Origin of the sequence: Cyanobium sp. CH-040, assembly GCF_024346135.1 — a bacterium.
In the GTDB taxonomy this organism is placed as follows: domain Bacteria; phylum Cyanobacteriota; class Cyanobacteriia; order PCC-6307; family Cyanobiaceae; genus NIES-981.
On the sequence record NZ_JAGQCJ010000001.1, the window covers coordinates 162938 to 271887 of the forward strand.

114 protein-coding genes, 1 tRNA gene and 1 pseudogene (2 of these 116 running past the window's edge) are annotated in these 108950 nt (G+C 71.5%); 50 read left to right on the top strand and 66 right to left on the bottom strand.

The window, feature by feature from the left end; all coding sequences use genetic code 11:
• The 3 genes in view from trpC to KBY90_RS00940 are tightly spaced (at most 53 nt apart) and all read left to right on the top strand, a layout consistent with a single transcriptional unit that may run on beyond the window.
• A protein-coding gene (gene trpC, locus KBY90_RS00930) for an indole-3-glycerol phosphate synthase TrpC (RefSeq protein ID WP_254966517.1) crosses the window boundary here: on the top strand, positions 1–873 show its 3' portion. 12 nt of this gene lie to the left of the window's left edge; 873 of the gene's 885 nt are visible here — the last part of the coding sequence; its start codon lies off the left edge, out of view; the stop codon is at positions 871–873.
• 53 nt (positions 874–926) lie between these two features.
• The gene (locus tag KBY90_RS00935; protein ID WP_254966518.1) at positions 927–1151 is read left to right on the top strand and encodes a hypothetical protein; all 225 of its coding nucleotides are present in this window, start codon (positions 927–929) and stop codon (positions 1149–1151) included.
• Positions 1152–1160: 9 nt separating this feature from the next.
• Complete coding sequence (locus KBY90_RS00940; protein WP_254966519.1) at positions 1161–2408, top strand: geranylgeranyl reductase family protein; 1248 nt, start codon at positions 1161–1163, stop codon at positions 2406–2408.
• A 66-nt stretch (positions 2409–2474) separates the two neighbouring features.
• Here the strand turns inward: KBY90_RS00940 and rpsD are convergent, their stop codons facing one another.
• Positions 2475–3083: a 30S ribosomal protein S4 gene (gene rpsD / locus KBY90_RS00945; RefSeq protein ID WP_254966520.1), complete on the bottom strand. Its 609-nt coding sequence runs from the start codon at positions 3081–3083 to the stop codon at positions 2475–2477.
• A 151-nt stretch (positions 3084–3234) separates the two neighbouring features.
• Between rpsD and yidD the strand changes: the two genes are divergently transcribed.
• From yidD to aqpZ, 4 genes are all read left to right on the top strand, one after another.
• Positions 3235–3486 (top strand): membrane protein insertion efficiency factor YidD, encoded by a 252-nt coding sequence (yidD, locus tag KBY90_RS00950; protein ID WP_254966521.1) that lies wholly within the window; start codon positions 3235–3237, stop codon positions 3484–3486.
• Positions 3483–3755 carry a glutaredoxin family protein gene (locus KBY90_RS00955; protein ID WP_254966523.1) on the top strand — a complete coding sequence of 91 codons (273 nt, stop codon included), beginning with the start codon at positions 3483–3485 and terminating at the stop codon, positions 3753–3755. The genes yidD and KBY90_RS00955 overlap by 4 nt, the downstream gene beginning before the upstream one ends.
• A 73-nt stretch (positions 3756–3828) precedes the next feature.
• Positions 3829–5334 (top strand): UDP-N-acetylmuramoyl-L-alanyl-D-glutamate--2,6-diaminopimelate ligase, encoded by a 1506-nt coding sequence (locus KBY90_RS00960; protein WP_254966525.1) that lies wholly within the window; start codon positions 3829–3831, stop codon positions 5332–5334.
• A gap of 100 nt (positions 5335–5434) precedes the next feature.
• The gene (gene aqpZ, locus KBY90_RS00965) at positions 5435–6163 is read left to right on the top strand and encodes an aquaporin Z (protein WP_254966526.1); all 729 of its coding nucleotides are present in this window, start codon (positions 5435–5437) and stop codon (positions 6161–6163) included.
• A gap of 91 nt (positions 6164–6254) precedes the next feature.
• Here aqpZ and KBY90_RS00970 read toward each other — a convergent pair whose 3' ends face one another.
• Positions 6255–6566 (bottom strand): hypothetical protein, encoded by a 312-nt coding sequence (locus KBY90_RS00970; protein ID WP_254966528.1) that lies wholly within the window; start codon positions 6564–6566, stop codon positions 6255–6257.
• Between the two features lie 497 nt (positions 6567–7063).
• Between KBY90_RS00970 and KBY90_RS00975 the strand changes: the two genes are divergently transcribed.
• The gene (locus KBY90_RS00975) at positions 7064–7873 is read left to right on the top strand and encodes a mechanosensitive ion channel family protein (RefSeq protein ID WP_254966529.1); all 810 of its coding nucleotides are present in this window, start codon (positions 7064–7066) and stop codon (positions 7871–7873) included.
• A gap of 110 nt (positions 7874–7983) precedes the next feature.
• Here the strand turns inward: KBY90_RS00975 and KBY90_RS00980 are convergent, their stop codons facing one another.
• Positions 7984–9135 carry an aminotransferase class V-fold PLP-dependent enzyme gene (locus KBY90_RS00980; RefSeq protein ID WP_254966530.1) on the bottom strand — a complete coding sequence of 384 codons (1152 nt, stop codon included), beginning with the start codon at positions 9133–9135 and terminating at the stop codon, positions 7984–7986.
• 73 nt (positions 9136–9208) lie between these two features.
• Between KBY90_RS00980 and KBY90_RS00985 the strand changes: the two genes are divergently transcribed.
• On the top strand, positions 9209–9751 hold the full coding sequence (locus tag KBY90_RS00985) for a hypothetical protein (RefSeq protein ID WP_254966531.1): 543 nt from the start codon (positions 9209–9211) through the stop codon (positions 9749–9751).
• Positions 9752–9784: 33 nt separating this feature from the next.
• Here KBY90_RS00985 and KBY90_RS00990 read toward each other — a convergent pair whose 3' ends face one another.
• From KBY90_RS00990 to sppA, 11 genes are all read right to left on the bottom strand, one after another.
• Positions 9785–10792 (bottom strand): hypothetical protein, encoded by a 1008-nt coding sequence (locus tag KBY90_RS00990; RefSeq protein ID WP_254966532.1) that lies wholly within the window; start codon positions 10790–10792, stop codon positions 9785–9787.
• Positions 10793–10992: 200 nt separating this feature from the next.
• Positions 10993–11172 carry a hypothetical protein gene (locus tag KBY90_RS00995; RefSeq protein ID WP_254966533.1) on the bottom strand — a complete coding sequence of 60 codons (180 nt, stop codon included), beginning with the start codon at positions 11170–11172 and terminating at the stop codon, positions 10993–10995.
• A gap of 68 nt (positions 11173–11240) precedes the next feature.
• Positions 11241–12746 (bottom strand): AAA family ATPase, encoded by a 1506-nt coding sequence (locus KBY90_RS01000; RefSeq protein ID WP_254966534.1) that lies wholly within the window; start codon positions 12744–12746, stop codon positions 11241–11243.
• Complete coding sequence (locus KBY90_RS01005) at positions 12743–13264, bottom strand: DUF177 domain-containing protein (protein WP_254966535.1); 522 nt, start codon at positions 13262–13264, stop codon at positions 12743–12745. Before KBY90_RS01005 ends, KBY90_RS01000 begins: the two co-directional genes overlap by 4 nt.
• Before the next feature lie 53 nt (positions 13265–13317).
• Positions 13318–14463 carry a membrane protein insertase YidC gene (gene yidC, locus KBY90_RS01010; protein ID WP_254966536.1) on the bottom strand — a complete coding sequence of 382 codons (1146 nt, stop codon included), beginning with the start codon at positions 14461–14463 and terminating at the stop codon, positions 13318–13320.
• Between the two features lie 94 nt (positions 14464–14557).
• Entirely contained in the window at positions 14558–14983 is a 426-nt protein-coding gene (locus tag KBY90_RS01015) for a PH domain-containing protein (RefSeq protein ID WP_254966537.1), read from the bottom strand.
• On the bottom strand, positions 14980–15363 hold the full coding sequence (gene rnpA, locus KBY90_RS01020) for a ribonuclease P protein component (RefSeq protein ID WP_254966538.1): 384 nt from the start codon (positions 15361–15363) through the stop codon (positions 14980–14982). The genes KBY90_RS01015 and rnpA overlap by 4 nt, the downstream gene beginning before the upstream one ends.
• Positions 15364–15389: 26 nt before the next feature.
• Complete coding sequence (rpmH, locus tag KBY90_RS01025; protein WP_197212825.1) at positions 15390–15527, bottom strand: 50S ribosomal protein L34; 138 nt, start codon at positions 15525–15527, stop codon at positions 15390–15392.
• 65 nt (positions 15528–15592) lie between these two features.
• Complete coding sequence (locus KBY90_RS01030; RefSeq protein ID WP_315858690.1) at positions 15593–16279, bottom strand: DUF2808 domain-containing protein; 687 nt, start codon at positions 16277–16279, stop codon at positions 15593–15595.
• Positions 16280–16359: 80 nt separating this feature from the next.
• Positions 16360–16734, bottom strand: a complete 375-nt coding sequence (gene aroH / locus KBY90_RS01035) for a chorismate mutase (RefSeq protein ID WP_254966539.1) — start codon at positions 16732–16734, stop codon at positions 16360–16362.
• Positions 16731–17543, bottom strand: coding sequence for a signal peptide peptidase SppA (gene sppA / locus KBY90_RS01040; RefSeq protein WP_254966540.1), 813 nt, complete (start codon positions 17541–17543; stop codon positions 16731–16733). The genes aroH and sppA overlap by 4 nt, the downstream gene beginning before the upstream one ends.
• A gap of 95 nt (positions 17544–17638) precedes the next feature.
• On the opposite strand from sppA, the gene KBY90_RS01045 reads away from it, so the two are divergent.
• The 3 genes from KBY90_RS01045 to KBY90_RS01055 all read left to right on the top strand — a co-directional run bounded on the left by KBY90_RS01045 (position 17639) and on the right by KBY90_RS01055 (position 21498).
• Entirely contained in the window at positions 17639–18541 is a 903-nt protein-coding gene (locus tag KBY90_RS01045) for a DMT family transporter (protein ID WP_254966542.1), read from the top strand.
• The gene (locus tag KBY90_RS01050; RefSeq protein ID WP_254966543.1) at positions 18541–19617 is read left to right on the top strand and encodes a glycosyltransferase; all 1077 of its coding nucleotides are present in this window, start codon (positions 18541–18543) and stop codon (positions 19615–19617) included. Before KBY90_RS01045 ends, KBY90_RS01050 begins: the two co-directional genes overlap by 1 nt.
• 138 nt (positions 19618–19755) lie before the next feature.
• Positions 19756–21498 (top strand): glycosyltransferase family 39 protein, encoded by a 1743-nt coding sequence (locus KBY90_RS01055; RefSeq protein WP_254966910.1) that lies wholly within the window; start codon positions 19756–19758, stop codon positions 21496–21498.
• Here KBY90_RS01055 and KBY90_RS01060 read toward each other — a convergent pair.
• The gene (locus KBY90_RS01060; RefSeq protein ID WP_254966544.1) at positions 21492–22091 is read right to left on the bottom strand and encodes a DUF721 domain-containing protein; all 600 of its coding nucleotides are present in this window, start codon (positions 22089–22091) and stop codon (positions 21492–21494) included. The two genes, KBY90_RS01055 and KBY90_RS01060, sit on opposite strands and share 7 nt — an antisense overlap.
• 63 nt (positions 22092–22154) lie before the next feature.
• Between KBY90_RS01060 and KBY90_RS01065 the strand changes: the two genes are divergently transcribed.
• The 5 genes from KBY90_RS01065 (at position 22155) to KBY90_RS01085 (ending at position 26654) form a co-directional block, all read left to right on the top strand.
• Positions 22155–22931 carry a PspA/IM30 family protein gene (locus KBY90_RS01065; protein ID WP_254966545.1) on the top strand — a complete coding sequence of 259 codons (777 nt, stop codon included), beginning with the start codon at positions 22155–22157 and terminating at the stop codon, positions 22929–22931.
• 74 nt (positions 22932–23005) lie between these two features.
• On the top strand, positions 23006–23326 hold the full coding sequence (locus tag KBY90_RS01070) for a thioredoxin domain-containing protein (RefSeq protein WP_254966546.1): 321 nt from the start codon (positions 23006–23008) through the stop codon (positions 23324–23326).
• On the top strand, positions 23313–24506 hold the full coding sequence (locus tag KBY90_RS01075) for an aminotransferase class I/II-fold pyridoxal phosphate-dependent enzyme (RefSeq protein WP_254966547.1): 1194 nt from the start codon (positions 23313–23315) through the stop codon (positions 24504–24506). Before KBY90_RS01070 ends, KBY90_RS01075 begins: the two co-directional genes overlap by 14 nt.
• A 59-nt stretch (positions 24507–24565) precedes the next feature.
• On the top strand, positions 24566–25246 hold the full coding sequence (locus KBY90_RS01080) for a biotin--[acetyl-CoA-carboxylase] ligase (RefSeq protein ID WP_254966548.1): 681 nt from the start codon (positions 24566–24568) through the stop codon (positions 25244–25246).
• Positions 25247–25352: 106 nt separating this feature from the next.
• Positions 25353–26654, top strand: coding sequence for a M23 family metallopeptidase (locus tag KBY90_RS01085; RefSeq protein ID WP_396122476.1), 1302 nt, complete (start codon positions 25353–25355; stop codon positions 26652–26654).
• Between the two features lie 19 nt (positions 26655–26673).
• Here KBY90_RS01085 and KBY90_RS01090 read toward each other — a convergent pair whose 3' ends face one another.
• Positions 26674–27348: an ABC transporter ATP-binding protein gene (locus KBY90_RS01090; RefSeq protein WP_254966549.1), complete on the bottom strand. Its 675-nt coding sequence runs from the start codon at positions 27346–27348 to the stop codon at positions 26674–26676.
• A gap of 13 nt (positions 27349–27361) precedes the next feature.
• Positions 27362–28933, bottom strand: a complete 1572-nt coding sequence (locus tag KBY90_RS01095) for an NAD(P)H-quinone oxidoreductase subunit N (RefSeq protein ID WP_254966550.1) — start codon at positions 28931–28933, stop codon at positions 27362–27364.
• 132 nt (positions 28934–29065) lie between these two features.
• On the opposite strand from KBY90_RS01095, the gene topA reads away from it, so the two are divergent.
• Genes topA through KBY90_RS01120 form a run of 5 tightly spaced genes read left to right on the top strand, consistent with a single transcriptional unit; the run spans position 29066 to position 35169 of the window.
• Entirely contained in the window at positions 29066–31825 is a 2760-nt protein-coding gene (topA, locus tag KBY90_RS01100) for a type I DNA topoisomerase (protein WP_254966551.1), read from the top strand.
• A complete protein-coding gene (locus tag KBY90_RS01105) occupies positions 31825–32310 on the top strand; it encodes a hypothetical protein (protein ID WP_254966552.1) in 486 nt (161 codons plus the stop codon). The genes topA and KBY90_RS01105 overlap by 1 nt, the downstream gene beginning before the upstream one ends.
• Positions 32310–32966: a DUF2232 domain-containing protein gene (locus tag KBY90_RS01110; protein WP_254966553.1), complete on the top strand. Its 657-nt coding sequence runs from the start codon at positions 32310–32312 to the stop codon at positions 32964–32966. The genes KBY90_RS01105 and KBY90_RS01110 overlap by 1 nt, the downstream gene beginning before the upstream one ends.
• Before the next feature lie 9 nt (positions 32967–32975).
• On the top strand, positions 32976–34124 hold the full coding sequence (locus KBY90_RS01115; RefSeq protein WP_254966554.1) for a nicotinate-nucleotide--dimethylbenzimidazole phosphoribosyltransferase: 1149 nt from the start codon (positions 32976–32978) through the stop codon (positions 34122–34124).
• Between the two features lie 10 nt (positions 34125–34134).
• Positions 34135–35169, top strand: a complete 1035-nt coding sequence (locus KBY90_RS01120; protein WP_254966555.1) for a twin-arginine translocation pathway signal — start codon at positions 34135–34137, stop codon at positions 35167–35169.
• A 25-nt stretch (positions 35170–35194) separates the two neighbouring features.
• Here KBY90_RS01120 and KBY90_RS01125 read toward each other — a convergent pair whose 3' ends face one another.
• Positions 35195–36310: an aldo/keto reductase gene (locus KBY90_RS01125; RefSeq protein ID WP_254966912.1), complete on the bottom strand. Its 1116-nt coding sequence runs from the start codon at positions 36308–36310 to the stop codon at positions 35195–35197.
• A 67-nt stretch (positions 36311–36377) separates the two neighbouring features.
• A complete protein-coding gene (locus KBY90_RS01130) occupies positions 36378–36971 on the bottom strand; it encodes a bifunctional nuclease family protein (protein ID WP_254966556.1) in 594 nt (197 codons plus the stop codon).
• Between the two features lie 50 nt (positions 36972–37021).
• On the opposite strand from KBY90_RS01130, the gene KBY90_RS01135 reads away from it, so the two are divergent.
• Together KBY90_RS01135 and KBY90_RS01140 are read left to right on the top strand one after the other, a co-directional pair.
• Positions 37022–37684 carry a riboflavin synthase gene (locus KBY90_RS01135; RefSeq protein WP_254966557.1) on the top strand — a complete coding sequence of 221 codons (663 nt, stop codon included), beginning with the start codon at positions 37022–37024 and terminating at the stop codon, positions 37682–37684.
• Positions 37685–37710: 26 nt separating this feature from the next.
• Positions 37711–38310: an HdeD family acid-resistance protein gene (locus KBY90_RS01140; RefSeq protein ID WP_254966558.1), complete on the top strand. Its 600-nt coding sequence runs from the start codon at positions 37711–37713 to the stop codon at positions 38308–38310.
• Positions 38311–38332: 22 nt separating this feature from the next.
• Here the strand turns inward: KBY90_RS01140 and KBY90_RS01145 are convergent, their stop codons facing one another.
• From KBY90_RS01145 to KBY90_RS01160, 4 genes are all read right to left on the bottom strand, one after another.
• Positions 38333–38743, bottom strand: coding sequence for an AbrB family transcriptional regulator (locus KBY90_RS01145; RefSeq protein WP_254966913.1), 411 nt, complete (start codon positions 38741–38743; stop codon positions 38333–38335).
• 135 nt (positions 38744–38878) lie between these two features.
• Positions 38879–39499, bottom strand: coding sequence for a cytochrome c oxidase subunit 3 (locus KBY90_RS01150; RefSeq protein ID WP_254966559.1), 621 nt, complete (start codon positions 39497–39499; stop codon positions 38879–38881).
• Positions 39496–41133 carry a cytochrome c oxidase subunit I gene (gene ctaD, locus KBY90_RS01155; protein ID WP_254966560.1) on the bottom strand — a complete coding sequence of 546 codons (1638 nt, stop codon included), beginning with the start codon at positions 41131–41133 and terminating at the stop codon, positions 39496–39498. Before ctaD ends, KBY90_RS01150 begins: the two co-directional genes overlap by 4 nt.
• Positions 41134–41196: 63 nt before the next feature.
• Positions 41197–42081: a cytochrome c oxidase subunit II gene (locus tag KBY90_RS01160; RefSeq protein ID WP_254966561.1), complete on the bottom strand. Its 885-nt coding sequence runs from the start codon at positions 42079–42081 to the stop codon at positions 41197–41199.
• Positions 42082–42318: 237 nt separating this feature from the next.
• Between KBY90_RS01160 and KBY90_RS01165 the strand changes: the two genes are divergently transcribed.
• Genes KBY90_RS01165 through KBY90_RS01185 form a run of 5 tightly spaced genes read left to right on the top strand, consistent with a single transcriptional unit; the run spans position 42319 to position 47066 of the window.
• The gene (locus KBY90_RS01165) at positions 42319–43377 is read left to right on the top strand and encodes a heme A synthase (RefSeq protein WP_254966562.1); all 1059 of its coding nucleotides are present in this window, start codon (positions 42319–42321) and stop codon (positions 43375–43377) included.
• The gene (locus tag KBY90_RS01170) at positions 43370–44380 is read left to right on the top strand and encodes a heme o synthase (protein WP_254966563.1); all 1011 of its coding nucleotides are present in this window, start codon (positions 43370–43372) and stop codon (positions 44378–44380) included. Before KBY90_RS01165 ends, KBY90_RS01170 begins: the two co-directional genes overlap by 8 nt.
• A gap of 20 nt (positions 44381–44400) precedes the next feature.
• The gene (locus KBY90_RS01175; protein WP_254966564.1) at positions 44401–45447 is read left to right on the top strand and encodes an ABC transporter ATP-binding protein; all 1047 of its coding nucleotides are present in this window, start codon (positions 44401–44403) and stop codon (positions 45445–45447) included.
• 34 nt (positions 45448–45481) lie between these two features.
• Positions 45482–46336, top strand: coding sequence for an ABC transporter permease (locus tag KBY90_RS01180; protein WP_254966566.1), 855 nt, complete (start codon positions 45482–45484; stop codon positions 46334–46336).
• 49 nt (positions 46337–46385) lie between these two features.
• On the top strand, positions 46386–47066 hold the full coding sequence (locus KBY90_RS01185; protein WP_254966568.1) for an N-acetylmannosamine-6-phosphate 2-epimerase: 681 nt from the start codon (positions 46386–46388) through the stop codon (positions 47064–47066).
• A 12-nt stretch (positions 47067–47078) separates the two neighbouring features.
• On the opposite strand, the gene groL is transcribed toward KBY90_RS01185, so the two are convergent.
• Positions 47079–48734 (bottom strand): chaperonin GroEL, encoded by a 1656-nt coding sequence (gene groL, locus KBY90_RS01190; protein WP_254966569.1) that lies wholly within the window; start codon positions 48732–48734, stop codon positions 47079–47081.
• Positions 48735–48845: 111 nt separating this feature from the next.
• Here groL and KBY90_RS01195 point away from each other — a divergent pair, with 111 nt between their 5' ends.
• On the top strand, positions 48846–49103 hold the full coding sequence (locus tag KBY90_RS01195) for a hypothetical protein (protein ID WP_254966949.1): 258 nt from the start codon (positions 48846–48848) through the stop codon (positions 49101–49103).
• Between the two features lie 25 nt (positions 49104–49128).
• On the opposite strand, the gene fabG is transcribed toward KBY90_RS01195, so the two are convergent.
• Together fabG and KBY90_RS01205 are read right to left on the bottom strand one after the other, a co-directional pair.
• A complete protein-coding gene (gene fabG / locus KBY90_RS01200) occupies positions 49129–49881 on the bottom strand; it encodes a 3-oxoacyl-[acyl-carrier-protein] reductase (RefSeq protein ID WP_254966570.1) in 753 nt (250 codons plus the stop codon).
• A 51-nt stretch (positions 49882–49932) separates the two neighbouring features.
• A complete protein-coding gene (locus tag KBY90_RS01205; RefSeq protein WP_254966573.1) occupies positions 49933–50766 on the bottom strand; it encodes a glycosyltransferase family 9 protein in 834 nt (277 codons plus the stop codon).
• A 72-nt stretch (positions 50767–50838) separates the two neighbouring features.
• Here KBY90_RS01205 and ispD point away from each other — a divergent pair, with 72 nt between their 5' ends.
• Positions 50839–51519: a 2-C-methyl-D-erythritol 4-phosphate cytidylyltransferase gene (gene ispD / locus KBY90_RS01210; RefSeq protein WP_254966575.1), complete on the top strand. Its 681-nt coding sequence runs from the start codon at positions 50839–50841 to the stop codon at positions 51517–51519.
• A gap of 19 nt (positions 51520–51538) precedes the next feature.
• On the opposite strand, the gene KBY90_RS01215 is transcribed toward ispD, so the two are convergent.
• Both KBY90_RS01215 and KBY90_RS01220 read right to left on the bottom strand, forming a co-directional pair.
• Entirely contained in the window at positions 51539–52492 is a 954-nt protein-coding gene (locus KBY90_RS01215) for an LD-carboxypeptidase (protein WP_254966577.1), read from the bottom strand.
• A complete protein-coding gene (locus KBY90_RS01220; protein ID WP_254966578.1) occupies positions 52489–53385 on the bottom strand; it encodes a 4-hydroxybenzoate polyprenyltransferase in 897 nt (298 codons plus the stop codon). Before KBY90_RS01220 ends, KBY90_RS01215 begins: the two co-directional genes overlap by 4 nt.
• Positions 53386–53486: 101 nt before the next feature.
• Between KBY90_RS01220 and KBY90_RS01225 the strand changes: the two genes are divergently transcribed.
• On the top strand, positions 53487–55142 hold the full coding sequence (locus tag KBY90_RS01225; protein WP_254966914.1) for a Ppx/GppA phosphatase family protein: 1656 nt from the start codon (positions 53487–53489) through the stop codon (positions 55140–55142).
• Here the strand turns inward: KBY90_RS01225 and KBY90_RS01230 are convergent.
• The gene (locus tag KBY90_RS01230) at positions 55114–55887 is read right to left on the bottom strand and encodes a helix-turn-helix domain-containing protein (protein WP_254966579.1); all 774 of its coding nucleotides are present in this window, start codon (positions 55885–55887) and stop codon (positions 55114–55116) included. The genes KBY90_RS01225 and KBY90_RS01230 overlap by 29 nt on opposite strands.
• Before the next feature lie 247 nt (positions 55888–56134).
• A tRNA-Val gene (locus KBY90_RS01235) sits at positions 56135–56206 on the bottom strand.
• A 218-nt stretch (positions 56207–56424) separates the two neighbouring features.
• Between KBY90_RS01235 and KBY90_RS01240 the strand changes: the two genes are divergently transcribed.
• Positions 56425–57843, top strand: coding sequence for an FAD-dependent oxidoreductase (locus KBY90_RS01240; protein WP_254966580.1), 1419 nt, complete (start codon positions 56425–56427; stop codon positions 57841–57843).
• Positions 57844–57845: 2 nt separating this feature from the next.
• On the opposite strand, the gene cobM is transcribed toward KBY90_RS01240, so the two are convergent.
• The 4 genes from cobM to petC are packed head-to-tail and all read right to left on the bottom strand — an operon-like array spanning position 57846 to position 61100.
• Positions 57846–58607, bottom strand: coding sequence for a precorrin-4 C(11)-methyltransferase (gene cobM, locus KBY90_RS01245; protein WP_254966915.1), 762 nt, complete (start codon positions 58605–58607; stop codon positions 57846–57848).
• Between the two features lie 26 nt (positions 58608–58633).
• Positions 58634–59503 carry a prolipoprotein diacylglyceryl transferase gene (lgt, locus tag KBY90_RS01250; protein ID WP_254966581.1) on the bottom strand — a complete coding sequence of 290 codons (870 nt, stop codon included), beginning with the start codon at positions 59501–59503 and terminating at the stop codon, positions 58634–58636.
• Positions 59504–59524: 21 nt separating this feature from the next.
• Positions 59525–60493, bottom strand: a complete 969-nt coding sequence (gene petA / locus KBY90_RS01255; RefSeq protein WP_254966582.1) for a cytochrome f — start codon at positions 60491–60493, stop codon at positions 59525–59527.
• A gap of 58 nt (positions 60494–60551) precedes the next feature.
• Positions 60552–61100, bottom strand: coding sequence for a cytochrome b6-f complex iron-sulfur subunit (petC, locus tag KBY90_RS01260; protein WP_254966583.1), 549 nt, complete (start codon positions 61098–61100; stop codon positions 60552–60554).
• A gap of 67 nt (positions 61101–61167) precedes the next feature.
• Here petC and KBY90_RS01265 point away from each other — a divergent pair, with 67 nt between their 5' ends.
• Positions 61168–61527 carry a DUF3067 family protein gene (locus KBY90_RS01265; RefSeq protein ID WP_254966584.1) on the top strand — a complete coding sequence of 120 codons (360 nt, stop codon included), beginning with the start codon at positions 61168–61170 and terminating at the stop codon, positions 61525–61527.
• A gap of 187 nt (positions 61528–61714) precedes the next feature.
• Positions 61715–62509, top strand: a complete 795-nt coding sequence (locus KBY90_RS01270; RefSeq protein ID WP_254966585.1) for a hypothetical protein — start codon at positions 61715–61717, stop codon at positions 62507–62509.
• On the opposite strand, the gene tatC is transcribed toward KBY90_RS01270, so the two are convergent.
• Positions 62485–63207 carry a twin-arginine translocase subunit TatC gene (tatC, locus tag KBY90_RS01275; protein ID WP_254966916.1) on the bottom strand — a complete coding sequence of 241 codons (723 nt, stop codon included), beginning with the start codon at positions 63205–63207 and terminating at the stop codon, positions 62485–62487. The two genes, KBY90_RS01270 and tatC, sit on opposite strands and share 25 nt — an antisense overlap.
• A 152-nt stretch (positions 63208–63359) precedes the next feature.
• On the bottom strand, positions 63360–65009 hold the full coding sequence (locus tag KBY90_RS01280; protein WP_254966586.1) for an NFACT family protein: 1650 nt from the start codon (positions 65007–65009) through the stop codon (positions 63360–63362).
• 78 nt (positions 65010–65087) lie between these two features.
• Between KBY90_RS01280 and gmk the strand changes: the two genes are divergently transcribed.
• A complete protein-coding gene (gene gmk / locus KBY90_RS01285) occupies positions 65088–65675 on the top strand; it encodes a guanylate kinase (RefSeq protein ID WP_254966587.1) in 588 nt (195 codons plus the stop codon).
• A 53-nt stretch (positions 65676–65728) separates the two neighbouring features.
• Here the strand turns inward: gmk and KBY90_RS01290 are convergent, their stop codons facing one another.
• Complete coding sequence (locus KBY90_RS01290) at positions 65729–65836, bottom strand: Photosystem I reaction center subunit IX (protein ID WP_254966588.1); 108 nt, start codon at positions 65834–65836, stop codon at positions 65729–65731.
• Positions 65837–65847: 11 nt separating this feature from the next.
• Positions 65848–66345 (bottom strand): Photosystem I reaction center subunit III, encoded by a 498-nt coding sequence (locus KBY90_RS01295; RefSeq protein ID WP_254966589.1) that lies wholly within the window; start codon positions 66343–66345, stop codon positions 65848–65850.
• A 49-nt stretch (positions 66346–66394) separates the two neighbouring features.
• Here KBY90_RS01295 and tsaD point away from each other — a divergent pair, with 49 nt between their 5' ends.
• Together tsaD and KBY90_RS01305 are read left to right on the top strand one after the other, a co-directional pair.
• A complete protein-coding gene (gene tsaD, locus KBY90_RS01300) occupies positions 66395–67468 on the top strand; it encodes a tRNA (adenosine(37)-N6)-threonylcarbamoyltransferase complex transferase subunit TsaD (RefSeq protein WP_254966590.1) in 1074 nt (357 codons plus the stop codon).
• A 33-nt stretch (positions 67469–67501) separates the two neighbouring features.
• The gene (locus KBY90_RS01305; protein ID WP_254966591.1) at positions 67502–67708 is read left to right on the top strand and encodes a high light inducible protein; all 207 of its coding nucleotides are present in this window, start codon (positions 67502–67504) and stop codon (positions 67706–67708) included.
• Here the strand turns inward: KBY90_RS01305 and KBY90_RS01310 are convergent.
• A complete protein-coding gene (locus KBY90_RS01310; protein ID WP_254966592.1) occupies positions 67705–68844 on the bottom strand; it encodes a type IV pilus twitching motility protein PilT in 1140 nt (379 codons plus the stop codon). The two genes, KBY90_RS01305 and KBY90_RS01310, sit on opposite strands and share 4 nt — an antisense overlap.
• Positions 68845–68955: 111 nt before the next feature.
• Between KBY90_RS01310 and wecB the strand changes: the two genes are divergently transcribed.
• Positions 68956–70092 (top strand): non-hydrolyzing UDP-N-acetylglucosamine 2-epimerase, encoded by a 1137-nt coding sequence (wecB, locus tag KBY90_RS01315; RefSeq protein WP_254966593.1) that lies wholly within the window; start codon positions 68956–68958, stop codon positions 70090–70092.
• Here the strand turns inward: wecB and KBY90_RS01320 are convergent.
• Positions 70055–71260 carry an efflux RND transporter periplasmic adaptor subunit gene (locus tag KBY90_RS01320; protein ID WP_396122478.1) on the bottom strand — a complete coding sequence of 402 codons (1206 nt, stop codon included), beginning with the start codon at positions 71258–71260 and terminating at the stop codon, positions 70055–70057. The two genes, wecB and KBY90_RS01320, sit on opposite strands and share 38 nt — an antisense overlap.
• A 77-nt stretch (positions 71261–71337) precedes the next feature.
• Between KBY90_RS01320 and ychF the strand changes: the two genes are divergently transcribed.
• Both ychF and KBY90_RS01330 read left to right on the top strand, forming a co-directional pair.
• The gene (ychF, locus tag KBY90_RS01325) at positions 71338–72429 is read left to right on the top strand and encodes a redox-regulated ATPase YchF (protein ID WP_254966594.1); all 1092 of its coding nucleotides are present in this window, start codon (positions 71338–71340) and stop codon (positions 72427–72429) included.
• A gap of 49 nt (positions 72430–72478) precedes the next feature.
• Positions 72479–72673 (top strand): hypothetical protein, encoded by a 195-nt coding sequence (locus KBY90_RS01330; RefSeq protein ID WP_254966595.1) that lies wholly within the window; start codon positions 72479–72481, stop codon positions 72671–72673.
• On the opposite strand, the gene KBY90_RS01335 is transcribed toward KBY90_RS01330, so the two are convergent.
• Positions 72642–73925, bottom strand: coding sequence for an MFS transporter (locus KBY90_RS01335; protein ID WP_254966597.1), 1284 nt, complete (start codon positions 73923–73925; stop codon positions 72642–72644). The two genes, KBY90_RS01330 and KBY90_RS01335, sit on opposite strands and share 32 nt — an antisense overlap.
• Between KBY90_RS01335 and KBY90_RS01340 the strand changes: the two genes are divergently transcribed.
• Positions 73924–75744, top strand: a complete 1821-nt coding sequence (locus tag KBY90_RS01340) for an alpha/beta hydrolase (protein WP_254966598.1) — start codon at positions 73924–73926, stop codon at positions 75742–75744. The two genes, KBY90_RS01335 and KBY90_RS01340, sit on opposite strands and share 2 nt — an antisense overlap.
• On the opposite strand, the gene KBY90_RS01345 is transcribed toward KBY90_RS01340, so the two are convergent.
• The 14 genes from KBY90_RS01345 to KBY90_RS01410 all read right to left on the bottom strand — a co-directional run bounded on the left by KBY90_RS01345 (position 75689) and on the right by KBY90_RS01410 (position 87563).
• Entirely contained in the window at positions 75689–76720 is a 1032-nt protein-coding gene (locus KBY90_RS01345) for an ABC transporter permease (protein WP_254966599.1), read from the bottom strand. The genes KBY90_RS01340 and KBY90_RS01345 overlap by 56 nt on opposite strands.
• Positions 76717–78348 (bottom strand): ABC transporter substrate-binding protein, encoded by a 1632-nt coding sequence (locus tag KBY90_RS01350; protein ID WP_315858691.1) that lies wholly within the window; start codon positions 78346–78348, stop codon positions 76717–76719. The genes KBY90_RS01345 and KBY90_RS01350 overlap by 4 nt, the downstream gene beginning before the upstream one ends.
• Positions 78349–78376: 28 nt before the next feature.
• On the bottom strand, positions 78377–78589 hold the full coding sequence (locus tag KBY90_RS01355) for a hypothetical protein (RefSeq protein WP_254966600.1): 213 nt from the start codon (positions 78587–78589) through the stop codon (positions 78377–78379).
• A 371-nt stretch (positions 78590–78960) separates the two neighbouring features.
• Positions 78961–80286 carry a homoserine dehydrogenase gene (locus KBY90_RS01360; RefSeq protein WP_254966601.1) on the bottom strand — a complete coding sequence of 442 codons (1326 nt, stop codon included), beginning with the start codon at positions 80284–80286 and terminating at the stop codon, positions 78961–78963.
• Positions 80287–80336: 50 nt separating this feature from the next.
• Positions 80337–80771: a SufE family protein gene (locus KBY90_RS01365; protein ID WP_254966602.1), complete on the bottom strand. Its 435-nt coding sequence runs from the start codon at positions 80769–80771 to the stop codon at positions 80337–80339.
• Positions 80772–81347, bottom strand: coding sequence for a hypothetical protein (locus KBY90_RS01370; protein ID WP_254966603.1), 576 nt, complete (start codon positions 81345–81347; stop codon positions 80772–80774).
• Positions 81348–81361: 14 nt separating this feature from the next.
• Positions 81362–81580, bottom strand: coding sequence for a hypothetical protein (locus KBY90_RS01375; protein WP_254966604.1), 219 nt, complete (start codon positions 81578–81580; stop codon positions 81362–81364).
• A 114-nt stretch (positions 81581–81694) separates the two neighbouring features.
• Entirely contained in the window at positions 81695–82282 is a 588-nt protein-coding gene (locus tag KBY90_RS01380) for a 5-formyltetrahydrofolate cyclo-ligase (protein WP_254966605.1), read from the bottom strand.
• Between the two features lie 3 nt (positions 82283–82285).
• Positions 82286–82750 carry a crossover junction endodeoxyribonuclease RuvC gene (gene ruvC, locus KBY90_RS01385; protein ID WP_254966606.1) on the bottom strand — a complete coding sequence of 155 codons (465 nt, stop codon included), beginning with the start codon at positions 82748–82750 and terminating at the stop codon, positions 82286–82288.
• A 23-nt stretch (positions 82751–82773) separates the two neighbouring features.
• A complete protein-coding gene (gene bchI, locus KBY90_RS01390) occupies positions 82774–83862 on the bottom strand; it encodes a magnesium chelatase ATPase subunit I (protein WP_254966607.1) in 1089 nt (362 codons plus the stop codon).
• Positions 83859–85307 carry a DUF3370 domain-containing protein gene (locus tag KBY90_RS01395; RefSeq protein WP_254966608.1) on the bottom strand — a complete coding sequence of 483 codons (1449 nt, stop codon included), beginning with the start codon at positions 85305–85307 and terminating at the stop codon, positions 83859–83861. The genes bchI and KBY90_RS01395 overlap by 4 nt, the downstream gene beginning before the upstream one ends.
• A gap of 35 nt (positions 85308–85342) precedes the next feature.
• A complete protein-coding gene (locus KBY90_RS01400) occupies positions 85343–86398 on the bottom strand; it encodes a serine hydrolase (protein ID WP_396122479.1) in 1056 nt (351 codons plus the stop codon).
• Positions 86399–86424: 26 nt separating this feature from the next.
• Positions 86425–87228, bottom strand: coding sequence for an RNA methyltransferase (locus KBY90_RS01405; RefSeq protein ID WP_254966609.1), 804 nt, complete (start codon positions 87226–87228; stop codon positions 86425–86427).
• Positions 87225–87563: a c-type cytochrome gene (locus tag KBY90_RS01410; RefSeq protein WP_396122497.1), complete on the bottom strand. Its 339-nt coding sequence runs from the start codon at positions 87561–87563 to the stop codon at positions 87225–87227. Before KBY90_RS01410 ends, KBY90_RS01405 begins: the two co-directional genes overlap by 4 nt.
• Positions 87564–87749: 186 nt before the next feature.
• Between KBY90_RS01410 and petG the strand changes: the two genes are divergently transcribed.
• Positions 87750–87863 carry a cytochrome b6-f complex subunit V gene (gene petG, locus KBY90_RS01415; protein ID WP_254966921.1) on the top strand — a complete coding sequence of 38 codons (114 nt, stop codon included), beginning with the start codon at positions 87750–87752 and terminating at the stop codon, positions 87861–87863.
• Between the two features lie 75 nt (positions 87864–87938).
• Here the strand turns inward: petG and rsmD are convergent.
• The 7 genes and pseudogenes from rsmD to KBY90_RS01450 all read right to left on the bottom strand — a co-directional run.
• A pseudogene (gene rsmD, locus KBY90_RS01420) lies at positions 87939–88427 on the bottom strand (16S rRNA (guanine(966)-N(2))-methyltransferase RsmD); the annotation flags it as partial.
• Positions 88424–89056 (bottom strand): imidazole glycerol phosphate synthase subunit HisH, encoded by a 633-nt coding sequence (hisH, locus tag KBY90_RS01425; protein ID WP_254966610.1) that lies wholly within the window; start codon positions 89054–89056, stop codon positions 88424–88426. The pseudogene rsmD and the gene hisH, both read right to left, overlap by 4 nt.
• Positions 89053–90018, bottom strand: a complete 966-nt coding sequence (locus tag KBY90_RS01430; protein ID WP_254966611.1) for an LOG family protein — start codon at positions 90016–90018, stop codon at positions 89053–89055. The genes hisH and KBY90_RS01430 overlap by 4 nt, the downstream gene beginning before the upstream one ends.
• 125 nt (positions 90019–90143) lie before the next feature.
• Positions 90144–90467, bottom strand: a complete 324-nt coding sequence (gene trxA, locus KBY90_RS01435) for a thioredoxin (RefSeq protein WP_186697001.1) — start codon at positions 90465–90467, stop codon at positions 90144–90146.
• Positions 90468–90819: 352 nt separating this feature from the next.
• Complete coding sequence (locus tag KBY90_RS01440; RefSeq protein ID WP_254966612.1) at positions 90820–91983, bottom strand: GuaB3 family IMP dehydrogenase-related protein; 1164 nt, start codon at positions 91981–91983, stop codon at positions 90820–90822.
• 81 nt (positions 91984–92064) lie between these two features.
• Complete coding sequence (locus KBY90_RS01445) at positions 92065–92709, bottom strand: CAAD domain-containing protein (protein WP_254966613.1); 645 nt, start codon at positions 92707–92709, stop codon at positions 92065–92067.
• 86 nt (positions 92710–92795) lie between these two features.
• Positions 92796–93971, bottom strand: coding sequence for a homocysteine biosynthesis protein (locus KBY90_RS01450; RefSeq protein ID WP_254966614.1), 1176 nt, complete (start codon positions 93969–93971; stop codon positions 92796–92798).
• Between KBY90_RS01450 and gyrA the strand changes: the two genes are divergently transcribed.
• The 3 genes from gyrA to crtL are packed head-to-tail and all read left to right on the top strand — an operon-like array spanning position 93970 to position 99149.
• The gene (gyrA, locus tag KBY90_RS01455; RefSeq protein ID WP_254966615.1) at positions 93970–96690 is read left to right on the top strand and encodes a DNA gyrase subunit A; all 2721 of its coding nucleotides are present in this window, start codon (positions 93970–93972) and stop codon (positions 96688–96690) included. The two genes, KBY90_RS01450 and gyrA, sit on opposite strands and share 2 nt — an antisense overlap.
• 45 nt (positions 96691–96735) lie before the next feature.
• Positions 96736–97866: a hypothetical protein gene (locus tag KBY90_RS01460; protein WP_254966616.1), complete on the top strand. Its 1131-nt coding sequence runs from the start codon at positions 96736–96738 to the stop codon at positions 97864–97866.
• Positions 97863–99149, top strand: coding sequence for a lycopene beta cyclase (gene crtL, locus KBY90_RS01465; protein WP_254966617.1), 1287 nt, complete (start codon positions 97863–97865; stop codon positions 99147–99149). The genes KBY90_RS01460 and crtL overlap by 4 nt, the downstream gene beginning before the upstream one ends.
• A gap of 17 nt (positions 99150–99166) precedes the next feature.
• Here crtL and KBY90_RS01470 read toward each other — a convergent pair whose 3' ends face one another.
• Positions 99167–100765 (bottom strand): 1,4-alpha-glucan branching protein domain-containing protein, encoded by a 1599-nt coding sequence (locus KBY90_RS01470; RefSeq protein ID WP_254966922.1) that lies wholly within the window; start codon positions 100763–100765, stop codon positions 99167–99169.
• 207 nt (positions 100766–100972) lie between these two features.
• On the opposite strand from KBY90_RS01470, the gene KBY90_RS01475 reads away from it, so the two are divergent.
• From KBY90_RS01475 to KBY90_RS01485, 3 genes are all read left to right on the top strand, one after another.
• The gene (locus tag KBY90_RS01475; protein ID WP_254966618.1) at positions 100973–101572 is read left to right on the top strand and encodes an NYN domain-containing protein; all 600 of its coding nucleotides are present in this window, start codon (positions 100973–100975) and stop codon (positions 101570–101572) included.
• Positions 101573–101724: 152 nt separating this feature from the next.
• The gene (locus KBY90_RS01480) at positions 101725–103368 is read left to right on the top strand and encodes a 2-isopropylmalate synthase (RefSeq protein WP_254966619.1); all 1644 of its coding nucleotides are present in this window, start codon (positions 101725–101727) and stop codon (positions 103366–103368) included.
• Between the two features lie 34 nt (positions 103369–103402).
• On the top strand, positions 103403–104251 hold the full coding sequence (locus KBY90_RS01485) for a carbohydrate ABC transporter permease (RefSeq protein ID WP_254966620.1): 849 nt from the start codon (positions 103403–103405) through the stop codon (positions 104249–104251).
• A 39-nt stretch (positions 104252–104290) separates the two neighbouring features.
• Here the strand turns inward: KBY90_RS01485 and KBY90_RS01490 are convergent, their stop codons facing one another.
• The gene (locus tag KBY90_RS01490; RefSeq protein WP_254966621.1) at positions 104291–104812 is read right to left on the bottom strand and encodes a hypothetical protein; all 522 of its coding nucleotides are present in this window, start codon (positions 104810–104812) and stop codon (positions 104291–104293) included.
• Between the two features lie 91 nt (positions 104813–104903).
• Here KBY90_RS01490 and galE point away from each other — a divergent pair, with 91 nt between their 5' ends.
• Positions 104904–105983 carry a UDP-glucose 4-epimerase GalE gene (gene galE, locus KBY90_RS01495; RefSeq protein ID WP_254966622.1) on the top strand — a complete coding sequence of 360 codons (1080 nt, stop codon included), beginning with the start codon at positions 104904–104906 and terminating at the stop codon, positions 105981–105983.
• Here galE and KBY90_RS01500 read toward each other — a convergent pair.
• Together KBY90_RS01500 and KBY90_RS01505 are read right to left on the bottom strand one after the other, a co-directional pair.
• Complete coding sequence (locus KBY90_RS01500) at positions 105965–107494, bottom strand: peptide ligase PGM1-related protein (protein ID WP_254966623.1); 1530 nt, start codon at positions 107492–107494, stop codon at positions 105965–105967. The two genes, galE and KBY90_RS01500, sit on opposite strands and share 19 nt — an antisense overlap.
• Positions 107494–108950, bottom strand: the 3' portion of a protein-coding gene (locus tag KBY90_RS01505; protein ID WP_254966624.1) for an HDIG domain-containing metalloprotein. It continues 601 nt past the right edge of the window; only the last 1457 of its 2058 coding nucleotides appear in the window; the start codon falls outside the window, past its right edge; it ends in the stop codon at positions 107494–107496. Before KBY90_RS01505 ends, KBY90_RS01500 begins: the two co-directional genes overlap by 1 nt.

Genomic DNA, 108950 nt, shown 5'->3' on the forward strand with positions numbered 1-108950 from the left:
CGCCGGCCCCCCAATCCCTCGGTGAAGGTGGCCCACCTCGAATATGCGATCCCCCACGCGGAGGCGGAACCCCGCTCCATCCTCGAGAAGATCGTCTGGGAGAAGGACCGCGAGGTGGCCAGCGCCCGCGAGCGGGTGAGCCTCGAGCAGCTGCGCAGCCAGGTGGCCGAGCTGCCGCCCACCCGCGACTTCATCGCCGCCCTGCGCGCCAGCTGCCGCAAGCCCGCGGTGATCGCGGAGGTGAAGAAGGCCAGCCCCAGCAAGGGGGTGATCCGCGCCGATTTCGACCCCGAGGCCATTGCCCGGGACTACGCCGCCGGCGGCGCCAGCTGCCTGTCGGTGCTCACCGACAAGGCCTTCTTCCAGGGGGGCTTCGAGGTGCTGGTGCAGGTGCGCCAGGTGGTGGATCTGCCCCTGCTCTGCAAGGACTTCATCCTCACGCCCTATCAGCTCTACCAGGCGCGGGCGGCCGGGGCTGACGCGGCCCTGCTGATTGCCGCCATCCTCAGCGACGCCGACCTGGCCTATCTGCTCAAGGCGGCCCGCGGCCTCGGCCTCACCCCCCTGGTGGAGGTGCACGACGCCGCCGAGATGGAGCGGGTGCTGGCCCTCGACGGGGTGCAGCTGATCGGCATCAACAACCGCGATCTCACCACCTTCCACACCGATCTGGCCACCACCGAGGGGCTGATGGAGCGCTTCGGCGCGGCGCTGCGCTCCAGGGGCTGCCTGCTGGTGAGCGAGTCGGGGCTGTTCAGCCGCGAAGACCTGGACCGTGCCCTCGACGCCGGCGCCGACGCCGTGCTGGTGGGTGAGGCGCTGATGCGCCAGAGCGATGTGGCCGCCGCGCTGCAGCAGCTGATCGAGGGCTGAGCGTGGTCCGGCTGCCGGTGCGCCGGCCCTAAGGTGGAGCAACCCGCAGGCGCATGGTGCAGTTCCAGGGCTCAAGGGACGAGCTGGATGCCATCCTCCGCGGCCTCGGCATCGCCTGCCACTGGGAACACAAGGGCGCCTTCGAGATGGCGGTGATCGATGACGGGGTGAGCAACCTGAAGCTGAACTGGTGGCCCGCCTCCGGTGAGATCCAGCTGGTGGGCGATCCGGCTCAGCGGCTGCCCCTGATCCAGCGGCTCGAGCCTCTGCTGGCCTGACTGCGGCCCGTGGCGGACTACGACCTGGTGGTGGTGGGCGCCGGTCCGGCCGGCGCCGTGGCGGCCGCCACCGCCGCCCGCGGCGGCCTGCGAGTGGCCTTGCTGGAGAAGCGCCGGCTGCCGCGCCACAAGCCCTGCGGTGGCGGCATGCCCGTGCCCGTGCAGCGCGAGCTCCTGGGTCTGGTGCCGGAGGCGGTGATCGACACCCGCGTGCGCTGCATGCGGCACAGCTGGTGTTTCCGGGAGGCCGTCGAGGCCCCCATCGATCCGCCCGGCACTCCGGCCGCACGGTCGCGCGCGCTGTGGATGGTGCAGCGCCCGCGCTTCGATCAGGCCCTGGTGCAGCGTGCCGTGGCGGCCGGGGCCACGCTGCTGGAGAGTCATGCCTTCAAGGCTCTGCAGCCCACGGCCGCCGGGGTGGAGCTGCGGGTGGACAGGGGGATGGCGGCGGACCGGGGCGCGGCCCCCGCCACCCTGCGGGCGCGCCATGTGATCGGCGCCGACGGGGCAGCCGGCGGCGTCGCCGCCAGCGTGGGTCTGCGCAGTTCGCCCCGGGTGGCGCTGGCGATCGAGCTGGAGGTGCCCCACCGCTGGGATCCGGCCGATCCACTGCTGCGGCCGGATCGTCTCCACCTCGACTACGGCGTGCTGCGCCGGGGCTATGCCTGGGTGTTCCCCAAGGCCGACCACCTCAACATCGGCGCCGGTGTGTTCCATGCCCGCCACCGCGACGTGCGCCGGGATCCGGGGGCGCGGCAGCGGATCCGGGCCGCGATCGAGGCCTACGCCGCCGCCCTTGGGGTGGACCCGTCCCGGCTGGCCGGGCTGCGGGCCCATGCCCATCCGCTGCCTTTCTGGGATGGCCCCGAGCCGCTGCACAGCCCCGACGGGCGGGTGCTGCTGGTGGGGGATGCGGCCGGGCTGATCAACCCCCTGTTCGGCGATGGCCTGTTCCACGCCATCCGCAGCGGCCGGCTGGCTGCTGAGGCGTTGCTGGCGGGGGACCCCTGCAGCCACACCGCCCGGGTGCATGACGAGCTGGCCTCCGATTTCGAGGCGGCCCGGCGCCTGGCACGGATCTTCTACGGATTGCCCGGCCTCACCTACCGCTATGGCATCAGCCGGCCCGCCTCCACCGCGGTGGCGGTGCGCCTGCTCGGCGGCGAGATCCCCTTCCGGGGGCTGGGCCGTCGGGCCCTGCGCCGCATCGGCCGGGGCCTGCTGGGGGAGGCGCGTCGTGCCCTGCCCCACACCTGAGCGCCGGCGGGCATGAAAAAGCGCCCCGCAACCCGTGCGGGACGCTGATGCGGAACGCGGGCTGGTTCAGACCTTGCGGGAGTAGTACTCCACCACCAGCAGTTCGTTGATCTCGAGGGCGACCCACTCGCGCTCGCACCTGCCGTTCACCTTGGCGCTGAGTTTGGCCTTGTCGAACTCGAGGTGGGGCGGGATGTTGGCCAGACCTGGGAACTCCAGGTTGCCCTCGGCCAGTTTCTTGCTCTGCTTGCGCTCGCGGATGGCCACCACGTCGCCGGGCTTGCACTGGTAGCTGGCGATGTCCACGACGCGGCCGTTCACGGTCACGTGGCCGTGGTTCACGAGCTGACGGGCGCCGGGCACGGTGGGACCGAAGCCGAGGCGGAAACAGATGTTGTCGAGACGGTTCTCGAGCAGCTTGAGCAGGTTGGTTCCGGTGGAACCGCCCTGGGCACGGGCTTTCTTGACGTAGCGGACGAGCTGCCGCTCGGAGATGCCGTAGTTGAAGCGAAGCTTCTGCTTCTCTTCCAGGCGGATGGCGTATTCGGAGCGCTTGCGACGGGCTTGGCCGTGCTGACCGGGGGGATAAGACCGCTTGGCGGACTTACGGGTGAGACCGGGAAGGTCTCCCAAGCGCCGCGTGATCCTCAGGCGAGGGCCGCGGTAGCGAGACATGAAGACGGTTCGAAGGACAGGTCGCTGGCGCCGCCCTGCCCGGGCCATGCTGGGATGGTCTCCCGCTGGCCTTGCGTTGCAGCGCCAACGTTCGATCCTATCCGTCGGCCCCCGGGGGCTCGGCCTGACCCCCAGCCCCGGGCTGGCTGCAGTGGCCGGCGCCGACAGCGGCCCGGCCACCCGGCTGGTGGCGCTGCTGCTGCTCGCCCTGATCGGCTTCTACCGCCGCTGGATCTCGCCCCTGCTCGGCCCCCGCTGCCGCTTCATCCCCAGCTGCAGCGCCTACGGCCTGGAGGCGATCAGCCGCCACGGTCCCTGGCGGGGCGGCTGGCTCACCCTGCGCCGGCTGCTGCGCTGCCATCCCTTCAGCCCCTGCGGCTGCGACCCGGTGCCGGACGCGTGAGCCGCTCCCTGTCGCTGCTGCTCTACAGCCGCGCCGGCTGCTGCCTGTGCGAGGGGCTCGAAGTGAAGCTGCTGGCCCTCGAGCCTGCGCCGGAGCTGACCGTGGTGGACGTGGACCGGGACCCCGCCCTCCAGGCCCGCTACGGACTCGAGGTGCCGGTGCTGCTGCACTGCCGGGATGGGGCGCAACCCGTGCAGCTCCCGCGGGTGCCGCCCCGGCTCCAGGGCCAGCCCCTGCGCAGCTGGCTGGACCGCCACTGCTCCGGCTGAGGGGCCGGGCGGTGAGGGGCCGGGCGCAGGGAGGGCTGGGGCACTAGAAAGGCGCATCCGCACCCGGTGGGTCATGGCCTTCTCCCTTCATTCCCTTCTTCGCCAGGTGGGTCTGGAGGTGCCGGCCGCCCTCGCGGATGCACAGGTCGAGAGCATCAGCTGCGATTCACGCCGCCTCGGCCCCGGCACCCTGTTCGTGGGGCTTCCCGGCACCCGTGTCGATGGGGGACGGTACTGGCGTCAGGCGCTTGCCGCCGGCGCCGCCGCCGCCGTGGTCGGTCCGGCGGCGGCGGATGCGGATCCACCCGCCGCCGAGGACCCCGTGCTGGTGGTGGAGGAGCCGGTGACGCGCTGGGCCGGACAGCTGGCGGCGGCCTTCTGGGGCCAGCCCAGCCAGCGGCTGGCGCTGATCGGCGTGACCGGCACCAACGGCAAGACCACCACCACCCATCTGATCGAGCATCTGGCCGATGCCGCCGGCCACCCCTCAGCCCTGTTCGGCACCCTGGTGAACCGCTGGCCCGGCCACTGCGTCACCGCCCAGCACACCACCGGCTTCGCCGATCTTCTGCAGGCCCAGCTGAGCCAGGCCGTCGAGGCGGGGGCAGGCATCGGGGCGATGGAGGTGAGCTCCCACGCCCTCGACCAGCAGCGGGTGGCGGGCTGCCGTTTCGCCGGGGCGGTGTTCACCAACCTCACCCAGGACCATCTGGACTACCACCCCTCGATGGAGGCCTATTTCGAGGCGAAGGCGCTGCTCTTCGCCGAGCCCCTGCTCCCCGCCGACGGGCGGCCCAGGGCCGTGGTGAACAGCGACGACCCCTGGGGGGCCCGGCTGGCGCAGGGGCTCGGTCCGGCCTGCTGGCGCAGTTCCCTGGAGGATCCGCAGGCGGAGCTGTTCATCGATTGCCTGGAGATGGACAGCGAGGGGGTGAGCGGCCGGCTGCGCACACCCCTGGGGGAGGGCCGCTTCCGCTCCCCACTGGTGGGCCGTTTCAACCTGATGAACCTGCTCCAGGCCGTGGGGGCCCTCCAGCAGCAGGGCCTCCCCCTGGCCCGGCTGCTGGAGGGCGTCGCCGGGTTCCGGGGGGTGCCCGGGCGGATGGAGCGGGTGAGCGCCGGCGCCGCCGAAGGACGGCCCGCGGTGCTGGTGGACTACGCCCACACTCCCGACGGTCTGGAGAACGCCCTGCTGGCCTGCCGGCCCTTCAGCGGCGGGCGGCTGATCTGCGTGTTCGGCTGCGGCGGCGACCGCGACCGCAGCAAGCGGCCCCAGATGGGCGCCATCGCCGCCCGCCTGGCCGACCGGGTGGTCGTGACCTCCGACAATCCGCGCACCGAGGATCCCCAGCGGATCCTCGAGGACGTGCTGGCGGGCATCCCGGCGGGCACCGACCTCCAGGTCGATGCCGACCGGGCGTCGGCCATCGCCTCCGCCATCGCCGCTGCCGCCGCGGACGATCTGGTGCTGATCGCCGGCAAGGGGCACGAGGACTACCAGATCCTCGGCACCACCAAGGTGCATTTCGACGACCGGGAGGAGGCCGAGAGGGCGCTGCGCCTCCGCATCGGCGCCTGAGCCCGGGCCGGACAGGAATCGCGCACCTTGGCCGGGGAGGCGAGAGCCGATCGGTACCATGCTGCCGATTTGAGCGCCCGCAATGGCTTCTGCACCACCCATGTCCAGGCGGTTCCTGGCGGAACTGATCGGCACCTTCTGGCTGGTGCTCGGCGGTTGCGGCAGCGCGGTGCTGGCCGCCGTCTTCCCCTACGCACAGTCCGATGCCAACCCTCTCGGCCTCGGTTTCCTCGGTGTGGCCCTCGCCTTCGGCCTCACGGTGCTCACGATGGCCTATGCCATCGGTCACATCTCGGGCTGCCACATCAATCCGGCGGTGAGCTTCGGCCTCTGGGCCAGTGGCCGCATGCCCGGTTCCCACCTGCTTCCCTACATCGTGGCCCAGGTGCTGGGTGCCACGATCGCCGGTGGCCTGATCTATGTGGTCGCCAGCGGTCGCCCCGGCTTCGAACTCTCCGGCTCAAACCCGCTTGCGACCAATGGCTTCGGTGCCCACTCGCCGGGTGGCTACGGGTTGATGTCGGCGCTCGTGATCGAGGTGGTGCTCACCTTCATCTTCCTGCTGGTGATCCTGGGCTGCACCCATCGGGACGCGATTGCAAGCATGGCTGGCGTGCCCATCGGGCTGTCCCTCACCCTCATTCACCTGATCAGCATTCCGGTCACCAACACCTCGGTGAACCCTGCCCGCAGCACCGGCGTGGCCCTCTGGGTCGGGGGCAGCGCCACGGCCCAGCTGTGGCTGTTCTGGGTGGCGCCGATCGCCGGCGCCCTTCTGGCCGGATGGGTGCAACGTCACCTGCTGGAAGGCGGCAGCGCCGCCGACTGATCGACGAACTCCCCAGGGGCTGGCGGTGCCGGAAGGGCGGAGATCTGGGATGGGGGACCCGGTAGTGAACCAGCCCCTGCCGGCGTCCTGGTCAGCCGTGCCTCCGCTCCTGGCTCTTCAGACCCGCATAGCTCAGGGCCGCCAGGCCCACAGGCACCAGCAGCAGCCAGCCGCGTCTGCGATCCACCCGCAGTTCCTGGTAGACCTCCGTGTTGCTCTCCTTCGCCCCAGCAAACGGTGAATTCTTGGAGCTGTCCTTCGCCTCGCTGCCTTGCATCTGCTCGGGCACGCCGGCGGCGCCGTCCTGGTCCGGCTTGGTCGTTTCGTCCTGGCTTGCTGCGTAGGGAGAGTTCTTTTCGTTTGCAGCCGCTGGCGTCGGTCCCCCGGCGCTCTGCGCGGCCACGGGTGGCAGTGGCGCCGCAAGCAGGGCAAGACAGCTCACTCCGGCGGCGCAGGCGGTGAGGAGCAGGCCCTGGCCTGGGGAACGCGAGGGAGACATGGCGGCACTTCCGGTGACGCTCACACTCTGGCCAGACCACGCGTCCCTGGCAGCAGGATCGATCCTCCGGTGACCTGCTCCAGCAGCCTTGCTTCCCAAGCGCAGCATTCATGCTCAAGGTCCAGGACTCCCAGGCACCGGTTGATGACGGCGACCGGGGACGGACAGGAGCCGGTGACCTCCCGGCCCCGAACCAGACACCAACCAGCAGGGAATGCAGCTCGGGCCGCTGACGTCGACCTGGTTCCGGCAGGTTGCCACCACTCCAGCAGTGGTGAGGCTGCCCACGGCACGGGCAGGGTTTCTGGGAACTCATTCTTTGTTGCCGGAATCGAAAAATTGCTCGCCGATTCGCACGACAGCTCTAATCTTGAGCGTGCGCCAACTGGTTTCGAATTCCCGTGCCCGACCTGCCAAGCCTCGTAGCCTCCACGCTTGTCCCTTTCCTGTTCAAGGTCCTCGGGGCCGTTGCTCTCTGGATCGCCGGTAATTGGCTGATTCAGTTTGGGATGCGGATTCTGCGCCGCAGCCTGCGCAATGGCGCCCTCGATGCCACGGTCATCACCTACCTGCTGAACATCGCCGCTGCTGCGCTGCGGGTGATTCTGGTGGTGGCCATCCTTGGCTTCTTCGGGATCCAGACGGCCAGCTTTGCCGCTCTCCTGGCTGGTGCGGGTGTGGCGATCGGTGCCGCCTGGAGCGGCATGCTCGGCAACTTCGCCGCCGGTGTGTTTCTGCAGATCTTCAGGCCCTTCAGCGTGGGTGACTTCATCACGGCTGCCGGGGTGACAGGAACCGTGGAGGAGATCGGGATGTTCGTAACCTCCGTCCTGGCCCCGGATAACGTCCGCAACATCATCCCGAACAGCAAGCTCTTCTCGGATAACATTCAGAACTTTTCGGTTCACGATTATCGTCGTGTCGAGCTTGTGGCTCAGCTTGATAATTCTGCAGATGTGGGCCGGGCCATCAGCCTGCTCAAGGAAGGTCTCAAGCGCGTCCCCAATCAGTTCGAGGGTAAGGAGGGCGACGTGGAGGTGCTCGAGTTCACGGAGCGGGGTCCAAAGCTTGCCGTCCGTCCTTACACCCACACCGATAACTACTGGCAGGTCTATTTCGACACCAACCGCATGATCGTTGATGTGCTGGGCAGCAATGGATTCCCCGTGCCCAGAATCCCTGTGGCGATGGCCGGTAACAGTTCGAATTGATTTCGAACTGATCGACAGGCAGTTGATTCAGAGCCCTGGCTGGATTCCCGGCCAGGGTTCCTGATGTTTGGCCTCACGTTCGTGCAGGGCTCAGCTCCCCATCAGGCCGATCAGGTCACGGCCAGCTGTTCGGCGAGCGCGGCCATGAGCAGATCCAGGTCGTCTGCGGTGCTCGTGACGTGGGTGCAGGCCCGCAGGCAGTGGGGATCGTCGAGGCTGCGCAGCCAGATCCGCCGCTGCCCCAGACCGCCCACCACCGCCTCAGGTGCCTGGCCCGCCACGGTGAAGCTCACCAGCCCTGCCGGGGGTGGCACCTTCAGCAGCGGCACGACCCCCGGCATGTCCCCAAGCCGTTGCCAGAGCTCAGCCGCCAGGGAGCGGCTCCTCTGGAGCCGCTGTTCCGCATTGCCCTCGGCCTCCAGCAGTTCCAGGGAGCGGTTCAGCCCGGCGAACAGGGGCAGGCAGGAGGTGGCCACCTCGAAGCGGCGGGCATCGGCATGAAAGTCGCTCTCCGCCGAACCCTCCTGGCCAAGGCTGCGCCAGCCGATCAGCGTGGGCTGGGCTTCGGCCAGCAGCCGCCGCGACAGCGCCACCACCCCCAGTCCCTCCGGCCCGCAGCACCATTTGTGGCCGGTGCAGGCATAGATGTCCGCGGCGGCGGCGGCCGTCGCCACCGGGATCGACCCCAGCGACTGGGCCGCATCCACCAGCAGCCAGGGCCGGCGGGGATGAGCCCCGAGCCGTGCGGCCACCCGGTCGATGGGCATCACCTGGCCGGTGTTCCAGAGCAGATGGGAGAGCACCACCAGGCGGCTGGCTGGGGTGAGCGCCGCCTCCAGCCGCGCCATCAGGGCCGCAGCCGTTGCCTCCGGCCCCTCCAGCAGATCCCTCACCACCAGGGTGTGCAGCTCCAGTCCCTGCCTCCGGGCCAGCTCCCGGCAGGCCGCCACCACCCCCGGGTGCTCGCAGTCACTCACCAGCAGCTGATCGCCAGGGCGCCAGGGCAGACCCCAGAGGGGCAGCACGCAGCCGCTGGTGACGTTCTCGGTGAAGGCCAGCTGATCGGCGGGCACCCCCAGCCAGCCGGCGAGGCGCTGGCGCAGCGCGGCCATGGTCGCCTCAACGAGGGGCCATACCTCCGTGGTGAACGGTCCCAGCTCCTGGATCCGCTGCCAGGTGCTGGTGATGGCCTCCAGGCTGGGGGTTGGCAGGGGGCCCTGGCCGCCGTAGTTGAAGTAGGTCTTGTTCGCCAGTGCGGGCATCAGTGCCCGCAGGGCCTCTCCCTTCCTTCCGGCCGGGACGCCGGTAGGGTTGGGTCCACCACTGGATTCGCCCGTGACGTTGCCGGTCGGTGCCATCATCGATCGTCGCTGGGCCCGCAGTCTGCGACGTTTCGCCGGTGGCACCAAGGTGCGCTACTGGATCAACGGCCGGCCCCGGAAGCTGGCGGACGGCACCCGGCTGGAGCCGATCTCCAGGCCGGAAGCGCGGTTCATCCGCTCCACCCTGGCGGAAGTGGACCGGCTCACCGGCCTGCGCTTCGTGGAGACGGCCGGCCGCGCCAGCACCGCGATCGACTTCTATCGCGTGAAGAGCTTCACCGAGCCCGACCTGCTGGGTGAGATCACCCGCAACCGTGGCTGGTTCGACATCCGCTGGGAGAACAGGGCTGGCGATCGCCTCAGCGGCAGTGAGCGCTGGACGATCGTTCATGAGATCGGCCATGCCCTCGGCCTGGACCATCCCTACGGCAAGCCGTTTTCGCGTCGGTTTGACAGCAGTGACACCGTGATGTCCTACATCTATTCCGGTTCACCGGTGTCGGGTTTCACCAGCACCGATCGCGCCGCGCTGCTCGAGCTCTGGGGGGCTGGATGAGCCCATCGGGCCCAGCCATCCCCGGGAGCTGCCTCAGATGCTGCCGTAGGTGATCTGACAGGCGGTGTTGATCAGTTCCGCCTCGGCATAGGTGGTGGGCACCTCGCCGTTGAGCAGGCCGTCATCGCAGTCGGCCTGCATCTGGAAATGATTCGTGCCGTTGTTGACCACAAAGGTCACCAGCGTGTCATCCACTGGCTGCACCGTGCCGTAGTACAGCTGCCAGTTGCTGTTCGGCACCGCCAGCGTGGGTCGCGACTGGCGGATGGCGTTGTTCATGGCGTTGTTCACGATCAGCGCTGTCGTCAGAGCGTTCACGCCCCAGCCGAGCGCCTGGCCTGCCCACCAGCTCCAGTAGGGGTTGCTCGACGACTGGTACCAGCCACCGCCCCAGGGACGGGAGTAGCCCCAGTTGGAATTGCGCGCCCATGCCGGATAGCCGGCGTAAGCCGGCCTGTAGGTCACTGGAGTGACCCAGATGTTGCGGCGCGTGGTGTTGTAGCGGCGCCATTGATTGCGGTCCCAGGAGCTCCACTGCTGGCGCTTTCTGCCGCGGTCATGGCCGAGGTCATATCCCTTGCGGAAACCTTTCTGCTTGCCTTTGTCGAATCCCTCCTCGAACCCTCTGTCCCGCCCCTTCTCGAATCCTTTCTGCCTGCCTTTCTGAAGACCCTCCTGGCGGCCCTGTTCGTAGATCCGCTCGCGCTGCTTCTCGTTCAGCCGGTTGTTTGCCGGTTGGCCGGATCCTTGCTTCTGGCGATTCTGACGGTCTTGATCGGAGGACTTTTTCTGCTGAGACTTCGGCTTCTGCTGCTGGTGCTGCTGCCGATCCTGTTGTTTTTGAGGAGATCTCTGGTTGTCTGTTGACTTCTTCTTCTTTTTCTTCTTGTCGTCGTCATCATCTTTCTTCTCGGCAAGCAGCATCGGGCTGCCGGCAGGATTCAGACGCGACTCGGCTCGGTGAGATTGACCGGACTGTACGGCCGAAGGCAGGGCGGCAAGAGCCGGCAGCTGACCGGCGCTGGCCACCAGGGCCGCCATCAGCGCTGCTGACAAGCAGCTTCCGGGATTGCGCGGTGATGCCATCGGCGGAGCTCCTGGAGGGCGGGGCGGGATCACTTCAGCTTGCAGCCTCGCTGCTGGTGCCGCTAAATCGCGCCACCCAGCTGATCGATTGTCCATTTTGAACAGCTGGCCGCGTTGAGAACAGCTGTCCCGACCCCCGTTGTCGAGGGCTGGGCTCAGAGCAGCTGGCCGGCCATCACGGCCGCCACCGCCGAGAACAGCGTGATGCCCAGGGCCGTGAGAGGGTTCTGCCCCTGTGCCACGGCCACGCTGGTGACCACACCGGCACCGAGACTGGCCACGGCCAGCTGGGTGAACAGCTCACTGCGGTCGCGGGGAGTGGGGCTGGGGGTCACGGACAGCGGGCGGTTGAATCGACCGTAGGGGCGCTGCCCGTGCTGCACCCAGACCAGGCGTGGCCTTGTTACGCCGCGTCGGAGTTCGTCATACCGCGTAATCTCGACGCCGGCCGGGCCCGGCCGCCGCGGGCCCACTCCTGCAGGTGTTCCAGTTGTTCGCGGGCGGTGCGGGAGAGCGGCACCACCTGGGTGGCCGCCGCCACCAGGTCGGCCTCGGTGAATTCGCGACCCTCGGCGAAGGCCAGGTGCATGGCCTCGATCACGGTCTGCTCCAGCTCGGCACCGGAGAAGCCGGCGGTGCGGTCCACCAGCACCTCCAGTGGAATGCGGTGATCGGGCCGGCGACGGCGCAGCTGCAGATCGAGGATGGCGCGGCGCTCCTCGGGGCTGGGCAGATCCAGCAGGAAGATCTCGTCGAACCGCCCCTTGCGCAGCAGTTCGCCGGGCAGCCGCTCCACGGCATTGGCGGTGGCCACCACGAACACGGCGCTGGTCTTCTCCGCCATCCAGGTGAGCACGGTGCCCAGCACCCGCTGGCTGGTGCCGCCGTCGCTGCGGGAGTCGCCCCCGAAGCCCTTGTCGATCTCGTCGATCCAGAGCACGCAGGGGGCCATGGCCTCGGCCCGCTGGATCATCTCGCGGGTGCGGGCCTCGCTGGCGCCCACCAGCCCGGCGAACAGGCGGCCCACATCCAGGCGCAGCAGAGGCATGCCCCAGCTGTGGGCGATGGCCTTGGCGGTGAGCGACTTGCCGGTGCCCTGGGGGCCCACCAGCAGCACGCCCCGCGGCAGGGGCAGGCCATAGCGCTGGGCCTCGTCGCTGAAGGCCATGCGGCGCTGCTCCAGCCAGTGCTTGAGCGCCTTGAGTCCGCCGATGTCGGCGGGGGTGGCCTCGCTGGGGCAGTACTCCAGCAGCTCGCTCTTGGCGATGGCCTGGCGCTTCTCCTCCAGCACCTCGGCCAGATCCTCCTCGCTGAGGCGGCCGCGGCGGGCCAGGGCCCGGGCCGCCAGCTGGCGCACCCGCTGCTCGCTGAGGCCATGGCAGGCGGAGCTGAGCTGGGTCAGCACGCCGGAGGCCAGGGGCTGACCGCAGGCCGCGGCGATCGACCCCAGCAGGCGGCCGATCTCGGCGGCATCGGGAAGCGGCAGCTCCAGCACCGTGACGCTGTCGTCCAGCTCCTGGGGCAGCTGCCATTCCGGCGCCGTGATCACCAGCGTGCGGGGCGCCTGCCGCAGCTGCCCGGCCAGGTTGCGCAGGCGGCGGCAGATGCCCGCGTCCTCGCAGTAGCGGTGGAAGTCGCGCAGCAGCAGGATCGCGCCCTGGTCGGGGGGCAGGGCATCGAGGCAGGCCAGGGCCGCCATCGGATTGCGGGCCGCCTCCCCCTGGCGGTTGGGGGCGCCCTGGAGGCCGTCGATGAAATCCCAGCGCAGCAGGGTGCGGTTGCCCAGGCGCACCGCCGCCTGCTGCAGCAGCGCCTCCACACGCTCCTCCTCCAGGCTGCGGATCCAGAGAATCGGGGTGCGGGAACGGATCAGCAGGTCCAGCTGATCACACCAGCCGGGGGCGCTCATGGATCCGCCGGCGGCTGCTCGGAAGGCAGCCGCAGGGCCGCCAGGCCCGCCCACCGCGGATCAGTCCCAGCCTCGCTGCTGCCCCAGGCCGCCGGGCCGGGGCAGTCCGCGCCGCAGCGGTTCACCAGGGGCAGCTGGAGGCTGAGCTGCTCGAAGGTCCAGTGGGCCGGATCGAAGCTGCCGCGTGGGTCGATGGTCTCGTCGCCGGCATCGGGCTCCAGGTCGAGGGGGAGGTCATGGGCCTCAGGCTCGGGCTCGACCTCCGGCTCCCCGTCAGCCTGGCGGAGCCAGAGCAGCTCGCGGGTGCGGAAGCGGAGGGGGTGGTTGTACTGCTGCAGGCAGCGATCACAGCTGAGGGTGACGATCGTGTCCGCCTCGCCCTCCACCTCCAGCACGCTGCCGCGGTGCACGGCCCGCAGCCAGCCGCGCACGGGGGTGAGGCTGGCCAGCTCCGGCAGCCGGTGCTCCAGTTGCCAGGTGCGCCCTTCGGCCAGAGCCCGGAGGTCCTGGACGGGCACCGGGCGGAGCGGGGGAATCGCCGAGGAGCCTGCGGGGCGGCCGGGCATGGCGGCTACTTGCGGCTCTTGGGCTCGAACGGCAGACGGTCGCTGGGGGCGCCGCCCGTGGCACTGGCGCCAACGGTGACCGCCTGCTGCGCCAGCTGCTGATCGAGAATCTTCTGCAGGTTCTCAGGCAGGGCCTCACGGGTGAGCAGGAAGGTCTGCAGAGCCTGGAAGATGTTGGCCACGACCATGTAGAGCAGGACCCCGGCCGGCAGCGGGAAGAACAGGAACATCGCCGTGATCATCACCGGCGTGATCTTGTTGGCGGTGGCCTGCTGGGGGTTGGGGGGCATCCCCATGCCCGAGAGGATCTGGGAGAGGAAGAGCGTGGCGCCGAAGGCCGCCACGAGGATGGCGATGTCCCAGTTGACCCCGCCATCGCCCATGAAGCCCACCCGGCCCAGGGCCTGGATGAACAGGAAGCCGCTGCGGGCGGCCAGGCCGGGAATCGTGCCCTCCACAGTGGCATCGCCCGGCGCCAGGGCGGTGATGGTGCCATTGGCGTCCACACTCACCACGCCCTCGCCCTTGGTGACCTTCCAGGTGGGCTGGAAAGCGGCGCCCTGGTCGACGCCGCCGAGCACGGAGCTGAAACTCTCGCCGCTCTTGGTGTGCAGGCTCACCGTCTGCCGGTCACCCACACCCAGCTTGGTGCCGCCCTCGAGGCTGCCGATCACGGGCAGGTGGTTGGTGGCGGAGAGGAAGATGGAGTGGCTGGCGGTGTTGAAGGGCTTGGTCTCCACCGCGGCGATCTGATCGGCCGGCAGCACCTTGAGGTTGAAGGTGTAGGGCACGTCGGCGAACGGTGAGCCGCGCAGGGTGGCGAACAGGGCGAACAGGATCGGCATCTGCACCAGCAGGGGCAGGCAGCCCGCCAGCGGGCTGCCGAACTCCTTCATCAGCTTGCCCAGCTCCTCCTGCTGCTTCTGGGGGTTGTTGGCGTAGCGGCTCTTGATTTCGGCCTGGCGCTGCTGCATCACCGGCTGGGCGATGCGCATGCGGCGGGCGTTGCGGATCGAGCCGGCGCTCAGCGGGAACAGGGCCAGGCGGATCACCACGGTGAGGGCGATGATCGCCAGGCCGTAGCTGGGCACCAATCCGTAGAAGAAATCGAGGATCGGGATCAGCAGGTTGTCGGAGATGTAGCCGATCACGGCGGGGCGAGCTGGGGAGCAGGAGGTCAGCGTGGCTCAGTGTGCCTGAGCGCTGCGGGTGTGGGTCGCGGGGGGGGGGGGGGGCGGTGGGAGTTCAGGCGGCCATGCCCTTCGGTCGGGCGGCGGCGCTGCCGGCCTGGCGGCGCTCGTCGATGTAGGCCTCGACCTCGCGGAAACGCGGCACCGAGCGCATCTCGAGCTTGGCGCCATCCTTGAGCACCAGCACCATGTCGCCCCAGGCCCCGAAACCCCGGGGCACGCTGCGCACCTCGCGGATCTGGCTGTACACCACCTGGGTGCGGTCGCGGCCCATCCAACCGCCGTTCACCTCGATGCGCCGGCTGGTGATGCGGAACCGCAGCCACAGCGCCCGCACGATCGCCCCCACTGCGAAGGGGAGGCCGATCACGGTGAGGCCGAACAGCAGGTTGAGGATCAGATCGCCGCGGGCCGGTCCGCCCTCGTAGAACACGGTTTCCTGGATCGTCGGCTGGCTTGCGGCACTGCTCGGCTGGCTCATGGCGTCAGACCTGCCCGTTGCAGAAGGTCCCGGCATTCTCCCAGCAGGGCGTCACGGTCGCGTTCGGCGCTGCCGGGCCTGAGGCTGATCAGCAGCCACACCGGTCCCTCGGCCGTCGCGATCGGCTGGCTGAGCAGCTGCTGATGCAGCTGGCGGCGCAGGCGGTTGCGCCGCACCGCCCGCTTGTGCACCTTGCTGCTCACCACCACGCCGGCGCGCCAGGCGCTGGGTGGGTGGCGGCGCTGGCTGGGGGGGAGCAGGTCGGCACGGGCCGGCAGCCAGCGCAGCACCAAAAAAGGGCCGTGGCAGGCACGACCCTTGCGGTACAGGCAGCTGAAGACCCGCTGGCCGCGCAGCCGGTGCCGCTGGGGCAGGGCCATCGGCGCTGACGCTCAGGATCGGCGGCTCAGACCGCCAGGCGGGCACGGCCGCGGCGACGGCGGGCGCGGATCACGCGGCGGCCGGTGTGGGTGCGCATGCGCACGCGGAAGCCGGACACCCGCTTGCGCTTACGGCTGGTTCCCTCGAGTGTGCGCTTGGTCATGGCTCTGTGGTTGCCCCCCTCTGCCCGTCTGAAAATTTCGCAAGGGCCAACCTATCAGGCGGCGCTCAGCCGCCGCTGGGGTCGATCTGGATCAGCCAGCTGCCCAGATAGCCGGACACCGGCACGTCGCCCGGGGCCTGGGCCAGGGCGTTGAACTGGAACATGCCCACGTTGAAGGGGTTGAACAGGCGCATGTGCACCCCGATGGTCTCGGTGTCCGGCACCGGCACATCGGGGAAGATCTCCAGGGCCCGGCCATTCGCGCTCAGCTCGATCGTGGCCGGGATGGTGGCCTCGCAGCGGGTGCGGGCCAGCATGCCGCCCTCGCGCATCCTGCACAGCCGGACCCGGCTGGTGTCGATCGTGGAGTCGAAGTTCTCGGGGATCGTGACCGTGAGCTTGAGGATGGCGTTGTTGCGATCCCGGGGGCGCAGCATCAGGAAATAGTCCGCCCGCCGCAGGCGCTGGGTGTTGCTCAGGTAGTAGTACAGCCTGCGGTAGTCGCGGTTGTTCTCCCAGCGGAACTCCAGCAGACTCGGGGTTCCCTGGGCCAGGGCCGGCTGGGCGACCAGGCCGCCGGCCAGGCGTCCGAGCGGCTGCCCCGGGGTTGCCAGGGCAGCCAGGGCGATGCCTGTCACCCCAAGGCCGGCGACGGCGGTCAGCCGGGGCAGGCGGCGGCGCGGGCGTCCACTGGTGGGGTGCCCATCGGCACCAGGCTTCAGCTGGGTCCGGGGCGGAGGCAGAAAACCCATCGGAGAGGCTGCGGGCGGGAGGGCTGAACAGCAATTGTCTGCAGCACCCCGGGGCCATGGTGCCCACGGTGGCCGGCCCGCTAGCTGGCGCGGTCCGGCCGCAGTCGGCTCGCTTCGCGCAGGTAGGGGTGACAGACCGGGCGGTCGGCGTCCAGCCAGGCGTGGGCCAGCAGGCGGATGCAGCGGGGCAGGTCACCGGCCACGGCCATCTGCTGGCAGTCCAGCAGCGCCACCTGCTCCCATCCCTCCCGGCGGCGGGCGATGGCGGCCGGGAAGCAGGCATCCAGGTCGGCCGTGACCGAAAAGGTCACCGACACCACCCGCTCGCCGTGGAGGCCGTTGCGCTCCACCAGCACGTCCATCAGCTCGGCCACGGCCTCGCCGATCGCCTCGCTGGTGTTGGCCGTGGCGGTGGTGGCGCCGCGCAGGGCGCGCAGCTGCAGGGGAGCGTTCATGGGCGCCAGAGCCAGAGCGGCTGGCCGCTCCAGCCCAGCTCGAGGCTGAGGCCCTGGACCAGGGCCCGCAGCCTGGAACGGCCCGGGATCAGGCCGGCGAACCGCTTCGGCGGCGCGCCGAACTCAGTGGGCCGGGTGCGGTCGGGATTCAGACCCGCCAGCTCCGCCGCCAGTCTTCGGGCCCGCTCCTCGTCACCCAGTTCGTCCACCAGGCCGAGCTCCAGGGCCTGGGCACCGCTGAACACGCGGCCGTCGGCGAAGGCGCGCACCCTCTTCTCCGGCAGCCCCCGCCCCTCGGCCACCGCCGCCACGAACTGGCCGTAGCTGGAGTCGATCAGGTTCTGCAGCAGCTCCCGCTCGTCCTCGGTGAGGCCCCGATCCGGCGAGAGGATGTCCTTGTACAGGCCGCTCTTGACGGTCTCGAAGCTCACCCCGAGACGCTTGAGCAGCTTGGAGATGTTGTTGCCGCGCAGGATCACCCCGATCGAGCCGGTGATCGTGCCCGGGTTGGCCACCACCTTCTCGGCGGCCACGCCGATGTACACCCCGCCCGAGGCGGAGATGTTGCCGAAGCTCGCCACCACCCGACAGCCCTTCTGGCGCAGGCGCAGCAGGGCGGCGTGGATCTCCTGGCTGTCGCCCACGGTGCCGCCGGGGCTGTCGATGCGCAGCAGCAGGGCCGGACATTCGCGCTGCTCCACCTGCTGGATGGCCTTGAGCACGCGCTTGCGGGTGCCGCCGGCGATCGGTCCCTCGATGGCGATCCGGGCCAGGGTGCGGCGGGTCTTGCGGCGCCAGGGCCAGGGCATGCGCTGTGATTGGGACGTGGCTGGATCTTAAAAACCGGTCACCCGGTTTCCCGCTGCCCGCCCGTCCGTTGCCTCCCCCGTTGCGTCTCCTGGCCATGCTGCTGCCGTTCGCCCTCTGGGGCACGGCGATGGCGGCGATGCGGCCGCTGCTGGAGGGCGGCACGCCGCTGCAGGTGGCCAGCCTGCGGCTGCTGCCCGCCGGGGTGGTGGTGCTGCTGGCGGCGCTGGCCCTGCGCCGGCCCCTCGCCGTCGACCGCCGCGACTGGCCCTGGCTGCTCGCCTTCAGCGTCGTCGATGCCAGCCTGTTCCAGGGGCTGCTGGCCCGTGGTCTGGGCGAGACCGGCGCGGGCCTGGGATCGGTGCTGATCGACTCCCAGCCCCTGCTGGTGGCCCTGCTGGCCCGCAGCCTCTTCGGTGAGGCGATCAATCCGGTGGGCTGGCTTGGCCTGCTGCTGGGACTGCTGGGGATCCTCTGCCTCGGGCTGCCGGCACCGGTGCTGGGCCACTGGTGGCTGCAGGGGCCGATCGCATCCGGAGTGAAGCCCTGGAGCCATGGGGAGCTGTGGATGCTGGGGGCCGCCGCGGCGATGGCGGTGGGCACGGTGCTCTGCCGCTTCGCCACCCGCCACAGCGATCCGGTGGCCGTCACCGGCTGGCATCTGCTGCTGGGGGGGCTGCCGCTGCTGGTGCTGGCCGAGCTGCCGGTGCGTTCCGGCGCCCCCTGGCTGCCTCAGTGGTCGCCGGGGCAATGGGGGCTGATGGCCTATGCCGCCCTGCTGGGCAGCGCCCTGGCCTACGGCCTGTTCTTCTGGTTCGCCAGCCAGGGCGACCTCACCGGGTTCACGGCCCTCACCTTCCTCACCCCGGTGTTCGCCCTGCTCTGCGGCGTGCTCTGGCTGGAGGAGCAGCTGCAGCCCCTGCAGTGGCTGGGCGCCCTGCTGGCGCTGGGGTCGGTGCTGCTGATCAACCGCCGCCAGGTGCTCTGGCGGAGCCTCTGATGCGCATCCTGGTGGTGAGCACCCCGGTGGGGGCCCTGGGCAGCGGCCGCGGCGGCGGGGTGGAGATCACGGCCCTGGCGCTGGTGGCCGGCCTGCTGGACCGCGGCCACCGGCTCACCGTGCTGGCGGCTGAGGGCTCGCGGCTGCCGGAGTCCTGCTCGGGGGCCGTGATCTGGGGCGAGCGGGGCACGGATCAGCCCAGCTGGCAGCACAGGCCCCGCAACGCCCCGGTGGAGCTGCCAGCCGATGCCCTGCTGGGCCGGCTCTGGCGCCGGGCCCTGACCCACCAGGCCGGGTTCGACGTGATCCTCAACCTGGCCTACGACTGGCTGCCGCTCTGGCTCACGCCCCACACCGCCACGCCGCTGGCCCACCTGGTGAGCATGGGCTCGGTGGCTGCGGTGATGGATGCGGTGATCGCCGAGATCGCCCGCAGCCACCCCCGCCATCTGGCCTTCCACACCGCCGCCCAGGCGGCCGACTTCGATCTTCCCCAGCCGCCGCGTCTGGTGGGGAACGGCTTCGACCTCAGCCGCTATCAGTTTCAGGCCGAGCCCGAGCCCCTGCTGGGCTGGGCTGGGCGCATCGCGCCGGAGAAGGGGCTCGAGGACGCGGCGGCGGCCGCAGCCCGGCTGGGTCTGCCCCTGGTGGTGTGGGGCCTCGAGGAGGACGCCGCCTACGCGCGCCGGGTGGAGGCTTTGGTGCCGCCGGGCACCATCCACTGGCGGGGGTTCCTGCCCACCGAGCGGCTGCAGGCGGAGCTGGGGCGCTGCGCGGTGCTGCTCAACACGCCCAAGTGGAATGAGGCCTTCGGCAACGTGGTGGTGGAGGCCCTGGCCTGCGGCGTGCCCGTGGCGGCCTACGCCCGGGGCGGGCCGGCGGAGCTGGTGCAGGACGGGGTGACGGGGGTTCTGGCGGAGCCCGATGACGTGGACGCTCTGGTGGCGGCGGTGCGGCGGGCCCGGGGCCTGGACCGGCGCCGCTGCCGGGCCTGGGTGGAGGCCCACTGCTCCCAGCAGGCGTTCGCCGCCCGCATCGAGGACTGGCTGTCGGCCCTCGTCGAGGGGCACCGATAGGGTCGGGGCCGGCTCCTGCCATCGCCTCGCGTGTCACGCTCCGACGGCTTTCCTGCGCCTGCCCGTGGGTCTGAGGACGCGGCCCGGGCCGCCACCGGGCCCCGACCCGAGCCGGTGGCCGCCGGCCCGGCCCGGGGGGTGCTGCTGCTGAGCCTGGGGCTGGGGCTGCTGCTGTTCGTGTGGCAGCTGGGATCCACGGGCCTGGTGGATGAGACCCCGCCGCTGTTCGCGGCGTCGGCCCGGGCCATGGCCGAGACGGGCGACTGGCTGATCCCGCGGGTGAATGGCCTGCCCCGCTACGACAAGCCGCCGCTGGTGTACTGGGCGATGGGGCTGCTCTACGCCCTGCCCGGCCAGAACCAGTGGGATCCGCTGGGCACCTGGGCGGCCCGCCTGCCCTCGGCCCTGGCCACGGTGGTGGCGATGCAGGTGCTGGTGCACACCCTGCTGCTGTGGCCCCAGGCCCGGCGCCAGCGGGCCAGCGCCGCCCTGGCCGCAGGCCTGGCCTTCGCGCTCTCCCCCTTGGTGCTGCTGTGGGGACGGATCGCCGTCAGCGATGCCCTGCTCACCGGCACGCTGGCGGTGAGCCTGCTGCTGGCCTGGCGCAGCTACGCCAGCGGCGGACGCCGCTGGTGGGCCTCCTGGCTGGTGCTGGGTCTGGCCGTGCTCACCAAGGGGCCGGTGGCGGTGGTGCTGCTGGGCCTCACCCTGGTGCTGTTCGCCTGGCTGCAGGCCGACTGGCGCGGCCTGTGGCGGTGCCTGCGGCCGTTGCGGGGCCTGCTGCTCACTGTCCTGGTGGCCGTGCCCTGGTACGGGGCGGCCCTGGTGGTGGAGGGCGAGCCCTTCTGGCGCAGCTTCTTCGGATACCACAACCTGCAGCGCTTCACCGCGGTGGTGAACGACCATCAGGCCCCCTGGTGGTTCTTCGGCCTGATGCTGGTGCTGGCCAGCCTGCCGCTCACGCCGCTGCTGATGCAGGGTCTGGTGCGGGCCCTGCGCTCACCCGCCCCGCCGCCGGCCCTCTCGCTGCAGCGCTTCGCCGCCTGCTGGCTGCTGGCGGTGCTGCTGTTCTTCAGCCTGGCCGCCACCAAGCTGCCCAGCTACTGGCTGCCGGCCACCCCGGCGGCGGGGGTGCTGATCGCCCTCGCCGCCCAGCGCCGCCCCCGGCTGCCCTGGCGGCTGAGCCTGCTGCTGGCTCTGCTGCTGGCCGCCGCCCTGGCCGCCGCGCCGCTGTGGGTGCCCCTGATCGTCACGCCCGAGATGCCCGGGCTTCCGGCTCTGCTGCTGGCCGGCGGCCGGCTGACGGTGGCCGCGGTCTGCTTCCTGCTGGCCGCGGCGCTGGGGTTCATCGGCTGGCGGCGCGGCTCGGCGGCGGCGTTGCTGGCGCTGCAGTTGCCGCTGGTGCTGTTCGTGCCCCTGGCGCTGCTGCCGCTCTGGCACCTGGGCGACCAGCTGCGCGGCGAGCCGGTGCGGCGCCTGGCCGCGCTGGTGGGGGAGCGCACGCCGGCTGCCGAAGGTGGCGACCCCCTGGCGATGGTGGGCATGCTCAAGCCCTCCCTGCACTTCTATGGCCGCCGGGTGGTGATCTACGAGGGGGCCGAACCGGCGGGGCTGGTGAACCTGGCCGAACGGCTGGCCGGGGAGCGCCGCCAGGGCCAGGAGCCCAGCAGCGCCGCGCAGCGGCCCCAGGTGCTGCTGGTGATCGACGCCGACACCGCGTCCCGCGAGCACTGGCGCGGCCTGGAGCCCGAGCTGCTCGAGCAGGCGGGCATCTATCGCCTCTGGCGCCTCGACCGCCGCCGGCTGGAGCAGCGGGCCGCCCAGCTCCGCCGGGCCGGGGTGCGGGCCGACTGGCGCGATCCGCGGCCGGAGCGCTACTGAGGGACGGAGGATTCGGCCGCCGCCGCCAGCTGCCGACGCCGGCAGAAGCTGCAGTGCCCCCAGCGCGCCATCTCGCCGGCCGGTGCAGGACAGCCGCAGCCCGGGCAACTGGCCATGCCGTGCACATCCACCCGGCTGGGATGGCGGGCCCACACCAGGGCCTCCTCCTCGGCGCCGGGGGTGGCCGGCGGGGTGGGGTGATGCTGTTCGATGCGCAGATCCCGCAGCGCGAAGCCGGCCGCGCGCAGGGCCCCGAGCAGCTGATGGCGGTGGTACTGCAGGGCCTGCAGCCAGGGGCCCGGGGCGGCCCCCACCGTGAGCCTGGAGCCCTGCAGCCGCAGCGGCCGGCAGTGGGGGGCGAGCTGGGGACCCGCCAGCTGGGGCCAGCGCTGCCAGATGGCGGCCAGATGGCCCTGCTGCTGCCAGTCCCGCTGCAGCGACTCCAGGCAGCGGTCGAGGCCGGTGGCCCCCGGCCGGGGGGGTGGCATCAGCAGCGACAGCGTGCCCACACGGCGCGTGACGGCCTCCGGGCTGCTGCCACCGGCCGGTCCGCTGCGGCGGCGGCGGCGCTCAGGGGTGTTCGGTTCTCCCATGGGCGGCCCGGCGGTGCGCCGCGGCGGATGTGGTTAGCCTCAAGCATCGCCCCGTTCCCCTTCATGGGCTTCTTCGACCGCCTCAGCCGCCTGTTTCGCGCCAACGCCAACGCGGTGATCAGCAACATGGAGGACCCCGCGAAGATCCTCGACCAGTCGGTGGAGGACATGCAGCGGGATCTGGTGAAGCTGCGCCAGGCCGTGGCCACCGCGATCGCCAGCCAGAAGCGCATCCAGAACCAGGCCGAGCAGGCCGAGGCCCAGAGCAGAACCTGGTACGAACGGGCCGAACTGGCCTTGAAGAAGAACGAGGAGGATCTGGCCCGCGAAGCCCTCTCCCGGCGCAAGACCTACCAGGACACCGCCACGGCCCTGAACACCCAGCTCCAGAGCCAGTCGGCCCAGGTGGAGGGGCTGAAGAAGAGCCTGGTGGCGCTGGAGGCCAAGATCGCCGAGGCCAAGACCAAGAAGGACATGCTCAAGGCCCGGGCCCAGGCGGCCAAGGCCCAGGAGCAGCTCCAGAGCGCCGTGAACGGCCTGGGCACCGACAACGCCATGGCCGCCTTCGAGCGCATGGAGGAGAAGGTGCAGATCCTCGAGGCCCGCAGCCAGGCGGCCGCGGAACTGGCCGGCGCCGATCTGGAGAGCCAGTTCGCCGCCCTGCAGGGCAGCGACGTGGACGACGAGCTGGCCGCCCTCAAGAACCGCCTGGCGGGGGTTCCGGAAGAGCCGATCGCCCTGCCCGCCGAGGATGCCCCGGTGCCCCGGCTCGAGCCGGCCCAGGTGGCCGAGGTGGACGCGGAACTCCAGGAGCTCAAGCGCTCCATCGACCAGCTCTGAGGTCCCGGTGACGTGGGGGTGTCCGGCGGCGGCGGCCGGGCTCCATACAATCCAGCTTCGCCGTTGTCCGCCCTGTGCCCGCCGCCCAGCTCACCGACGCCAGTTTCGAGACCGAGGTGCTGCAGTCGTCCACGCCCTATCTCGTGGATGTCTGGGCCCAGTGGTGCGGTCCCTGCCGGCTGATGGCTCCGCTGATGGACTGGGCGGCCGCCGAATACGCCGGCCGTCTCACGGTGGGCAAGCTGGAGGCCGATCCCAATCCCGTCAGCCGTGACCGCATGAAGGTGCAGGGACTGCCCACCCTGGTGCTCTACAGGGGTGGCGAGGAGGTGGCCCGCCATGAGGGCGCCATGGCCCAGGCCCAGCTCAAGGCCTTCCTGGATGCCCATCTCTGAGCGCCTCAGCCGGCTTGGCAGCGGCGTCTTCGCCCGCAACGACCAGCGCAAGGCGGCCTATGGCCGCCGGGCCGCCGATCCGGGCGCCGCTCTGCCGCCCCTGCTCGACCTCTCCCTCGGCTCCACCGACCTGCAGCCTCCGGCCGTGGCGATCGAGGCCATCTCCGCCCATCTGGCCAGGCCGGAGAGTGCCGCCTACTGCCTCCATGCCGCCACCGCGCCTTTCCGCAGGGCGGTGGCGGGCTGGGCCCGGCGCCGCTTCGGGGTGGAGGTGGACGCCGATCGCGAGGTGCTGCTGCTGGTGGGGTCGCAGGAGGGCACGGCCCACCTGCCCCTGGCGGTGCTCAATCCCGGCGACGCGGCCCTGCTGCTCGACCCCTACTACCCCTCCCACATGGGGGGCCTGCACCTGGCTTCGGCCCGGCCGGTGCTGCTCCCCCTCGATGCGGCCAGCGGCTGGCGGCCCGACTTCGAGCGCCTGCCGGCCGTCCAGTGGGACAGCCTGAAGCTGATGGTGCTCGGCTTCCCCCACAACCCCACCGCCACCACCGGCGAGCAGGCCTGGCTGGATGCGGCGGTGGAGAAGGCCCTCGCCCACGGCATCGTGCTGGCCCACGACAATCCCTATGTGGACCTGGCCCTGGAGGGGGAGGCGCCGGCCCTGCTGCGCAACCCGGCCTGGCGGGAATGCGGCATCGAGTTCTTCTCCCTCTCCAAGAGCTGGTGCCTGGGCGGGTACCGGCTGGCCTTCGCGATCGGCGCCGAGTGGCTGATCACCGCCCTGCGCCAGCTCAAGGGGGTGGTGGATTTCAACCAGTCCCTGGCGCTTCAGGCCGGTGCCATCGCCGCCCTGGAGCGGGCCCCCGAGTGGCCGGAGCGGCTGCGAGCGGAATACCGCCGGCGCCGCGACGCCATGGCAACCGCCCTGGAGGCGGCCGGCTGGCCGGTGCGGCATCCCTCCATGGCCCTCTACCTCTGGCTGTCGTTGCCCCCCCAGGCCAGAGACCTGGCGTCGGAGGACTTCTGCGGCGCCCTGCTGGAGGGTACGGGAGTGGCGCTCACCCCCGGCAACGGCTTCGGGCCCGGGGGCGAGGGCTGGGTGCGGCTGGCGCTGGTGCACCCGCAGGCCGACCTCGAAGCCGGAGCCGAGCGCATCGGCCGCTGGCTGGCCCGCCGTTGACGGCGCCAGCTCGGCTCCCTGGTTCTGGTCCTGGTCCCTGGCGGCTGCGTCGTCTGCCGGTGTGCGCCAGCACCGAGATCGAGCTGGAGCGGTGGCTGGGCCGGCGCGGCGGCGGTCCCAGCGCCGGCGAGCCCCCCCTGGCGGTGGTGGCCAGGCGGCAACGCCATGGCCGCGGCCAGCTGGGACGCCACTGGCACTCGCCAGCCGGCGGCGTGTGGCTGAGCGCGGCCATGCCCTGGCCGGATCGGCCCTCAGCCGCCCTCGGCCTGGCGGTGGTGGTGGGCCTGGCGCTGGAACTGGAGGCTCTCGGCGTGGAACCGCGGATCAAGTGGCCCAACGATCTGCTGCTGGAGGGCCGCAAGCTGGCCGGAGTGCTGCCGCGGCTGCGGCTGCGAGGGGGTGCGGTGCGCTGGGCCCAGGTGGGAATCGGCATCAACGGCGTCAATCGCGCCCCTGCCGGTGCCATCGCCCTGGCGGAGGCCCTGGGGGGCGCGGGGCGTTTCCACCCCCAGGCCCGGCCGCGCCCGCTCGAGCGGCGCCTGCTGCGGGCCCTCGACTGGGCCTGCCGGCACGCCTCCTGCGGAGAGAGCGTGCGCCGGCTGGCGGAGGCCCGTCTGCTGCCCAGCCCCGAGGGGCTGCTCCATCACGGGGCCGTCTGGCAGGTGGAGGGTCTGGCCGTGGATGGCGGCCTGCGCCTGCGCCGGGGCCCCCTCAGCACGCGCCTGCAGCGGCGGTTCTGACGTCCCGGGCGGTCGTTCGGATAGGCGGCCCGTTCCGATAGGCCGCGGTTCCGATGTCAGGGGGTTTGTTTACAATCCGCCCGTCAGCTCTTCTCCGCGCCTGTCCGTGCCCCCTGTTCTCCGGCGGTTGGCGCCCCTGCGCGTGGGTGTTGCGCTGCTCAGCATTTCCAGCCTCGGGGTGGCGTGTCTGGGCCTTGCCCAGCGCGCGTCGGCAGAGCCACCGCTCACCGCCCCGGTCTCCAGCCCGCGCCCGGCCGCTGCCCCCGCCGCTGAGCCGATCCCCCAGCCTGCGCCCTTGCCCCCGGCGGCCCGACAGCCCGACATCCCCCCTGCTGCCGCAGAGCCCCTCAGGGCCCAGCCCAGACCTTCAGCGGCCTCGCCGGCAGACGTCTCCCCGCCGGCGGCCCGTCCCGCCCCAGCCCCCCTGCGCCTGGAGCCCGGCACCCTGGCCGCTCCTGAACCCCGCCGCTTCGACCGCTCCCTCGATGAGCTGGTGCGTGACGGCGTCGTGACCCAGAGCGAGCGCAACCGCATCCGCACGGGAGCCATGACCTCGCCCGTCACGGCTCCCGCCCACCGCCAGGCCTGTCGCAGTGGCGCGCTCTCCGAGCAGGAGTGCAGCACCGGTGTGGTGGTGCGCTGGCGGGGGCGCAACGAGAATCAGGCCTGGCCCCTGGATCCCTCCGACCCCGCGGCCCGCGAGGCGGCCCAGCAGGGCCTGGCCGCCGGCAGCAGCGGCTGGAGCGGGGTCATGGGCGACCCGCTCAGCACGACACCCCTCACGGTGCCGGTGAGTTCCCTGCTGATCGGCGATGGCAGCAGCCTCCGTCTCGCCGAGGTGTTCGCGGTCACTCCCCGCCCCGCGCCCGTGGCCGGCAACGGCAACCGCAGCCTGCTGTTACCGGTGATCGGCTCGGCGCTGAACACCAGCGGCTTCGGCTTCCGCCTGCATCCGATCCTGGGCAGCTGGCTGATGCATGCCGGAATCGATCTGGCGGCGCCCACGGGCACGCCGGTGGTGGCGGCCCTCACCGGCCGGGTCGTGAGCAGCGGCAATGCCGGCGGCTATGGCCTGGCGATCGAGCTCGAACACGACAACCCGCGCCGGCGCACCCTCTACGCCCACCTCAGTGAGCTCTATGTGAAACCGGGTGACCGCGTGCGCCAGGGCGAGGTGATCGGCCGCGTCGGCAGCACCGGGCTGAGCACTGGCCCGCACCTGCACTTCGAGCTGCGCCTGCCCGGCGATGGCGGCTGGGTGGCCGTCGACCCCGGCCCCTTCGACCAGGGCTCCAATCCCCTCAATCCCCTGGGCAGCGATGTGATCGCCCAGCTGATGGGCCAGCTGCTGCAGCGGCTGGAGCGGCCTGGTCTGCCCGGCGGCGAGGCGTCGTCGGTGGGGGGCTGAGCCGACGGCCCGATGGGCGTCAGCCGGTGATGCGCCCGTCGCGGAAGTGCACCACCTGTTCAGCCCGTGCCGCCACATCGTCCTCGTGGGTCACTATCACCACGGTGATGCCGCTGCGGTGCAGTTCGTCGAAGATCCCCAGCACCTCATCGGTGGTGCGTGAGTCCAGGGCGCCTGTGGGTTCGTCGGCCAGCAGCAGAGCCGGTTCGTTGATGATCGCCCGGGCGATCGCCACCCGTTGCTGCTGGCCGCCGGAGAGCTGGTTCGGTTTGTTGTGCAGACGCTGGCCCAGGCCCACCCGCTCCAGGGCCCGCTGGGCCCGCCGGTGGCGCTCTCCGGCGGGCACCCCGGCATAGACCATCGGCAGCATCACGTTCTCCAGGGCCGTGAGCTGGGGCAGCAGGTGGAACTGCTGGAACACGAACCCGAGCTCGCGGTTGCGCAGATCGGCCAGCTCATCGTCGCTGAGGGTCTCCACCGGCACCCCGTTGAGGCGGTAGCTGCCGCCACTGGGCCGGTCGAGGCAGCCGAGGATGTTCATCGCCGTGCTCTTGCCGGAGCCGGAGGCGCCCATCACGGCGAGGTAGTCCCCCTGGTTCACGCGCAGATCCAGGCCGTCGAGGGCACGCACCTCGGCGTCACCGCTGCCGTAGACCTTCTCCACACCGATCAGCTCGGCCACGGGAAGGTCCACGGCGGCCGATGGTTCAGCCAAGGGTGGCCTGGAGGATCGGTGTGCCGCTCACGCTCTGGCTGGCCCAGGTGAACAGGGGGCTGGAGAGGATGCCGCCCACGGCGGTGACGATCACGCAGCCCACAAGGGCGGCACGCAGGGAGGGCAGACCGGGCAGCGACCAGCTGATGGCGGGGTAGGCCTTCACCACATCGGAGGCCTCCTGGGGTTCCTTCACCACCATCATCTTGATCACCGAGATGTAGTAGTAGATCGACACCACCGATGTGAGCAGGCCCACCACCACCAGCAGGTACTGGCCATCGGCCCAGCCGGCGAAGAAGAGATAGATCTTGCCGAAGAAGCCGAGCATCGGCGGGATGCCGCCCAGCGACAGCAGGCAGAGGCTCAGGCCCAGGGTGATCAGCGGGTCCTTCTGGTAGAGGCCGGCGTAGTCGCTGATGCGATCGCTGCCGGTGCGCAGGGAGAAGAGAATGATGCAGGCGAAGGCGCCCAGGTTCATGAACAGGTAGGCGGCCATGTAGAGCACCATGGCGGCGTAGCCGTCCTCGGTGCCGCACACCAGGCCGATCATCACGAATCCCGCCTGGCCGATGGAGCTGTAGGCCAGCATGCGCTTCATCGAGGTCTGGGCCAGGGCCACCACGTTGCCGAGCACCATGCTCAGCACCGCCAGCACGGTGAACAGCAGTTTCCACTGCTCATCGAAGCTGCCGAAGCAGCCCACCAGGATGCGCAGGGCCAGGGCGAAACCGGCGGCCTTGGAGCCCACCGAAAGGAACGCCACCACCGGGGTCGGAGAGCCTTCGTAGACATCAGGGGTCCACTGGTGGAACGGTACGGCGGCGATCTTGAAGGCCACGGTGGCCAGCACGAACACCAGGGCCAGGGCCGCGATCGGACTGGCGCTGGTCTCAAGGGCGGCGCCCACGGCCTCGAGGCTGGTGGAGCCCCCGGTGAGGCCGTAGAGGAGGGAGGCCCCGTAGAGGAACACGGCCGCCGCCGCCGAGCCCACCAGGAGGTATTTCAGGGCCGCTTCTGAGCTGCGGGCGTCCCGCTTCATGTAGCCCGACAGCAGGTAACTGGCCACCGAGAGGGTTTCCAGCGACACGAAGATGCTGACCAGGTCGGTGGAGCCACACAGGAACATGGCCCCGAGCGTGGCGGCCAGCAGGATCGCTGCGTACTCGCCCACCGGCGTGCCGCTGCGCTCCACGTAGCGCCAGCTGAGCATCAGGGTGATCAGGGTGGACGCGGCCACCACGGCGCGGAAGGCGATGGCCAGGTTGTCGGCCAGGAAGCTGCCCAGGAACGAGGGCTGCAGGTCGGCGGGACTCCACTGCAGGGCCAGCAGCACCAGCGAGCCGCCCAGACCGGCGTAACTGAGGGGGGGAACCCAGTGGCTGGCGGCCTTCTCGCCGGCCAGGTCCACCAGCAGGCAGGCCACCAGGGCCAGCAGCACCGCAGCCTCCGGTGCGATCGCGCCGGCGTTGAGCTGCAGGGCCAGGCTGGAGACGCCTGTGCCGCTGCCGATGGCGTCGACCGCGGGGTTGGCCGCGGTGAGAAGGGCGCCGGGCAGGGACATCACAGCGGCTCTGGGGGCCAGGGTTTGTTGCGAGTGACTGTAGCCGCGCTGTTCAGGCTGCTCGGGTGGGGCCGCGGACCGCCGCCCTGGCCGGGTGGTGCGATAAAGAGGGAAGCGGTCGTCCACCTGCCTGTGGGTCACACCCTGGTCATCGTCGAGAGCCCCACGAAGGCCCGCACCATCCGTGCCTTTCTGCCCAAGGACTTCCGGGTGGAGGCCTCGATGGGTCACGTGCGTGACCTGCCCAACAACGCCGCCGAGATCCCGGCGGCCCACAAGGGCGAGAAGTGGGCCAACCTGGGCGTGAACACCGCCAACGCCTTCGAGCCTCTCTACGTGGTGCCGAAGGACAAGAAGAAGGTGGTGAAGGAACTCAAGGACGCCCTCAAGGGCGCCGACCAGCTGCTGCTGGCCACGGACGAAGACCGGGAAGGGGAGAGCATCAGCTGGCACCTGCTGCAGCTGCTCAACCCGAAGGTGCCGGTGAAGCGGATGGTGTTCCACGAGATCACCAAGGAGGCGATCGGACGGGCCCTGGAGCAGACCCGCGAGCTCGACATGGAGCTGGTGCACGCCCAGGAGACCCGCCGCATCCTCGACCGGCTGGTGGGCTACACCCTCTCGCCGCTGCTGTGGAAGAAGGTGGCGTGGGGGCTGAGTGCCGGCCGCGTCCAGTCGGTGGCGGTGCGCCTGCTCGTGCAGCGTGAGCGGGCCCGCCGGGCCTTCAGGAGCGGCAGCTACTGGGACCTCAGGGCCCGGCTGGAGCAGGGCGGCAGCGGCTTCGAGGCCAAGCTGAGCCAGCTGGGCGGCGTGAAGATCGCCGGCGGCTCCGATTTCGACGAGAACACCGGCGGCCTCAAGGCCGGCAGCAAGGTGCGCCTGCTGAGCGAGGCCGAGGCGCGCCAGCTGCGCGAGACCGTGCTCGCCGCCCCCTGGACCGTGGCGGCGGTGGAGGAGAAACCCACCGTGCGCAGGCCGGTGGCCCCCTTCACCACCAGCACCCTGCAGCAGGAGGCCAACCGCAAGCTGCGGCTCTCGGCCCGCGAAACCATGCGCACCGCCCAGGGGCTGTACGAGCGCGGTTTCATCACCTACATGCGCACCGACTCGGTGCACCTCAGCGAGCAGGCGATCAGCGCCGCCCGCAGCTGCGTGGGCGCCAAGTACGGCCAGGACTACCTGAGCCCCAGCCCGCGCCAGTTCTCCACCAAGGCCCGCAACGCCCAGGAGGCCCACGAGGCGATCCGGCCCGCCGGCGAGAGCTTCCGCGACCCCTCAGCCACCGGCCTCGACGGCCGCGACCTGGCCCTCTACGAACTGATCTGGAAGCGCACGGTGGCCTCCCAGATGGCCGACGCCAAGCTCACCATGCTCAGCGTGGATCTGGAGGTGGATGGGGGTGATCTGGGCCTCGCCAGCTTCCGCGCCAGCGGCAAGCGCATCGATTTTCCCGGCTTCTTCCGCGCCTACGTGGAGGGCTCCGACGACCCCGACGCGGCCCTGGAGGGTCAGGAGGTGCTGCTGCCGGCGCTCAAGGCCGGCGACAAGCCCGCCTGCAGGGAGGTGGAGGCCCTCGGCCACCAGACCCAGCCGCCGGCCCGCTACAGCGAGGCGGCCCTGGTGAAGATGCTCGAGAAAGAGGGCATCGGCCGTCCCTCCACCTACGCCTCGATCATCGGCACGATCGTCGACCGCGGCTACGCCACCCTGGCGAACAACGCCCTCACCCCCAGCTTCACCGCCTTCGCGGTGACGGCCCTGCTGGAGGAGCACTTCCCGGATCTGGTCGACACAGGCTTCACCGCCCGGATGGAGAACACCCTCGATGAGATCTCCCACGGCCAGGTGCAGTGGCTGCCCTACCTGGAGAGCTTCTACAAGGGCGAGAAGGGCCTGGAGACCCAGGTGGCCCAGCGTGAGGGCGACATCGATCCGGGCGTGTCGCGCACGGTGGAGCTGGAGGGCCTGCCCTGCGTGGTGCGCATCGGCCGCTTCGGCGCCTACCTGGAGGCCAAGCGCGTGGCCGACGACGGCACGGAGGAGCTGCTCAAGGCCACCCTGCCCCAGGAGATCACCCCGGCCGATCTCGATGCCGAGAAGGCCGAGCTGATTCTCAGGCAGAAGGCCGAGGGGCCGGAGGCCCTCGGGGAAGACCCGGAAACCGGCGAGCTGATCTATCTGCTCTTCGGCCAGTACGGCCCCTACCTGCAGCGGGGTCAGGTGAGCGATGAGAACCCCAAGCCCAAGCGGGCCTCCCTGCCCAAGGGCGTCAAGCCCGAGGAGCTCAAGCTCGAGGATGCCCTCGGCCTGCTGCGGCTGCCGCGCCAGCTGGGCGAGCACCCCGACGGCGGCCGGATCGAGGCCGGCCTGGGCCGCTTCGGGCCCTACGTGGTGCACCACAAGGGCAAGGGGGAGAAGGACTACCGCTCCCTCAAGGCCGAGGACGACGTGCTGATGGTGGGGCTCTCCCGCGCCCTGGAGCTGCTGGCCATGCCCAAGCGCGGCCGCGGAGGCCGCACGGCCCTGAAGGATCTGGGCACCCCCGAGGGGGCCGAGGAGGCGATCCAGCTGTTCGATGGCCCCTATGGCCTCTACGTGAAGCAGGGCAAGGTGAACGCCTCGCTGCCGGAGGGCACCACCGCCGACACGATCACCCTGGAGCAGGCGGTGGAGCTGCTGGCAGCCAAGGCGGCCAGCGGCAGCAGGAAGGGCCGCAGGAGCAGCACCAAGACGGGCACCGCCAAAACAGGCACCGCCAAATCAGGCACGGCCAAATCCAGCAGCGCCCGCACCAGTGCCGGCACCCCCGCCGCCCGCAAGGCTCCCTCCACCACCAAGACCGGCCGCCTGCGCGCCAGCGCCGTGCGGGTGATCAAGGCGGCCGACAGCTGATGGATCGCCGGCTGCCGCCGCTCCTCGTCCCCCTGGCTCTGGCCTTGACGGCCTGCAGCGGCACGCCCTTCGGCGAGCAGCTCAGCGGCAGCTTCCCCGAGGGCCAGGACGCCGCGGCTCCGGCTCCGGCCCCGGAGAGTCCTGCCGTGGGTTCCGGGCCCGGCACCGCGGCGGCTCCCGCCCCGGCGTCGCCCCCCGGTCAGTCCCCCGCTGCACCCCCTTCCCAGCCCCAGGCCGCCGCGCCGGTTCCTGCTGCTGGCTCGCCCCCGGCCCCGGTCGCCATGGCCCCGGCGCCCTACCGCCTCACCCTGCGCCTCACGGGGGCGGATCCCTCGGCCCCGGCCGAGGCCGTCACCCGGGCCCTGCGGGCGGCCGGACTGGCCTTCGAGGTGGAAGTGATCGAGCGGATTCCCGACGCCGCGGCTCCGGCCGCCCCGGCGAGTACCCCTGCACCGGATCCCGTCAGCCCTCCGGCCACCCGCTGATGGCCCCTCCTTCCGGCGGCCGGCTGAGCCCGCGCCAGGCGCGCCAGCTCATGGACACCGCCTACCTGGCCGCGGCCACCGCCCTGCTCTGGGTGGCCCTCTACTACCTCCCGGTGGGCAGTCCCCTGTTCCGGCTGGCCCTGCCCCTGCCGCTCACGCTGCTGCAGCTGCGCCACGGCTGGCGCTGCGCCGGGGAGGGCCTGGCCGTGACCACCCTGCTGCTGGTGGCCCTGATGGGGCCGATCCGTGGCCCGCTGGTGGTCTTCCCCTACGGACTGCTGGCCCTGTGGCTGGGCTGGTGCTGGCGGCGGCGCTGCAGCTGGTGGCTGAGCTGGGGCCTGGGCAGTGTCATCGGTGCCGCCGGCTTCCTGGTGCGGGTGGCGGTGCTGTCGGTGCTGGTGGGCGAGAACCTCTGGGTGGTGATCACCACCGCTGCCGCCGGGGTGCTGGAACGGCTCGCCGCGCCCCTCGGTCTTGCCGCCGCCGTGCAGCTGGACCAGGTGCAGTGGGCGGCCGTGCTGCTGGTGTGGGTGCAGAACGTGGTGATCGTGCTCACCCTGCACGCCGTGGCCTACTGGATCTTCCCCCGCCTGCAGGCGCCGATCTCCGAACCGCCCCGGGTGCTGCGCGCCCTGGTGGCGGTGGATCCGCTCTGAGCCGCCGCCATGGCTGTCTCCGGCGGCGCTTCGGCAGCGGCGGCCTCCCTGCCGCCGGAGACCTGGCAGCGCAGCCGGGTGCTGCTGCTGCTGGCCGCCACCGCCACCGCCGCGGTGCCCGGCATCTCCGCCGCCGGCGCCACCGCCGAGGCGCGCCGCAGCACCGCCGCCGCCGATGCCGAGCTGCTGGTGCTGGGCCCCGGGCGTCCGCCGGTGCATGCCCTGCCGCCCCTGCCGGCCGGGGTGAGCCCGGCCCTGATCAGCCATGTGGTGCTGGCGGAGCTGGGGCTCCTGCCCCGGCTGACGGTGGTGGACCTGGGCTGCGCCGTGGCCCCGGCCGTGCCCCACCTGCGCCTGCCCGCGGCGGAAGGCGGCGGACCGGCGGCCTGCCTGAGCGGGGGCCGCGCCCTGGGTGCCGCCCGGGCGGAGGCCCTGCTGCGCCGGGGGCGGTGCTGGGGCGAACGGCTGGATCCCCGCCAGCCCCTGGTGCTCGCCGAGTGCGTGCCGGGGGGCACCAGCACGGCTCTGGCGGTGCTGCGGGGTCTGGGGCTGGCGGCGGACGGCCTGGTGAGCGGCAGCCTGCGCCGCAGCGCCCATGGGCTCAAGGCCGGCCTGGTGAGGCGCGGTCTGACGGCCGCAGGGCTGCCGGCCGCGGGCGCCCATCCCGCCGCGGTGCTGGCGGCGCTGGGGGATCCGATGCAGCCCCTGGCGGCGGCGCTCACCCTGGCGGCGGTGGGCCGGGGGGTGCCGGTGCTGCTGGCGGGGGGCAGCCAGATGGCGGCGGTGCTGGCCCTGGCCCTGGCCCTGGCGCCCGCGGAGCGGCGCCCGCAGCTGGCCCGGGGCACCATCATCGCCACCACCGCCTGGGTGGCCGAGGAGGCCGGCAGCGATCTGCAGCGGCTGCTGGGCCTGATCGGCGAGCGCTGGCAGGTGAGCCCGCGGCTGGAGGTGGCGGGTCTGCGCTTTCACGGCTGCGCCAGCGCCGCCCTGCGCGACTACGAGCGCGGCTACGTCAAGGAGGGGGTGGGCGCCGGCGGCCTGGCCTGGCTGTGGCAGCGCTGCGGCCGGGACCCTCAAGAGCTGGCCCGGCTCTGCGACCGTGCCTGCGGGCGTCTGCTCGCCCACGCCGCCGACGCCGGCTCCGGAGCCGGTGCGTAGGGTCGGCCCCATGAGCCCTTCCGTTCCGGTCCTGCGCCGCCGCCAGCTGCTCCGGCTCGGTGCCGCTGGCCTGGGCCTGATGGCTCTGCCCACCGGGCTTGCCGGCTGCCGCCCCCAGCCCAGCGAGGAGCTGCTGCATGTCAGCGGTGCCCTGCCCGCCGCCTGGCTGCGTCTGCTGCCCCGGCCCTGGCGGGCCCGGCCGCTGCCGGAGCCCCAGGCCATCAGTGCCCGCCTCGCCGCCACCTCGGCGGCGCAGCCGCCACCGGCCCTGGTGGCCCTCGGGGATGGCTGGGCGACGGCCCTGCCGCCGCAGCGGTGGCGCCCGCTGCAGCTGGAGCCGCTGCTGGCCGGGCTGGCCGACTGGGCCAGGCCCGCCGCACGACTGTTCGCTGACGGCACGGCCCCCGCCGTGGCCTTCCCCTGGTCGTTCAGCCCCTGGGTGCTGGCGCTGCGCTCGCGGCCGGCCCTGGCCGCACGGGGCGAGGAGGGCTGGGACCTGCTGCTGGACCCCAGCCTGCGCGGCCGGCTGGTGCTGCCCTCCAGTCCGCGGCTGTGCATGGAGCTGATGGGCCGCGACTACGAGCGCATCGCAGCGCTGCGCCGCCAGCCCCTGGCCTACGACGACCGCCATGCCCTCAACCTGTTGCTGGGCGGGGAGGCCGAGGCGGCTGTGGTGCCCCTCCGGCCGCTGATCCCGCTGCTGCGCCGCGATCCCCGGCTGGCCGTGGTGCTGCCGGCTGCAGGCGCGCCCCTCAGCTGGCAGTTGCTGCTGCGGCCCCAGGGGGGGCAGGCCGCCCCACCCCAGGACTGGATGGAGCTGGCCCTGCAGCCGCCGCTGCTGCCGGCCCTGCTGCAGAACGGCTGGGTGCCGCCGCTGCCCCGCAGCGTGCTGGAGCCGCTGGCGGCACGCTTCCCGGATCCCATCGCCGCCCTGCTGCTGCCGCCGCAGGGGGTGCTGGAGCGCTGCTGGAGCCTGCCTCCCCTCAGCGTGCCCGAGCAGCTGGCCCTGCAGACGGTGTGGGACGCCGCCGCACCTCCCGCCTGAGCCGGCACTGCGCTGCCGTCAGGGCTCAGCCCCAGAGCCGCCGCCGCGGCGCGGCGGCCAGCCGGCGGTGGGTGTCGGCCAGCAGATCGGGGATGGGCAGCTGGTGCGGGCAGCGGGGCAGACAGGCGCCGCAGCGGCCGCAGGCCTCGGCGTTCAGCTCCTCCCACCAGTGGCCGGCGCGGCCAATGAGGTTGTAGCGCTCTTCGGCGAAGGCCTGCATGCCGTGTCCCACGGCCAGGTTGCGCAGGCGCAGCAGTTCAGGGATCGGCACGGCGTTGGGGCAGGGCAGGCAGGCGCGGCACTGGCCGCAGCGCTCGCTGCCCAGGCGCCCGCGCCCGGCGGCGGCCAGACGCTCGAGCGCAGCGCGCTGGGCCGGGGAGAGCCAGCTGGGCGCCTCTCCCTTGCGGGATCCAGAGCCCTCGCCAGCCGTCCGGGGTCCGGCGATGGCGGCGGCCCAGGCCAGATCGCCCGGCTGCTCCGCCCCCAGGCTCAGGGTGGAGATCCCCTGATCGAGCAGGAAGCGGTAGGCCAGCTCCAGGGGGTGGAACGGGGCGCAGTCGGCCAGCAGCTCCGGCGGCGGCTCGTACAGGCGGCCGCCCTTGTCGGCCGGGGAGATGGCAAGCACGCCGATGCCGCCGGCCAGGGCGGCGCGGGCGATGGCCAGGCGGGTCTGGTCGAACAGGTGCACGTGCAGGCTGCAGGCCGTGAAGCGGCCCGTGGCCAGGGCGGCCTCGATCAGGTCGTTGCTGCCGTGGCTGGTGAAGCCCACCTGGTGCACCAGGCCTTCGCCCTGGGCCCAGGCCAGCAGCTCAGCGCCCGGCCCCCGGGTGGCCCAGTGCAGGTGCTCGGGCCGGTTGAGGCCGTGCACCGCCAGGGTGCTGAGCCGGGGGACGTCCAGCCGTCCCAGGATCGCCCGCAGCTGCCGGCGGCCGGTCTCCAGGTCGCAGCCCGGGAGCAGCTTGCTGGTGATCCGCCAGCCGTCCGCCGGTGCCCGTCCTTCCGCGCCGAGGGCCGCCAGGGCCCGGCCCAGGAAGGTTTCGGCCGGGCCGTAGGCGGGGGCGGTCTCCAGGTGGTTGATGCCGGCGGCCAGGGCGGCGCGCAGCACCGATTCCATCTGGGCCGGGCTGGCCAGGGCGCGCATCGTGCCCAGGGTGAAGGGCGACACGCTCTGCCCGGCCCCGAAGGACCGGGGCCCGCCGGCCGCGGGCTCAGGCCGGCTGGTCGCCGGCGGTGTCATCGCCGCTCTCACGGGTCTCGCCCCCTTCACCAGGCTCCTCGCCGTGGGCTTCCGGCTCGGGCCGGGCCTGGCTCAGGTGGCGCACCAGCTCGGCGGGACTCACCGAGTCGAGGAAGCGCCGGAACTCGCTGCTGTCCTGCTCGTCGGCCTCGGCATCCACGGGGATCGAGGCGTCCGCCACCACCTCCTCCAGCATCCAGATGCCGCTGCCGGTGCGCACCGCCAGGGCGATCGCGTCGCTGGGCCGGGCATCCACCTCCAGCAGCGGCTGCTCGGCTTCGCCCTGGCGGCTGAGCTTGAGGGCGGCCCGGAAGGTGTTGTCCTCGATGGCGTGGATGATCACCCGCTCCAGCTGCAGTTCGCCGGCCTTCAGCAGCGACACCATCAGGTCGTGGCTGAGGGGCCGGGGCGGCGGCTCGCTGGCGACGCCGGCGAGGATGTTCTGGGCCTGGGCCTGGTCGATCCAGATCGGCACCTGGCGGCGGCCCGAGGGATCGCGCAGCAGCACGATCGGACTGCGGCTGGCAGCGTCCAGCGCGATGCCGGCGACGCTCATCTCCACCATGGTCCAGCTCCCCCTCTGATCGATTATGACCATCGGGGAGGGCCGCAACGATGTTCACCGGACTGGTGCGGGCCACGGGCCTGATCGAACGGGCAGGCGGCGGCGTCCGGCTGCGCTGGGCGTCATCCCCGGGGGACTGGGGCCCCGCCGGGCTGGCGCTCGGTGACAGCGTGGCGGTGGACGGGGTGTGCCTGACGGTGGCGGAGCGGCTGGGCGACGGCTTCCGCGCCGATGTGAGCGAGGAGACCCTCGGCCGCAGCACGCTTGCGCTCAAGGCCGACCGGCGCGCCGCCGTGAACCTGGAGCCGGCCCTGCGCCTGAGCGACCGGCTCGGCGGGCACCTGGTGAGCGGCCACGTGGATGGTCTCGGGCTGGTGGAGGCGATCGAGGCCCGGCAGGAGTCGTGGCATCTGGTGATCCGCTGGCAGGATCCCGCCTACGGGCGCTATGTGTGCGACAAGGCCAGCGTGGCGGTGGATGGCGTCAGCCTCACCGTGGCCGGCAGCGATGCGGGCGGCAGCCGTTTCTGGATCGCCGTGATTCCCCACACCTGGGCCGGCACCACCCTGCGGCTGCTGCGGCCGGGCGACGCGGTGAACCTGGAGGCCGACCTGCTGGCCAAGTACGCCGAGAGCCTGCTGCGCGCGCGTCCCCCGTCTGCGCCTCCCCCCCTCGATGCGGCCTGGCTGGTCGAACACGGCTGGTCTGCCTAGCTTCGGAGCAGCCGAGCCGTGAGCCGATGACCCGGTCCTCCCGACTGCTTCTGGGCGGCCAGCTGCGGGCCTTCACCCTGTTCGAAGGGGTGCTGATGCTGGTGCTGGGGGTGCTGGCCCTGCTCTTCCCGGTGCTGGCCTCCGTGTGGGCCACGGCGGTGGTTGCCCTGGCCTTCCTGGTGGGCGGCATCGTGGGCTGGATCGACAATCTGATGCGGGCCCGCCTGCTCAACCGCTGGCTGATCTTCTGGCGGCTGGTGGTCTCCACCCTCTTCCTGGTGGCCGGTTTCACCATCATTCAGCAGCTGGGCTCGGGCCGGGCCGCCGCGGACGCCTCCGTCGCCACCCTCGCCCTGGCCCTCGGCCTGGTGTTCCTGGCGGAGGGGGCGGTGGCCGTGGGTGTGTCGCTCTCCCACCGCCGCATCCGCGGCTGGGGCTGGGGGCTGCTCAACGGTCTGGTGACCCTGGCCCTGGGGGTGGTGATCCTCACCATGAGCAAGCAGGCCCTGCTCAGCGTGGTCGGCATCCTGGTGGGCGTGAGCTTCCTCTTCAGCGGCATCGATCTGCTCACCTTCAGCGCCAGCTTCCATGACGACGAGCCGGACGATGCCGGCGAGCCGGACTGAACCCCCTCGGGATTCCCCGGGTTCAGTCGCTGTCCCCGGCGCTGCTGTCCCCGGTGCCATCCCCGTTCTCGCCGGCTTCCCCGTCTTCGAGGCGCGTCAGCCAGATCGCGCCGGTTTCGGGGTGCAGGTCGATGCGGAAGGTCTGGCCCGGCTCCAGGCCCAGCAGGCGCGTGTAGGCATGGCCGATCAGCAGGTTGCCGTTGCCGTGCACGCGGGTGCGGAATTCGGCCTGCCGTCCGCGCCCTCCGGACGAGCCGCCCGCCTCCGCCTGAACCGGCAGGGCATACCCCTTGGCCAGCACCAGCGCGCGGTAGAAGCTCTTGCGCAGCACCCGGCCGCTCGGCCCCACATAGCCGCAGGCGCGGGCGATCTGATCCTCCGGCCGGTTGCTGAGGGCCCGGGCGCGATCCAGCAGCGCCTTGCCCTCGAGCATCTCCCCCGGAGCCGGACCGTTGCCTGACGCCATGGCTCTGATCCGCCCCCGCTTGCCTGGGCAATTCTGCCCAGCTTCAGTGATCATCGGCAACCTGGGTCAGGGCAGCAGGGCCGGTCCGCGCCGCGAGCGACCTCAGAGCAGATAGAGGAGCGCGTAGAGCACCACCCAGATGCCGTCCACGAAGTGCCAGTAGAGCTCGGCCGCCTCGAGCCCGAAGGGGTTGGCGGCGCTCACCGCGCCGCCGCGCCGGGCCTGGAGTGTCACCACGGCGATGCAGATCACCCCCAGGGTGACGTGCAGACCGTGGAAGCCGGTGAGGGCATAGAAGGTGCTGGCGAAGAGGTTGTCGGTGAGGCCGAAGGGCAGGCTGAAGTACTCCACCATCTGCCCGGCCAGGAAGGCGATCCCCAGTCCCGCGGTCACCGCCAGCCAGCGCTGGCAGGAGAGCGGCCGGTCAGCCAGGCAGGCACGACCGGCCCGGTGGAAGGTGAAGCTGCTCACCAGCAGCAGCACGGTGTTGATGCTGGGCAGCAGCAGTTCCAGTTCGTAGGTGCTGCCTTCCGGCAGCGGGTTCACGGCCCGGAAGGTGAGGTAGGCGGCGAAGAAGCCGGCGAAGGTCATGCCGTCGGCCACCAGGAAGGTGGCCAGGCCGAACAGGCGGGCGTCCCGGTGCTGGTGCTCCGCATGGCCCGGGGGGGCGGCGTCGCCTTCCGGCGTCTGGCGGCGCAGGTCTTCAGGGGTGGTGGTGGTCATGGGCGGGTCTCGGCAAGGGCTGGAGCAGGCGCGTGGCCATAGCCGTAGGGCTCGGCCACCAGCGGTGCCTCGCCGTGCCAGTTCTCCACCGGCGGCGGCGAGCTGGTGAGCCACTCGGGGGTGAGGGCATTCCAGGGATTGTCACCGGCCGGCTGGCCGCGCAGGGCGGTGACCACCACGTTGAGCAAGAGCGGCAGGGTGCTGACCGCCATGATCAGGGCCCCCACGCTGCTCACCTGGTTGAGGGTGGTGAAGGCCGGGTCGTATTCCGCCACCCGTCTGGGCATGCCGTTGAGGCCCAGCCAGTGCTGGGGCAGGAAACAGAGGTTGAAGCCGATGAAGGTGAGCAGGAAGTGCAGCCTCCCGAGGTCTTCGTTCAGCAGCCGGCCGGTGAACTTGGGATACCAGTGGTAGAGGGCGGCGAAGATCACGAACACCGTGCCTCCATAGACGATGTAATGGAAGTGGCCGACCACGTAATAGGTGTCGTGCACGTGGATGTCGAATGGCACCTGGGCCAGCGTGATGCCGGTGATGCCCCCGAACACGAAATTGAGGATGAAGCCGCAGGAGAACAGCATCGCAGAATTGAGGGCGATCTTGCCGCCCCACAGCGTGGCCAGCCAGTTGAAGAACTTGATCCCCGTGGGCACGGCGATGAAGGAGGTGGCGATCGTGAAGAACAGGCGCATCCAGGGTGGTGTGCCGCTGGTGAACATGTGGTGGGCCCACACGATCAGGCCCAGGAACACGATGCCCATGATCGAATACACCATGGTGGTGTAGCCGAAGAGGGGCTTGCGGGCATGCACTGGCAGGATCTCGCTCACCAGCCCGAAGGCTGGCAGCACCATGATGTAGACGGCCGGGTGGGAATAGAACCAGAAGAGGTGCTGATACACCACCACGTTGCCGCCCAGTTCGGGGTTGAAGAAACCGGTATGGGCGATGATGTCGAAGCTCAGCAGGATCAGAACCCCCGCCAGCACGGGGGTGGAGAGCACCACCAGCAGGCTGGTTCCCAGCATGGCCCAGCAGTACATGGGCAGTTGCATCATCTTCAGACCCGGACGCCGCAGTTTCAGCACCGTGGCGATGAAGTTGACGGCCCCGAAGATGGAGCTGCCGCCCAGCAGCAGCACACTGAGAATCCACACCACCTGGCCGGCGGCCGGGGTGGTGAGGCTCAGCGGCGGATAGGCGGTCCAACCGGACTGGGCCGCGGCCCCGGCCAGCAGGTAGCTGCTGATCAGCAGCAGACCTGCCGGTGGAATCATCCAGAAGGCCACGGCGTTCAGACGTGGGAAGGCCATGTCCCGGGCGCCCACGTAGAAGGGGATCAGATAGTTCCCGAAGGCGCCGTTCACCACCGGCACGATCCACAGAAAGATCATCACCGTGCCGTGCAGGGTGAGCACCTCGTTGTAGGTATCGCGGCTCACGAAGTCGGCGATCGGGCTCACCAGTTCCGTGCGGATCACACCGGCCAGGGCACCCCCCACCAGATAGAAGAAGAAGCCACACACCAGGTACTGCAGGCCGATCACCTTGTGATCCAGGCTGAAGCTGAAATAGCGCAACCAGCCGCTGGGCTGGAGGCGGGGTTCCAGGGCGCTGGGGTCGGCGACGGTCATGATGGGAGGAAGGCCGGGAAGGAGAAGGTTGGGCTGAACGGGGCGGCGGTCACCGGGTGAATCTCAGGCACTGACCTGTGGTGCGTTCTGGGTCACCCAGGCCAGAAAATCCTCCGGCTCGTGGACCACAACCGAGGTGCGCATGCCGCCGTGGTAGGGGCCGCAGAGCTCCGCACAGATCACCGGATAGGTGCCGGGGCGCGTGGCCGTGAGCGAGAGCACGGTGGGCTGGCCTGGAATCACGTCCTGTTTGAGGCGGAACTCCGGCACCCAGAAGGCATGGATCACATCACGGGCCTGCATGCGCAGCTGCACCGGCTGGCCCACGGGCACGTGCAGCTCTCCGCTGGTGATGGCGCTGTCGGGGTAGTGGAAGATGAAGGCGAACTGCATGGCCGTCACCTCCACCGGCAGAGGCGGCACAGCCGTGGCGACGGCTCTGCCGTCGCCGGTCTGGTCGAGGTAGGCCTGGGTGCTGCCGATTCCGCCCCAGATGCGTTCGCCGCTGGATGGTGGAGTGCTGGCCGGCTGGACCTGGTCCATGCCGCTGAGATCCATCGCCCCGTGATGCATGCCGCCATGGTCGAGGCTGGCCATGCCGCCCATGCGGTCGTAGATGTCGTAGCTGTAAATCCCAACGAATAGAATCACCACGGCTGGGATCGCCGTCCAGACGATTTCCAGGGGCAGATTGCCTTCGATCGGCAGCCCCTCGGCCACGTCGCCGGGGCGGCGGCGGAAGCGGATCAGGCTGTAGAGCAGCACGATCAGGATCCCCAGAAAGAGGATCGTGCCGATGCTGAACAGCACCTGGAAAAGGCTGTCGTAGGGCGGGGCGTTGGTGCTGGCGGCCACCGGCAGGAGGCTCACCCGGCTGCCCACCAACAGGCCGGTGCCCACCAGGGCTGTGGTGGCCAGGGCAGCAGTGATGGCGGTGCGGATCTGCACAGGATTGAAGGCTGTCGGGATCGCTGTTCGCCCAAGGCTATGGACGTTGTCGACGGCCTGCGATCAGCTGCCGGCCGACGGGGCTTATTGCGACAGACGGTGACAATTTCACCCCTGAAGATTGGCCTCGCGGCTTGCAGCCGGGCGTCTCATGTCGCGAAATCAAGATCAGCGAGATCGCTGCCGCATCGGCTGTCGGAACTGCTGGCTACGTTGACCCGACCTCACCGGGGAGCCATGTCCGCCAGCCCCCAGCAGACCCCGGATCGGTCGTCCAGCGCGGTGTTCCCGCACTCCGCTGATGGCTCAGCCGCCGGCGGCCGGCCCCAGGGGCCGGTTCCCACCGCCAGGTTCGAGCCGGTCACGGCCCACCTGGTGGTGGCCCTGGTGGCCCTGGTGGTGATCGGTGGTGCCACCCGGGTGATGGAGGCTGGCCTGGCCTGCCCCGACTGGCCGCTCTGCTACGGCCAGTGGCTGCCTGGAGGCCGCATGAACCTGCAGGTTTTTCTGGAATGGTTCCACCGCCTCGATGCCTTCGTGGTGGGTGTGGCCCTGCTCGTGCTCAGCGCCGCCAGCTGGCTGGGCCGCCGCGACCTGCCGCCCTGGCTGCCCCGCTGCGCCCTGGGGGCCCTGCTGCTGGTGGCCGTGCAGGGCGGCCTCGGGGCCCTCACGGTCACCAGGCTGCTGGCGCCCGGACTGGTGACCGCCCACCTGGCCACGGCCCTCCTGCTGGTGGCACTGCTCAGTGGCCTTCATCAGGCCCTGGAGCGCCAGCGTCTGATCTCCGCATCCGCCGAGCCCACTGACGCCCGCGACCGGGCCAGGCTGCCGCTGTGGTGGCGGAGCCTGGCGCTGCTCTCCCTGGCGCTGGTGCTTGGCCAGTGCCTGCTGGGCGGTTCCCTTGCCAGCCAGTGGGCTGCGCAGCGTTGTCTCTCTGCGGCCGAGGGTTGCCAGTGGCTCCTGCGCCACCGGCTTGCCGCCACCCCCGCGGCCCTGACGGTGGCCGCGCTGCTGCCCGCCTCCCTGGCGCTCCCGTCCGCCGAGGGCCGGCTGCGCTGGTTCGCCGCCGCGGCCGCTCTGCTCGCCGCCCTGCAGGTGTGCCTGGGCGTGGCCACCCTGCGCCTGCAGCTGGGGGTGCCTGCCGTCACGGTGTCCCACCAGCTCGTGGCGGCTCTGCTGATCGCCGTGCTCGGGGCAGTCGTCGGCCGCAGTCTCCAGGCCGGCTCCCTGCCCCCGCAGCGGCCAGCGGCCGCCATCCCCGGTTTCACCTCCAGCGCCCAGACCGCCCATGGTTAGCTTCAGCCCGCCGCCCAGTGCGGTCACCGGCGCCGCGGTCGCTAGCGGTCCTGCTCTCCAGCCCGCCGCTCCAGCGCGACGGCTGCGGCTGCCGGCCTGGCTGGAGGTGGCCAAGCCGCGTCTGATCCCCCTGCTGCTGGCCACCACCGTGGCGGGCATGGCCGTGAGTCCGGCGCCCGTGGATGGCCTCACCCTCACCTGCACCCTGGTGGGGGGCACCCTGTCGGCGGCAGCCGCCGGCATCCTCAACTGCCTCTGGGAGGAGGAGCTCGACGGCCGCATGGCGCGCACCAGCCGTCGTGCCCTGCCCTCCGGCCGGCTCGAGCGGCAGCGGGCCCTGCTGCTGGCGGCGCTGTTCACCGTCACCGCCGTGCTGGTGCTGGTGATCGGTGTGAACCCGCTGGCGGCGAGCCTCGCCCTCCTCGGCCTCTGCAGCTACGTGCTGCTCTACACGGTGCTGCTGAAGCCCCGCACCCCCCAGAACATCGTCATCGGCGGGGTCGCCGGCGCCATCCCGCCCCTGGTGGGGGCCGCGGCGGCCACCGGCGAGCTGGGCTGGTCGAGCTGGTGGCTGTTCGCCCTGGTGATGGTGTGGACGCCGGCCCATTTCTGGGCCCTGGCCCTGCTGCTCCGCGACGACTACCGGGCCGTGGGCATCCCGATGCTGCCGGTGGTGAGGGGAGTGGAGGTCACCGCCCGGGCGATCCAGGGCTACGCCCGCGCCACGGCACTGCTCAGCCTGGCGGGGGTGCTGGCCCTGCCCGGCGGCGGTCTGTTCTACGGACTGCTGGTGATGCCCTTCAACGCCCGCCTGCTCCAGCTGAGCGGCAACCTGGCCCTGGATCCGGACGATGCGGGACGGGCGCGGTCCCTTTTCCGCTGGTCGATTCTCTACCTCTTCGGCATCTGTCTGCTGCTGCTTCTGGCCCGGTTGCCCCTGGCCCAGGCTCTGCAGCTGCCGCCCACGGCCGTGCCGCTGGCGCTGCCTACATTGGCCCACTGAAACCTCGGGCGACGCCACAGATGGGCGATGGTGCAGCCGTCGATGGCCTGATCCAGCTCCACGACCTGCGCAAGAGCTACGGCAGGGGCGAGAAGGCGGTGCAGGCTCTCGATGGCCTCAGCCTCAGCGTTCCAGCCGGCAGCCTCTACGGCCTGCTGGGCCCCAACGGTTCCGGAAAGACCACCAGCCTGCGCATCCTCTGCACCCTGCTGGCCCCGGATGCCGGCAGCGTGCGCGTGGCGGGGCTCGATGCCCTCGCCCAGCCCCGGGCGGTGCGTCGCCTGCTCGGCTACGTGGCCCAGGAGGTGGCCATCGACAAGATCCTCACCGGCCGCGAACTGCTGCGTCTGCAGGGCGACCTGCACCATCTCGAGGGCGGCGTGCGCAACCGCCGCATCGCCGAGCTGGTGGAGCTGCTGGGGATGGGTGAGTGGATCGACCGCCGCTGCGGCGGCTACTCCGGCGGCATGCGCCGCCGCCTGGATCTGGCCTCCGCCCTGCTGCACCGGCCCCGGGTGCTGGTGCTGGATGAGCCCACCGTGGGCCTCGACATCGAGAGCCGGGCCGCCATCTGGACCGTGCTGCGCCAGCTGCGCGACGGCGGCACCACGGTGCTGCTCAGCAGCCACTACCTCGAGGAGGTGGATGCCCTGGCCGACCGGCTGGCGATCATCGAGCGCGGCCGGGTGATCGCCGAAGGGGTACCGGCCGACCTCAAGCAGGCCCTGGGCGGTGACCGGGTCACCCTGCGGGTGCGGGAGTTCAGCGATGCCGAGGAGGCGGCGCGGGTGCAGCGGCTTGTGCAGGGCTGCGCCGGTGTGCGCCAGGTGGTGGTCAACCAGTCCCAGGGCTACTCGCTCAACCTGGTGGTGGAACATGAGGGCGTGGTGGAGCAGCTGCGGCGGCAGCTGGCGGAGGCCCAGCTGCCGGTGTTCGCCCTGGCCCAGAGCCGCCCCAGCCTCGATGACGTGTATCTCCAGGCCACCGGCCGGACCCTGATGGACGCGGAGCTGGCCGTGGCCGGTCTGCGCGACCCGAAGGAGGAGCGCAAGCAGAGCATGCGTTGAGTCAGCCTTCAGTTCCCCCGCAGCCGCCCCACCGATGACCTCAGCCAACCCCAGCCTCCAGGCGCTGCCCGCCGAACCCCCGGCGCTGGCGGAGATCAGCCAGGAAACCCTGGCCCTCACCCGGCGGCTGTTCGTGCAGCTGCAGCGCCGACCCTCCACCCTGGTGGCCGGCGTGCTGCAGCCGCTGATCTGGCTGGTGCTGTTCGGCGCCCTGTTCGCCAAGGCGCCGGAGGGGCTGCTGCCCGAGGGCATGAGCTACGGCCGCTTCCTGGGGGCCGGCGTGATCGTGTTCACCGCCTTCAGCGGCGCCCTCAACGCCGGCCTGCCGGTGATGTTCGACCGTGAGTTCGGCTTCCTCAACCGTCTGCTGGTCGCCCCCCTGCGCTCGCGCAGCTCGATCGTGCTGGCTTCGGTGCTCTACATCACGGTGATGAGCCTGGTGCAGAGCCTGGCGATCATGGCCACCGCCGCCCTGCTGGGCTACGGCTGGCCGGGGGGCGGCGGCCTGCTGCTGGTGCTCGTCACCCTGCTGCTGCTGGTGTTCGCCGTCACGGCCCTTAGCCTCGGCCTGGCCTTCGCCCTGCCGGGCCACATCGAGCTGATCGCGGTGATCTTCGTGGCCAACCTGCCCCTGCTGTTCGCCAGCACCGCCCTGGCGCCGATCTCCTTCATGCCCGCCTGGCTGGGCTGGCTGGCGGCGATCAACCCGCTCACCTTCGCGATCGAGCCCATCCGTGCCGCCTATGCCGGCCAGCTCTCGCTCACGGCTGTGGTGCTCGAGGCTCCCTACGGAGAGCTCAGTGCCGCCGCCTGCCTGGGGGTGCTGGCGGCCCTGGCCGTGGGGCTGTTCCTGCTCATCCGGCCGTTGCTGGACCGCAAGCTCTCCTGAACCGCCGCAAGCTCTCCTGAACCGCGTTTCCCCGGCTTACCCCCCTGCCATGGCCCAGCTCCCGTCGCCCACCGGTCTGATCGTGTCGGTGCAGGCGCCGGAGGGCTCGCCTCTGCGCGATCCGGAGGTGATCGCTGCGATGGCCGAGGCCAGCCTGCGCTGCGGCGCCAGCGGCGTGCGCCTGGAGAGCCCGGAGCACATCGGCGCCGTGCGCCGGCGCTGCCCCGGGGCCCTGATCGTGGGCCTGTGGAAGCGCACCTACACCGACAGCCCGGTGTACATCACCCCCGGCTGGGAGGAGATCCGTGCGGTGTGGGCCGCCGGGGCGGACGTGGTCGCCCTCGATGCCACCGAACGCCGCCGTCCTGGCGGCGCGGAGCTGGCCGGGCTGATCGGGCGTGCCCGGGCGGAACTGGGTGCCCCCCTGATGGCGGATGTGGACAGCGTCGCCAACGGCCTTCGGGCCGCTGAGCTGGGGTGCTCCTGGGTGGGTACGACCCTCTTCGGCTACACCGAGGCCACGGCGGGCAGTCGCCCCCCGGCCTGGGACCTGCTCGGCCCCCTGCGGGAGCAGCTGCCGGCGGGCACCGCCCTGATCTGCGAAGGGGGCATCGCCAGCCCGGAGCAGGCGGCACGGGCCCTGGATCTGGGCGCCGATGCCGTGGTGGTGGGTACGGCGATCACCGGTGTGGACCTGCAGGTGGCTGCCTATGTGAAGGCCCTCGGCTGAGGGCCGGGGCGCTCACATCATGCCGGGCATGCCCATGCCGCCCATGCCGCCCATTCCACCCATGCCGTCCATGTCAGCGCCGCCGGCGGGGGCAGGGGGTTCGGGCTTGTCGGCGATCACGGCCTCGGTGGTGATCAGCAGCGAGGCGATCGACACCGCATCCTGCAGGGCGAGCCGGGTGACCTTGGCGGCATCGACGATGCCGGCGGCCACCAGGTCTTCATAGCCGCCGCTGAGCGCATTGAAGCCGAGGCCCTGGCTGAGGATCCGGGCGCAGACCACCGCGCCGTCCACGCCGGCGTTCTCGGCGATCTGACGGACCGGAGCCTCCAGCGCCCGGCGCACGATCTGCACGCCGGTGCGCTCGTCGCCGTCCACGCCGGCGGCCAGGGCTTCCAGCTCGGAGGCCAGCTGCAGCAGGGTGGTGCCGCCGCCGGCGACGATCCCCTCCTCCACCGCCGCCCGGGTGGCGTTGAGGGCATCCTCGATGCGCAGCTTGCGGTTCTTGAGTTCGGTTTCGGTGGGGGCGCCCACCTTGATCACCGCCACGCCCCCGGCCAGCTTGGCGATGCGCTCCTGCAGCTTCTCGCGGTCGTAGTCGGAATCGGTGCGCTCCAGCTCACGCCGGATGGCCGCCACCCGCTCGCTCACGGCCTGCTGGTGGTCGCCGCTGGCGACGATGGTGGTGTCGTCCTTGGTGAGGGTGACGCGCCGGGCCGTTCCCAGGTCGGAGAGCTTCACCTTCTCCAGGGTCATGGCCTGGTCCTCGCTGACCACAGTGGCGCCGGTGAGGATGGCGATGTCCTGCAGGCTGGCCTTGCGGCGGTCGCCGAACCCGGGCGCCTTCACGGCCGCCACCTGCAGAACGCCGCGGCTCTTGTTCACCACGAGGGTGGCCAGAGCCTCACCGTCCACGTCCTCGGCGATGATCACCAGGGGGCGTCCGGCCTGGCTCACGGCCTCCAGCACCGGCACCAGATCGGTGATGGAGCTGATCTTGCGGTCGGTGATCAGCAGCAGCGGGTTCTCGAACACGCACTCGCGCCGTTCCTGGTCAGTGATGAAGTAGGGCGAGATGTAGCCCCGGTCGAAGGCCATCCCTTCGGTGATCTCCAGTTCGGTGGCCAGGGAGTTGGATTCCTCCACGGTGATCACCCCGTCGGCGCTCACCTTCTCCATCGCCTCGGCGATCATGCGGCCGATCTCGTCATCGTTTCCCGCGCTCACGGTGGCCACCTGGCGGATGGCGTCGCCGGCCACCGCCTGGGAGCGCTCAGCAATGCCCTGCACCACCTGGGCGGCCGCCTTCTCCATCCCCCGGCGCACGCCCACCGGGTTGGCGCCGGCGGCCACGTTGCGCAGCCCTTCGTGAACCATCGCCTGGGCCAGCACCGTGGCGGTGGTGGTGCCGTCGCCGGCGCTGTCCTTGGTCTTGCTGGCCACCTGCTGGATCAGCTTGGCGCCGATGTTCTCGAAGGGATCGTCGAGCTCGATCTCCCGGGCGATCGTCACGCCGTCGTTGACGATGTCGGGGGCGCCGAACTTCTTCTCGAGCACCACGTTGCGGCCCTTGGGGCCGATCGTCACCCGCACCGCGTCGGCCAGGGCGTTCACGCCCCGCTCCAGCGCGCCGCGGGAGGCATCGGAGAAGCTGACCAGCTTGGCCATCGGTGGATTCAGACAACGCTTTGGCACCAGCGTCCCATGCCGGTGTCGCCGCAGCGGTGAGGAAAGCCGAATCGCCCCCGCCCCGATAGGGTCTGGCCAGTGCTGGGCCCGGTGACCGGGACGATGGAGGACCTGCTGCAATCCGCTCTGGAGACGGCCCGTGAGGGCGGTGATGGGGTGGTGCTGGATCCAACCACCAGCGCCAACGCCATGGTGTTCGCCCTGATCGCCGCCCTGGGGGTGGTGATGGCGCTGATCTACGTGCCCCTGCGCCTCTTCCTCACGCTCACCGCCCGCAGCCGGCGGCTGCGGCTGCTGCAGCGCATCCGCCAGCTGCGCGAGGAGCTGGGCCGGCCGGTGAAAAGCTGACGGCCGACGCGGGCAGGCGCTGCCCTCAGCGCATCACCATGCCGCCGTCCACCTGCAGCACCTGACCGGTCATGTAGGCGGCGGCGGGGTCGGCGGCGAGGAAGCGCACGGCGCTGGCCACCTCGGCGGGCTGACCCATGCGGCCCAGGGGAATGGCCCTGAGAATCGGCTCCTTGTCGAGCTCGGCGGTCATGTCGCTCTCGATGAAGCCTGGGGCCACCGCGTTCACGGTGACGCCCCGGCTGGCGAACTCGGCGGCACTGCTGCGCGTGAGGCCGATCAGGCCGGCCTTGGCGGCGCTGTAGTTGGCCTGGCCCGGGTTGCCCATCAGCCCCACCACCGAGGTGATGTTGATGATGCGGCCGCTGCGGGCCTTGAGCATGGTGCGGCTGACGGCGCGGGTGCAGAGGAACACGCCGGTGAGGTTGAGGTCGAGCACGCTCTGCCAGTCGGCGGTCTTCATCCGCATCAGCAGGCCGTCGCGGGTGATGCCGGCGTTGTTCACCAGCACGTCGAGGCGGCCCTCCTTCTCCAGCACCGCCTTCACCATCGCCTCCACCTGCTGCTCGTCGGCGACGTTGGCCTGGTGGGCCCAGGCCTGGCCGCCAGCGGCGGTGATCTCGGCCACCACGGCCTCGGCCGCCTCAGGCGAGCTGGCGTAGTTCACCACCACGGTGGTGCCGGCGGCCGCCAGCTCCCGGGCGATGGCCGCGCCGATTCCCCGGCTGGCGCCCGTCACCAGGGCGACCTGACCGGCGAGGGGAGTGGCGGTGACCATGGGCGCAGGTGCGGAACGTGGCGCCGATCGTATGGCCCGCGCCGGGCGCGCTCAGCCCAGGCCGAGGGCCGTGAGCACGTCCGCGGGATCCAGCCGCTCCAGATCGCCGGGGGCGCCGAGCCCCTTCACACCGTCCCGCTGCGGGAGGTCGGCGCTGCCGCGGCCCAGCGCCACCAGGGGGATGCCCAGCAGCAGCGCCAGCTCGATGCTCACCGGGTCGCTGGCCAGCACCACATCGGCGCTGGCGATGCGGGCGGCCAGCCCACGCATCGAGCCCTCGCCGGCGAGCATGCTGCGCAGATCGGGCAGGCGGCTGCGGATGCGTCCCGGCAGGTCCTGCCAGCACCCGGCGGGCCAGTCACCCGCGCCGCCGGCCGGTGCCAGCAGGAGCAGCGGCCCGTCGCCGGCAGGCAGCTCGGCGGCGGCCGCGTCCAGGTCCTGGCGGGGCAGCGCCAGGCGGAAGGCGGCGGCATCCAGCTCCACCCCCACCGGGCGCAGGAAGGCCTGCCAGGCCTGCGCTCCCCAGACCCCATCGGGCTCCTGCACGGTGTCGGTGGCGGAGAACCCCGCTGCCGCCACCCGGGTGGGGATGTGACTCATCGACAGCATCAGATCCACCTGCCGTCCCCTGGTCCGGTTGAAGCAGAGCTGGAAATCCGGTTCCCGCACCGAACCCAGCAGGTTGGCCCAGTCCGCCAGGGTGGCACCAGCGAAGGCGAAGGGGATGGTGCGCTCCACCCGGGGGTGCAGCGACCACAGCGGCACCGCCGCGGCAGGGCACACCACCTGCACTTGCGCGCCCAGACCCTCGGCCACCGCCGCCACCGCCGGGAAGGCCTGGAGCTGACGACTGCCCTCGCCCGGGACCAGAAACAGGGCGCGCATGACGGTGGCTCGGACTCGGCGGCCTGATTGTATGGATGCCGTTCGATCGGGCCCACTCGGCGGGAGTCGTCTGTGCATCTGCTGATCGCCGCCGCCGGCAGTGGCCGCCGCATGGGTGCGGCCGGCAACAAGCTGCTCCTGCCCGTGGCCGGTCGTCCCGTCCTCGCCTGGACCCTCGATGCCGTGCTGGCCTGCCCGGCGATCCGCTGGATCGGCATCATCGGCCAGCCCGTGGACGCCGAGGCGGTGGCAGCGATCGTGGCCGCCGCCGCCCCGGACCGGCCGGTGCGCTGGATCCTTGGCGGCGACACCCGTCAGGAGTCGGTGCGGCGGGGGCTGGCGGCGCTGCCGCCCGAGGCGGAGGGCGTGCTGATTCACGACGGCGCACGGGCCCTGGTGGAGCCGGAGCTGCTGGAGCGCTGTGCCGCGGCGGTGGCCGAGGGGCGGGCGGTGATCGCCGCCACGCCCGTCACCGACACGATCAAGCAGGTGGACGGCGGTGGCATGATCACGGCCACCCCCGACCGCAGCCGGCTCTGGGCGGCCCAGACACCGCAGGGATTTCCGGTGCAGCAGCTGCGCCAGGCCCACACCAGCGCCGGGGAGCGGGGCTGGAGCGTCACCGATGACGCCGCCCTGTTCGAGCGGCTGGGACTGGCGGTGCAGGTGCTGGAAGCGCCCCCCTCCAACATCAAGCTCACCACCCCGTTCGATCTCACCATCGCCGAGGCGGTGCTGGCAGGCCGGCGCTGAGGGCCCGGTCGACGGCTGCTCAGATCAGCACGTCCAGCCGTCCGGCAGCGGCGTCCAGCCGGGCGCGGGCGCCCAGGGGCAGGGCGGCATTGCCGGCCTCATGGCCCACCGGCAGGCCTGCCAGCACGGGGATGCCCAGGTCGGCGGTGCGGTCCCGCAGAACCTGCTCGAGGCTGAAGCGGGCCAGGCCGTCGGCGCCCTCTCTGTCGGCGCTCTCAGCGGCGTCCGGGTCGTCGCAGTCGCTGAAATGGCCCAGGGCGATCCCGGCCAGCTGGCCGAGGGCACCGCTCAGGCGCCAGTGGGTGAGCAGACGGTCGATCCGGTAGGGCGCCTCGCCCACGTCCTCGAGCACCAGGATGGCGCCGACCAGATCGGGCAGGTGGGGCGTACCCAGCAGGTGGGTGGCCACCGTCAGGTTGCCCGCCAGCAGCGGCCCCTCGGCCACGCCCTCCACCCAGCCCATGCCCTGCAGGGTCGGCAGCGGTTCGCCGAACAGCAGGGTGCGCAGCCGCTCCTGGCTCCAGGCGGGCTCGTCCGCCAGGGTGGTGAGCAGGGGACCGTGGATCGCTCCCCCGTGCCCCTGGGCCAGCTGGGCCCAGAGCAGGGAGGTGACGTCGGAGAACCCCAGCAGCCAGCGGGGCGGCAGCGCCAGGGGGCGCTCCAGCAGCCGGGCGGCACCCCAGCCGCCGCGCAGGCAGGCCAGCAGGTCGGCGCCGCCGCGGTTGGCCCGCTGCAGATCGTCACGGCGCTGGGCATCCCGCCCAGCCAGGTAGCCCCAGCGGCGTTCGTGCACCGGCTGGCGCTGCACCTCCAGCCCCCAGCTCTCCAGCACGGCGATGCCGGCCTTGAGCCGCCGCACGGCCTGGGGATCCACCAGCGCCGAGCTGGCGGCCACCGGTGCCACCCGGTCGCCGGGCCGCAGGGGCTGCGGCCAGTGCAGGCGTGGGCCGCAGCCCGGAGCTGTCCTGGTCATGGCAGCCGTCCCAGCACCAGGGCCAGCAGCAGCAGGGCCCCCAGCCGCACCTGATGGCCGAAGTGACGGCCGTAGGCCGGCGCCGTCAGGCCCGGCCGGCGCAGGGTCCAGCCCTCGCGCAGCATGCCCGCGGCGGCGCATCCCCCCAGCAGCCAGCCGAGGGGGGCCAGCCCGCGCAGGCCCGCGGCCAGACCCAGCGCCATGACCGTGCCCGCGTAGCAGAGGGTCACCACCAGCGGAGCCCGGCGGCCGAGGCTGAGGGCACTGCTGCGCACGCCGATGGCGCGGTCGTCGTCGCGGTCGGCCATGGCGTACACCGTGTCGAAGCCGAAGGTCCAGAGCACCGTGGCCAGCCAGGTGAGCGCCAGGGGCCTGCCCCCGGCCAGGGAGCCGCTGGCGGCCGCCCAGGGGATCAGCACCGCGAAGCCCCAGCAGAAGGCCAGCACCAGCTGTGGGTAGGCGAACCAGCGCTTGGCCGAGGGATAGAACAGCACCGGCGGCAGGGCGGCCAGGGCCAGCAGCAGGCAGAGAGCGCGGCTGCCGCCCGGCAGCCCCCACATCACCACCACCAGCGCGACCAGCAGGCACAGCAGCAGCAACAGCACCGCCTCCGGCACGCTCACCCGGCCGGAGGCCAGGGGGCGGCCGCGGGTGCGCTCCACGCGCGGATCGATGCGCCGGTCCCAGAGGTCGTTGGCGATGCAGCCGGCAGCGCTCACCGCCAGCCCGCCGATCACGATCCACCCCACCAGCTCCGGCGGCGGCGGTGAGCCGGGGCTGAGCCAGAGGCTCCAGCCGGCCGGGATCAGCAGGATCAGGCGGCCGCTGGGCTTGTGCCAGCGCACGAGTTCCAGCCAGGCTCGCCCCCGTGCCCTGATCGCCGAGCCGGCCATGTGCGCCTTCCGCTGCGCCGCAGGCTAGGGGGCGCCGGCGGTGGCAAAGTGGCGCCGCGCCGGCCCCGCCTGCCCCCATGGTCCAGGCCTCCCAGTCCTCCATGCCGACGGATGCGGGGGCCCGCCCCGAGGCCGCGACGGATCCAGGGCCGCCGACGCGCCGGCGGGTGGCCGCCATCGACATCGGCACCAACTCCATCCATCTGCTGATCGCCGAGGTGGATGTGCAGCTCTCCACCTTCTCGGTGCTGCTGGCGGAGAAGAGCACCACGCGGCTGGGCGAGCGGGATCCGGACAGCGGCGATCTCAGCGCCGAGGCCATCGAACGCTCCTTCCGCACCCTCAGCCACAACCGCGAGCTGGCCGAGAGCCACGGTGTGGAGCAGATCGTCACGGCCGCCACCAGCGCCGTGCGCGAGGCCCCCAACGGCCGGGATTTCCTGCAGGCGATCCAGAACCAGCTGGGCCTGGAGGTGGATCTGGTGAGCGGTCCGGAGGAGGCCCGCCTGATCTACCTGGGCGTGCTCTCCGGCATGGCCTTCGGCGAGCGCCCCCACACGATCATCGACATCGGCGGCGGCTCCACCGAGTTGGTGCTGGCCGACGGGCGCGATGCCCGGGCCCTCACCAGCACCCGCATCGGCGCCGTGCGGCTGCAGCGGGAGTTCTGCCAGCAGGATCCGCTGCCCCCCGAGCGGCGGGGCTTCCTGCAGGCCTACATCCAGGGCTCCCTCGATCCGGCCGTGGCCGAGCTGCGCCGGGCTCTGCGGCCGGGCGAGGTGCCCCAGCTGGTGGGCACCAGCGGCACCGCCATGGCCCTGGCGGCCCTGGCGGCGGCGGACGATGAGCGCCCCACCCTCAAGCTGCAGGGCTACCGGCTCAGCCGGGACCGGGTGGATCAGCTGGTGGCGCGGCTGCTGGCGATGACGCCCGAGCAGCGGCGGGCCCTGCCGGCCATCAACGAGCGCCGGGCCGAGATCATCGTGCCCGGCGCCCTGATCCTGCAGACGGCCATGGCGATGCTGGGGGCCCGGGATCTGGTGGTGTGCGACCGGGCCCTGCGGGAGGGCCTGATCGTGGACTGGATGCTGCGCAACCGCATCCTCGGCGACCGCTTCGCCTTCCAGAGCACGATCCGGGAGCGCACCGTGCGCCATCTGGCGCGCAGCTTCGGCGTCGACCTGGCGCGGGCGGAGCGGGTGGCCGCGCACGCCCTCAGCCTCTACGACCAGAGCCGGGGCCTGCTGCACGACGACGCGGGGCCGGGCCAGGAGCTGCTCTGGGCCGCCGCCCTGCTGCACACCTGCGGCAAGAGCATCAACATCTCGGCCTACCACAAGCACAGCTGGTATCTGATCCGCCACGGCGAGCTGCTCGGCTACTCCCAGGCCGAGCACCTGATGGTGGCCGCCATCGCCCGCTACCACCGCCGCAGCCTGCCCAAGAAGCGCCACGAGTCGTGGCTGCTGATCGAAGGCCGGGAGCAGCGCCGCACCGTGACCGCCATGGCCCTGCTGCTGCGCCTGGCCGCCGCCCTCGACCGCCGGCCCGCTGCCGTGATCGGGACGATCCGGCTGCACTCGCTGCCGCCCGGCGACGACCGGGGGGTGGCGGTGGAGCTGGTGCCCAGGGAGATGGGGCCTGGCGAGGGCGCGGTGGACCTCAGCCTGGAACGCTGGAGTCTGCGCTCCTGCAGTGACGTGGTGATGGAGGCCTGCGGCCTGGTGCTCAGGGTGCCTGAGCCGCCTCAGCCCTGAAGCGGCGCCAGCGCACGTCCTGGATCGGGCCCAGGGGCGCCGGCTCGGACGGCCCGATGCTCACCGTCACCAGGTCGGGGCGTCCGGCGAGGACGGCCAGCTCATCCTCGAGGGGAAAGCGCTGTTCGGCCGCCAGGGTGCCGCGGAACAGGGTGCGGCCGTCGGCGCTGCGCACCTCCAGCCAGCTGGGTTCCGATGGGCGCAGCACCAGCTCGGCCGGCCGGTCTGCGGCGGCACCGGTGGCGTTCTCGGATGGGGCTGGACGCACAGGGGGAGCGGCCCGGTTCGCGCTGGGGCGCGGCAGCAGAGGCAGACCCTGGCGCCACACGACCGCCAGGGCGGCGGCCAGGCCGAGCAGTGCCGTCAGGGCCAGCAGCAGGGGACGCCCAGGGGAGAAACGGCCGGTCCGCGAGGCGGGATCCGCAGCGCCCCGGGCCGGTTCCCGCTGGGCTGCCGGGACGCTCTGGCGCAGAGGCCGAGGGGCGAGAAACCCATCGCTGCTGCGCAGGGCCTCGATCTCGGCATTGATCTCGATCCCCAGGCTGTTGGCCACGCGCCGCGCCTGGGCAATCACGAACACGGCTTCCGGCAGCACGTCGCGGTTGCCGCTCTCCAGGGCCTGGAGCTGTTCCCGTCCCATGTTGAGGCGGTCGGCCTGCTCCTCCAGGCTGAGGCCACAGGCCTGGCGTGCCTCGGCGAGGCGGTGCCCCAGTTGCTGCAGTGCCGGATTGGCTTCAGCGCTCACTCAGCTGGACGGGCGGATGAAAGGACAGATGGAGGTGGACGCTGAGGTGGCCCGCAACGCATCGGCAGCATTCTGACCCGTGTGCGCCGATCTGCACACTCTCCAGGTGAGTCGCTCTGCCCAACTGAGTCGCTCCGCCGGCAGGCGGTTCCCATGCTGGCCGAGCGCAGTCAGCAGGTGCCCATTCAGGCCACGCGCAGCGAAGGCCCACGCAGGCAGGGATGGTCGCAGAGCATCTGAAGTGATATGGGCGATACTGGATTCGAACCAGTGACCCCTTCCGTGTGAAGGAAGTGCGCTACCGCTGTGCTAATCGCCCGTCGCAGCTGCAGCCGATGAGACCGCGTTGCCCCGCAAACCCCGTCGGGCCCCGGTGAGCCGAGTTTAGAGCACAGCCTCTCCGGGCCGACCCGCGATCGGCGACCATGGAGCGCCGTCCGAGGCCCAGTCCTGTCTGTGACCCCGCCGCAGCCCACCGCCTCCCCTCAGTCCGGGAACGGATCCACAGCCCCGGCCTCCCCCCCGGACGCTGGTCTGGTGGATGTGCTGATCGTGGGTGGCGGGGTCTGCGGCACAGCCCTGCTGTTCGAGTTGGCCCGCTACACCGACCTGGCCCGTATCGCCCTGGTGGAGCGGTATGCCGAGCTGGCACAGGTGAACTCCAGGGCGTCGAGCAACAGCCAGACGATTCACTGCGGTGACATCGAGACCAACTACACCCTGGAGAAGGCCCTGAGCGTCAAGCGCACGGCGGAGATGATCGTCCACTACGCCGATCTGCTGGAGCCTGACGTGCGCGAGCGGTGCGTGTTCCGCACCCCGAAGATGGTGCTGGCCGTGGGGGAGGCGGAGTGCGCCGCCCTGCGGGAGCGCTTCCAGCAGTTCTCGCCCCACTTTCCGGCGATGGAGCTGCTGGAGAAGGAGCAGATCGCCGCGTGGGAGCCCAATGTGGCGCTGCTCAACGGCCAGCCGAGGCCCGAGCCGCTGCTGGCCATCGGCATCCGCAGCACCTACACGGCCGTGGACTATGAGCAGCTGGCGGCCTCGTTCGTCGATCAGGCCCGCACGGCCGTCGACGGCACCACCGCGGCAGGCGGGGGAGCCCGACAGCTTGATCTGCTGCTGGGCACCACGGTGCGCCGGATCACCCCTGAGGGCGACCTCTTTCGCGTGCAGCTGGCCCCCACTCCGGGTTGCGGCACCGCCCAGCCCGGCGAGCGGCAGGCACCCCGGGAGCTCCTCGCTCGCCACGTGGTGGTGAATGCGGGCGCCCACAGCCTGCTGATGGCCCAGTCGATGGGCTACGGCCTGCACTACTCCTGCCTGCCGGTGGCCGGCAGCTTCTACTTCACGCCTGATCTGCTGCGCGGCAAGGTGTACACGCTGCAGAACGACAAGCTGCCGTTCGCGGCCATCCACGGGGATCCCGACGTGCGCGCCCCCGGTCAGACGCGCTTCGGGCCCACGGCCCTGCTGCTGCCGCTGCTGGAGCGTTACCGCCCCGCGTCCTTCTGGGAGTTTCTGCGGGTGCTGCGGCTGGACTGGGCCGTGCTGAGCGTGCTCTGGCAGCTGCTGCGGGTCGCCGACATCCGCAACTACATCCTGCGCAACCTGCTGTTCGAGGTGCCCTGGCTGCGGCGGCGGCTGTTCCTCGCCGATGCGCGCAAGATCGTTCCCGGCATGCGGCTGGAGGACCTGCGCTTTGCCAAGGGGTTCGGCGGTGTGCGGCCCCAGCTGATCGACAAGCGCCAGCGCCGGCTGATGCTGGGCGAGGCGAGCATCCCGGCCCGGCCTGGGCTGGTGTTCAACGTGACGCCGTCTCCGGGGGGCACCTGCTGCCTGGGCAATGCCGCCCGCGATCTGGAGGCCATCGCCGAGCGCCTCGGCTGCCGATTCGACCGGGAGCGTCTGGCCTGCGAGCTCTATGGGGAGCCCTCGCTGACGGCAGCGGCCTGAGCTCAGTCCGGCTCGGGCACGCCCCCCCGGAACAGGTGCCGGTGGCCGGAGGAATACAGCAGCGAACGGGCCTGCTGCGGTGCCGCCAGGGCCGGACTGACCACGTAGAGGGTGGTGCGGATCAGCTGCCGTTCCAGGCTCACCCGCGCCATCGCGCTGAGTGGCACAACCGTGATCCACTCATCCGGCCAGCTTACGCGGTAGGCGATCGCCACCGGGGTGTCCGCCGGGTAGTGCGCCAGCAACTGCTCCTGCACCTCCTCCACATGCCGGGCGCTGAGGTAGAGACACAGGGAAGCGCGCAGCGCCGCCAGCCGCGGCAGGGCTTCGCGCTCGGGGACGCCGGTGCGGCCGCCGGCCCGGCTGAGCACGATCGTCTGCACCAGCCCGGGGATCGTGAGCTCCTGATGGAGTGCCGCGGCGGTGGCCTGGTAGGCGCTCAGGCCCGGCACCACCTCCGCTTCCAGCCCCGCTTCCCGGAGTCGGTGCAGCTGTTCGGCCAGGGCCCCGTAGAGGCAGGGGTCGCCGTCGTGGAGGCGCACCACCCGCAGGCCGGCGCGGGCCCGTTCCACCACCACGTCCATCACCTCCTCCAGGGTGAGGCTGCTGGTGCGGATCCGTTCGCAGCTCTCTGGGGCCAGGGCGGCGATCTGGGGATTGATCAGGGAATCGGTCCACACCAGCACATCGGCCCGCTCGATCAGCCGGGCGGCCCGCAGGGTGAGCAGATCCGGAGCCCCCGGACCTGCCCCCACGATCCACACCGGGTGCCCAGCGTTTCCGGGAGCGGTCAAGATCCGGCTCCGCGCGCGGCCCCGGACGGGTCGGGCAGGGGGCGGCCCCGGCCCAGCAGCCACCACAGTCCCAGCCCGCCCAGGCCGATGAGCACCAGGCTCACCAGCTGGGCCATGCGGATGCCGCCCTCACAGAAGGGCGGCTCTGCGAACAGGCAGAGGGGGTCGATGCGCAGCCCTTCGATCCAGACGCGGCCGCTGCTGTAGGCCATCAGGTAGATGCAGCTCAGGGCCCCTGCGGGCAGGCGGATGCGGCCCTGGCTCGCACGGCGGAACAGCACCAGCAGCAGGATGGCGACGCCGAGATTCCAGAGGGACTCGTAGAGAAAGGTGGGGTGGAAGTAGAGCTGCTCGAGGAATTCCGGTGTGCGGTTGGCGGCCGGGATCTTCAGCTTCCAGGGCAGCTGGGTGGGCAGGCCGTAGGCCTCGGAGTTGAAGAAATTGCCCCAGCGGCCGATGGCCTGGCCCAGGGCGACGGATGGCACCAGCACATCCAGCAGGGGCCAGAAGGGCTGCCGGCGCCAGCGGCAGAACAGGATGGTGGTGAGCGCTCCGCCGATCAGCGCGCCGTGGATGGCGATCCCGCCGCGCCAGATGGTGAGCACGTCCACCCAGTTGCTGGCGTACTGCCGCCATTCCAGAGCCACGTAGTAGAGGCGGGCACCGAACACCGCACCGAGCACCACCAGGGGCAGCAGGTCGGCGATCAGGCCCGGATCGATGCCCCGGGCCCTGGCCAGGCGGGTGGAGAGCGCAAGCCCCACGAGCACCGCCAGGGCGATCAGCAGCCCGTACCAGCGCAGGGCGAAGGGGCCCAGCTGGAACACCAGGGGCCCCGGAGAGGTGAAGGTGGCGAGCACAGACAAGGGAGACCGGGCTGGGGCTGCTCAGACGATGCCTTCGGCCGCCTGCACCTTCTCCACCTGGCGCTTCTTGAGCACCAGCATGATCTGGGCCACGGCGATGGCGGCGAAGAAGGCCAGCAGGCCGATGATGCGCTGTGGGTTCTGGAGCACCACCTCGGCGTCCACCTGGCCGAAGCCACCCACGTTGGGGTCGTTGGTGATCGGCGCGCCGGCTGCGACGGCGTCGCCCACGGACACGATCAGGGAGGGACCGGCAGGGATGGTCTCGCTGACGACGGTCCCGTCCTCGGCGCTGATCTCCACCTGGGTGGCGCCGTTGTCACCGGGGGTGATGGCCGCGACGGTGCCTGCGGCAGGAGCTGTGAAGACCGTGTTGTTGCTCTTCTCACCGGTGGGATACACCTGGCCGCGGCCCCGGTTGCCGCCCACATGCAGCTGGTACTTGCCGAAGTGAATGCTGCTGTCGGTGGCGGGGTCGGGGGAGAGAACCGGGAAGACGATCTCGCGGTGGTCATCCCCGGGCAGTGGGCCCACCAGCAGGATGTTGGGCTGATCCTCGGAGTACTGGCTGTAGAAGATGCCGGCCGTCTCCTCCTTGAGTTCCTCGCTGAGGCGATCCTGCGGGGCGAGGGTGAAGCCGTCGGGGAGCATCACCACGGCGCCCACGTTCAGGCCGGTGCCGCTGCCGTCTCCGGCCACCTGCTGCACCGACGTGTCGTAGGGAATCTCCACGACCGCCTTGAACACCGTGTCGGGGAAGACGGCCTGGGGCACTTCGACGCGGGTGGGTTTCTGGGCCAGGTGGCAGTTGGCGCAGACGATCTTGCCGGTGGCCTCGCGCGGGCTTTCGTAATTCTGCTGAGCCCAGAAGGGATAGGCCCAGCTCGGAGCGGCCGCGGCGGTGAGCAGGGTGAGGCAGAGGGCGGCGCCGACCAGGGGCCGGAGCAGTGGGGCGGACGCGGTGACGAGGGAGGAGAGGAGCGGACGCATCGGTGGCGGTGGCGACGGTGGCGGTGACGACGGGGAGGGAGGATTCAGCTGGCCGGGGTCACGCCCACCAGGGTTTGTCGCCGGTGCGGAAGTCGGTTTCGTCCCACTGACTCAGGAACACCTTGTCGTCCTCGACCGACACGTGGGCCAGGGCCAGGGAGAGGGGCGCCGGACCGCGCACCACCTTGCCGGTCGCGTCGTACTGGGAGCCGTGGCAGGGGCAGATGAACTTGTTGGCGCCGCTGTTCCAGGGCACCACGCAGCCGAGGTGGGTGCAGATGGCGTTGATGCCGTAGCTGCCGATGGCCTCGTCCCCCTCGACGATCAGGTAGGTGGGGTCCCCCTTGAGGCCCTGCACCAGGCTGCGGTCGCCCTCCTTGTGGCTGCCGAGCCAGCCGCTGGCGGTGACGGGATTGCCCAGTTCGTCCTTGGCGGCGGTGCCGCCACCGGCGCCGCCGGCCCGAGGCGGAATGAAGTAGTTCACCACCGGGTACAGGGCCCCGAGGGCGACGCCGGTGACCGACCCGAAGGTGAGCAGGTTCATGAACTGCCGACGACCCATTCCGGGCACATCACCACTCGAGGCGCTCGCTGGGATCTGGGTCATTCGAAGCGGCTCCCGGGAGCCACAGCAACGTGCGTGCCACCTTAAGGCCTGCCCAGCCCCCGTCCCCGTGGCTCCCGAACGCGTGGATCCCAGCCCGTCGCAAGGCGCCTCCCCCCTCACGGGCGCGGAGCTCCAGCAGGCGCTGCGGGCCCGCTGGCAGGCCTCCTACGACCTGCAGGTGGTGCAGCGCCGTGGCCGGCTCTATCTGCAGGTGATGTGGGCCCATCTGGAGCAGCAGTCCTTTCCGCTGAGTGCCGAGGCCTATGCCGCCAGGCTGGAGGAGGTGGCGGCGCTGCTCAACCTGATGGGCGTGGCCTCCCAGGTGCGCCGATGGCTCGCTACCACCGCCGGCAGGCCCCGGCTTGGCAGGGCCCTGGGTCTTGCCCTCGAACTCCCTCCCGAGCGGACCGGCGAATTTCTGCTCTAGTCCATTCCGGTCGGCAGCCACGGTCCGGTTGGCAGCCACGGCATGCCTGCCCAGCCAGCGCGGCGGGGATGCGCCCCGGCTGCCGAGGTGTTATCAAGCGCTTCGACCCTGGCGCGATCGTCCAAAGCCCCCTCGACCAAGCCCCCTGGCTGCCAACGCCCTGTCTTCTCCCAGACCGCGCCTGCCCATGTCTCGTCGCCGACCTGCCGTCACCGTGCCTGCCGGGGCTCTGCTGAGCCTGGGGATCGGCCTTTCGCTGCTGCTGGCGATGCCTGCGGAAGCCGCCCGCTACGAGGCCATCTGTGGCAACAAGCGTTGCCGTATCGAGGTCACCGAGAAAGGGGTCAAAGGCCCTTCCGGGTTCATCCCGGCCGATCGCATCGCGCAGTGGAATGCCGTCGGCTGGGACAACCACAACGCCCTGGTGGCGTCGCTGGGGGCGACCGGCGGCGCCGTGACCGGCACCGTGGTGGGGGCCCTGGCCACCTGCTGGACGTTGATTGCCTGCCCGATCGGCATCCTCGGTGGCGCCGTGGTGGGTGGCGTGGCGGGGTCACGGGCGGGTCGCTCGGCTGACTACCAGTTCTCCGTGGTCGGCTACGACAAGAGCGGCAATTCACTCACCGAGACCTTCCGGTTCATCAATGCCAGTCCCGTGCGGGGCCTGGTGCAGAACCTCACCAGGGTGTCGGGTCTGGAGATGGGCGTTCGCCGGGAGGTGGCCATCGCGCCGCCACCGGCCAGGATCCGGCGGCCCGCCCTCGAGCCATCCAATCCTCGGCGGCCGGCGCCAGCCAGGCGTCCCCAGCCGTCCATGCCCATGGCAGCTCCCGCCCAGCCGGTTCCGGTCCCGCAGGCCTCGCCCGTCTGGACGCCGCCGCTGGCGCAGCAGGAGTTTCCCGTGCTGGAGCCGAGCCAGAGCGAGCTGCCCGTGCTCGGCGACGCCATCGATCCCTATCAGGGGACGCCGCTGTTTCCCTGAGCCGCCGGCTGCAGGCGTTCCACCAGCGCCACCAGCGCCACGCCGATCAGGAACAGGGCCGTGATCGCTCCACTGAGCAGCAACATCGTCACCGGGTCGGTGGACGGGGTGAGCACGGCGCCGGAGACTGCCGAGATCAGCACCACCCAGCGCCAGCCGGCGAGCATGGCGCGGGAGCGGATCAGGCCCAGTGCCCCGAGGATCAGCTGCAGCACAGGGAGCTGGAAGGCCAGGGCAGTGGCCACCATCAGCAGCAGCACGAAGTCGAGGTAGCGCTCGATCGACCAGCTGGGCTCCACCACATCGGCACCGAAGCTCACCAGGAAGCGCAGCGCGGCGGGCACCAGGGCCCACCAGGCGAAGGCCAGGCCGGCGGCGAACAGCACCGCGGAGCCGGCCACTGCCGGGGCCACCAGCCGGCGCTCCCGGCGGCTGAGACCGGGCAGCACGAACGCCAGGATCTCGTACAGCACCCACGGCAGCGCGAAGGTGAGGCCGGCATAGCCGGCCACCTTGAGCGAGACGAACAGGAATTCCCCGGGTGCCAGCTGCAGGAAGCGGATGCCCTCGGCGGGCATTTCCAGCAGCCGCACCAGCGGCTTCACGAACACCAGCGCCGCCGCGGCACCCACCACCACCGCCAGCAGGCTGCGCAGCACGCGACGCCGCAGCTCCTCGAGGTGGTCCACCAGGCTCATCTCCACTTCGCCCGGAAACTCGTCTCCGGCCGGCACGGGGATCGGCGGCGGGGCCGGCAGGACCGTCTGTGGGGATGTCCCGGAACCGGGCCCTGGGGCACCGGAGCGGGTGTCGGACCGGAGGTCGGGCCGGGTATCGGGGGGGGGGCTGGTCATGGCTGCCCTGCTGCCAGGAGGTTAAGGGCCCGCTCCGGTTCGCCCCAGATCACCTCGCCGCCCCGGTGGCGCACCGTGCCCGGAGCGGCGCCGGGGATCCGCTGCAGCTCCTCCACCGGCACCATCACCACCGGCACCCGTCCATTGGCGCGGCCGCGGCTGAAATGGGCCGCCAGGTCGGCGGCGCACTGCAGGTCGCTGTCCATGGCGGGAGCTTCGGAACTCTTCAGCACCACATGGCTCCCCGGCAGCTCCTGGGCATGGAACCAGAGGTCGCCGCGTCGCGCCTGGCGGAAGGCGATCCACTCGTTCTGACGGTGGTTGCGCCCCACCTGCACGGGGATTCCGGAAGCGCTGCGCAGCTCCAGCGGCCTTGGGCCTTCAGCCTTGGCGCGGGTCTGGCCCCGCCGCCCGGGCCGGCTGCACACCGACCGTCCCAGCAGGGCATCAAGCTCCTCCTCGATCGCCCGAAGCCCGTCGAGGGTCTCCGCCTGCTCCAGATAGGTGAGGCTGTCTGCGAGTGCAGCCAGGTGCCGCTGGTGCAGCTCGATCCTGGCGGTGATCGCGGCGGCGGAGCGGCGCAGCTTGCGGGCCTTGCGGTAGAGCTTCTGGGCCTCTTCGATGCAGGAGCGCTCGGGCTGCCGCTGGCTGAGCAGGGCATCGGCCCGGCGCTGCAGCTCCTCGGCGCCGGGGACGGCCGCCAGCAGGGCCTGCTGCTCCCGGAGCTGGCCACTCTCCCGCTGCCGCAGGCGTTCCAGGTGCTGGCGGATGTGCTGGCGCTGCTGCTGAAGCTGCTGCCGGGCCAGGTGGTCGCGGTAGTAGGCGGCCAGGGCCCGGTTGATGGCCAGTCCGTCCGCGGACCCCGCGCCACCCTCCTGCCCCCAGCAGGCATAGCCTCCGTCCAGGGTGCGCCAGCCGAAGCGATCCCCCGCCAGGGTCTCCAGCCAGGTGCGCCAGCGCTCCCAGAGCTGGGTCCATTGCGCGGCGTCGAGGCTGTCCACCTTCCGCTCGAGCCAGCCCTGCGGTGCCAGCTGGGCGGCCAGGGCGGGGCTGATCCCCTGGTAGGCATCGCGCAGGGCCTGGCCGAGGGGCAGGGGCAGCAGCGTCAGCCGCCTCTGCCAGCTGGCGAAGCCCTCCTCCAGGCTGGGCGGTTCCCCGCTGAGGGGTGGTGGCGACTGGTAGGGATCGCCGGTGCCGATCGGCCGCAGCCGCGACTGGCTGGCTTTCACCTGCCGGGCCAGCGCCACCACCTGCCGGTCTTCATCCAGAAGGAACAGGTTGCTGTGTCGTCCCATCAGCTCCGCCACCAGCCAGCGCTGCACGGGCTCGCCCGGGCGACGGGCGAACCCCAGCTCCACCACCCGTTCCCAGCCAGGCTGATCAATGCGGATGAGCGCCAGGCCGCGCAGGGCGTGCTGCAACTGCTGGGCCAGGGTGCTGCCCTCCCCCTGGCGTGGCGGCGTGTCGATGGTGTGCACCCGTGCCGCCTCGGCCTGCCAGCTCAGCTCCAGCCAGTTCATGCCCTGCAGGTGGCGCAGGCCGATCTGGATGCTCTGGCCCGTGTCCTGCTGCGCCTTTTCGAACCGGCTCGGCAGCAGCACCGCCCGCCACTCCCAGAGCACCGCCCTGAGGCTGGTGAGATCCATCGGCTGCAGCCTCGCCATCACCTGCGCCGGAGAGCTCCGCACCGGCTTCTACTCTGCAGCCCAGCCTCCAGCGCCGCGATGGCACGCCTCACCGTGATCACGGGTCCCAGCGGGGTGGGCAAGGGCACCCTGGTGCGCCAGCTGCTCGCGCGGCACCCCCAGATCTGGCTGTCGGTGTCGGCCACCACCCGTTCGCCGCGACCCGGAGAGGTGGACGGCGAGAGTTACTTCTTTCTGGGCCGGGAGGACTTCGAGCAGCGGGTGCGCGCCGGAGGATTCCTGGAGTGGGCCGAATTCGCCGGCAACCTCTACGGCACTCCGCGCCAGGCGGTGGAGGACCACCTGGCGCAGGGCCGGCCGGTGCTGCTGGAGATCGAACTGGAGGGCGCCCGCCAGGTGCGGCGCACCTTTCCCGCTGCGTTCCAGCTGTTCATCAAGCCACCCTGCTTCGCAGAGCTGGAGCGCCGCATCCGCGGCCGCGGCACCGACAGTGATGCCGCCATCGGGCAGCGTCTGGAACGCGCCCGGGTGGAGCTGGCCGCCGAGGAGGAATTCGACGCCGTGCTGGTGAACGACGACCTTGGGGAGGCCTGCGAGCAACTGGAGCGGCTCATGCACCTGACCAGCAAAAAGCCCCCCATCGGGGGGGCTTCAGCTGCCGGCTAACTGGGAAGACCGGAAGGCTGACGGGCTGACGGGAGAATCCCGTGTCAGAGCGGTCAGAAGATCAGGTCGGGGAAGAAGCGGAAAACCTCGATGGTGATGCCTGCGGTGAGGGTGAACCAGAGGGCAGCAACGACGGGGGCGGTGGTGAGGAATTTCTTCATGGTTCCAGCAATCAGCGGGGGGAGACGGTGACTTTGGAGTCGGCTTCGATCATCTTTCCGCCGACGAACTCGTTGAAGGCGGCCAGAGGCCACACGGCAGCGGCCAGGGTGGTCTTGAACGCCAGGGGCATGTCGATCTGGATCTCCTTCATGGTGGCGTCCTTGCCTGCGCGGGCGGCGATCAGGTAGCCGCGGCCGGCCCAGCCGATCGTGCCGGCGATGTAGAGGAACAGGAGGCCCGGGATCAGGAAATCACCGGCATGGCTCCAGCGGCCGTCCACGATCAGGTGGGGCAGGCCATCGGTTCCGCAGAGGGCCTGGCTGTAATGCTCGAAGCGTGCCTTGGCCTGAGCCGTCTGGGCGCCGGCGGCACGCTGCTGGAAGCGGGCGTTCTCGGCGCAGGGGGTGAGTCCGGCAACGGATGCGTCGGCATGGGCGGCGGGCGCCAGGCCGAAGACCAGGAAGGCGGAGAGCAGAACCGCGCACAGGCGGGGGAGGAGACGTCGCATCGCGGTGCAGGATGTCACGAGCGGACAGTAGGGGCGCTGCAGCGGCACCATGGCAACGGTTCTGGCCCTCGAAACAAGTTGTGACGAGTCGGCCGCCGCCATCGTGCGCGACCGCACGGTGCTGGCCAGCGCGGTGGCCTCCCAGGTGGAGGAACATGCCCGCTGGGGCGGGGTGGTGCCCGAGATCGCCTCCCGCCGTCATGTGGAGGCGCTGCCCCAGCTGATCGAGTCGGTGTGTGAACGCAGCGGCCTGCGGCCCGCCGAGGTGGACGCCATCGCTGCCACCGCTGCGCCGGGGCTGGTGGGGGCGCTGCTGGTGGCGTCGGTCACCGGCCGCACCCTGGCCCGTCTGCATGGCAAGCCGTTCCTGGCGGTGCACCACCTGGAGGGCCATCTGGCCTCGGTGCAGCTGGGCGAGCCTCTGCCACCGGGGCCCTACCTGGTGCTGCTGGTGAGCGGCGGGCACACCGAACTGGTGCGGGTGGAGGGTCCGGGCCGCTACGAGCGCCTGGGCCGCAGCCATGACGACGCGGCCGGCGAGGCCTTCGACAAGGTGGCGCGCCTGCTGGGGCTGGGCTATCCCGGCGGACCGGCCATCCAGGCGGCGGCGCTGGCGGGGGACCCCCATCGGTTTCGCCTGCCCCGGGGCCGGGTGTCCCGGCCCGGTGGGGGCTTCTTCCCCTACGACTTCAGCTTCAGCGGCCTCAAGACGGCCATGCTGCGGCTGGTGCGCAGCATGGAGACCGAGGCGGCTGGCCCGGCAGCAGGCCACCCCCTGCCCCTGGCCGATCTGGCCGCCAGCTTCGAGCAGGCCGTGGCCGAGGTGCTCGTCGAGCGCAGCTGCCGCTGTGCCCTGGAGCAGGGCCTGGGAACCCTTGTGCTGGTGGGGGGTGTCGCTGCCAACCGCCGCCTGCGCGCGCTGCTGGAGGAGCGCTGCCGGCGCGAGGGCCTGCAGTGGCGGGTGGCGCCCCTGGCCTACTGCACCGACAACGCCGCCATGATTGGCGTGGCGGCCTGTGAGCGCCTGGAGCGTGGGCTGCGCAGCGCGATCGACCTGGGCGTGGCCGCCCGCCTGCCGCTGGAGCAGGCCGCCTGCCTCTACGAGGCGCCAGCGCCCTTCTGAGCTCACTAGGGTGAGGTGCCACGCGCCCCTGCCATGGCCAGCGCAGACACCGTTGAGCCCGCTGACGCGCCGGCGGGGGACAGCCCGGCGGCTGACGCGGAACCCGTGAGCAGCACCGAACTCAACGCCTGGAGGCGTGGATTCACGCCTCAGGCGGAGATCTGGAACGGCCGTCTGGCCATGCTCGGCCTCTCCGTCGGCCTCACCGTGCTGCTGATCGCCCGTCTGGCCGCCCGCTAGGCGGTGCGTCCCCGCAGCGCCTGCAGCAGTTCCGAAGGCTTGAGACTCTGGGCGATGGCCTCCTCGGGGGTCACGCGCCCGGCTTGCACCAGCTCCAGCAGCGACTGGTTCGCCGTCACCATGCCGTCGAAGCGGCTGCGGCGCATGATCTCCTCGATCTCATCCAGCTCGCCCCGCTGGATGTAGTCCTTGCAGGCATCGGTGTTGATCAGGATGTCCTGGTAGACGGTGCGATCTCCGTCGGTCGTCTTGATCAGCCCCTGGGCGATCACGGCCAGCAGGGTCTCGGAGATCGCCTCGCGCACCGTGTGCTGTTCGTTGGGGGGGTGCATGCCCAGTACCCGCTCCACCGTCTTGATGGCCGAGTTGGTGTGCAGGGTGCCCAGCACCAGCTGGCCGGTCTGGGAGGCCTCGATGGCCGTGGCGAGGGTGAGGCGGTCGCGGATCTCGCCGATCAGGATCACGTCCGGGTCCTCCCGCATCGAGGCCCGCAGGGCATTGTGGAACTGCAGCGTGTGCTGGCCCACCTGGCGCTGACGGATCAGCGACTCACGGCTCTGATGCACGTATTCGATCGGGTCCTCGATCGTGACGACGTGCCGGTACATGTTGCGGTTGATCCAGTCGATCATCGCCGCCAGGGTGGTGGTCTTGCCGCAGCCGGTGGGTCCGGTCACCAGCACCATCCCCTTGGGCCGGGTGCAGAGTTCGCTGAGCACCGCCGGCATGCCCAGGTCGTCGAGGGTGGGCACCTGGTGCGGGATCAGGCGCAGCACCATGGCGGGGCCGCGCAGGGTGTCGAGCAGGTTGATGCGCACCCGCACGAAGGGAAAGGTGTGGGCGCCGTCGAATTCCTTGTGGCGCAGGAACGCCTCGATGTCCTCGGGGCTGAGGATCTCGCGCAGCCAGCGGTGGAAGGTCTCGCTGTCGGTGGCCGGCCAGCCGGTGCGCACCATGGTGCCGCGCGAGCGGTAGCGGGGCTCCTCACCCACACCCACATGCACGTCGGAGTACTGCCGCTCGTTGGCGAGCTGCACCATGGCCTGGAGGTCGGGGGGCTGCCCGCCGAAGCTGGCCGTGGGTGCCAGCGCCGGGGGCGGCGGCAGGGGCGAGAGAGGCAGCGGAGAGGTCGTCATCGGAGACCACCGATATGACGCAGCTTGGCGGCTTCCGGCCGCTCTGTCAGCCCCTGGTTCCGCCCCGCGCGCGCTCCGTAGGATCCGCCGGTCCGCCAGCGCCCCTCTCCGGTGTCCCAGCCCCTGGTCACGATCGTGCTCGGCACCCGGCCCGAGGCGATCAAGCTGGCCCCGGTGATCCGCGCCTTTCAGGAGGCCGGCGACTTCCGCACCCGGGTGGTGCTCACCGGCCAGCACCGCGAGATGGTGAGCCAGGTGATGGAGCTGTTCGGCCTGACGGCCGACCACGATCTTGCATTGATGGCGCCCCAGCAGACCCTCACCCACATCACCTGCGCCGCCCTGCAGGGCCTCAAGGAGGAGTTCGCCGATCACCGCCCCGAGCTGGTGCTGGTGCAGGGCGACACCACCACCGCCTTTGCCTCCGCCCTGGCCGCCTTCTACGAACAGATTCCGGTGGGCCACGTGGAAGCCGGCCTGCGCACCGACAACCTGCTCGACCCGTTCCCCGAGGAGGCCAACCGGCGACTGATCTCCCAGCTGGCCCAGCTGCACTTCGCCCCCACCGCGCGTTCGGCGGCCAACTGCCGCGCGTCGGGGGTGGTGGGCGAGGTGCTCACCACCGGCAACACGGTGATCGATGCCCTCCTGCAGATGGCCGATCAGGCGCCCGCCTACGAGCTGGCCGGCCTGGACTGGCAGGGCCAGCGGGTGATCCTGGCCACGGTGCACCGGCGCGAGAACTGGGGCGAGCGACTGCAGTCGATCGGGGCGGGCTTCCTGCAGCTGCTGGAGCGTTTTCCAGACACCGCCCTGCTGCTGCCCCTGCACCGCAATCCCACCGTGCGCGAGCCGTTGCAGGCCCTGCTCGGCAGCCACCCGCGGGCCTTCCTCACCGAACCCCTCGACTACGGCCAGCTGGTGGCGGCCATGCGCGGCTGCACCCTGGTGCTCACCGATTCCGGCGGCCTGCAGGAGGAGGCGCCGGCGCTGGGCAAGCCGGTGCTGGTGCTGCGCCGCACCACCGAGCGACCCGAGGCCGTGGAGGCGGGCACGGCCCGCCTGATCGGCACGGGCACGGACGACATCGTGGCCGAGGCCAGCCGGCTGCTCAGCGAGCCGGAGGCCTACGGGGCGATGGCGCGCGCCCACAACCCCTTCGGCGACGGCCGGGCCTCGGGCCGGATCGTGGAGGCGGCCCGGCGCTTCCTCAGCGGCGGCGCCGGGACCAGGGCGGCAGGTCGATGAACACCCGGGTGCCGGGTTCCAGCCCGGACAGGATCTGGGTGTCTCGCCCGCCGCTGATGCCCAGCTCCACCGGCTGGAAGCGGGGCTGACGGTCCTTGTCCACCAGCAGCACGCCCGGACGCCCCTCCTCGGTGACGATCGCCACCGTGGGCACCAGGGTCCGGGCCTGTACGGCACCCGTCTGGAAGCCCACGTCAGCAGTCATGCCGATGCGCAGATCCGGCTGGGGCTCGGGGAATTCCAGAAACACATCGAAGGAGGTGACGTTGTTCAGCTTCACGGCCCTGGGGGTGATCCGCCGCACGCGCGCCGCGAAGCTGCGCTCGGGGAAGGCATCGACCCTCACCTGGGCGGGCTGGCCCACGCTGATCCGGCCGATGTCGCTCTCGGGCACCTTCGCCACCACCTCCAGTCCCTGGGAGAGCTCCACGATCGAGGAGCTGGTGGCGCCGGCCGTGGCCGAAGCCGTGGTGGTGGGGGTGACGAAGGATCCGGGGTCGGCGAAGCGCTGGCTGATCACGCCGTCGAAGGGGGCCCGCACGATCAGCTCCTGCTGCTCCACCCGGCGGGCCTCGAGGCGCTGGCGGGCGGCCTGCACCGCCGCCAGATCCACCTCATAGGTGCTGCGCACCGCGTTGTAGTCGCTGAGGCTGATGGCGCGCTCGCGGAACAGCCGTTCGTTGCGCTCCAGTTCACTGCGGCTGCGGGCCAGCTGGGCCTCCGCGGAGCGCAGCTGGGCCTTCAGTTCACTGAGGCGCTCGTTCAGATCTCCGGCGTCCATGCGGGCCAGGGGCTGGCCGCGGCGCACCACATCCCCCTCCTCGACCAGCAGCTCCTCGAGCACCCCCTGGCGCTTGGGACTGACATTCACCCGCTGCTCGGCCTCCAGCTCGCCGGAGGCGCTCACCACGCCGGGGAGCTCGCCGGAGGTGGCCAGGGCCGTGTAGGCACCCAGATCGGCCTCGCGGGGACCGCGCTGGCGCTGCCAGATCCCCACCCCGGCCAGGACGGCCACCAGCACCGCGGCAGCCGCCCACAGCCGTGGCTGCCGCCAGGGCGGTGGCGCGTCGGGGCGCCGCAGCGGCGTGGGGCCGCTGGCGGCGGCGCTGACGGGCGCGACCCGGCGCAGGGGGGTGAGCGTGGGAATCGGGTTGCCTGCCGCTCGCACCAGTTTCGCGGTTCGGGCGCAGCTCCGGCGGGGCGGCCACGGTTCGGCCGGTGCCGGACGCTCCGTAGATTCCAGCCATGCTCAAAGCCGGAATCGTCGGACTGCCCAACGTGGGCAAGTCGACCCTGTTCAACGCCCTGGTGGCCAACGCCCAGGCGGAGGCCGCCAACTATCCCTTCTGCACCATCGAGCCCAACTCGGGCGTGGTGGCCGTGCCCGACCCGCGGCTCGACCGGCTGGCGGTGCTCAGTGCGAGCAGGGAGATCGTGCCCACCCGGGTGGAGTTCGTGGACATCGCCGGCCTGGTGAAGGGCGCCAGCCAGGGCGAGGGTCTGGGCAACAAGTTCCTGGCCAACATCCGCGAGGTGGACGCGATCGTGCACGTCGTGCGCTGCTTCGAGAACGACGACGTCATCCACGTGAGCGGTTCGGTGGATCCGGTGCGTGATGCCGAGGTGATCAACCTGGAGCTGGGTCTGGCGGATCTGGCCCAGGTGGAGAAGCGGCGCGAGCGTCTCAGGAAGCAGCTGCGCACCAGCACCGAGGCCCAGGCCGAGGACGCCGCCCTGGAGCGCATCCAGCAGGCCCTGGAAGCCGGTGGTGCCGCCCGCACCGTGCCCCTGAGCGCGGAGGAGGGGGCCTTGGTGAAGCCCCTTGGGCTGCTCACCGCCAAGCCGATCATCTACGCCACCAATGTGAGCGAAGACGACCTGGCCGCAGGCAACGCCCACTGCGAGGCGGTGGCGGCGCTGGCGGAGAAGGAGGGCGCCGGCACGGTGCGCATCAGCGCCCAGGTGGAGGCCGAGCTGATCGAGCTGCCCGAGGAGGACCGGGCTGAGTTTCTGGCCGGTCTTGGCGTGGAGGAGGGCGGCCTGCAGAGCCTGATCCGCGCCACCTACAGCCTGCTGGGGCTGCGCACCTACTTCACCACCGGTGAGAAGGAGACCCGCGCCTGGACGATCAGGGCGGGCATGACCGCTCCCCAGGCGGCCGGGGTGATCCACACCGATTTCGAGCGCGGCTTCATCCGCGCCCAGACGATCGGCTATGCCCAGCTGCTGGAGGCCGGTTCCCTGGCCGAGGCCCGCAACAGGGGCTGGCTGCGGGCGGAGGGCAAGGAGTACGTGGTGGCCGAGGGCGACGTGATGGAGTTCCTGTTCAACGTCTAGGGCGCCGCCCGGGTCGTCGGCCAGAATCGCTGCAGAGCCGGTGGCCGCCATGACCCAAGCCAACAACCCTTCCCCACCGGCAGCCAGTGGGGAGCCCGTGGCCCATCCCCACGATTTCGACGTGCAGAAGGACCTGCACCGCCGGATCCGCAACGACCCTGACTACGACGACTGGGAATACGGCACCGAGCCGCTGCCCCACGAGGCCTGGGTCAAGCGGGGCGACTCTGGGGCCGGGGCCTGATCCGCCGCACCATCAGCAGGCCCGCCAGGCACAGGCAGGCCATCGCCAGCCACAGTCCGGCACCGTGGCCCTGGCCATCCAGGGCGAACCCGGCCAGCAGCGGCGCGCCCAGCGCGCTGATGGCGAAGCACTGGGAGAAGAGGGCCATCGCCACCCCCTGATGCTCCTCGGGGGTGATCTCGATCACCGCCTCCGTGGCGATCGGCAGAAATGCCGCCTGCCCCACCGCCAGCGGCAGCTGGGCCAGCAGCACCAGCCACACCCCTGCCGTCATCAGGGCGGAGAGGGAGAGCAGCGCGGTGCCCGCGGCGAAGCACGTCAGGCTCAGTCCCAGGCCCCTGGCCACGGGCCGCCGCGCCAGGGCCTGGCCGAGGGGCCACTGGATCAGCACCAGCAGCCCCAGCTGCAGGCCGATCAGCAGAGCCCCCAGGCTCTCGGGCAGCGGCTGGCGGCGCAGGCCGCCACGCACCAGGTCCAGGGGCAGGGCGCTCTGCATCAGGGCCGGCAGGGCGGTGGCCAGCAGGGCGATGGCCAGCAGCGGCAGGAGGGCCCGCAGCCAGGGAGCCCACCGGTGCGACTCGGCGCTGGGCTGCCGGCGGATGGGATCGGGGAGCGGGCGCAGGAGCAGCAGCAGCAGCATCCCGCCCAGGCAGACCATGTCGAGCAGGTACACCCCCCGCAGCAGCCCCAGCGCCGCCAGCATCGCCCCCAGCAGCGCTCCGGAGGCGATGCCGGCGGCATCGGCACTGCGCACCAGGGCGAAGCCCCGGGCCGATGGGATCGCCGCGGGTCCCCGACCGCAGCTCAGCGGCACCGCCAGCTCGATGGCCGGCCAGTAGAACCCCATGGCGAGCCCCAGCAGGAGCTGTCCCAGCAGGTAGCCGGGAAAGGCCCGGGCCATGAACAGGATGCTGTCGGCCGCCAGGGAGAACAGAACCGCCAGCAGCACCGGCAGCGAACAGTTCAGGCCCCTGTCCAGCAGCAGGCCGCAGAGCAGGCGCCCCAGGGTGCCGGCCAGGGCGGCCAGGGCCAGGCCCTGGGTGACGCTGGTGGCACTGAAGGCAGCCTGGTGGAACACCATGGGAGTGAGATAGAGCACACCCCCGGCGCCGATCGATCCCACCAGCCGCAGCACGGCCACTTCCCGCAATGCCGGGGGAAACTGGAGACACCAGTGGCCCGACCGTTGCCACCTGGCGGGCTTCAGGCCTTCGGCCACAGTGGCATCCGCGGCATCCGCTCCGGTCTTCATGCCCGCGATCGCCTCGGTCCTCACCCTTGCCTCCCTGCCGCTGCGGCGGCTGTCCACTCGCCGGCCCTTGCCCAACCGCCCCTCGAACCGCCTGTCACACCGCCGCCGCCTCTCGGGTCTGCTCGCCAGTCTGCTGGTGCTCCCGCCGCTCGGCTGGTCGCCGCCGGCACGGGCGGTGGACGAACTGGTGGTGCGCTTCGACGGGCTGGAGCTGCCGATCGAGCTGGTCGAGCTGGAGGCCTGGATCCGTGACCCCGGCCAGACCCGCGGCGATCTCGCCCAGTGGCTGAATCTCCTGGACGCGCGCTCCCGCAGGGGGCTGGCGCGCCTGCTGCAGGCGCCCCTGCTCACGGACCGCAGCTTTGCCACCGAGCTGCTGGGCAGCTGGACGGGGGAGCAGATGCTGCGGGAGGTGGGCGGGCTGGTGACCGGTCCGCGGGGGGAGAGCACGGCGCCGCTGCTGATGGACAGCCTGCGCCGTCGGTTCGAGCGGCAGACGTCGGTGACCGCGGTGGAATTGCTGCGCGAACTGCCCATCCCCCGGGTCACGCTGCAGGTGGACGGTCTGCTGGCCCTGGCCCAGCACTGGCGTGCCCAGCTGCAGCATCAGCGCGATGCCGTCGCCGAACTACGGCGTCTGCCGCTGCCCCTGCGGCAGACGCGCCCGCTGCTTGGTCGTTCCCGCCGCAGCCGGCCGGCCCAGCCCCAGCGCCTGCAGCTGGCCGTGGCCCATCGGCCCATGCCGCTGCCGGTGGATCTCTGGCCGGCCCTCGGCCCGGCCCAGTCCGAGCCGCGGCCCCTGCTGCTGCTGATGCCGGGCCTGGGCGGCAGCCGCAGCCAGCTGAACTGGCTGGCCGCCTCCCTGGCTGAGCAGGGCTGGCCGGCGCTGGTGCTCGAGCATCCCGGCAGTGACGAACAGGCGGTGAAGGCCTCACTGGTCGGGGAGGGGCCGCTGCCGGGAGCCGAATCGCTGCCGCAGCGCCTGGCCGACCTGGAGGCCGTGCTCGCGGCCCGGGCCGAGGGCCGGCTGCCGCCCCTGGGCCCCGCCGGAGCCGGCGATGCGGGGGTGGTGCTGATCGGCCACTCCCTCGGTGGACTGACGGCCCTGATGGCCGCGGGGCTGGTGCCGGAACAGGGGCTCTCGGGCCGCTGTCGGAGGGCCCTCACGTCCCTGCCGCTCACCAACGTCTCGCGGCTGCTGCAGTGTCAGCTGGAGGCCGTGGCCGGTGATGGTGGCCCCCGGACCGCGCCGGGCGCCGCCGATCCATGGCCCCAGCTGGCGGGCATCCCGCTCCTGGGGGTGGTGACCTTCAACGGGTTCGGCAGTCTGCTCTGGCCCGAGCGGGGGCTGGCGGATCTTCCCCTGCCGGTGCTGATGGTGGGGGGCAGCCTCGACCTGATCACGCCACCGGTGCAGGAGCAGCTCGGGCTGCTGAGCACCAGCGGCCATCCCCGCAGCCGTCTGGTGCTGGTGGACGGCGCCAGCCACTTCTCGCCCGTGCGGCTGGAGGGTGATGGCGAGGTCCTGTTCCGGGTGGGAGAGCAGTTGGTGGGTCAAGACCCCGAGCTGGTGCAGGAGCTGCTGCTGCGCCTGACGGTGGACTTTCTGGAGTCAGCCCGGCACGGCTCCCTGCTCATGCCCCAGCGGCGGAGGCATGGCGGGGTGGAGGCCTACGTCCTCGACCGGGATGCCGCCCGCCAGTGGCAGCGCCGCCTGCCGGCCGACCCCGCTCCCCTCAAGGCCGCTGCGCCGGGTGCCGTGCTCAGAACCGGATCCGCGGATCGAGCAGGGCCACCAGCAGGTCCACCGTCACGGTGACCAGCACCACGAGGGCCGCCACCACCACCACGATGCCCTGCACCAGGGGATAGTCGCGCTGGGCGATGGCCTCCTGCAGGCGTGCGGCGATCCCCGGCCAGGAGTAGGTGACCTCGATCAGCAGGGCGCCGCCGATCAGCGAGGCCACCGTGATGCCGGTGATCGTGAGCACCGGCAGCAGGGCGTTGGGCAGGGCATGCCGCAGCACCACCCGGGCTTCCCCCAGCCCCCGGCTGCGGGCCGCTTCCACGTAGTCGGAGGCCAGGGCCCGACGCAGGTTCAGACGCAGGGCATTGGTGAAGATGCCGCTCAGCAGCAGGGCGAGGGTGCCGGCCGGGAGCACCAGGTGACGGATCGTGCCGCCGAGCTGCTGCCAGTGCCCGGTGGCAAGCCCGTTGCGGAGACTGTCGACCAGGAAGAAGCCCGTGCCCTCCGGTGGCAGCAGGGTGGGGGGGAGACGGCCCCCCACCGGCAGCCAGCCCAGCCAGACGGCGAAGATCAGCTGCACCACCATCGCCGCCCAGAAGGGCGGCAGGGCGTAGGTGCCGATGCCGTAGAGCCGCCCGGCCAGATCCAGCCTGCCCTCGGGCCGGGCGATGCCGGAGAAGCCCACCGTCAGCCCCAGCAGGGCGGCCAGCAGCAGGGCCGTGAGTCCCAGTTCCAGGCTCGCCGGCAGACTCTGGCCGATGATCCGGCTCACCGGCTCCTGGCTGTTCAGCGACGTGCCCAGATCCCCCCGCAGCAGATCCAGCAGAAAGCTGCCGTACTGGCTCAGCAGCGGCTGATCGAGCCCCAGCTGGCTGCGCAGGGCCGCCCTCGCCGCTTCCGGGGCGCGGGTGCCGAGCACCGCGTCCACCGGGTCGCCGGGTGCCACGCGCAGGAGCAGAAACACCAGGCTGGCGATCAGCCACAGCATCACCGGCACCAGCCCGAGGCGGGCGGCCAGATAGCGGACCAGGGCGCGGCGGCGGCTCATGGGAGGCGGTGCAACTCCTGCAGCAGCAGGCGTCCGTTGCCGTCGAAGCGGGGGGCGGCCAGCTGGCGGCGGGCCCAGGCCCGTGGCGTCACCAGCCACAGGGGCAGATAGGGGGCGGCGGCGGCGGTGCGCCGCTCGATGCCGTCCAGCAGCTGCAGCCGCTGCGCACCCGCCAGGCCTTCACTGCGCAGCAGATCCTCCTGCAGCCCCGGAGCGGTCCAGAAGCTGCCGCTCAGGGCACTCTCGCCCTTGAGGCAGCGCCCGCCCTCGGCTTTGCTGCAGCTGAGCAGGGGGAACAGGTAGGCCTCCGGGTCGCGCACGGCACCCCGCCAGTCGAGCATCACGGCCGGGAAGGCGCCCTCGCCGAGCTGGCGGTACACGGTGGTGGACTCCATGCCGTTGGGCTGCAGCACGATGCAGTCCCCCAGATCGCGGGCCAGCTGGGCCTGCCAGGTGAGCACCATCAGGCGGTCGGAGGGGATGTTGGAGCGGAAGGTGAGCGGCAGCTCCAGCACCTTGCCGTCGCAGTAGCCGGCCTGGCGGAACAGGCTGCGGGCCCGGCCCGGGTCGTAGGCCGGCCAGATCCCTCGCGCACCGCTGCTCACCGCCGGTGGCACCAGGTCGCGCAGAGGCGCGCGCAGCCCCTGGCTCACCCGGTCGGTGATGCGCTCGCGGTCGAGGCTGTGGGCCAGGGCCTGGCGCAGGCCGGGGTCGTTGAAGGGCGGCTGGTTGGTGTGCAGGGTGAGGTAGCCGATCTCCAGGGCCGGCCCCTGGCCCTCCCGCAGCTCGCCCCGGTCCGCCCGCTGCACCAGGGCCTGCTGATGGTCTTCGTGCAGGCCGGTGGAGAGCAGCACATCCACCTCGCCGCTGCGCATGGCGCCGTAGAGCGCGGTGGAGTTGCCCAGGCTGACCAGCACGATGCCGCCGTTGCGGGGCCGGTCGCCCCAGTAGCGCTCGAAGGGTTCCAGGCGCTGCTGCTGGTCGCTGAAGAAGCTCAGCCGGTAGGGCCCGGTGCCCACGAAGCGATCCGCCAGCGCCCGATCGCCGTACTCCCGGTAGGCCGTGGGCGAGACCGGCGTGAGATTGATCGTGCTCAGCAGCTGGGGGAGCACCGTGGTGGGGCGCCTGAGACGCAGCTCCAGCTCGTGGCTGCTCCGGGCACGCACCGACTCGATGCGGTCGTCCAGCAGGTAGCTGAGGGTGCCGATCGCCAGGAAGCGCTCCAGGCTGAACACCATCGCCGCCGCATCGAAGGGCGTGCCGTCGTGGAAGAGCACGTCACGGCGCAGCGGGATCGTCACCGTCAGGCCGTCGGAGCTGACGCGGGGCAGCTCGGAGGCCAGGGCCGGCACCAGATCGCCGTCCGGTTCGAGCTGATAGAGCGGATCTCCGACGGCACTGAGCAACTGCGTGGCGCCGAAGGTGGAGGCACGCACCGGATCCACGGAACCCACCCGCGCACTGGTGGCCACCACCAGGGCATCGCTCGGGCTGTCAGCCGGTCCCGGCACCGTTGCGGCACCTCCGCCCGATGGAGCGGAGCCCGCCTGGCACCCGGTCAGCAGCAGGGTCGCGGCGGCGGTGAGGAACGTGGTGCGCCGCGGCGTCAGCCGCAACAGGCGAGGCAAGGCCGAGAGCTCAGCGGACCGGCGCCATTCAAGGGCGATGGGGCCTGGATGGGCGGACCTGCTGCAGGGAAATTTCAAACACCTCGGAGCCGTGCCGGGCCAGGGGCCAGCGCCGCAGCCAGCAGCGGTCGTGGCGGTCGTCCACACCGATCACCTGGTACAGGTGGTCGTCGGCCACCAGCCGCACGCAGTCACCCTGGCTGGGCGTGGCGGTTGGGCAGGGGCAGGAAAGGCTGGTCATGGGCCCGGGGGCAAAGGATGGCGGATCGGAATCCGGCGGAGTGGAGGTGGTGGTGGAGAGAAGGGGGTGGGGTTGACGCTGAAGACTCCCGTGGGGCTTTCGGCCTGCGTAAGACCGGCGTGCTGGAGCAATCCGGTTCTCCGAGTCCTAGCGGGAAGGCGGGTGGACGCGTGAGATGGAGTGTGGGGGGAGGACCGGCATCACCGGAAGCGGGAACCGGCGGGCGGGACCAGACGGGAGTCTTAAGAATTTCTTCTGAACTTTACCCATGGTGCCGCGCCGCGGGGCCTGCGCACCATCCGGTGGCGATTTGCGTACCTGATCGGGCCGATCAGCTCACCCGCTCCGCCGCTCTGCCGCTCAGGCCTGGATCAGAGGGTGCGCAGGCAGGCCGCCACCCGCTGCACCTCCGGCAGCGCGGCGATGGCATCGAGGGCCTGGCGGAAACGGGATTCCAGCACTTCGTGGGTGATCACCACGATCTCGGCGGCCTCGCTGTCGGCCTCGAACTGCACGATCGACTGGATCGAGACCCCCGCCTCGCCGAAGCAGGTGCCGATCCGGCCGATCACCCCCGGCTGGTCGGTGGTGCGCAGGCGCACGTAGTTGCGATGGGTCGTCCGGGCGCCGTCCACCAGGCGGCACTGCCGCCAGCTGCCGGCCGCCAGCAGGGGATCGATGCCAGGCGGTTCGCCGTCGACGGCCCGGGCGCCGGTGGCCTGGCGAATGCCGGCGATGTTGAGGATGTCGGCCACCACCGCCGAGGCCGTGGGTCCGGCCCCGGCCCCGGGCCCGTAGAACATCACCTGGCCCACCGGCTCCCCCTCCACCAGGATCGCGTTGAACACCCCGTTCACGCCGGCCAGGGGATGGCTGCGGGGCAGCAGCGTGGGGTGAACCCGCACATCCAGCAGCTGGGGGTCGCCGTTCGTCCCGGTCTCGATCCGCTGCGACACCGCCAGCAGCTTCACCACGAAGCCGAGCTGGTCGGCGTAGGTGACGTCGCGGGCGTCCAGCTGGTCGATGCCCTCGGCGGGGATCGCCTCGCGGGGGACCGAGCCGCCGTAGGCCAGGCCGGTGAGGATGGCGATCTTGTCGGCGGCGTCCGCGCCCTGCACGTCGGCGGCGGGGTCGGCCTCGGCGTAACCCAGGCGCTGGGCATCGGCCAGCACCGCCGCATACTCGGCGCCCTCGGCCGCCATGCGGCTGAGGATGTAGTTGGTGGTGCCGTTGATGATGCCGCTCACCCGCTGGATGCGGTTGGCGCCGAGGGACTGCTTCAGCGGCTCGATGATCGGGATGCCGCCGCCCACCGCGGCCTCCAGCAGCACGTAGACGCCGGCGGCAGCGGCGGCGGCGGAGATCTCCTCGCCGTGGCGGGCGATCACCGCCTTGTTGGCGGTGACCACGGGCTTGCCGGCGGCGATGGCGCGCAGGATCAGGGAGCGGGCCGGCTCCAGACCGCCCATCACCTCCACCACGATGTCCACCGCGGGATCGTCCACCACCGCCGCGGGATCGCTGCTCAGCAGCTCCGCGGGCACCCGGATCGTCCGGGGACGCTGCAGGTCGCGCACCGCCACCCGCCGCAGCTCCAGCTCCGCCACCAGCGGGTGGCGGCCTTCGGGGGTGGCCAGGATCTCGGCAACGCCTGCTCCCACCGTGCCGAGGCCGAGCAGGCCGATGCCGATCGTCATGGGCTGGTGAGCTGCGATCGACCGATCCTAGAAATCAGCCCGTCAGGCCATCAGGCCGCCAGCGCCTTGGCCTGGGCCTGCATCAGCTTCAGGATGTTCAGGAAGCCGTTGGCGCGCGATGGGGTGAGGCTGGCCTGCAGCCCCGTGGCGGCGATGAAGCCAGGGTCGATCGCCATCGCCTGCTCGGGGGTGAGCCCTTCGAGCCCCTCGATCAGCAGGGCCAGCAGTCCCTTGGTGATGGCGGCGTCGGAGTCGCCCTGCCAGTGCAGGCGGCCTTCCACCAGCTGGCCCACCACGTACACCTGGGAGACGCAGCCCTTCACCTTGAAGGCGTCGTTGCGGAACTCCTCCGGCAGGGGCTGGAGCTTCCTGGCCAGCCAGAGTACGTACTCGTAGCGGCGCCGCGGGTCAGCCGTGCCCGCCAACCGCTCGACGATGCGATCGAGGGCCTCGCTGCCCGTGGTGATGGGGGGTGAGCCGGCCATTCAGCGCCGGCGGCGAGCCACCAGCATCATGCCGGCGGCCCCGAGTCCCACGGCCACACCACCCAGCAGCGGCTGAACCAGGCCCGCAGGCCGCTGGGCCAGCAGCCGGGCCAGGCCGGTGCGCCGCCAGGACGGCAGAGCGGCGGCCTGGCTGGCCGACGCCCTGGCCAGGGCGTCGCCGGCCTGGGCGACACCCGCTTCCGACAGCTCCAGGTAGTCGCGGTGGCCGGGACCGGCGTCCACCTGCAGCTCCCAGTCGGTGGCGGCCTCGCGGGGCACCTCGAAACGCAGGCGCCCCTCGCCGTCGGTGCGGCCCAGTTCGATCGTCTCGCCGTCGCCCCGCAGCAGCCGCACCGTGGCGTCCTCGGCCGGTTCACCGGTGCTGAACGCGCTCTGCAGCAGGAACTCGCGGCGAACCTGCTCGCTCAGCGGGGAGACGTTCTCGAGGTTGCTCTGGATGCCGTGGCTCCAGGCGGAACCGCCGCACAGGGCGCCGAGAGCCAGGGCTCCAAGTCCGAGGGCCGCGGCAGGCTTGCCGAGGCCGGCGGCAGGGTGGCGGGAGGTGGTCGCAGGCATGGGGTGAACGGAATTCAGCAGTCCTTCCAGCGACTGTCGCGCGTGCGGCCGGCCTGCACCATGCGCACGACCGAACTCACCATCATCGACAGGGCGTCGTGGGCCTCCCCGCGGGCCTCGAGTTCAGCGGCCAGAACGCGCTCCGAGGCTGTGGGTGCAGCGGTGCTCCCAGCGGTGGAGGTGGACGGGGCTGCCGAGAAAGTCGTGACCGGATGCGGGGAGGACAGATTCACGGCAGCGGCCAGTGCACTGGTGGGATCTTCGCAAAGGGGGGCGGGTGGCGCGCCATGCCCGTGGGGTTTGTGACGATTGTGTCGCGGGCGGCCCATCAGCCGGAACCTTGCCGTTCAGGACCTGCGGTGCTCCAGGCCCCGCTCGCTGATCCAGCCGTCGAAGGGCACGTCCCAGGGATCCCCGGGCAGCTCCTCCAGCAGGCAGCCGGCTGGCAGCACCGCCAGCGCCGGCACCCGGCGCCAGTCGGGATGGCTGCGCAGCCGGTCGTACCAGCCGCCGCCGTAGCCGAGCCGGATCCCCCGCCGGTCGACGGCCAGGGCGGGCACCAGCAGCAGGCCCAGCTCGCCGGCCCGGAGGTTGCCCGCCGCGGCCGGTGGGGCCGGAATGCCACTGGCGTCGGCCTGCAGGGGGTCGTCGGGCCGCCAGGGGCGGTACAGCAAGCGGTCCGCGTCGATGGCAGGCAGGGCCAGGCGCCCGTCCAGGCCGGCCAGGCCGCCGGCCAGGGGCCGCAGGTCGACCTCACCCTCCAGCGGCCAGTAGAGGCCCACCCGCCCCGCCCCTGCGGCCTGGCCGGCCAGCACCTCCTCCACCTGCCGGCGCACCGACGCTTCGCAGCCCGCCAGCAGCTGCCGCCGCAGGGTCCGGAACCGCTGTCGCAGGGCCGCTTTGCGGGCGGCTGTGGCCTCCTCCGGTGCCGTCATCCCTCAGCGCTGAAACCAGCCGGTGAGGGCGGCGGCCAGGGCATCGGCGGCGTCGTCGGGCCGCGGCGGCGACTCCAGCCCCAGCTCCCGCATCACCGCCTCGAGCACGTCCTGCTTGTCGGCATGGCCGTTGCCCGTGAGCGCCTGCTTGATCTGCATGGGCGGGAACTCGGCCACCGGCACGCCGAAGCGGGCCAGGGTCATCAGCAGCACGCCCCGCGCCTGCACCACGGCGATGGTGGTGCTGGAGCGGTAGAAAAAGAACTTCTCCACCACCGCCAGATCCGGCCGCCAGGTGCGCACCAGCACGCGCAGGTCGCGGGCGATCTCCAGCATGCGCACACCCTCGCTGGTGCCGGGGTCGGTGCGCAGGATGCCGCAGTCGAGCAGGCGCTGCTGCGATCCGGCGATCTCGATCACGCCGTAGCCCACCCGCGCCAGGCCCGGATCGATGCCGAGGATGCGCACGCTCAGGCCCCTGCCCCGGCGCTCTAGGCCGCCAGGGCCAGTTCGAAGGCGCTGCGGTCGCTGGGTTCGCCCCGCTCGAACACCTTGCAGAACACCTTCACCACCCGGTCGCCCGAATCGATCTGCTCCAGCGGGTCCTTGCGCAGGCGGTGGCGCAGGCAGCAGGCGGCCACCCGGGCAACGTCGTCCTCGCCCACCTCGGTGCGCCCCTCGAAGGCGGCCAGGGCGCGGGCGGCCCTGTTGGTGACGATGTCGCCACGCAGGCCGTCCACATCCAGTTCGCCGCAGATGGCGGAGATGCGGATGCGCAGGTCGTCGTCGATGCGCACCTGGCCCAGTCGCTGCTGGGCTTCCACCACCCGGCCCTGGAGGGCGGCCTGGTTGGCCTGGACGGCGGCATGGAAGCCCTCCGGGTCGTCGTCGAACGCGGTGCGCTGATCCACCACCTGCACCCGCAGCTCGGGGTCGCGCACGGTGCGCACCTCCACGCTCATGCCGAAGCGATCCAGCAGCTGCGGCCGCAGTTCGCCTTCCTCGGGGTTGCCGGAGCCGATCAGCACGAAGCGGGCCGGGTGGCGCACGCTCACGCCCTCGCGCTCCACGGTGTTCCAACCGGAGGCGGCCGAGTCCAGCAGCACGTCCACCAGGTGGTCGTCGAGCAGGTTCACCTCATCGACGTAGAGCAGGCCGCGGTTGGCCTTGGCCAGCAGGCCCGGCTCGAAGGCGCGCACCCCCTCGCTCAGGGCCTTCTCGATGTCGATCGTGCCGCAGAGGCGGTCCTCGGTGGCGCCCAGGGGCAGGTCCACCATCGGCACCTGGCGCCGCTCCAGGGGCAGCTCCTCGCCCTGCTGGATGCGCTGGCGCACCTCCTCGCTCTGCAGGTCGGGATCGCTGCCGGAGCTGTTGTAGGGATCGCCCGCCACCACCTCGATCTCGGGCAGCAGGTCGGCCAGGGCGCGGATCGTGGTGCTCTTGCCCGTGCCCCGGTCGCCCATGATCATCACCCCGCCGATGCGGGGATCGATCACGTTGAGCAGCAGGGCCAGCTTCATCTCCTCCTGCCCCACGATCGCGGTGAAGGGGTAGACCCTGCGCTGGCGAACTGGCGTCACGGGCTGCTGCTGGCTGGCTGTTGGGCCGATTGTTTCACAGGCAACAGGCTCAGCACCTGCGGCGGCGTGGCGTCAGCGGGATAGATCAGCCGCACCCGCAGGTTGCGGGAGGCTCCCGGGGCCAGGGTCACGGTGCCGAGGGCGGGGCTCTGGTCGCCGGCCCGCTGCACCAGGTGGAAGCGGCGTCTGCCGCTGGCCCGTGCCGGCCCGCCGCCCGGGATGGGCGTGACGTCGAGACCGGCCACTTCGATCGGCCCGCGGAACATCACCGACCGGACCGGGGTGGCGTTGAAGCGCAGTCCGCCGAGGGGGGCGTCGGTCTTGATCGGCGATTCCAGGGCCAGCTGCAGCTGCACCGGCTGGCTGCCGGGGTTGCGCAGGGGAATCGTGAGGTCGTACTCGACGCCGTAGTTGCCGTGGGCGGCCCAGGCGGTGCCGGGGTAGAAGGCCTTGAGCTCGGCGGTCTGCACCTGCTCGGTGCCCAGCCGGCCCCGCTCCAGGGAGGCGATCGGCCAGGAGATCGGCGCGGCGTCGGCGCTCAGCCAGGATTTGCCCGGGCTGGTGATGGTGCCGCGCCAGACGCTGCCCACCTGCACGCCGCTCACCCGTGAGTAGATCATGCGCCCCGGGGCTCCGCGCGGGGTGGGCTCGTGTTCCTTGGGACTGAGGCCGCCGTCGAGCAGGGCCGCCCAGGTCTCCGGCGCCGGCGGCCTGTCGTTGGGGCCGAAGGCCGCCAGGGTGGCCAGGCTCACGGGGCCGTCGCTCTCCAGACGCAGCTGCAGGTTGCGGCCGTTGAGCAGCGGATCCAGACCCCGCACCGGCAGCGGCAGCACCATCAGTGTGCTGAGGGCATCGGGCGCAAGCGTCCAGCTGCGGGCCAGTTCCGGGCTGCGCTGGCGCTTCAGCAGCTCGGTGGCCACACGGCTGCCGGGGCCGGCCCAGGCCGCCGAGGTGCCCTCGGCCAGCAGCGGTGGCAGGGGCAGGAACGGGGCACCGGCCATGGCCGGATCGAGCGACTGGGACAGGGAGGTGGATCCCTCCAGCAGGCGCAGCTGCACGGGTTGGCGGCCGCGGGGCTGGGCCACCACCGCCAGCCAGAGGGTGGAGTCCACGGTTTCCGGCTTGCCGGCATAGACGTGGTGGCTGAACAGGTCGAAGCGGCCGGCGAGGGCCACATCGAGGTGCGCCTCGGGCACGGGCCGTCCCTGGCCGGGGAAGGTGGAGAGGAGGATGCCCGGCCCGGTGATCAGTTCGGGGTTGTTGTCGTTGACCATCAGCACCTGATCCAGCCCGCCGGGCAGGGGCGCCACGGTCTGGGAGCGCAGGATCGGTTCGCGGGGCTGGCCAGGCGGCGGCTGCGCCGGCGCCGGCGCCGGCGTGGCGGCTGCGGCCAGGCCCGGGGCCAGCAGCAGGGCACCGCTGGCGGCCAGGAGCCTGAGGCGCATGGGGAGGAGTGAGGGGAAAGACATGGGCGGACCGGTCAGGGGCGTCCCACCAGGGACTGGGCCGCGGCACCGGCCATGGCGCGGATCAGTTCGGCGGAGCGGGGATCGTTGAAGGGACCGGTGACCATGAAGGCGGCCACGGCCCGCTGGCCACTGGGCAGCTGGATCAGGGCGGCATCGGCATAGGCCGTGCCGATGTCGCCGGTCTTGTTGAGGGCGGTGATCCCCAGGCTGAGCAGCTCGGGGTCGGGCTTGTCGGCCTCCTTGCCCAGACCCTTCAGCAGGCCGAGGGGGATCAGGGTGTCGGTGGCGGAGGTGCCCATGATCCCGCGGAAGTGGTCGCGGGAGCGGGGACTGAGGCTCTCGCCGGTGTCCACCAGGGCGATGGAGCGGGCCAGGTCCCGAGCGCTGGTGGTGTTGGTGCCGTCCAGATCGGGCAGCCAGTTGTTGATCACCGTCGCACCCAGGCCCATGGCCTGGAAGCGGGCATTGACGGCGGACTTGCCGCCCAGTCTCTGGATCACCAGGTTCGTGGCGCTGTTGTCGCTCACCCGGATCATCTCGGTGGCTGCCTCGTGGAAGGGGAAGCGGGTGCCAATGGGCCGGGTGGCCATCCAGCCGGCACCACCGCCCACCAGCTCCTTGGTGAGCTGGAGGGAGTCGTTCCACTTCACACGCCCCCGGTCCAGGTCCTCCAGGGCCACCACCAGGACCGGCGTCTTGATCGAGCTCGCCGCCGGCATCGGCTGGTCCGGTGCGAGCTGGGCGTAGCGGCCGTCGTCCAGCACCAGCAGGAAGGCCGTCGCCTTGAGCTCCTTCTGCGCGGTGGCCAGCTGCTGCCAGCGCTGGCTGAGCTCGGCGAGCTCGCGGCGAGGTTCGAACCGCCCTGGGTCGAGCTGCTGCTGCTGCGGTGTCTGCCCCGGCAGTCCGATCGAGGTCTGCAGGCCTTCGGCCAGCCGGGGGGCCAGCAGCTTGAGGGCCGTGCCGGCGACCACCCCCAGCCCGATTCCCATCACCGCCAGACGCAACAGCAGGAGCAGGGTCTGCCGCCAGCGACTCTGGGGCTGGCGTGGGGGTCGGCCGGCGGTCAAGGCAGCTCCGGAGGGTCGGCCCGAAGCTAAGGGGTGCGCTCCGGATCGTCGCCCACGCTGGTGCCAGTGCGGCCGCGGGTACTGGCCCAGCGCAGCTGGCGCACCATCCCGCGCAGGAGCGCCGCTTCCGCCGTGCTCACCTGGGCCCGCTGCAGCAGGGCCCGCAGCTTGGCCATCCGTGCAGCGGCGGTGTGGGGATGGAGGAAGCCCACGGCCAGCAGCAGCTGCTCGGCATCGCCGAGCAACGCCTCGAGCACGCCGCGGGCACAGGGATCCGCCTGGGGTTGGGCTGCCGCCGGCGGCGGTTGATCGTCGCGCAGGCCGTGCCAGTGGTGCAGCACCACGGCGGCCGCCTGAGCCAGGTTGAGCGAGGCGTAGGCCGCGGCGGTGTCGAGGCTCAGCAGCCGGCCGGCCTGGAGCAGTTCGGCGTTGCTCAGGCCCCGGTCCTCCCGGCCGAACACCAGCGCCCGGGAGGTCGGCGCGGCTGGCCTGTCCTGGGGCTCGCCGCGGGGGGGCTGCCGCAGCCAGCGCAGGGCCGCGTCCAGGGTCTGGAGAGGAAGGGGCTCGCCGCTGCACCGGCCCGTGGTCGCCACCACCCGGCCGCAGTCCGCCAGGGCCTCCGTGAGGCTGGTGAAGAGCGCCGCCCCCTCCAGCAGGCCGGCGGCATGCACGGCCATGCGCCGTGCCTCCTCCCCCAGGTGGTCGCAGCGGGGCGCCACCAGTCGCAGATCGCTCACCCCGAAGTTGGCGCACACCCGGGCCACGCTGCCGACGTTGAGTGCTCCGGAGGGCTCCACCAGCACCACCGCCAGGGGTGGAGTGCCGCTCACACGAGGCCGTTCAGGTAGGCGAGCAGGTCGGCCATGGCCTGGGGCTCCGGCTGGAAGCTGGGCATTGGAGGGGTGCGTCCGCTCACCACCTGACGGATCAGCTGCCGCTGGTTCTTGCGCTCCGCCACGCCGTGCAGGTCGGGGCCCACCAGCCCCTGGGCGGCGATCCCATGGCAGCCGGCGCAGTTCAGCCGGAACAGCAGGGCGCCGTGTTCCACCGATCCGCTCAGTTCGAGGGTCTGGCGGGTGTAGGGGTCGCTGCGGGCCGCCGGCAGCACCACCAGCACGAGCGCGATGCAGGCGGCCGCCGCCGCCAGCACCAGGCCGGCCACCAGGCTGCCGGTGATGCGGCCTCCCAGGTGTGCGGAGGATCCCGCCGGGGCGCTGCTGGGTGGAACGGGACTGTTCACGGGGTGGTCGCGGGCTGGAGGGGTGGCCGTCACCACCCTGACGGGCGCAGGGCTGGGGCGGCGAGCTCCGGCATGGAACAATTGTGGCCTGAAAGCCGCTCAGGCCCTCCCATGATCGAACCTCTGCTCTGCGGCATCGTGCTCGGTCTGATCCCCGTCACCCTGCTGGGGCTGTTCGTGGCGGCCTGGAACCAGTACCGCCGCGGTTCCCTGCTGGACGGCTGAGTTCTTTTGCTCCTGCTGTTGCAGCAGCAGGAGTGTCGTGGTGCCGTAGCGGCGTCGATCGCGCAGCAGCCACCCGGCAGGACTCTCCGGCACGTCTGCGCTCGCGCACTCCCAGATCAGTGTGCCCTCCGGCCTGAGCCAGCCTCCAGCCAGCACGGCCGCGGCGATCGGGGCATACAGCCCGGCCGCGTAGGGAGGGTCGGCGTAGATGAGGTCGAAGGCCGGCTGCTGTCCGCGGCCCTTGCGAAGCCAGCGCACGACGTCTCCGGCGTGCACCTCCACCTGGCAGGGATGTTGCAGTCCCCGTTGCACCGCTTCCAGGTTGGCCCGGGCCAGGGCGGCCAGTCGCCGGTCCTGGTCCACCGCCAGCACCACCCCGGCACCCCGCTGCAGGGCCTCGCAGGCCATGGCACCGCTGCCGGCACAGAGGTCGAGCCAGCGGCAGCCCTGCAGCTCGGCCCCCAGGATGTTCATCACCGCCAGCCGCACCCGGGCGGGGGTGGGGCGCGCCAGTGATCCCTGGGGACTCTGCAGCCGGCGGCCGCCGCTGAGGCGCAGGCTCATGCCGGCAGCCAGGCCAGCCAGCGTCTGAGGATGGCTTCGCCTGCGCGGCCCGATTTCTCGGGGTGGAACTGACAGGCGCCGATGGCACCCTGCCAGACCGCAGCGGTCACCGTGGTGTCCGCGAAGGCAACCCCGGCGGTGCTGATGGCCGGATCCTCCGGGTCTGCTGCGAAGGAATGCACGAAATACACCCAGGCTTCGGGGGAGCCTGCCGGCAGCAGGGGGCTCGGGGTGCCGGGGATCAGGGGTTCCCAGCCCATGTGCGGGATGGGATGCCCGGACCGCCGGGGCAGCGACCGCACCCGTCCCGGCAGCAGCGCCAGGCCCCGGCTGCTGCCCTCGTCGCTGGCTTCGAAGAGCAGCTGCAGCCCCAGACAGATCCCGAGCAGAGGGCGGTCCGCCGCGCACCACTGGAGCAGCGTCTGCTCAAGGCCTGTGGCGCGCAGGCGGTCCATGGCCGGGTCGAAGGCCCCCACCCCCGGCAGCACCAGGGCGCGGCAGCTGTCGATCACCGCCGCATCGGCGTGCGGATCGGCCACGCAGAGCACCTCCGCCCCCAGCCGTTCGAAGGCCCGCCGCACCGAGTGCAGGTTGCCCATGCCGTAGTCGATCAGGCCCAGCCGCGTCATGCCGGATCCGCGCAGCGCTGCTCGGGCTGCTGGAGTGCCGGACAGTCCGGCAGATCCAGGCCATTGATGGCATCGATCAGCTGATACAACCTGCCCACGCGCCGCATGTCGTAACGGAAGCGCAGGCAGGGTCGCAGATAGCCGTCCTGGTCGCAGGTCTCGGCGGCATGGATCACCCCCTGATCCACCAGATCGTCGAAGTCGTGGTTGAGGCGCGCCAGGTCCGTCGCCGGGATGGGGGCGTTGAGCTGCAGTTCCAGCCGATCGCTGAGCAGCTCGGCGGCATGGAACACGCGGTAGAACCGGCAGATCCAGGCGATGGCCTCGCTGACGCTGTGGGTCTGGCACACCAGGGACCGGTCCTCGGGGGAGATCAGGCCCCGCCGGGTCATCAGCCGCTGCACCTCCACCTGCCAGCTGCTCCAGAAGGGATCGTCGGGGGGGGCGAGCAGCACCACGGGCATCGGCGGCGTCCGGCCGGTCTGGATCAGGGTGAGCGCTTCGAACAGTTCGTCGAGGGTGCCGAATCCGCCGGGCAGCACCACCACGGCATCGCTCTCCCGCAGGAAGAACAGCTTGCGGGTGAAGAAGTAGCGGAAGTGCAGCAGCCGGCCTTCGCAGCTGCTCACGATCGGGTTGGGATGCTGCTCGAACGGCAGGTCCACATTCAGCCCGATGCTGGCCTGACAGCCAGCGCCGCGGTTGGCGGCCTCCATGATGCCGCCGCCGGCCCCGGTGATCACCTCGAAGCCGGCCTCCACGGCCCCGCGGGCCAGCTCCTCCGCCTGCAGGAACGAGGGGTCGTCGCTGGTGGTGCGGGCGGAGCCGAACACCGTGATCTTGCGGACCTTGCGGTGGGGCCGGAACACCTCCAGGGCTTCGCTGATGTCGGCGAGCGTGCCGCTGACGATGCGCCAGGCATCGGGCTCCGTCTCATGCCGGCAGATGTCCAGGAGTGACACCAGCGCCCGGTCGATGGTGCGCCGCTGGGGGTGTCCCTCGATCGCGGCCGTCAGCGCCTCGAGGGGACTGACCCCCCCGTCGCGCTGGGCGGGGGAGACGGAAGACCTGGGGGACAGAGGGGCGGTCAGAGGTACTTGCTGATCGTGCCGGAGAGGGTGGTCTTGGGCACGGCGCCGACGACGGTATCCACTTTCTGGCCGCCCTTGAAGACCATCAGGGTGGGGATGCTGCGGATGCCGTACTGACTCGCCACATTCGGGTTCTCGTCCGTGTTCAGTTTGAACACCTTGATCTGACCCTCGAACTCCTTGGCGATCTCATCGACGATCGGCGCGACCATCCTGCAGGGACCGCACCAGGGAGCCCAGAAATCCACCAGCACAGGCACATCACTCTTGAGCACGTCCTGCTCGAAGGAGGCGTCGGTGACAGCGGCTGCGCTGGACATCCTTTGTGGGATCGGGACTTGAGGAATGTAGCAAGGTGCTCCACCGCTACCCGCCCCGCCCTCACCAAGCGTTGCAGGAGGCCTGGCCGCTGGCCGCCGCGGTGCAGCGACACAGGATCAGCGCCTCAGGGCCTCAGCGCCTGTCTGTCTGGCTGTCTGGACGGTTGGCTGGAGGCTTGCTGGCTGGATGGAGCTCCCTTGGCGCTGGCCTGCGGGGGGGGGGGAGGAAAGAGGAAAGGCCCGGACGAGCCGGGCCGGAGGGTGTGAGGAGTGTGTGAGCGATTAAGCCCCCACACTCACAAGATAGACCTCAGGTCCGGCATTCAACCTCGCCGGCGCTGGGCGTGGTGCCCTATTTACCCATGCCCAGTTGCTGGGCCTTCTGGTACACCTTGCCCTCGGTGAGCAGCGACGGGGCCACCACGACCTCCACCCGCTGCATCTCCTGGAGGGTGCGGGCGCCGAGGGTGCCCATCGAGGTGCGGATGCAGCCCAGCAGGTTCTGGGTGCCGTCGTCGAGGGAGGCGGGACCGCGCAGGATTTTTTCCAGGGGGCCGGTGGTGCCTACCTTGATGCGTGTGCCGCGGGGCAGCACCGGGCTGGGGGTGGCCATGCCCCAGTGGAAGCCGCGGCCGGGGGCCTCGGCGGCGCGGGCGATCGGCGAGCCGATCATCACGGCGTCGGCGCCGCAGGCCAGGCACTTGCAGATGTCGCCGCCGGTGACGATGCCGCCGTCGGCCACGATCGGCACATAGCGGCCGCTCTCGGCGAAGTAGTCGTCGCGGGCGGCGGCGCAGTCGGCCACGGCGGTGGCCTGGGGGATGCCGATCCCAAGCACGCCGCGGCTGGTGCAGGCGGCACCGGGGCCGATGCCCACCAGCACGCCGGCGGCACCGGCGCGCATCAGTTTCAGGGCCACCTCATAGGTGACGCAGTTGCCGATCACCACCGGCACGCCGAAGTCGCGGCAGAGGGCCTCGAGATCCAGGCTGGCCTGGCCCTCGGGGCCGATGTGCTCGGTGCTCACCACCGTGGCCTGCACGAAGAACAGGTCGGCGCCGGCCTCGGCGATGGCCTGGCCGAACTTGAGCGCCGCCACGGGCGTGGCGCTCACGGCGGCGATGCCGCCCTTCTCCTTGATCTCGGCAATGCGCCTGCGGATCAGGTCTTCCCGCACCGGCTGGCTGTAGAGCTCCTGCATCAGCGGCACGAACTCCTCCTTGCCCACCGCGGCGATGCGGTCGAGCACCGGGTTGGGGTCGTCATAGCGGCACTGGACGCCCTCCAGGTTGAGCACCCCCAGGGCCCCCTGCCGGGTGAGCTCGACGGCCATGCCCACGTCGACGACGCCGTCCATGGCGCTGGCGATGATCGGAATCTCCCGCTCGATCCCCCCCAGGGTCCAGCGGCTGTCGGTCACCGCCGGATCCACCGTGCGGCCGCCGGGCACCAGGGCGATCTCGTCGATGCCGTAGGCGCGACGGACGGTGCGGGAACGGCCGAGCTGGATGTCCACCGGATCTGAGCGTATTCGGGCCACCGTATCAACCGATGCGGCGCGACCCGTTGCGGGAATTGGGACTCCCGGATACCGGCCTCAGCCGCGGCCGCTGAAGCTCTGCCAGCGCTGCTGCAGCCCCTGCAGGAGCTGTTCCCGTTCGCTGCGGCGGATCACCCGGGGCAGGCCGTTGCGCAGCAGCCAGATCACACCCACCAGCTCCAGCAGGCCGGGCACCAGCGGCAGGCTGTTGATCGCCGCCAGCAGGCCCGCGTACACCCGCAGCACCAGCAGCACGGCCACCAGGCCCAGCCCGAGGGTGAGGGGCGTCCGGGCCTGCTGCCAGAAGCTCTGGAGTTTGCCGCTGGCCCACCACTGCTGCAGCTTCTCCACCAACAGCTCCCACTCGCCCCCTTCACTGCCGGCGGCGGAACCTCCCGTGCCGGCGCCGCTCAGGGGCGGCACGGTGGTGCTGGCCTCCAGCACCGGGGCGGCGTGGGCGGCGGAATCGGCGCCGGCAGAGGCGGCGGGAGCTTCAGGGGCTGTGGCCATGACAGGCGTGGCTGGCGCCGGGGTCTCGGCGCCGGTGCCGCTGCTGGCGGCAATGTCGGCGTCTGCGGCCTCGCCAGGGGCGCTGTCGGCAGGGGTGCTGTCGGCAGGGGTGCTGCTGGCAGAGGTGGATTGCGGGGGCAGGTTGTCGGAGTGGATCTCGTCGTGGATCTCGTCGCGCGGGGTGTCGGCCATGGGGGTGATGGGCGAGGGACGGACGGCGCCGGCGGCGAGCGGCGGTTGGCCTGGAGCTTAAGGGTGGCGGGCGATCCTCTCCCCGCTCAGCTCTCCAGCGGCAGCAGGGTGGGCCGGCTCTGCAGCGGCAGCGCCGGCAGCCGGATCGGAAAGCGGTTCCGCTCCAGGCGCTGCACCAGCTCGGCGGCGATCTCCGAGGCCAGACGGGGACTGTGGGCCGGTGCGCAGCGCAGGCGCCGGCCGTTGAGTTCGAAACTGCCGCTGGTGAGCTGGGCATAGGTCACCGAGCCGAGGTTGGGTTTGATCCGCCGGGGCACCGCCATGTCGAGCACCGGTGCCTCCAGGCGCTCGGGCTCGGCGGCGGCGGCCCGGGCCACCTCCGGATCCAGCAGCGGCACCGGTGCCGCGATCGCCACCAGCAGGGCACTGCCGTGACCGGGGAAGAAGCAGGGCCGCACCCAGCGGCCGTCGAGTTCGTGAAGATCCACGCTCACCGCAGCGCTGGCCCCCGGGGTGAGGGCGTGGCCGCTGCGCTGACGACGGGGCCGGGGCTGGTGGCCGCTGCCGGCACCCAGCACCCAGCCGACGGCACCGGCCACCAGCACCGGTGAGCCGGGCCCCAGCAGCTTCAGCCCCGGCATCGTCAGGCCGATGCTGCCGGCGCCCCCGCAGCTCCACAGGGCCGTGCCATGGGGCCCGAGCAACGGACCCCAGGGGCTGGCACAGAGTCCTGCAGCGCTGCTCATGGCCACCACGCCGTTCTCGCTGATGGCGCGGTGCAGCAGCAGCCGGCCGGTGCCGATGCGCTCCAGGGTCAGATCGGTGTGCAGATCGCGGCGCGGGTGCAGGGCGGTGCCCTCGCCGCTGGCATCGAAGGCCAGCTCGCGGCCGGACAGCAGTGCCGCCAGCAGCTGGGCGCCGCTGTGGCGGCCCGGCTCCACCAGTCCGCCCCCCACCGGCAGCACGATCTCCCCCGGCCCGCCGCTGGCCAGTCCCTGCACGCCATCGAGCTGCACCTCGCGCAGCCGGATCGGTGGATCGGTGGGACCGAGGGAGAGGTGCAGGCTGGCCTGGTCGGTGAAGCCGGCGTCGGCGGCCACCACCACATCGGTGCAGGCGTAGGCGGCGTTCAGGCCGCTCTCCCGCACCAGCCGCCGGAAGTCGGTGGCTGTGCGCACCCGCAGCTCGCCCCGCTGCTGCCGCAGGCGCAGATGGGCTTCGCTGCGCTCGATAGAATCACCCGACTGCAGGCGGTCATGCATGGCGGATCCCACGGGGCCGATCAATCCGGGTGATTCCGGTTCGGACGGGGATTCGCGGGTCATCCAGACCGACCTCCGCAACGAGATGTCGCGCTCCTATCTGGAGTATGCGATGAGCGTGATCGTGGGCCGGGCCCTGCCCGATGCCCGCGATGGCCTCAAGCCGGTGCATCGCCGCATCCTCTACGCGATGTATGAGCTGGGCCTCACCAGCGACCGGCCCTATCGCAAATGCGCCCGTGTGGTGGGTGAGGTGCTCGGTAAGTACCACCCCCACGGCGACACGGCGGTCTACGACGCCCTGGTGCGGATGGCGCAGGACTTCTCCCTGCGCATGCCGCTGATCGACGGTCACGGCAACTTCGGTTCGGTGGACAACGACCCGCCGGCCGCCATGCGGTACACCGAATCGCGGTTGCAGGCGCTCACCACCGATGCCCTGCTGGAGGACATCGAGAGCGAGACGGTTGATTTCGTCGACAACTTCGACGGCAGCCAGCAGGAACCCACGGTGCTGCCGGCCCGGCTCCCCCAGCTGCTGCTCAACGGCTCCTCCGGCATCGCCGTGGGCATGGCCACCAACATTCCTCCCCACAATCCCGGCGAGCTGATCGATGGCCTGCAGGCTCTGATCGCCAACCCCGACATCGATGACCGTGAGCTGCAGGCTCTGATCCCCGGACCGGACTTCCCCACCGGGGGGCAGATCCTGGGCCGCCGTGGCATCCGCGAGATCTATGCCACCGGCCGCGGTTCTGTGACGATGCGGGGCGTGGCCGGCATCGAGACGATCGAGGCCAAGGGACGCCCTGACCGGGACGCGGTGATCATCACCGAGCTCCCGTACCAGACCAACAAGGCGGCCCTCATCGAGCGGATCGCCGAGCTGGTGAACGACAAGAAGCTGGAGGGCATCTCCGACATCCGCGACGAATCCGACCGTGACGGCATGCGGATCGTGATCGAGCTGCGGCGCGACGCCTATCCCCAGGTGGTGCTCAACAACCTGTTCAAGCTCACGCCGCTGCAGAGCAACTTCAACGCCTACATGCTGGCGCTGGTGGGCAGTGAGCCGGTGCTGCTCAACCTGCGGCGCATGCTGCAGGTGTTTCTCGACTTCCGCATCGAGACGATCGAGCGGCGCACCCGCTACCTGCTGCGCAAGGCCGAGGAGCGCGACCACATCCTCCTGGGCCTGCTGATCGCCCTCGACAACCTCGACGCGATCATCGCCCTGATCCGGGCCGCCGCCGACACGGCCACGGCCAAGGCCGGCCTGATTGAGCAGTTCGGGCTCAGCGAGCTGCAGGCCGACGCCATCCTGCAGATGCAGCTGCGCCGGCTCACGGCCCTGGAGGCCGACAAGATCCGGCTGGAGCACGAGGATCTGCTCGCCAAGATCACCGACTACAAGGACATCCTGGCCCGCCGGGAACGGGTGCTGGGGATCATCCAGGACGAGCTGGCGACCCTGCGCAGCCGCTACGACTCCCCGCGCCGCACCGAGATCCTTGATGTGGAGGGCGGACTCGATGACATCGACCTGATCGCCAACGAGCGCTCGGTGGTGCTGCTCACCGAGACGGGCTATCTCAAGCGCATGCCCGTCAGTGAGTTCGAGGCCACCAGCCGGGGCACCCGCGGCAAGGCCGGCACCCGCAGCCAGGGTGAGGAGGCGGTGAAGCTGTTCATCAGCTGCAACGACCACGACAATCTGCTGCTGTTCTCCGACCGCGGCGTGGTGTACACGGTGCCCGCCTACCGGGTGCCGGTGGGCAGCCGGGCGGCCAAGGGCACGCCGATCGTGCAGCTGCTGCCGATTCCGCGGGAGGAGCAGATCACCTCGCTGCTGGCGGTGAGCGAGTTCACCGACGACGGCGTGCTGGTGATGCTCACCAGCGGCGGCACGATCAAGCGCACCCGCCTCTCGGCCTTCGCCAACATCCGCTCCAACGGCCTGATCGCCATCGATCTGGTGGAGGGCGATGCCCTCACCTGGGTGCGGATGGCGCTTCCCGGCGACAGCATCCTGATCGGGTCGCGCCAGGGAATGACGATCCACTTCCGCCTGAACGACGAGGAACTCCGCCCCCTGGGTCGCACCGCCCGCGGGGTGCGGGCGATGAACCTGCGCGAGGGCGACCGGCTGGTGAGCATGGACGTGCTGCCGGCCGAGCTGGCCGACCGGGTCGCCAGCAGCAGTGGCGATGCCGGCGAGGAGGAGGGCGAGGAACCCGCCGCCGACGACACCACGCCGAGCGAGGGTCCCTGGGTGCTGGTGGCCACCGCCAGCGGCCTGGGCAAGCGGGTGCCGGTGGATCAGTTCCGGTTGCAGAAGCGGGCCGGCATGGGCCTGCGGGCGATCAAGTTCCGCCAGCCCGACGACGTGCTCGTGGGCCTCAAGGTGCTCGGTGCGGGTGAGGAGCTGCTGCTGGTGAGCGAGAAGGGCGTGATCGTGCGCACCCAGGCCGATGCGGTGCCCCAGCAGTCGCGGGCGGCCACCGGCGTGCGCCTGCAGAAGCTCGATGCCCGCGACCGCCTGGCCGAAGTGGTGCTGGTGCCGCCCGCGCCCGAGGAGGAGGCTTCCGTGGAGGAGACACCTGAGGACGGGACATCCGAGGGCGAGGGGGCCGAGGACGCCGGCGATCAGCCCGCAGCCAGCGGCGATGGGCCGCAGGCGCCGCCCGCCTCCGAATCCGCCGAGGCTGGCGACGATTGAACACCGTTCCCGTCCAGCCCGTTCCCGTCCAGCGAGGACACCGCCGTGGCGGCCTCTGATCTCTGGATCGCCAACACGGTGACCGATCTGATTCAGGGCGATGTGCGCGAGCACCTGCCCCTCGAGCGCATTCCCCTGCAGGGCGACGTGCTTGGGCTGGGCACCACCACCAGCCTCGACAACGGCGAACTCATCTTCCTGCCGCAACCGGGGCAGGGCGACACCACGATCTGGAAGTGCCGGGCCAGCGATGGCGGCATCCGGGCTCTCCAGCCCGGCGATGGCAGCGCTCACTTCCCCTACGTGTGCTTCAGCGGCGATGCCTCCGCCGTGCGCACTCCCCTGGATCCGGCCCTGCTCGCTGATGCCGCTGGCCGGCCCCTGCAGGAGCTGGTGGGCGAGGCGATCGCGCTGCTGCGCCGGCAGGGGCGCCTGCCGGAAGCCCCGATCTATGGCCTGCGGCTGGTGGCGCGTTGGCAGTCGCTGGTGATCACCGTGGCCTCCAAGCTGTGCATGGGCCAGCAGCGGCGCAACACCGCCATCGCCAGCAGCGCCGCCAGCGAGGCCACAGCGGCGCGGAGCATCTACCAGCTGCTTCAGCACTACCGGCTGGCTCCCCATGACCCGGGCTATCCCGCCGATCCGATCCGCTACCTGGGCCGGTCGCTGCAGTGGGAGTGCTGCGGCTTCCACGACACCGACCCCGAGCAGGGGAGGGTGACGGTGCCCCAGCCCGGCGCCCACCTGCACCTGCATGGCTGCAGCACCGACCTGCGCTTCGGGGGCCATCTGCACCATGAACACCCCGAATCCCGGCTCGCGCAGCTCGAGCGGCTGGTCCTCTACCCGCTGCAGCGGATCCACAGCCTGGCCAGTGATCTGGGGGTCGACGGGCTGGGCTTCAGCGATGGCGCCGTGCGCTTCCGGGTCTACAACCGCGGCGGCCTGGATGTGAGCGATGTGGGCGTGGCGGTGGTGATCGACGACCGCTACAGCGGCCACCGCTACCTGCGGCTGCCCTGGCTGGCGGCCGCTCAGGCGGAGCAGTTCAGCGTGCCGCTGGCGCTGGAGCCCGGCCGGCACCGGCTGGAGGTGATCGTCGATCCCCAGCGGGAGGTTCTGGAACGTCCGGAGCTGCAGGCCAACAACCGCCGGGTGCTGGAGGTGGAGGTGTGAGCGGGGTGCCGCTGCGGGACGTGCTGGTGCTGGGTGGCGGTCCGGCGGCCCTCTGCATCGCGTCGGCTCTGGCCGGCGAGGGGCTCTCGGTGGCGCTGCTGGCCCCCCACGATCTCCGTGCCCCCTGGCCCAACACCTACGGCATCTGGGGCGAGGAGGTGGATGCCCTCGGCCTGGCCCATCTGCTGGAGCACCGCTGGAGCCACACGGTGAGCTATTTCGGCGCCGGTTCGAGCGATCCGGCCGACCCCGCCAACCGACCCACCCCGCACCGCCGCGACTACGGCCTGTTCGACCGCGGGGCCCTGCAGCAGCACTGGCTGGACGCCTGTGAGCGCGGTGGGGTGGAGCTGCTGGCGGGCAAGGCCGAGCGCTTCCGGCTGGATGCCGAGGGACGCTGGAGTGTCCTCGCCACCGCCGACGGAGCCCGCCACCAAGCCCGGCTGGTGGTGGATGCCACGGGCCATGAGCCGGTGCTGGTGCGGCGGCCGGATCTGGGCCCGGTGGCGGGCCAGGCCGCCTACGGGATCGTGGGCCGCTTCTCCGCACCGCCGGTGGAGGCCGGCCAGTTCGTGCTCATGGACTACCGCGCGGACCATCTCAGCACCGAGGAGCGCCGGCAGCCGCCCACCTTTCTCTATGCGATGGATCTGGGCGAGGGCCGCTTCTTCGTGGAGGAGACCTCCCTGGCCCTGGCACCGCCCGTGCCCTACGACACTCTGCGGCGACGTCTGCTGCGGCGCCTCGCCCACCGGGGGGTGCGGGTGGAGCAGGTGGAGCACGAGGAGTTCTGCCTGTTCCCGATGAACCTGCCGCTGCCGGATCTGCGGCAGCCGGTGCTGGGCTTCGGCGGCGCGGCCTCGATGGTGCACCCCGCCTCCGGTTACATGGTGGGTTCTCTGCTGCGGCGCGCGCCCGCCGTGGCCGAGGCGGTGGCCGGGCTGGTGCGGGCCGAGCCCCAGGCCGGCTCGGCCCAGCTGGCGCAGGCGGGCTGGGATGCGCTGTGGCCCCTGGACCTGCGCCGCAAGCACGCCCTCTACCAGTTCGGGCTGGAGAAGCTGATGCGCTTTTCCGAGGTCCAGCTGCGGGCCCACTTCGCCACCTTCTTCTCCCTGCCCGATGCCCAGTGGTACGGCTTCCTCGCCAACACCGCCACGGTGCCGGAGCTGCTGACGGCCATGCTGCGGCTGTTCGGCCAGGCCCCCTGGAGCGTGCGTCTGGGCCTGATGGGACTCCAGGGCCGTGAGCCGGCACTGCTGGCCCGGCTGATCCGTCCCAGCTGAGGGCCGGCGCCGCCGAATCAGCCCGGTGGCGTCACCCAGTCGGCCGCGTTCAGGGCCGGGAACAGGTGATCCTCCCGCTGCACGGCCCGAAGCCAGCCGGCGGGCAGGTCGCTGCCGGTGTCGATGGCGGCCATCAGCCGCCAGAAGCGGTCGAGGTGGCGCCGGATGCGCTCCCGCGCCAGCTCGGTGGTGGTGCCGGCCCTGAGGATGAAGCTCCAGTCGGAGCTCTGGGCCAGCAGCAGCTCCCTGCCCGCCTGGGTGAGCAGGTCGCGCTGCAGGGGGCTGGCCACGCCCTGGTTCACGCGGCGCACCATGGCCCGCGACGCCCGCTGCCATTCCGGCACCACCCAGGCGTTGCTGTCGTTGAGCCAGTAGTCGTGGTAGCCGCCCTGCCCCCAGCTGCTCGGGGACGGCCGGCACACCTGCAGGCTGGGCCGCTGCTGCAGGGCTTCGCGCAGGCTCACCAACCGCACGCCGGCCTCGCCTGACTGGCGGAACAGCGCCGCCAGGAACTGGGGACCCTCGAACCACCAGTGGCCGAAGAGCTCGGCGTCGAAGGGGGCCACCAGCAGGGGAGACGGGTCCATCGAACCGGCCAGGCCGCTGAGCTCGCTGGCCCGGCCGGCCAGGTAGGCCGCGGCGTGCTCGTGCACCCGCAGGGCTGCGGTGGCGGGGTCGTAGGGCTGCTTGTGCTCCAGCGGGCAGCCCTGGGCCGTGACCCGGTGCAGTTTCAGCCCCAGGGGCCGGCGGCTGCCGATCCCCGCTTCCTCGAGCTGCTCCTCCGGCAGATCCCAGCCCAGGTCGCGGTGGAACTCCCGGTAGGCACCATCCCCCGGATAGCCTTCGCGCGCGCTCCACACCGGCAAAGTGGCGTTGCCGTCGCGGCCGAAGAACGCCACCCCGGCCGGCGAGCAGATCGGGGAGAACACGCCGTAGCGGGGCCGGGGCAGGGCGTGCAGCAGGCCGTGGCCGTCGAGCACCGTGTAGCGCAGTCCGGCGGCGAGCAGCTGCTGGTCCAGACCTTCGTAGTAGGCGCATTCCGGCAGCCAGATCCCCAGCGGCCGCTCACCGAGCTGGCGTTCGTGCTCGCGCACGGCGTTGATCAGCTGCGCCCGCACCGCCTCCGGCACCTGCCGCAGCAGGGGCAGGTAGCCGTGGGTGGCGCCGCAGGTGATCAGGTCCAGCACCCCGAGCTGCTGCAGCCGCTGGAAGCGCGGCACCACGCGCCCCTCATGGTCGAGCCACTGGCTCTCGATCGCCTGCAGCTGCCCGGCCAGGTGCTCGGCGGCATCCCGGTGCTCGGGCGGTGCCTGCTCCAGCAGGTGCTGGCGCTGCACCAGCCAGGGAAGGAAGCGGGCGTTGAGCTCGCGGTCGGAAAGCAGGGTGAGGAGCGTGGGCGACAGCCCCAGGGTGAGGCGCGGCTGCTGGCGCCGGTCCGCGGCCGCGGCCTCCAGTACCGCCAGCAGCGGCAGGTAGCACTCCTGCAGGGCCTGGAAATACCAGTCCTCCTCCAGGGAACCGGCTTCCCCGCTGCGCACGTAGGGGAGGTGGGCGTGAAGGACGAGGGCCAGCTCACCGGAGAACCGATCGCCGCTGGCCGGATCGCCGTTGCCCATGGCACCGCCGCACTGGCGCCACTGTACGGGCTTCTCCATGGGCGCCAGTCCAGGGCCTGGATTGCCGGGGAGACTGCATTGCCGCGTAGACAGCGCCGGGGCTCCCCCGCATGGATGGGCGGGCTACGGTCGAGCCCGAGGGCTGTACAGGCCCAACCCCGGCAGCACCCCGCCTGCGCTGCCCTCCTGCCTGCCGACCCAGCGCCCGTGACCAGCGCCCAGCCCCCTGAACCCTGCACCGGGCGCCCGCGCCGCCGGCTGGTGCTGGCGGTGGACGGCCACAGCATGTTCTACGCCCAGCAGAAGCTGGGCTGGTTCTTCGATCCCCGGCGGCTTCTGGCCCATGCCGAGGCCCAGCCGGAACTGGAGCTCACGAGCGCGTTCTGGTATGCCGGCCTGCGCGATCCGGGCGACCAGCGGCCCTTCCGCGATGCCCTCACCAGCCTGGGCTTCACGGTGCGCACGCGGCCGCTGCGGGAGCTGGCGGGGGCGGGCGGGGGTGCCGGCGCCGCTGAGGGTGAGGCGCGTCAGCAGTTCGTGCGCGCCAATCTCGATGTGGAGATCGCCGTCGACCTGCTGACCGTGGCCGACCGCACCGAGGTGGTGTGGCTGCTGAGCGGCAGCCGCGACCTGGACCGGCTGGTGGAAGTGCTGCGGGCGCGGGGGTTGCAGATCGTGCTGATGAGCACCGAGGGGATGGTGGCGCGGGAGCTGCGCAACGCCGCCGACCGCTTCGTGGATCTGGCCGGCCTGCGTCCTCAGCTGGAGAAGGCCGAGGCGATCCAGGCGCCGGTGTTCTCCCGCTGACCGGCGACCCGCTCACGGCCCGCCCGCGCAGGCGCGTCCACGCAGGCTGGCGCACGGCACAGGGCACCAGGCCCGTGCGTCCGGCCTGAAGGGAGCGGGGCGTGCTTCTAGAATGGGGGCAGCTCATAGTCATTCCGCTTAAGGAGCCTTCCATGGCCCGCGACCCCGGCCGGGTGCTGATCTTCGACACGACCCTGCGCGACGGCGAGCAGTCGCCCGGCGCCAGCCTCAACCTGGAGGAGAAGCTGGCGATCGCCCAGCAGCTGGCCCGCCTGGGGGTGGACATCATCGAGGCCGGCTTCCCTTTCGCCAGCCCCGGCGACTTCAACGCCGTGCAGCGCATCGCCGAGAGCGTGGGCACTCCCGACGGCCCGATCATCTGCGGCCTGGCCCGCGCCGCGGCCGGCGACATCAAGGCCTGCGCCGACGCCGTGGCGCCGGCGGCCCACCGTCGCATCCACACCTTCATCGCCACCAGCGACATCCACCTGGAGCACAAGCTGCGCAAGAGCCGCGCCGAGGTGCTGGCGATCACCGCCGAGATGGTCGACTACGCCCGCTCCCTGGTGGACGACGTGGAGTTCTCCTGTGAGGACGCCGGCCGCAGTGATCCGGAGTTCATGTATGAGGTGATCGAGGCGGCGATCAAGGCGGGTGCCACCACGATCAACATCCCTGACACGGTGGGCTACACCACCCCGGCGGAGTTCGGCGAGCTGATCGCCGGCATCAACGCCCACGTGCCCAACATCGACCAGGCCGTGATCTCGGTGCACGGCCACAACGACCTGGGCCTGGCGGTGGCCAATTTTCTGGAGGCCGTGAAGAACGGCGCCCGCCAGCTGGAGTGCACGATCAACGGCATCGGCGAGCGCGCCGGCAACGCTTCGCTCGAGGAGCTGGTGATGGCCCTGCACGTGCGCCGCAGCTACTTCAACCCCTTCCTGGGGCGGCCGGCGGAGAGCACCGAGCCGCTCACGGGCGTGCGCACCGAGGAGATCACCAAGACCTCGCGGCTGGTGAGCAACCTCACCGGCATGGCGGTGCAGCCCAACAAGGCGATCGTGGGCGCCAACGCCTTCGCGCACGAGAGCGGCATTCACCAGGACGGCGTGCTCAAGAACCGCCTCACCTACGAGATCATCGACGCCCGCACCGTGGGCCTCACCGACAACCGCATCTCCCTGGGCAAGCTCTCCGGCCGCAGCGCCTTCCGGGCCCGGCTGGAGGAGCTGGGCTACGAGCTCGGCCGCGACGACCTCGACGACGCCTTCGCCCGCTTCAAGGAGCTGGCCGACCGCAAGCGGGAGATCACCGACCGCGATCTGGAGGCGATCGTGAGCGAGCAGGTGCAGCAGCAGGACGAGAGCAGCTTCACCCTCAAGAGCGTGCAGGTGAGCTGCGGCACCGGCCTGCAGCCCACCGCCACCGTGACCCTGGTGAACGCCGACGGTGCCGAGCTCACTGAGGCGGCGATCGGCACCGGCCCGGTGGATGCGGTGTGCCAGGCGCTCAACCGCCTGGCCCAGGTGCCCAACGAGCTGGTGGAGTTCTCGGTGAAGAGCGTCACCGAGGGCATCGACGCCATGGGTGAGGTGACGATCCGCCTGCGCCACCAGGGGGTGCTGTATTCGGGCCACGCGGCCGACACCGACATCGTGGTGGCGGCGGCCCAGGCCTTCGTGAACGCCCTCAACCGGCTGCTGGCCGGCAGCCACACCCTGCCGCTTCACCCCCAGCGGGCCCCGTTGCCGGTGCTGGGCGATCTGCCCCTGGCCGACCGCCCCAGGGTGTGAGTGGCAGCATGCGGGCTGCCGGCATGAGCTTCTGATGGCTGCCTCCACCACGGCTGCGCGCCGCTCTCCCCTCGCCGCCGGCCTCCAGCTGGTGATCCTCCTGCTGGTGGCCCTGGCCATGCTGGTGCCGCTGCTGTGGCTGGTGAGCACCTCCCTCAAGGGCCCGGCGGAGGACATCTTCACCAGCCCGCCGGCGCTGCTGCCCGCCGAGCCCAGCCTCGAGGCCTACCGGCGTCTGTTCTCCGACAGCCCGATGGCCACCTATCTGCGCAACAGCGCGATCGTGAGCGGCCTGGCGGTGTTCGCCAACCTCACCTTCTGCTCGCTGGCGGCCTATCCGCTGGCGCGGATGCGCTTCAACGGCCGGGGGCTGGTGCTGGCGCTGGTGGTGGCCACGATCCTGATCCCGTTTCAGGTGGTGATGATCCCCCTGTATCTGCTGATGGTGCAGATCGGCCTGCGCAACACCCTCTGGGCGCTGATCATTCCCCAGGCGGCCACCGCCTTCGGCATCTTCCTGCTGCGCCAGAGCTTCCTGGGGGTGCCGGTGGAGCTGGAGGAGGCGGCCCGCATCGACGGCTGTTCAGCGATCGGCGAGTGGTGGAACGTGATGATCCCCGCCGCCCGGGCCGATCTGATCACGCTGGCGATGTTCGTGTTCATCGGCACCTGGAGCGACTTCCTCTGGCCGCTGGTGATCCTCGATGAGCCGGAGCTCTACACCCTGCCCCTGGGGCTGCAGCAGCTGGCCAGCAGCTTCTCGCTCGACTGGCGGCTGGTGGCTGCGGGCGCGGTGGTGTCGATCCTGCCGGTGATGGTCCTGTTCATCGGCCTGCAGCGCTACATCCTGCCCAGTGCCAGCGGCGATGCCGTGAAGGGCTGAGCACCTGGTGTGACCTCTGCTCAGGGCAGGCCCGGGGGATCAGGGCAGACCCGGGGGAGGCGGAGCTGTGGCCGGCGCGCCGCCACCCACGCCCGGCGGCTCCCCAGCAGCTCCCTCCCTGGTCGTGCCGGCCGCCGGCGCCGGCGCCGGCGGGGAGGCGGGGGCCACCCTGCCCGGCACACCGGCGGCCGGAGCGCGGCTGAGCTGGCGCAGCTGATCCCGCAGGCTGTCGGTCTCGGCGCGCAGCAGTTCGATGCGGCTGCTGTCCCGCTCCACGGCCTGCAGACGTTCAACGGTGGCTCGCAGCTGCTCCTCCAGGCCGGTGGTGCGCTCCAGAGCACGGCTGTTCTCCAGGCCCTGCACCCGCTCCTGCAGTTCCTGGATCCGCATGCCCTGCTGCCGGGCGCGCACCAGCATCGCCACGAACAGCACGGCCAGCAGGGCGGTGAGCCCCACCTGCAGCCACATCACCCAATCGGGCGGCTGGGGCAGGGTGCTGGACCCGGACCCGGTGCCGGAAGCGTCACCGGAGGATCCTGGAGCCAATGCGCTGGGGTCCATCGGATCGGCCTCGGCTGAACCCCAATCCTGCCCGATCCCCTGGGATCATGACCCGGCCCCCCTGCATCGCCCCAGGCCGGTTGCTGCAGCCATGACGATTCTCGTGACCGGCGGTGCCGGCTACATCGGCAGCCACACGGTGCGCCATCTGCAGCGCAGCGGCCACCCCGTGCTGGTGCTCGACAACCTGGTGTACGGCCACCGTGACATCGCCGAGCAGGTGCTGGCGGTGCCGCTGGTGGTGGGGCAGCTCGGGGATCGCGGGCTGCTCGATCGGCTGCTCCAGGGCAGCCATCCGCTGCTGCCCGCCGGCGCGGTGCGGGCGGTGCTGCACTTCGCCGCCTACGCCTATGTGGGCGAGAGCGTGGCCGATCCGGCCCGCTATTACCGCAACAACCTCGGCGACACGTTGGTGCTGCTGGAGGCCCTGCGGGCCGAGAGTCAGCGCCGCGGCAGCCCGATTCCGCTGGTGTTCAGCTCCACCTGCGCGACGTACGGCATCCCGGAGCCCGATCAGATCCCGATCCGCGAAACCACCCCGCAGCAGCCGATCAACCCCTACGGCCGCAGCAAGTGGATGGTGGAGCAGCTGCTGGCGGACTTCGCCGCCGCCTACGGCCAGCCCAGCGTGATCTTCCGCTACTTCAACGCGGCGGGCGCCGATCCGGCCGGTGACCTGGGCGAGGACCACACGCCGGAAACCCATCTGATCCCGCTGGTGCTGGAGGCCCTCGCCGGCCGCCGCCCGGCGATCCAGGTGTACGGCCGCGACTATCCCACCCCCGATGGCACCTGCATCCGGGACTACATCCACGTGAGCGATCTGGCCGCCGCCCACGGGCTCGGGCTGCAGCGGCTGCTGGACGGCAGTTCCGAGCACGGCAGTCCCGAGCCGGTTTCGGCAGCACCGACCGTTTCAGCCGCTGGCCCCCTGGTGTACAACCTCGGCACCGGTCATGGTTACTCCGTGCAGGAGGTGATCGAGGCGGCACGGCAGGTCACGGGCCGTGAGCTCACGGTTCAGGACGGGCCGCGCCGCCCCGGCGATCCGGCCGAACTGGTGGCCGATGCCGGCCGGGCCCAGGCCGAGCTGGGCTGGAGTCCGCAGCGCTCCGACCTGCCCACGATCCTGGCGGACGCCTGGGCCTGGCATCAGCGGCGCTGGTCGTGAGCCGTGCGGCCGCGGCCTGCGGCTGCCCGCAGCAGCTGCGCTTCGGTGGCGGCGTAGACCGCATCGGCCTCCTCGGCGCTGCGGCCGATGCAGGTCATGCCCAGCTTGCCGAATTCCGACAGACAGCCCAGCAGATGGAAGACGCTGCCGCGCAGCTGGGCCGGGTCGTAGTGCAGGCCGGCCTCGGCCACGATGTCGATCAGATCGATCGGCAGCAGCCCGCGCAGGCGCGGGTCGCAGAGGTTGTCGGTGGCCCGGTAGTAGAGCGGCGTGCCGGCGGGTGAGCGGAACAGGCCGTCACCGGCTTGCATGCGGCCGCTGGTGATCGCCTGCAGCGCCATGTAGGGATGGGTGGTGCCGCCTTGGCGCAGGTTCACCTCGATCGCCTGCAGGTCCCAGTGCTCCCCGATGCGGCGCGCGATGAAGTCCACCGCATAGCGCTCCAGGGCCCCCTCGGCGGCGAGGGCCTGCCCCACCGCCAGGCCGTGGCGCAGCAGCTCAGAGCGGTAGGCGGCGGTGGCGGGGAACTGGCAGCCCAGGTAGGTCTGGCCGTTGCCTCCCCCCAGCACCTGCTCGTGGCTGGAGAGCACCTCCACCTCCGCCGGCCGGCCCCCGCCGCCGGGGTGGATCATCCCCTGCACACTCGGCGAGCGGATCGCCTCACCCCCATCCAGCCAGGCCTCCACCAGCGCCCCCTGCTCGGCCAGCTGCGTCAGCCAGGTGTCGGTCGGCATCGGCAGCCGCTCCAGGGAGCTGCGAAGGCGCCGCCGCCTCTCCCGCGGCCCCAGTTCCGCCAGGTTCAGGGGCTCCAGCGGCAGGGCGGCGTTGCCCTCGCCGCTGAAGCCCTCGTTGAGCTTCACCACGCAGCGGCCCAGGTGGGGATGGGCTTCCCAGAGTTCCGCCGTGGCGTCCGCCAGGGCGTCGAGGTCATGCACCAGCCCGCTGCCGGGGGGATGGGGCACGCCGCAGCGGGCGAACAGTTCGCGGCTGCCCGCCTTGCTGCCCCAGTGGGCCAGGGCCGGATCGGTGCCCAGCAGCGGTACCTGCAGCCGCTCCGAGAGCTGCCGTTCCAGATCGCTCACCACGAAGCAGCTGATGAAGCTGCGCCCCGGACGCAGCAGTTCGGCGATGCGCTGCAGCAGCGCGGGCCGCTCCAGCAGCTTGGCCGTCAGGGGCCGGCAGGAGGCATCGTCGGTGTCCACCAGGTGCAGCCGCCGCCGGGCGTGGGAGGTGGGCACGCCCGGCAGCAGCTCCAGCACCGCGTCCACCACCAGATCGGCCAGGGGTTTGCTGCTGGCATACACCATGCGCACGCCGGGATGGCGCAGGCCGATCAGGGAGAAGAGCTGGCGCTCCTCGTAGTGGTGGGCACCGGTGACCAGGCCCATCTGGCGCTGATCCATCGACAGCGACGGCACCACCAGCACGTCCACCTCGGGGCCGTGGCCGCCGGTGGCCCGCCCCCAGGAGGGCTGGAGCTGGGCCTGCAACTGCCGGAAGCTGAGGGCCATCAGGCGCTGTAGGCCTTGCGGGCCGGGATCGGGTAGGGGATGCGCCGGTGCCGCATGCGCTTCCACACCCGCACGAAGGCCCGGATCAGCAGCTCCAGCTCAGCGCGGCTGATGCCGCTGCTGGCCAGCTGACCATCGCGCTGGCGGGCTCCCAGGATGCGCCGCACCATCTCCTGGGCTTCCGCTTCGGTGGTGGTGGGAGGCAGGGAGCGCAGGGCGGCCTCGCAGCCGTCGGCCAGCATCAGGATCGCGGTTTCCCTGCTGCGCGGGGTGGGGCCGCGGTAGCGGAACAGCTCCTCCGGTACCGCCGGATTGCGCTCGCGGGCCTGGTGCAGGAAGTAGCCCATCTTGAGGGTGCCCTGGTGCTCCGGAATGAAGTCCGCCAGGGGACGGGGCAGCCGGTAGCGGCGGGCGAGCCTGAGGCCCTCGTCCACATGCGCCTGCAGGATGGCGGCGCTGGTGAAGGGATCGTCGAGCTGGTCGTGGGGGTTGTGGCCGCCCTCCTGGTTCTCGATGAACCACTGGGGCCCGTGCAGCTTGCCCACGTCGTGATACAGGGCGCCGGTGCGCACCAGATCCACATCGGCACCGATGCTGCGGGCCCCTTCCTCCGCCAGCCCGGCGATCATCAGCGTGTGTTCGAAGGTGCCCGGCGCCTCGCAGGAGAGCCGGCGCAGCAGCGGCCGCTCCAGGTCGGCCAGCTCCAGCAGCCGGGCCCGCGTCAGCAGCCCGAAGGATGTTTCCACCAGCGGCGCCAGCAGCAGCCCCAGCATCAGCAGGCCTGCGAGCATCAGTCCCTCGCCCACCAGGTCGATCTGACCGGGCTGGCCGCGGCCCTGCAGCAGCAGCCACTGCATCAGCACCGCCCCGGCAGGCAGCAGCACCGCCAGCTGCAGCAGTCCGGCCCGGCTGCGCTGGCGGTCGGCGGCCATCGCCGCCACCGTGCCGGTGGCGGCCGCCACCAGCAGCCGCATGCCCAGCACTCCGCTCAGCGGCAGCGGCCAGAGCAGGGTGGCCGCCGCCAGCCAGGCCAGTCCGCAGCCGCTGCCCATGCCCTGGGAGAGCAGCAGGGTGGGCGGCACCAGCAGCAGCATCGGGCTGGCCAGGGGGCCCAGCCAGAGGTTCACGCCCTGCACCGCCAGCAGGGCGGCCAGGGAGAGCATCACCTGGCGCGGCTCCAGGCTGGGGCGCCAGCGCCGCTGCAGGAGCACCAGCACGAGGCACACGGCCAGGGATTCAAGAAAGTGGCCCAGCCAGGCCATGGGCCGCGGCCGCCGGTTCACCAGGCCGAAGTAATCGAGCACGTCGAAGGCCTGGGGGCTGATGCGCTCGCCCTGCTGCACAACCAGGTCGCCCTGCTTGACGTTGATGGTGGGGATGCCCTCCTGGTTGATCAGGGCTTCGATGCGCCGCTGGCTGAGAGCCGGATCGCTGCGCAGATTCGACTGGCCCTGCA

Bases quoted from the DNA above. Each gene is read 5' to 3' on its own strand.
- KBY90_RS00935 (WP_254966518.1), top strand. From the start codon at position 927: ATGGTGCAGTTCCAGGGCTCAAGGGACGAGCTGGATGCCATCCTCCGC.
- rpsD (WP_254966520.1), bottom strand. From the start codon at position 3,083: ATGTCTCGCTACCGCGGCCCTCGCCTGAGGATCACGCGGCGCTTGGGA.
- KBY90_RS00960 (WP_254966525.1), top strand. From the start codon at position 3,829: ATGGCCTTCTCCCTTCATTCCCTTCTTCGCCAGGTGGGTCTGGAGGTG.
- aqpZ (WP_254966526.1), top strand. From the start codon at position 5,435: ATGTCCAGGCGGTTCCTGGCGGAACTGATCGGCACCTTCTGGCTGGTG.
- KBY90_RS00980 (WP_254966530.1), bottom strand. From the start codon at position 9,135: ATGCCCGCACTGGCGAACAAGACCTACTTCAACTACGGCGGCCAGGGC.
- KBY90_RS00990 (WP_254966532.1), bottom strand. From the start codon at position 10,792: ATGGCGGCCCTGGTGGCCAGCGCCGGTCAGCTGCCGGCTCTTGCCGCC.
- KBY90_RS01000 (WP_254966534.1), bottom strand. From the start codon at position 12,746: ATGAGCGCCCCCGGCTGGTGTGATCAGCTGGACCTGCTGATCCGTTCC.
- KBY90_RS01015 (WP_254966537.1), bottom strand. From the start codon at position 14,983: ATGAGCCAGCCGAGCAGTGCCGCAAGCCAGCCGACGATCCAGGAAACC.
- rnpA (WP_254966538.1), bottom strand. From the start codon at position 15,363: ATGGCCCTGCCCCAGCGGCACCGGCTGCGCGGCCAGCGGGTCTTCAGC.
- rpmH (WP_197212825.1), bottom strand. From the start codon at position 15,527: ATGACCAAGCGCACACTCGAGGGAACCAGCCGTAAGCGCAAGCGGGTG.
- KBY90_RS01030 (WP_315858690.1), bottom strand. From the start codon at position 16,279: ATGGGTTTTCTGCCTCCGCCCCGGACCCAGCTGAAGCCTGGTGCCGAT.
- aroH (WP_254966539.1), bottom strand. From the start codon at position 16,734: ATGAACGCTCCCCTGCAGCTGCGCGCCCTGCGCGGCGCCACCACCGCC.
- sppA (WP_254966540.1), bottom strand. From the start codon at position 17,543: ATGCCCTGGCCCTGGCGCCGCAAGACCCGCCGCACCCTGGCCCGGATC.
- KBY90_RS01045 (WP_254966542.1), top strand. From the start codon at position 17,639: ATGCTGCTGCCGTTCGCCCTCTGGGGCACGGCGATGGCGGCGATGCGG.
- KBY90_RS01050 (WP_254966543.1), top strand. From the start codon at position 18,541: ATGCGCATCCTGGTGGTGAGCACCCCGGTGGGGGCCCTGGGCAGCGGC.
- KBY90_RS01060 (WP_254966544.1), bottom strand. From the start codon at position 22,091: ATGGGAGAACCGAACACCCCTGAGCGCCGCCGCCGCCGCAGCGGACCG.
- KBY90_RS01065 (WP_254966545.1), top strand. From the start codon at position 22,155: ATGGGCTTCTTCGACCGCCTCAGCCGCCTGTTTCGCGCCAACGCCAAC.
- KBY90_RS01075 (WP_254966547.1), top strand. From the start codon at position 23,313: ATGCCCATCTCTGAGCGCCTCAGCCGGCTTGGCAGCGGCGTCTTCGCC.
- KBY90_RS01095 (WP_254966550.1), bottom strand. From the start codon at position 28,933: ATGTCCCTGCCCGGCGCCCTTCTCACCGCGGCCAACCCCGCGGTCGAC.
- KBY90_RS01105 (WP_254966552.1), top strand. From the start codon at position 31,825: ATGGATCGCCGGCTGCCGCCGCTCCTCGTCCCCCTGGCTCTGGCCTTG.
- KBY90_RS01110 (WP_254966553.1), top strand. From the start codon at position 32,310: ATGGCCCCTCCTTCCGGCGGCCGGCTGAGCCCGCGCCAGGCGCGCCAG.
- KBY90_RS01115 (WP_254966554.1), top strand. From the start codon at position 32,976: ATGGCTGTCTCCGGCGGCGCTTCGGCAGCGGCGGCCTCCCTGCCGCCG.
- KBY90_RS01120 (WP_254966555.1), top strand. From the start codon at position 34,135: ATGAGCCCTTCCGTTCCGGTCCTGCGCCGCCGCCAGCTGCTCCGGCTC.
- KBY90_RS01125 (WP_254966912.1), bottom strand. From the start codon at position 36,310: ATGCGCGCCCTGGCCAGCCCGGCCCAGATGGAATCGGTGCTGCGCGCC.
- KBY90_RS01130 (WP_254966556.1), bottom strand. From the start codon at position 36,971: ATGGTGGAGATGAGCGTCGCCGGCATCGCGCTGGACGCTGCCAGCCGC.
- KBY90_RS01135 (WP_254966557.1), top strand. From the start codon at position 37,022: ATGTTCACCGGACTGGTGCGGGCCACGGGCCTGATCGAACGGGCAGGC.
- KBY90_RS01140 (WP_254966558.1), top strand. From the start codon at position 37,711: ATGACCCGGTCCTCCCGACTGCTTCTGGGCGGCCAGCTGCGGGCCTTC.
- KBY90_RS01145 (WP_254966913.1), bottom strand. From the start codon at position 38,743: ATGCTCGAGGGCAAGGCGCTGCTGGATCGCGCCCGGGCCCTCAGCAAC.
- KBY90_RS01150 (WP_254966559.1), bottom strand. From the start codon at position 39,499: ATGACCACCACCACCCCTGAAGACCTGCGCCGCCAGACGCCGGAAGGC.
- ctaD (WP_254966560.1), bottom strand. From the start codon at position 41,133: ATGACCGTCGCCGACCCCAGCGCCCTGGAACCCCGCCTCCAGCCCAGC.
- KBY90_RS01165 (WP_254966562.1), top strand. From the start codon at position 42,319: ATGTCCGCCAGCCCCCAGCAGACCCCGGATCGGTCGTCCAGCGCGGTG.
- KBY90_RS01170 (WP_254966563.1), top strand. From the start codon at position 43,370: ATGGTTAGCTTCAGCCCGCCGCCCAGTGCGGTCACCGGCGCCGCGGTC.
- KBY90_RS01175 (WP_254966564.1), top strand. From the start codon at position 44,401: ATGGGCGATGGTGCAGCCGTCGATGGCCTGATCCAGCTCCACGACCTG.
- KBY90_RS01180 (WP_254966566.1), top strand. From the start codon at position 45,482: ATGACCTCAGCCAACCCCAGCCTCCAGGCGCTGCCCGCCGAACCCCCG.
- KBY90_RS01185 (WP_254966568.1), top strand. From the start codon at position 46,386: ATGGCCCAGCTCCCGTCGCCCACCGGTCTGATCGTGTCGGTGCAGGCG.
- groL (WP_254966569.1), bottom strand. From the start codon at position 48,734: ATGGCCAAGCTGGTCAGCTTCTCCGATGCCTCCCGCGGCGCGCTGGAG.
- fabG (WP_254966570.1), bottom strand. From the start codon at position 49,881: ATGGTCACCGCCACTCCCCTCGCCGGTCAGGTCGCCCTGGTGACGGGC.
- KBY90_RS01205 (WP_254966573.1), bottom strand. From the start codon at position 50,766: ATGCGCGCCCTGTTTCTGGTCCCGGGCGAGGGCAGTCGTCAGCTCCAG.
- KBY90_RS01215 (WP_254966577.1), bottom strand. From the start codon at position 52,492: ATGACCAGGACAGCTCCGGGCTGCGGCCCACGCCTGCACTGGCCGCAG.
- KBY90_RS01220 (WP_254966578.1), bottom strand. From the start codon at position 53,385: ATGGCCGGCTCGGCGATCAGGGCACGGGGGCGAGCCTGGCTGGAACTC.
- KBY90_RS01225 (WP_254966914.1), top strand. From the start codon at position 53,487: ATGCCGACGGATGCGGGGGCCCGCCCCGAGGCCGCGACGGATCCAGGG.
- petA (WP_254966582.1), bottom strand. From the start codon at position 60,493: ATGCGTCCGCTCCTCTCCTCCCTCGTCACCGCGTCCGCCCCACTGCTC.
- petC (WP_254966583.1), bottom strand. From the start codon at position 61,100: ATGACCCAGATCCCAGCGAGCGCCTCGAGTGGTGATGTGCCCGGAATG.
- KBY90_RS01270 (WP_254966585.1), top strand. From the start codon at position 61,715: ATGTCTCGTCGCCGACCTGCCGTCACCGTGCCTGCCGGGGCTCTGCTG.
- tatC (WP_254966916.1), bottom strand. From the start codon at position 63,207: ATGAGCCTGGTGGACCACCTCGAGGAGCTGCGGCGTCGCGTGCTGCGC.
- KBY90_RS01280 (WP_254966586.1), bottom strand. From the start codon at position 65,009: ATGGATCTCACCAGCCTCAGGGCGGTGCTCTGGGAGTGGCGGGCGGTG.
- gmk (WP_254966587.1), top strand. From the start codon at position 65,088: ATGGCACGCCTCACCGTGATCACGGGTCCCAGCGGGGTGGGCAAGGGC.
- KBY90_RS01290 (WP_254966588.1), bottom strand. From the start codon at position 65,836: ATGAAGAAATTCCTCACCACCGCCCCCGTCGTTGCTGCCCTCTGGTTC.
- KBY90_RS01295 (WP_254966589.1), bottom strand. From the start codon at position 66,345: ATGCGACGTCTCCTCCCCCGCCTGTGCGCGGTTCTGCTCTCCGCCTTC.
- tsaD (WP_254966590.1), top strand. From the start codon at position 66,395: ATGGCAACGGTTCTGGCCCTCGAAACAAGTTGTGACGAGTCGGCCGCC.
- KBY90_RS01305 (WP_254966591.1), top strand. From the start codon at position 67,502: ATGGCCAGCGCAGACACCGTTGAGCCCGCTGACGCGCCGGCGGGGGAC.
- KBY90_RS01310 (WP_254966592.1), bottom strand. From the start codon at position 68,844: ATGACGACCTCTCCGCTGCCTCTCTCGCCCCTGCCGCCGCCCCCGGCG.
- ychF (WP_254966594.1), top strand. From the start codon at position 71,338: ATGCTCAAAGCCGGAATCGTCGGACTGCCCAACGTGGGCAAGTCGACC.
- KBY90_RS01330 (WP_254966595.1), top strand. From the start codon at position 72,479: ATGACCCAAGCCAACAACCCTTCCCCACCGGCAGCCAGTGGGGAGCCC.
- KBY90_RS01340 (WP_254966598.1), top strand. From the start codon at position 73,924: ATGCCCGCGATCGCCTCGGTCCTCACCCTTGCCTCCCTGCCGCTGCGG.
- KBY90_RS01335 (WP_254966597.1), bottom strand. From the start codon at position 73,925: ATGAAGACCGGAGCGGATGCCGCGGATGCCACTGTGGCCGAAGGCCTG.
- KBY90_RS01345 (WP_254966599.1), bottom strand. From the start codon at position 76,720: ATGAGCCGCCGCCGCGCCCTGGTCCGCTATCTGGCCGCCCGCCTCGGG.
- KBY90_RS01355 (WP_254966600.1), bottom strand. From the start codon at position 78,589: ATGACCAGCCTTTCCTGCCCCTGCCCAACCGCCACGCCCAGCCAGGGT.
- KBY90_RS01360 (WP_254966601.1), bottom strand. From the start codon at position 80,286: ATGACGATCGGCATCGGCCTGCTCGGCCTCGGCACGGTGGGAGCAGGC.
- KBY90_RS01365 (WP_254966602.1), bottom strand. From the start codon at position 80,771: ATGGCCGGCTCACCCCCCATCACCACGGGCAGCGAGGCCCTCGATCGC.
- KBY90_RS01370 (WP_254966603.1), bottom strand. From the start codon at position 81,347: ATGCCTGCGACCACCTCCCGCCACCCTGCCGCCGGCCTCGGCAAGCCT.
- KBY90_RS01380 (WP_254966605.1), bottom strand. From the start codon at position 82,282: ATGACGGCACCGGAGGAGGCCACAGCCGCCCGCAAAGCGGCCCTGCGA.
- KBY90_RS01395 (WP_254966608.1), bottom strand. From the start codon at position 85,307: ATGCGCCTCAGGCTCCTGGCCGCCAGCGGTGCCCTGCTGCTGGCCCCG.
- petG (WP_254966921.1), top strand. From the start codon at position 87,750: ATGATCGAACCTCTGCTCTGCGGCATCGTGCTCGGTCTGATCCCCGTC.
- hisH (WP_254966610.1), bottom strand. From the start codon at position 89,056: ATGACGCGGCTGGGCCTGATCGACTACGGCATGGGCAACCTGCACTCG.
- trxA (WP_186697001.1), bottom strand. From the start codon at position 90,467: ATGTCCAGCGCAGCCGCTGTCACCGACGCCTCCTTCGAGCAGGACGTG.
- KBY90_RS01445 (WP_254966613.1), bottom strand. From the start codon at position 92,709: ATGGCCGACACCCCGCGCGACGAGATCCACGACGAGATCCACTCCGAC.
- gyrA (WP_254966615.1), top strand. From the start codon at position 93,970: ATGGCGGATCCCACGGGGCCGATCAATCCGGGTGATTCCGGTTCGGAC.
- KBY90_RS01450 (WP_254966614.1), bottom strand. From the start codon at position 93,971: ATGCATGACCGCCTGCAGTCGGGTGATTCTATCGAGCGCAGCGAAGCC.
- KBY90_RS01470 (WP_254966922.1), bottom strand. From the start codon at position 100,765: ATGGGCAACGGCGATCCGGCCAGCGGCGATCGGTTCTCCGGTGAGCTG.
- KBY90_RS01480 (WP_254966619.1), top strand. From the start codon at position 101,725: ATGGCCCGCGACCCCGGCCGGGTGCTGATCTTCGACACGACCCTGCGC.
- KBY90_RS01485 (WP_254966620.1), top strand. From the start codon at position 103,403: ATGGCTGCCTCCACCACGGCTGCGCGCCGCTCTCCCCTCGCCGCCGGC.
- KBY90_RS01490 (WP_254966621.1), bottom strand. From the start codon at position 104,812: ATGGACCCCAGCGCATTGGCTCCAGGATCCTCCGGTGACGCTTCCGGC.
- galE (WP_254966622.1), top strand. From the start codon at position 104,904: ATGACGATTCTCGTGACCGGCGGTGCCGGCTACATCGGCAGCCACACG.
- KBY90_RS01500 (WP_254966623.1), bottom strand. From the start codon at position 107,494: ATGGCCCTCAGCTTCCGGCAGTTGCAGGCCCAGCTCCAGCCCTCCTGG.